Origin of the sequence: Burkholderia ambifaria AMMD (assembly GCF_000203915.1) — a bacterium.
Lineage (GTDB): Bacteria > Pseudomonadota > Gammaproteobacteria > Burkholderiales > Burkholderiaceae > Burkholderia > Burkholderia ambifaria.
Window position 1 is genome coordinate 284,477 of record NC_008391.1, and the last position, 115,343, is coordinate 399,819.

Annotated in this window: 93 protein-coding genes and 1 pseudogene (2 of these 94 running past the window's edge); 53 read left to right on the forward strand and 41 right to left on the reverse strand. The window is 67.5% G+C overall.

From position 1 onward, the window contains the following. The 6 genes from BAMB_RS17545 to icmH all read left to right on the forward strand — a co-directional run. Positions 1 to 356 carry the end of a T6SS effector BTH_I2691 family protein gene (locus tag BAMB_RS17545; protein WP_041491433.1) on the forward strand. Its footprint begins 2,200 nt before the window's first position, so 356 of the gene's 2,556 nt are visible here — the last part of the coding sequence; its start codon lies off the left edge, out of view; the stop codon is at positions 354 to 356. 1 nt (position 357) lies between these two features. Further along, positions 358 to 1,278 (forward strand): DUF6708 domain-containing protein, encoded by a 921-nt coding sequence (locus tag BAMB_RS17550; RefSeq protein WP_041491434.1) that lies wholly within the window; start codon positions 358 to 360, stop codon positions 1,276 to 1,278. Between the two features lie 70 nt (positions 1,279 to 1,348). After that, positions 1,349 to 1,627, forward strand: coding sequence for a PAAR domain-containing protein (locus tag BAMB_RS35910; RefSeq protein WP_011658507.1), 279 nt, complete (start codon positions 1,349 to 1,351; stop codon positions 1,625 to 1,627). Then, on the forward strand, positions 1,624 to 2,922 hold the full coding sequence (gene tssL, locus BAMB_RS17555; RefSeq protein WP_011658508.1) for a type VI secretion system protein TssL, long form: 1,299 nt from the start codon (positions 1,624 to 1,626) through the stop codon (positions 2,920 to 2,922). Before BAMB_RS35910 ends, tssL begins: the two co-directional genes overlap by 4 nt. Positions 2,923 to 2,947: 25 nt before the next feature. Then, a complete protein-coding gene (tssM, locus tag BAMB_RS17560; RefSeq protein ID WP_011658509.1) occupies positions 2,948 to 7,045 on the forward strand; it encodes a type VI secretion system membrane subunit TssM in 4,098 nt (1,365 codons plus the stop codon). A 20-nt stretch (positions 7,046 to 7,065) separates the two neighbouring features. After that, complete coding sequence (gene icmH, locus BAMB_RS17565) at positions 7,066 to 8,280, forward strand: type IVB secretion system protein IcmH/DotU (RefSeq protein ID WP_011658510.1); 1,215 nt, start codon at positions 7,066 to 7,068, stop codon at positions 8,278 to 8,280. Between the two features lie 21 nt (positions 8,281 to 8,301). Here the strand turns inward: icmH and BAMB_RS17570 are convergent, their stop codons facing one another. Further along, on the reverse strand, positions 8,302 to 9,183 hold the full coding sequence (locus tag BAMB_RS17570; protein ID WP_011658511.1) for a LysR family transcriptional regulator: 882 nt from the start codon (positions 9,181 to 9,183) through the stop codon (positions 8,302 to 8,304). 130 nt (positions 9,184 to 9,313) lie between these two features. On the opposite strand from BAMB_RS17570, the gene BAMB_RS17575 reads away from it, so the two are divergent. Together BAMB_RS17575 and BAMB_RS17580 are read left to right on the forward strand one after the other, a co-directional pair. Next, positions 9,314 to 10,723 (forward strand): MFS transporter, encoded by a 1,410-nt coding sequence (locus tag BAMB_RS17575; RefSeq protein ID WP_011658512.1) that lies wholly within the window; start codon positions 9,314 to 9,316, stop codon positions 10,721 to 10,723. Between the two features lie 118 nt (positions 10,724 to 10,841). After that, positions 10,842 to 11,636: an enoyl-CoA hydratase gene (locus BAMB_RS17580; protein WP_011658513.1), complete on the forward strand. Its 795-nt coding sequence runs from the start codon at positions 10,842 to 10,844 to the stop codon at positions 11,634 to 11,636. A gap of 148 nt (positions 11,637 to 11,784) precedes the next feature. Here BAMB_RS17580 and alr read toward each other — a convergent pair whose 3' ends face one another. Then, positions 11,785 to 12,906 carry an alanine racemase gene (gene alr, locus BAMB_RS17585; protein ID WP_011658514.1) on the reverse strand — a complete coding sequence of 374 codons (1,122 nt, stop codon included), beginning with the start codon at positions 12,904 to 12,906 and terminating at the stop codon, positions 11,785 to 11,787. A gap of 303 nt (positions 12,907 to 13,209) precedes the next feature. On the opposite strand from alr, the gene BAMB_RS17590 reads away from it, so the two are divergent. Beyond that, positions 13,210 to 13,581, forward strand: coding sequence for an MAPEG family protein (locus tag BAMB_RS17590; protein WP_011658515.1), 372 nt, complete (start codon positions 13,210 to 13,212; stop codon positions 13,579 to 13,581). 42 nt (positions 13,582 to 13,623) lie between these two features. Here the strand turns inward: BAMB_RS17590 and BAMB_RS17595 are convergent, their stop codons facing one another. Next, positions 13,624 to 14,571, reverse strand: a complete 948-nt coding sequence (locus tag BAMB_RS17595; protein WP_011658516.1) for a LysR family transcriptional regulator — start codon at positions 14,569 to 14,571, stop codon at positions 13,624 to 13,626. Between the two features lie 120 nt (positions 14,572 to 14,691). Between BAMB_RS17595 and BAMB_RS17600 the strand changes: the two genes are divergently transcribed. From BAMB_RS17600 to BAMB_RS17630, 7 genes and pseudogenes are all read left to right on the forward strand, one after another. Continuing rightward, positions 14,692 to 18,231 carry an ABC transporter ATP-binding protein gene (locus BAMB_RS17600; RefSeq protein WP_011658517.1) on the forward strand — a complete coding sequence of 1,180 codons (3,540 nt, stop codon included), beginning with the start codon at positions 14,692 to 14,694 and terminating at the stop codon, positions 18,229 to 18,231. Between the two features lie 556 nt (positions 18,232 to 18,787). Next, positions 18,788 to 18,916 (forward strand): annotated as a pseudogene (gene glnQ / locus BAMB_RS17605) (glutamine ABC transporter ATP-binding protein GlnQ); the annotation flags it as partial. A gap of 20 nt (positions 18,917 to 18,936) precedes the next feature. Continuing rightward, on the forward strand, positions 18,937 to 19,986 hold the full coding sequence (locus BAMB_RS17610; RefSeq protein ID WP_011658519.1) for a C45 family autoproteolytic acyltransferase/hydrolase: 1,050 nt from the start codon (positions 18,937 to 18,939) through the stop codon (positions 19,984 to 19,986). 15 nt (positions 19,987 to 20,001) lie between these two features. Then, entirely contained in the window at positions 20,002 to 21,336 is a 1,335-nt protein-coding gene (locus BAMB_RS17615; RefSeq protein ID WP_011658520.1) for an aspartate aminotransferase family protein, read from the forward strand. A gap of 25 nt (positions 21,337 to 21,361) precedes the next feature. Next, positions 21,362 to 21,916: a carboxymuconolactone decarboxylase family protein gene (locus BAMB_RS17620; RefSeq protein WP_011658521.1), complete on the forward strand. Its 555-nt coding sequence runs from the start codon at positions 21,362 to 21,364 to the stop codon at positions 21,914 to 21,916. Positions 21,917 to 22,124: 208 nt separating this feature from the next. Further along, positions 22,125 to 23,024 (forward strand): lipid A hydroxylase LpxO, encoded by a 900-nt coding sequence (lpxO, locus tag BAMB_RS17625; RefSeq protein ID WP_011658522.1) that lies wholly within the window; start codon positions 22,125 to 22,127, stop codon positions 23,022 to 23,024. Positions 23,025 to 23,206: 182 nt separating this feature from the next. Further along, positions 23,207 to 24,067, forward strand: a complete 861-nt coding sequence (locus BAMB_RS17630) for a hypothetical protein (protein WP_011658523.1) — start codon at positions 23,207 to 23,209, stop codon at positions 24,065 to 24,067. Between the two features lie 114 nt (positions 24,068 to 24,181). On the opposite strand, the gene ahpF is transcribed toward BAMB_RS17630, so the two are convergent. Continuing rightward, complete coding sequence (ahpF, locus tag BAMB_RS17635; RefSeq protein ID WP_011658524.1) at positions 24,182 to 25,780, reverse strand: alkyl hydroperoxide reductase subunit F; 1,599 nt, start codon at positions 25,778 to 25,780, stop codon at positions 24,182 to 24,184. Between the two features lie 122 nt (positions 25,781 to 25,902). Then, positions 25,903 to 26,466, reverse strand: coding sequence for an alkyl hydroperoxide reductase subunit C (gene ahpC, locus BAMB_RS17640; RefSeq protein WP_011658525.1), 564 nt, complete (start codon positions 26,464 to 26,466; stop codon positions 25,903 to 25,905). Between the two features lie 320 nt (positions 26,467 to 26,786). Here ahpC and BAMB_RS17645 point away from each other — a divergent pair, with 320 nt between their 5' ends. Genes BAMB_RS17645 through cuyB form a run of 3 tightly spaced genes read left to right on the forward strand, consistent with a single transcriptional unit; the run spans position 26,787 to position 29,812 of the window. Next, positions 26,787 to 27,794 (forward strand): ABC transporter substrate-binding protein, encoded by a 1,008-nt coding sequence (locus BAMB_RS17645; protein WP_011658526.1) that lies wholly within the window; start codon positions 26,787 to 26,789, stop codon positions 27,792 to 27,794. Position 27,795: 1 nt separating this feature from the next. After that, positions 27,796 to 29,100, forward strand: coding sequence for a dicarboxylate/amino acid:cation symporter (locus BAMB_RS17650; RefSeq protein ID WP_045554956.1), 1,305 nt, complete (start codon positions 27,796 to 27,798; stop codon positions 29,098 to 29,100). A 10-nt stretch (positions 29,101 to 29,110) separates the two neighbouring features. Then, the gene (cuyB, locus tag BAMB_RS17655) at positions 29,111 to 29,812 is read left to right on the forward strand and encodes a cysteate racemase (RefSeq protein WP_011658528.1); all 702 of its coding nucleotides are present in this window, start codon (positions 29,111 to 29,113) and stop codon (positions 29,810 to 29,812) included. An 84-nt stretch (positions 29,813 to 29,896) separates the two neighbouring features. On the opposite strand, the gene BAMB_RS17660 is transcribed toward cuyB, so the two are convergent. Further along, positions 29,897 to 30,790 carry a LysR substrate-binding domain-containing protein gene (locus tag BAMB_RS17660; RefSeq protein ID WP_011658529.1) on the reverse strand — a complete coding sequence of 298 codons (894 nt, stop codon included), beginning with the start codon at positions 30,788 to 30,790 and terminating at the stop codon, positions 29,897 to 29,899. 177 nt (positions 30,791 to 30,967) lie between these two features. Between BAMB_RS17660 and BAMB_RS17665 the strand changes: the two genes are divergently transcribed. From BAMB_RS17665 to BAMB_RS17675, 3 genes are read left to right on the forward strand one after another with little or no spacing between them, the layout of a single operon-like run. Beyond that, positions 30,968 to 32,134 (forward strand): branched-chain amino acid ABC transporter substrate-binding protein, encoded by a 1,167-nt coding sequence (locus tag BAMB_RS17665; RefSeq protein WP_011658530.1) that lies wholly within the window; start codon positions 30,968 to 30,970, stop codon positions 32,132 to 32,134. Between the two features lie 16 nt (positions 32,135 to 32,150). Next, positions 32,151 to 32,690 (forward strand): L-2-amino-thiazoline-4-carboxylic acid hydrolase, encoded by a 540-nt coding sequence (locus BAMB_RS17670; RefSeq protein ID WP_011658531.1) that lies wholly within the window; start codon positions 32,151 to 32,153, stop codon positions 32,688 to 32,690. Further along, on the forward strand, positions 32,683 to 33,939 hold the full coding sequence (locus BAMB_RS17675; RefSeq protein WP_011658532.1) for a Zn-dependent hydrolase: 1,257 nt from the start codon (positions 32,683 to 32,685) through the stop codon (positions 33,937 to 33,939). The genes BAMB_RS17670 and BAMB_RS17675 overlap by 8 nt, the downstream gene beginning before the upstream one ends. 10 nt (positions 33,940 to 33,949) lie before the next feature. On the opposite strand, the gene BAMB_RS17680 is transcribed toward BAMB_RS17675, so the two are convergent. The 10 genes from BAMB_RS17680 to BAMB_RS17725 form a co-directional block, all read right to left on the reverse strand. Beyond that, a complete protein-coding gene (locus BAMB_RS17680) occupies positions 33,950 to 34,786 on the reverse strand; it encodes a c-type cytochrome (RefSeq protein WP_011658533.1) in 837 nt (278 codons plus the stop codon). Between the two features lie 352 nt (positions 34,787 to 35,138). Continuing rightward, positions 35,139 to 36,440: a hypothetical protein gene (locus BAMB_RS17685; protein ID WP_011658534.1), complete on the reverse strand. Its 1,302-nt coding sequence runs from the start codon at positions 36,438 to 36,440 to the stop codon at positions 35,139 to 35,141. Next, entirely contained in the window at positions 36,437 to 38,260 is a 1,824-nt protein-coding gene (gene glmS / locus BAMB_RS17690) for a glutamine--fructose-6-phosphate transaminase (isomerizing) (RefSeq protein ID WP_011658535.1), read from the reverse strand. Before glmS ends, BAMB_RS17685 begins: the two co-directional genes overlap by 4 nt. 122 nt (positions 38,261 to 38,382) lie before the next feature. Continuing rightward, the gene (locus tag BAMB_RS17695) at positions 38,383 to 38,871 is read right to left on the reverse strand and encodes a hypothetical protein (protein WP_011658536.1); all 489 of its coding nucleotides are present in this window, start codon (positions 38,869 to 38,871) and stop codon (positions 38,383 to 38,385) included. Further along, the gene (pgaC, locus tag BAMB_RS17700) at positions 38,849 to 40,120 is read right to left on the reverse strand and encodes a poly-beta-1,6-N-acetyl-D-glucosamine synthase (protein ID WP_011658537.1); all 1,272 of its coding nucleotides are present in this window, start codon (positions 40,118 to 40,120) and stop codon (positions 38,849 to 38,851) included. Before pgaC ends, BAMB_RS17695 begins: the two co-directional genes overlap by 23 nt. Further along, on the reverse strand, positions 40,117 to 42,210 hold the full coding sequence (pgaB, locus tag BAMB_RS17705; protein ID WP_011658538.1) for a poly-beta-1,6-N-acetyl-D-glucosamine N-deacetylase PgaB: 2,094 nt from the start codon (positions 42,208 to 42,210) through the stop codon (positions 40,117 to 40,119). Before pgaB ends, pgaC begins: the two co-directional genes overlap by 4 nt. 15 nt (positions 42,211 to 42,225) lie before the next feature. Further along, positions 42,226 to 45,090, reverse strand: coding sequence for a poly-beta-1,6 N-acetyl-D-glucosamine export porin PgaA (pgaA, locus tag BAMB_RS17710; protein ID WP_011658539.1), 2,865 nt, complete (start codon positions 45,088 to 45,090; stop codon positions 42,226 to 42,228). A gap of 104 nt (positions 45,091 to 45,194) precedes the next feature. Next, positions 45,195 to 45,965: a hypothetical protein gene (locus BAMB_RS17715; RefSeq protein ID WP_011658540.1), complete on the reverse strand. Its 771-nt coding sequence runs from the start codon at positions 45,963 to 45,965 to the stop codon at positions 45,195 to 45,197. Between the two features lie 85 nt (positions 45,966 to 46,050). Next, positions 46,051 to 46,491 carry a hypothetical protein gene (locus BAMB_RS17720; RefSeq protein ID WP_041491636.1) on the reverse strand — a complete coding sequence of 147 codons (441 nt, stop codon included), beginning with the start codon at positions 46,489 to 46,491 and terminating at the stop codon, positions 46,051 to 46,053. Between the two features lie 681 nt (positions 46,492 to 47,172). Beyond that, positions 47,173 to 48,165 (reverse strand): LysR substrate-binding domain-containing protein, encoded by a 993-nt coding sequence (locus BAMB_RS17725; RefSeq protein WP_011658542.1) that lies wholly within the window; start codon positions 48,163 to 48,165, stop codon positions 47,173 to 47,175. 660 nt (positions 48,166 to 48,825) lie between these two features. On the opposite strand from BAMB_RS17725, the gene BAMB_RS17730 reads away from it, so the two are divergent. The 7 genes from BAMB_RS17730 to BAMB_RS17760 all read left to right on the forward strand — a co-directional run bounded on the left by BAMB_RS17730 (position 48,826) and on the right by BAMB_RS17760 (position 60,142). Further along, positions 48,826 to 50,241 (forward strand): circularly permuted type 2 ATP-grasp protein, encoded by a 1,416-nt coding sequence (locus BAMB_RS17730; RefSeq protein WP_041491637.1) that lies wholly within the window; start codon positions 48,826 to 48,828, stop codon positions 50,239 to 50,241. 64 nt (positions 50,242 to 50,305) lie between these two features. After that, positions 50,306 to 51,247 carry an alpha-E domain-containing protein gene (locus BAMB_RS17735; RefSeq protein ID WP_011658544.1) on the forward strand — a complete coding sequence of 314 codons (942 nt, stop codon included), beginning with the start codon at positions 50,306 to 50,308 and terminating at the stop codon, positions 51,245 to 51,247. A gap of 8 nt (positions 51,248 to 51,255) precedes the next feature. Next, positions 51,256 to 52,272 (forward strand): transglutaminase family protein, encoded by a 1,017-nt coding sequence (locus tag BAMB_RS17740; protein WP_011658545.1) that lies wholly within the window; start codon positions 51,256 to 51,258, stop codon positions 52,270 to 52,272. A 93-nt stretch (positions 52,273 to 52,365) separates the two neighbouring features. Then, complete coding sequence (locus BAMB_RS17745) at positions 52,366 to 55,815, forward strand: transglutaminase family protein (RefSeq protein WP_011658546.1); 3,450 nt, start codon at positions 52,366 to 52,368, stop codon at positions 55,813 to 55,815. Positions 55,816 to 56,027: 212 nt separating this feature from the next. Beyond that, entirely contained in the window at positions 56,028 to 58,634 is a 2,607-nt protein-coding gene (locus tag BAMB_RS17750) for a circularly permuted type 2 ATP-grasp protein (protein WP_011658547.1), read from the forward strand. Continuing rightward, positions 58,628 to 59,686: a transglutaminase family protein gene (locus tag BAMB_RS17755; RefSeq protein WP_011658548.1), complete on the forward strand. Its 1,059-nt coding sequence runs from the start codon at positions 58,628 to 58,630 to the stop codon at positions 59,684 to 59,686. The genes BAMB_RS17750 and BAMB_RS17755 overlap by 7 nt, the downstream gene beginning before the upstream one ends. 183 nt (positions 59,687 to 59,869) lie before the next feature. Beyond that, on the forward strand, positions 59,870 to 60,142 hold the full coding sequence (locus tag BAMB_RS17760) for a hypothetical protein (protein ID WP_011658549.1): 273 nt from the start codon (positions 59,870 to 59,872) through the stop codon (positions 60,140 to 60,142). A 67-nt stretch (positions 60,143 to 60,209) separates the two neighbouring features. Here the strand turns inward: BAMB_RS17760 and pip are convergent, their stop codons facing one another. Continuing rightward, entirely contained in the window at positions 60,210 to 61,142 is a 933-nt protein-coding gene (gene pip / locus BAMB_RS17765) for a prolyl aminopeptidase (RefSeq protein WP_006760245.1), read from the reverse strand. A gap of 323 nt (positions 61,143 to 61,465) precedes the next feature. On the opposite strand from pip, the gene BAMB_RS17770 reads away from it, so the two are divergent. After that, positions 61,466 to 62,617: an acyltransferase family protein gene (locus BAMB_RS17770; protein WP_041491436.1), complete on the forward strand. Its 1,152-nt coding sequence runs from the start codon at positions 61,466 to 61,468 to the stop codon at positions 62,615 to 62,617. Positions 62,618 to 62,645: 28 nt separating this feature from the next. Here BAMB_RS17770 and BAMB_RS17775 read toward each other — a convergent pair whose 3' ends face one another. The 3 genes from BAMB_RS17775 to BAMB_RS33995 form a co-directional block, all read right to left on the reverse strand. After that, entirely contained in the window at positions 62,646 to 63,491 is an 846-nt protein-coding gene (locus tag BAMB_RS17775) for a PA3715 family protein (protein WP_011658551.1), read from the reverse strand. Between the two features lie 7 nt (positions 63,492 to 63,498). Next, the gene (locus tag BAMB_RS17780) at positions 63,499 to 63,882 is read right to left on the reverse strand and encodes a hypothetical protein (RefSeq protein WP_041491437.1); all 384 of its coding nucleotides are present in this window, start codon (positions 63,880 to 63,882) and stop codon (positions 63,499 to 63,501) included. Between the two features lie 702 nt (positions 63,883 to 64,584). Continuing rightward, entirely contained in the window at positions 64,585 to 65,493 is a 909-nt protein-coding gene (locus tag BAMB_RS33995) for a LysR family transcriptional regulator (protein ID WP_082089641.1), read from the reverse strand. Positions 65,494 to 65,619: 126 nt separating this feature from the next. On the opposite strand from BAMB_RS33995, the gene BAMB_RS17785 reads away from it, so the two are divergent. Both BAMB_RS17785 and BAMB_RS34000 read left to right on the forward strand, forming a co-directional pair. Next, a complete protein-coding gene (locus BAMB_RS17785; protein WP_011658554.1) occupies positions 65,620 to 66,372 on the forward strand; it encodes an SDR family oxidoreductase in 753 nt (250 codons plus the stop codon). A 255-nt stretch (positions 66,373 to 66,627) separates the two neighbouring features. Beyond that, entirely contained in the window at positions 66,628 to 67,350 is a 723-nt protein-coding gene (locus BAMB_RS34000; RefSeq protein ID WP_082089642.1) for a glutathione S-transferase family protein, read from the forward strand. Between the two features lie 247 nt (positions 67,351 to 67,597). Here BAMB_RS34000 and BAMB_RS17795 read toward each other — a convergent pair whose 3' ends face one another. From BAMB_RS17795 to BAMB_RS17825, 7 genes are read right to left on the reverse strand one after another with little or no spacing between them, the layout of a single operon-like run. After that, positions 67,598 to 68,662: a 2-aminoethylphosphonate aminotransferase gene (locus BAMB_RS17795; protein ID WP_011658556.1), complete on the reverse strand. Its 1,065-nt coding sequence runs from the start codon at positions 68,660 to 68,662 to the stop codon at positions 67,598 to 67,600. After that, the gene (gene aepY, locus BAMB_RS17800; RefSeq protein ID WP_011658557.1) at positions 68,662 to 69,843 is read right to left on the reverse strand and encodes a phosphonopyruvate decarboxylase; all 1,182 of its coding nucleotides are present in this window, start codon (positions 69,841 to 69,843) and stop codon (positions 68,662 to 68,664) included. Before aepY ends, BAMB_RS17795 begins: the two co-directional genes overlap by 1 nt. Beyond that, on the reverse strand, positions 69,840 to 71,525 hold the full coding sequence (aepX, locus tag BAMB_RS17805) for a phosphoenolpyruvate mutase (protein WP_011658558.1): 1,686 nt from the start codon (positions 71,523 to 71,525) through the stop codon (positions 69,840 to 69,842). Before aepX ends, aepY begins: the two co-directional genes overlap by 4 nt. After that, the gene (locus BAMB_RS17810; RefSeq protein WP_011658559.1) at positions 71,522 to 72,289 is read right to left on the reverse strand and encodes a phosphocholine cytidylyltransferase family protein; all 768 of its coding nucleotides are present in this window, start codon (positions 72,287 to 72,289) and stop codon (positions 71,522 to 71,524) included. The genes aepX and BAMB_RS17810 overlap by 4 nt, the downstream gene beginning before the upstream one ends. A 36-nt stretch (positions 72,290 to 72,325) precedes the next feature. Further along, complete coding sequence (locus tag BAMB_RS17815) at positions 72,326 to 73,327, reverse strand: HpnL family protein (RefSeq protein WP_011658560.1); 1,002 nt, start codon at positions 73,325 to 73,327, stop codon at positions 72,326 to 72,328. Next, positions 73,324 to 74,133 (reverse strand): HalD/BesD family halogenase, encoded by an 810-nt coding sequence (locus BAMB_RS17820; RefSeq protein WP_011658561.1) that lies wholly within the window; start codon positions 74,131 to 74,133, stop codon positions 73,324 to 73,326. Before BAMB_RS17820 ends, BAMB_RS17815 begins: the two co-directional genes overlap by 4 nt. After that, positions 74,130 to 74,810, reverse strand: a complete 681-nt coding sequence (locus BAMB_RS17825) for a CDP-alcohol phosphatidyltransferase family protein (protein ID WP_011658562.1) — start codon at positions 74,808 to 74,810, stop codon at positions 74,130 to 74,132. The genes BAMB_RS17820 and BAMB_RS17825 overlap by 4 nt, the downstream gene beginning before the upstream one ends. 639 nt (positions 74,811 to 75,449) lie before the next feature. On the opposite strand from BAMB_RS17825, the gene BAMB_RS17830 reads away from it, so the two are divergent. Continuing rightward, on the forward strand, positions 75,450 to 76,964 hold the full coding sequence (locus BAMB_RS17830) for an acetyl-CoA hydrolase/transferase family protein (RefSeq protein WP_011658563.1): 1,515 nt from the start codon (positions 75,450 to 75,452) through the stop codon (positions 76,962 to 76,964). A 200-nt stretch (positions 76,965 to 77,164) separates the two neighbouring features. Then, on the forward strand, positions 77,165 to 77,590 hold the full coding sequence (locus BAMB_RS17835; RefSeq protein ID WP_011658564.1) for a helix-turn-helix domain-containing protein: 426 nt from the start codon (positions 77,165 to 77,167) through the stop codon (positions 77,588 to 77,590). A 78-nt stretch (positions 77,591 to 77,668) separates the two neighbouring features. On the opposite strand, the gene BAMB_RS17840 is transcribed toward BAMB_RS17835, so the two are convergent. Together BAMB_RS17840 and BAMB_RS17845 are read right to left on the reverse strand one after the other, a co-directional pair. Continuing rightward, the gene (locus tag BAMB_RS17840) at positions 77,669 to 78,547 is read right to left on the reverse strand and encodes a helix-hairpin-helix domain-containing protein (RefSeq protein ID WP_011658565.1); all 879 of its coding nucleotides are present in this window, start codon (positions 78,545 to 78,547) and stop codon (positions 77,669 to 77,671) included. Positions 78,548 to 78,735: 188 nt separating this feature from the next. Continuing rightward, positions 78,736 to 80,286 (reverse strand): sigma-70 family RNA polymerase sigma factor, encoded by a 1,551-nt coding sequence (locus BAMB_RS17845; protein ID WP_011658566.1) that lies wholly within the window; start codon positions 80,284 to 80,286, stop codon positions 78,736 to 78,738. A gap of 307 nt (positions 80,287 to 80,593) precedes the next feature. Between BAMB_RS17845 and BAMB_RS34005 the strand changes: the two genes are divergently transcribed. After that, positions 80,594 to 81,058 (forward strand): hypothetical protein, encoded by a 465-nt coding sequence (locus BAMB_RS34005; protein ID WP_011658567.1) that lies wholly within the window; start codon positions 80,594 to 80,596, stop codon positions 81,056 to 81,058. A 33-nt stretch (positions 81,059 to 81,091) separates the two neighbouring features. After that, positions 81,092 to 81,943 carry an SH3 domain-containing protein gene (locus BAMB_RS17850; RefSeq protein ID WP_011658568.1) on the forward strand — a complete coding sequence of 284 codons (852 nt, stop codon included), beginning with the start codon at positions 81,092 to 81,094 and terminating at the stop codon, positions 81,941 to 81,943. Positions 81,944 to 82,059: 116 nt separating this feature from the next. On the opposite strand, the gene ilvD is transcribed toward BAMB_RS17850, so the two are convergent. The 4 genes from ilvD to BAMB_RS17870 form a co-directional block, all read right to left on the reverse strand. Then, the gene (gene ilvD, locus BAMB_RS17855; protein ID WP_011658569.1) at positions 82,060 to 83,919 is read right to left on the reverse strand and encodes a dihydroxy-acid dehydratase; all 1,860 of its coding nucleotides are present in this window, start codon (positions 83,917 to 83,919) and stop codon (positions 82,060 to 82,062) included. A 414-nt stretch (positions 83,920 to 84,333) separates the two neighbouring features. After that, positions 84,334 to 85,356 carry an Ldh family oxidoreductase gene (locus BAMB_RS17860; RefSeq protein WP_011658570.1) on the reverse strand — a complete coding sequence of 341 codons (1,023 nt, stop codon included), beginning with the start codon at positions 85,354 to 85,356 and terminating at the stop codon, positions 84,334 to 84,336. Next, positions 85,349 to 86,941, reverse strand: a complete 1,593-nt coding sequence (locus BAMB_RS17865) for an aldehyde dehydrogenase (NADP(+)) (RefSeq protein ID WP_011658571.1) — start codon at positions 86,939 to 86,941, stop codon at positions 85,349 to 85,351. Before BAMB_RS17865 ends, BAMB_RS17860 begins: the two co-directional genes overlap by 8 nt. A gap of 70 nt (positions 86,942 to 87,011) precedes the next feature. After that, entirely contained in the window at positions 87,012 to 88,637 is a 1,626-nt protein-coding gene (locus tag BAMB_RS17870) for an APC family permease (protein ID WP_011658572.1), read from the reverse strand. Between the two features lie 630 nt (positions 88,638 to 89,267). Between BAMB_RS17870 and BAMB_RS17875 the strand changes: the two genes are divergently transcribed. The 7 genes from BAMB_RS17875 (at position 89,268) to BAMB_RS17905 (ending at position 94,255) form a co-directional block, all read left to right on the forward strand. Beyond that, on the forward strand, positions 89,268 to 90,200 hold the full coding sequence (locus BAMB_RS17875) for a 4-hydroxyproline epimerase (RefSeq protein ID WP_085963168.1): 933 nt from the start codon (positions 89,268 to 89,270) through the stop codon (positions 90,198 to 90,200). Next, positions 90,197 to 91,324, forward strand: a complete 1,128-nt coding sequence (locus BAMB_RS17880; protein WP_011658574.1) for an NAD(P)/FAD-dependent oxidoreductase — start codon at positions 90,197 to 90,199, stop codon at positions 91,322 to 91,324. Before BAMB_RS17875 ends, BAMB_RS17880 begins: the two co-directional genes overlap by 4 nt. Positions 91,325 to 91,424: 100 nt before the next feature. After that, on the forward strand, positions 91,425 to 91,658 hold the full coding sequence (locus BAMB_RS17885; protein WP_011658575.1) for a 2Fe-2S iron-sulfur cluster-binding protein: 234 nt from the start codon (positions 91,425 to 91,427) through the stop codon (positions 91,656 to 91,658). After that, positions 91,655 to 92,923, forward strand: coding sequence for an NAD(P)/FAD-dependent oxidoreductase (locus tag BAMB_RS17890; protein WP_011658576.1), 1,269 nt, complete (start codon positions 91,655 to 91,657; stop codon positions 92,921 to 92,923). The genes BAMB_RS17885 and BAMB_RS17890 overlap by 4 nt, the downstream gene beginning before the upstream one ends. Before the next feature lie 133 nt (positions 92,924 to 93,056). Further along, positions 93,057 to 93,407: an ArsR/SmtB family transcription factor gene (locus BAMB_RS17895; RefSeq protein WP_006751221.1), complete on the forward strand. Its 351-nt coding sequence runs from the start codon at positions 93,057 to 93,059 to the stop codon at positions 93,405 to 93,407. Further along, positions 93,397 to 93,831 (forward strand): YeeE/YedE family protein, encoded by a 435-nt coding sequence (locus BAMB_RS17900; RefSeq protein WP_041491439.1) that lies wholly within the window; start codon positions 93,397 to 93,399, stop codon positions 93,829 to 93,831. The genes BAMB_RS17895 and BAMB_RS17900 overlap by 11 nt, the downstream gene beginning before the upstream one ends. A 1-nt stretch (position 93,832) precedes the next feature. Continuing rightward, a complete protein-coding gene (locus tag BAMB_RS17905) occupies positions 93,833 to 94,255 on the forward strand; it encodes a DUF6691 family protein (protein WP_011658578.1) in 423 nt (140 codons plus the stop codon). A gap of 124 nt (positions 94,256 to 94,379) precedes the next feature. On the opposite strand, the gene BAMB_RS17910 is transcribed toward BAMB_RS17905, so the two are convergent. Beyond that, positions 94,380 to 94,730: a hypothetical protein gene (locus BAMB_RS17910; protein WP_011658579.1), complete on the reverse strand. Its 351-nt coding sequence runs from the start codon at positions 94,728 to 94,730 to the stop codon at positions 94,380 to 94,382. 194 nt (positions 94,731 to 94,924) lie between these two features. Here BAMB_RS17910 and BAMB_RS17915 point away from each other — a divergent pair, with 194 nt between their 5' ends. Next, positions 94,925 to 96,418, forward strand: a complete 1,494-nt coding sequence (locus tag BAMB_RS17915; protein WP_011658580.1) for an aminotransferase-like domain-containing protein — start codon at positions 94,925 to 94,927, stop codon at positions 96,416 to 96,418. 144 nt (positions 96,419 to 96,562) lie between these two features. Here the strand turns inward: BAMB_RS17915 and BAMB_RS17920 are convergent, their stop codons facing one another. Both BAMB_RS17920 and BAMB_RS17925 read right to left on the reverse strand, forming a co-directional pair. Continuing rightward, a complete protein-coding gene (locus BAMB_RS17920) occupies positions 96,563 to 96,838 on the reverse strand; it encodes a CppA family protein (RefSeq protein ID WP_006761733.1) in 276 nt (91 codons plus the stop codon). A 96-nt stretch (positions 96,839 to 96,934) separates the two neighbouring features. Continuing rightward, positions 96,935 to 98,281, reverse strand: coding sequence for a cytochrome-c peroxidase (locus BAMB_RS17925; protein ID WP_011658581.1), 1,347 nt, complete (start codon positions 98,279 to 98,281; stop codon positions 96,935 to 96,937). Positions 98,282 to 98,357: 76 nt separating this feature from the next. Between BAMB_RS17925 and BAMB_RS17930 the strand changes: the two genes are divergently transcribed. After that, entirely contained in the window at positions 98,358 to 98,765 is a 408-nt protein-coding gene (locus BAMB_RS17930) for a hypothetical protein (RefSeq protein ID WP_127456262.1), read from the forward strand. Here BAMB_RS17930 and BAMB_RS17935 read toward each other — a convergent pair. Further along, positions 98,755 to 100,218, reverse strand: coding sequence for a metallophosphoesterase family protein (locus BAMB_RS17935; RefSeq protein WP_011658582.1), 1,464 nt, complete (start codon positions 100,216 to 100,218; stop codon positions 98,755 to 98,757). The genes BAMB_RS17930 and BAMB_RS17935 overlap by 11 nt on opposite strands. 180 nt (positions 100,219 to 100,398) lie before the next feature. Between BAMB_RS17935 and BAMB_RS17940 the strand changes: the two genes are divergently transcribed. After that, positions 100,399 to 101,247, forward strand: coding sequence for a class I SAM-dependent methyltransferase (locus BAMB_RS17940; RefSeq protein ID WP_011658583.1), 849 nt, complete (start codon positions 100,399 to 100,401; stop codon positions 101,245 to 101,247). Between the two features lie 42 nt (positions 101,248 to 101,289). Here BAMB_RS17940 and BAMB_RS17945 read toward each other — a convergent pair whose 3' ends face one another. The 4 genes from BAMB_RS17945 to BAMB_RS17960 form a co-directional block, all read right to left on the reverse strand. After that, positions 101,290 to 101,601 (reverse strand): hypothetical protein, encoded by a 312-nt coding sequence (locus BAMB_RS17945; protein ID WP_011658584.1) that lies wholly within the window; start codon positions 101,599 to 101,601, stop codon positions 101,290 to 101,292. A 366-nt stretch (positions 101,602 to 101,967) separates the two neighbouring features. Next, on the reverse strand, positions 101,968 to 103,164 hold the full coding sequence (locus BAMB_RS17950; protein ID WP_011658585.1) for a porin: 1,197 nt from the start codon (positions 103,162 to 103,164) through the stop codon (positions 101,968 to 101,970). 118 nt (positions 103,165 to 103,282) lie between these two features. After that, positions 103,283 to 105,703: a glycoside hydrolase family 31 protein gene (locus BAMB_RS17955; protein ID WP_011658586.1), complete on the reverse strand. Its 2,421-nt coding sequence runs from the start codon at positions 105,701 to 105,703 to the stop codon at positions 103,283 to 103,285. Positions 105,704 to 105,730: 27 nt separating this feature from the next. Further along, positions 105,731 to 107,002, reverse strand: a complete 1,272-nt coding sequence (locus tag BAMB_RS17960; protein WP_041491441.1) for an MFS transporter — start codon at positions 107,000 to 107,002, stop codon at positions 105,731 to 105,733. Positions 107,003 to 107,448: 446 nt separating this feature from the next. On the opposite strand from BAMB_RS17960, the gene BAMB_RS17965 reads away from it, so the two are divergent. The 7 genes from BAMB_RS17965 to BAMB_RS17995 all read left to right on the forward strand — a co-directional run. Then, the gene (locus tag BAMB_RS17965; RefSeq protein WP_011658589.1) at positions 107,449 to 108,399 is read left to right on the forward strand and encodes a MurR/RpiR family transcriptional regulator; all 951 of its coding nucleotides are present in this window, start codon (positions 107,449 to 107,451) and stop codon (positions 108,397 to 108,399) included. Then, a complete protein-coding gene (locus BAMB_RS17970) occupies positions 108,396 to 109,403 on the forward strand; it encodes an isoaspartyl peptidase/L-asparaginase family protein (protein ID WP_011658590.1) in 1,008 nt (335 codons plus the stop codon). The genes BAMB_RS17965 and BAMB_RS17970 overlap by 4 nt, the downstream gene beginning before the upstream one ends. Before the next feature lie 27 nt (positions 109,404 to 109,430). After that, on the forward strand, positions 109,431 to 111,332 hold the full coding sequence (locus BAMB_RS17975) for a dipeptide ABC transporter ATP-binding protein (RefSeq protein WP_011658591.1): 1,902 nt from the start codon (positions 109,431 to 109,433) through the stop codon (positions 111,330 to 111,332). 130 nt (positions 111,333 to 111,462) lie between these two features. After that, positions 111,463 to 113,025 carry a glutathione ABC transporter substrate-binding protein GsiB gene (gene gsiB / locus BAMB_RS17980; protein WP_011658592.1) on the forward strand — a complete coding sequence of 521 codons (1,563 nt, stop codon included), beginning with the start codon at positions 111,463 to 111,465 and terminating at the stop codon, positions 113,023 to 113,025. Between the two features lie 67 nt (positions 113,026 to 113,092). Continuing rightward, complete coding sequence (gene gsiC, locus BAMB_RS17985) at positions 113,093 to 114,013, forward strand: glutathione ABC transporter permease GsiC (protein ID WP_011658593.1); 921 nt, start codon at positions 113,093 to 113,095, stop codon at positions 114,011 to 114,013. A 7-nt stretch (positions 114,014 to 114,020) separates the two neighbouring features. Further along, on the forward strand, positions 114,021 to 114,914 hold the full coding sequence (gene gsiD / locus BAMB_RS17990; protein ID WP_011658594.1) for a glutathione ABC transporter permease GsiD: 894 nt from the start codon (positions 114,021 to 114,023) through the stop codon (positions 114,912 to 114,914). Further along, on the forward strand, positions 114,914 to 115,343 hold the 5' end (the start) of the coding sequence (locus BAMB_RS17995; RefSeq protein WP_011658595.1) for a DmpA family aminopeptidase. The gene runs 653 nt beyond the window's last position; only the first 430 of its 1,083 coding nucleotides appear in the window; its start codon is at positions 114,914 to 114,916; its stop codon lies beyond the right edge, outside the window. Before gsiD ends, BAMB_RS17995 begins: the two co-directional genes overlap by 1 nt.

Consider the following 115,343-nt stretch of genomic DNA (forward strand, 5'->3'; position numbering starts at 1 on the left):
TGTTCGGGATTGCATCGAAGGCCGCGGGGATCTTGGCCGCTGGAATTAACGCATTTTGGGACGGGAAGAATGCCGTGGAAGCCATTCAACAGCGAAATTATCCGTTGGCTGTAGCTCTAGGCGTGTCAGCCTTGTCGGGTTTTGCTGCTGCGGCCCTACTGGTTGCGGGGTCAGTAATTGGAGCGATATTTGCGATTATCGTTTTCATTGGATCAGGGGTAGTTGCTACATTTCTGCAGGATGACAAGATTGATAAGTGGTTGAAGCGTTGTTACTGGGGTGTCTTGGAGGCCAAGGACCGCTATCAAAATGTAGATGCAGAAATGAGCGACTTGGTGGTCGCGACTGGTGGGTGAAATGGACTACACGGGACTCTATGCAAAAAAATACCGCGTCAATCGAAAACTGACTGACGAGGAAAGGGTCAATCAATTCCGCCAAAAGATGCGGATCGATGTTGTGCCGTTTTATAACATTTCAGTTATTGCGATGAATTCAAAATATATGGAATGTGTTGATCGTTGGTTTGTCTATAGGGGGTCAATGGCGGCCGTTTGTTTGTTTGGTTTGATGGTGCCGATTTATTCATTTTTCATTCCGCTGCTTGTGAAGGTCGGGATTGAGTTTCGTGCGCTTTTGATATTTTTTGGGGTGTCTATTCCATATTGGATGTTGATGGTGTGGCTGCTACTAAAGGAGGCGTTTTCGTGGACGCATTTCCCAATAAGATTTAATTATATGAATCGTCAGGTGTATGTGTTTCGCCGAAATGGAACGGTGCTGGAAGCTAAGTGGGATGATATATTTTTCACCCTCGGACGTTGTCAGCGAACGGCAGGCCGACAGAATTGGGATATCCGCGGCCATATACTCGACAAGGATGGAGAAACGGTACGAGAGACATTCGCTTTGCCCGGCGACACGATGCTAGTGGATCAGTTGAAGCACAGCTGGGAGTTCATCCGTCGATACATGGAGGAAGGTCCGGCCTCGGTCTATCGCGACGTCTACTGGTGCCATGATATCGCCGAGCGACGTGAAAAATACAGGGTTGGTCTCAGATACATGTTCTTTTCGCTAAATGGTCAACCTGTCGGTCAGATATTGCTTTCTCCCGTTTTCCTTGTGGCGTCGTTGGGCCGATGGTTCGCGATGCGCACGAGCAAGATTCCGGTATGGCCTGCTGAAATTGAGGCTGCGTGCCAGGTGGATCCTTTTGATCCGTATCTTCGTGATGCGTCGCGTAACCCCGAGAAAATTCCGATGGAGCCGATGTGAAGGCATAGCTTCATCGAAATAATGAATTTCAAAGTGCCGATATGGCTGAATAATGACCAAAGGCGATTTCATGTCCCTTCCCATCGCAGTACTAGGAGACGGCACCGATCACGGAGGCCAGATCATTACGGGTTCCGCCACACACACGATTGACGGCAAGCCTATCGCGCGACTTCACGATCTGGTTGATTGTCCACAACGTTATCCGGATGGTCGTCTGCACGGCGTAAACAGGATTATCGAAGCTCATCCGACGCTGACGGTTGGTGGAGTTCGTGTGGCTTTGCACGGACATCGAACCGAGTGTGGATGTGCACTAGTCAGCAATACCGTTGCGAGGATCGGATGATGGATCGTGCGAAATATCTGGGTGGCCAGAAGGAGGACGTATCGGTTCCCGTCGATGCTCCAACGTTTGCCGATACCGTCGACCCCGATCGAAACCAGAAGACTTACGTCATCCCGCCGGGAAAAGTGGAATCGCTGCGACTGAATGCAATTCTGGCAGCACGGAACCCGTTGCTCGAGGCATCGCGTGTGCTGCTGCGTGCGCAGGCCGACATGCCCGAGACGTTTGAGTCGAGAGATGCGGTCGTGCTGTTGCGTAGGCTTCTCGTGGAGGAGGTTCGCGTATTCGACAGGCTTTGCGAGCAAGCAAACATCCGGCGCGATCATATGATCGGCGCGAGCTACTGCCTGTGCACGGCACTCGACGAAGCGGTAGCGCAAACCGCATGGGGCAAGGAGGGCTCGTCGGCGATCGAATGGATCCAAGGAGGGCTTGCGACCACTTTTCACGGAGACCTCAAGGGCGGCGACAAGGTCTACCTGTTGATCGGCCGCTTGCTGGAGGACCCTCACGAGCATCGTGAACTCCTGGAAGTAATTTACCGGATTCTCAGCCTCGGTTTCGAAGGTCGCTACCGAGGCGTGACCGACGGCAAGCGCAAGCACGACGGGATTCGTCAGCGGCTCTACAACGTGATCACGTCGCAGCGCGAACCGGTGCCGCTGGCGCTATCGCCTCACTGGCAATCGACCGCGAAAGGCAAGCGCCTGTCGTTCACCGATTTTCCGGTATGGATCACCGTCACCGTCCTGTCGGTGATCCTGCTCGGATTGTTCGGCTGGTTCAAGTACGAACTGGTCAGCCGTAGCGCGGACGTTCAGAAACAGATTGCCGACATCGCCCGCATGACGCCGCCTCCCGCGCCGCCGCAACTGCACCTCAAGCAATTGCTCCAGGATGAAATCGCCGCCGGCACCGTCAGTGTCGACGAAGACGCTCGCCACAGCGCCGTCACGTTCCGCGGAGACGCGATGTTCAAGCCCGGCGGCGCTTCGGTTCAGGCATCGATGAATCCGCTGATTGCGAAGATCGCCACTGAGATCGCCAAGGTGCCGGGCAAGGTAACGATCATCGGCTATACAGACAAGGTGCCGATTCGCAGCCGGCATTTCGCATCGAATCAGGTGCTGTCGGAAGAGCGCGCCACCCAGGTCATGCAGATGCTGCAAGCCGCTGGGGTGCCGGCAAACCGTCTCGAAGCCGTCGGCAAAGGCGATGCCCATCCGGTCGGCGACAACCGCACCGCGCAGGGCCGTGCGCAAAACCGTCGCGTCGAAATCGACGTCGCACGATAAGCCAGATCCGTTTCCGGAATACCACATGAAGAAGTTCCAGTTCCTGTCGTTTCTGGCCTCGCGCCAGTTCCTCGCGTTCCTCGCACTGATCGTCGTTGCATTGGTGATCTGGTTCGTCGGGCCGCTTTTCGCGTTCGGCGGGCTCAAGCCGCTCGCCGGCGCTGGCATGCGCGTGCTGCTGATCGCGCTGTTGCTCGCCGGTGTGCTGCTCTGGCTCGCGGGCTTGTCGACGAGCGTCGTGTTCGTCGTGTTGCTGTGCCTGCTGATCTGGTATGCGGCGCCGCTGCTGTCGCTCGGCCACACGGCGCCGTTCGAGCCCGTGTCGGCCCGACTCACCGCGATCGCACTGGTCGTGGCCGCTTTTGTCCTCTTCTGGATCGTCCGCCTGTGGCAAAAAATGCGTGAAGACGACGCGTTCATGAAGAAGATGCTGCGCATGGATCGCCGCGAGAATGAATCGCCTGCCGCACCACGCTTGCGGAAAATCGAAGCGGTCGTGACGAGCGCGCTCGCGCGCCTCAAATCGATGCGTACCGGCGCGCGCGGTCTTGGCAAGCTGTTCCAGGGCAAGCGGTATTTGTACGAGTTGCCTTGGTACATCACGCTCGGCTCGCAAGGGGCCGGCAAGACCAGCGTACTGATGAACGGCGGATTGGTGTTTCCCGTCGCCGAGCAGATGCAGCGCGCGGCCGGGCCATCGGCCGGCGACGCTGCCGCGGTGGACTGGTGGCTGACCAACGACGCGGTGCTGATCGACACGGCCGGCTACTACACGCATCATGGCATGTCGACGGCCGAGGACGTCAAGGCGCCCGCCGCGGAAACGGGAAAGCCGGCCACCGGCGTTCCGGGCAAGGGCGGCGCCGATGCCCAGCCGGCTGCGAAAAGCGCTGAAGACGATACGAAGCGGAATGAGGCGTCGCAATCGAAAGCCGCCGCCGTGTCGACAGCCGGCGGCCCAGTCGTTCCGCCCGATCAAGGTGCGGGCGAACGCCGACAGAAGGTCGATCGCGCGGAATGGCTTGGATTTCTGGGCATGCTGCGCCGGCATCGGCCTCGCGCGCCGATCAACGGCGCGTTGCTGACGATCGATCTTGCCACGTTGGCCGGTGGCGACGAACAGGCGCGTGTGGCTGAGGCTGCCACGTTGCGCGCGCGGCTGGCCGAACTGAGGCAGGAGCTGGGTATTCGTTTCCCTGTCTATGTAATGGTCACGAAGATGGACCGTCTGACGGGTTTCGCCGAGTATTTCGGGGGGCTGACGGCCGAGGGGAGGGCGCAGACATGGGGCTTCACGCTTCCGTATGGCAAGGAAACGGTTGCGAAGGAACGGCTGCGCGCCCGCTGCCAAGCGGAACTTGCCGAACTCTCGCAACGGCTTAGCGGTTCGATCGATACGCATCTGCAGGATGAGTACGATACGCGCAAGCGCCGGTCGCTTGCGGCGCTGCCCGAGGAGTTTGCTGCGCTGCTCGGACCGCTGCTCGATCTGATCGACCGGGTGTTTCTCGATTCGCGCTACGACGATACCCAGCTCCATTCGACGTTGCGCGGCGTGTATTTCACGAGTGCACGACAACGGGACAGCGAGATCGTCGTGGAGCGCGGGACAGTCGTTCAACGTCTTCTGTCGACTCAGGACCACGCCCCCGTTTCATCGGCGCGAGCCGAGGGCAACCAAGGGTTCTTCCTGCACGATCTGCTGACCCGTGTCGTGTTCCCGGAAGCGCATCTGGTGAGCCCCAACCTGCGTTGGGAATACCGCTACCGGCTCTTGCGCCTGATCGGCCACACATTGGCGCTGCTGTTGTTCGTGTGGCTGGCGATCGGCTTGCGCGTGAGCTTCGGCCACAACGGCGACTATCTCGCCACGATTGGCCGAAAGGTACAGGCGCTTACGGCCCGCGTCACGGAGTTGTACAAGACGCCGAAACTGCAAGCCGTGCCCGATACGCTGACAGACGCGCGTTATTTGCCGACCTTCCCGGGACTCGACCTGTCCGATCCGGACAGCGCGTGGCGCTACGGTCTCTACACGCCGGTGGACATTGCAACCGAAAGCCACCGCACCTACGATGCGCTCGAAGATAACCTGCTGTTGCCGCAGATCGTGCATCGTTTGGAAGACGTCATGTCAGGTGCAATTGCCAACAAGGATCCAAAGGCGGCCTACGATGCGCTGCGCGTATACCTGATGCTGTACGACAAGGCGAAGTTCAATGCCGCCGACGTCAAGGCGTGGGTGCTCGACGACTGGGCGAAGACCGATAGCGCGGCTGCTTTCGGTGGAAGGGCGTCGATGATCGACCACGTGCAACAGCTTTTCTCCGGAGCGCGCGTGGTGCAGTCTCCGGTGATCCGCAACGACGCGCTGGTGCAGCAGGCGCGCGCTTTTCTCGAGGGTAGCAACGCCACCGACCGCCTTTACCAGCGCGCAAAGGCGGCCATGCTGAAGGAAGCGCCCGACGAGTTTACGTTGCTGCGCGCGGTAGGCCCGCAAGCCGGCACGGTATTCACGCGAGCAAGCGATGCACCGTTGTCGCGCGGCGTGTCGGGGCTTTTCACGTTCGATGGCTATCGGAATCTGTTCGACAAACGGCTGCCCGAGTTCGTGCAGATCGCGCGCGACGACGACGCATGGGTGATGGGACGCTCATACTTGGGCGAGGCTCAAAAAAAAACGGCTGAGATCGTGAGCAACGCCGCCGGCGCGGACGATGCGTTGACCGACGCGGTTCGCCGCGAATATCTGATGGAATATGCCCAGCAGTGGGACGCGTTTCTCAACGACATCCGGACCGTAAGCGGCACGAGCCTTGCGTTCAATCTGAAGGTGCTGCGCAGCTTCGCGGCACCTGATTCGCCGCTCGTGCGGCTTGCCCGCGCAGCCGTGCACGAGACGACGCTCGCGCAGCCGATGACGGTGACGGACGGTTCGCTGCTGCAGCGGGCCGCCGACCAGATCAATCAGAAGACGGACAAGGCGCTGGGTATTCGGGCGTCGGAGCGCGTTGAACGGGAACTCGTCGACAATCACTTTGCGGCGCTGCGCGAGGTCGTTACCGGGAGCGTGGATGCGCAATCCGATACGCAACCTGCTGCCACACAGGCGGACAAGACGGGGCTGGATGGCGTTACCAGCTTGCTGAACGACTATTACACGGCGCTCACCGTTGCCGACAATGCGTTATCGAACAACAGCATGCCGCCGGCGAGCGACGTAGCTGCGAAACTGAAAATGACGGCCGACACGATGCCGGCACCCTTTCGCGCCGTATTGCTGCAGCTTGCCGCCGATGGTTCGCGAGAAGTCAATCAGGGGATCGGCCAACTGCTGTCGCGCCAGATGCAGGCGGTGGTCGGCGACGCTTGCCGGCTGACGATCGAAGGAAATTACCCGTTTTCGCCCGACAGCAAGCGCGACGTCGGTATCGACGACTTCACGCGCGTGTTTGCGCAGGGCGGCGTGATCGATGACTTCTTCGTGAAGACGCTGGCACCGTTCGTCGATACGTCCGCGAAGCCGTGGCGCTATCGGACGCTGCCAGGCGCGACCGAGCCCGTCCAGGGGCCGGATCTGGAGCCGTTCGAGCATGCGAAGGCAATCCGCGACATCTTTTTCAACGATCCCGGCCACAAGCAACTGACCTGGAAGGCGGACATCCGAATTCCCGAACTCGACCCGACGATCATGAGTCTGTCGCTCGACATCGATGGACAGACTACGCTCTATCAACATGGCCCGGTGGCGCCTTTCACGGTCACGTGGCCGGGACCGCGTGGCGGCGTCCACACGGAAATCACGGCCAGCCCGCGCATCCGGCCGGACACGTCGACGATTTCAACCGATGGCCCTTGGGCGTTGATGCGCCTGCTCGAGAAAGGTCGCGTGATGGAGACGGCGACGCCGGGCCGCACGCGCGTCGCGTTCAGTTTCGACGGTCGTCAAGCGGCGCTCGACGTCGCGAGCGCCGGGAGTGTCGCGAATCCGCTGACGAGCGACGTGCTGAAGACGTTCCGGTGCCCCAGCACGATGTCGGCGTTCAACCTGCCGGATAGCGGCCCGCCGCCGGGGTTGCCGCGAGGCATGTTGCCGGCGAGCGCGGGAAGCGCTTCCCGCTGAACCGGGAGGGATCGATCAAGATGGCTCTTTCGACAACCGATCCGCGGGGCCACGCAGGCGCCGTGGCGTCGCCGCCTGTTGCCGCGCGGCTCACGGCCGCGGAGCAGGCGATTAACCCGCTGCTCGAAGCGTCGCGCGTTCTGTTGCAGGCATTGGCCGATACGCCCGACATGCTCGATGCCGACGCTATTACACGGTGGCGTCGATGGCTGGGGCAGGAAGTTCGTCTCTTCACCCGGATCTCCGGTGAACTCCAGCTCAGCCCCGAGCATGTCCGGCGCGCAAGCTATTGTCTGTGCTCCGCGCTCGACGAGGCGGCGATGCAGACGTCGTGGGGAAAGGGCGAAACAACCGGCGTCGAATGGCAGGACAACAGTCTGGCGAGTGTGTCGGGGCATGATCGTCAGGGCGGCGACCGTGTTTTCCAGCTGATCGACGAGGCCATGCGCGATCCGCGCGAGAACCTCGATCTGATTGAGTTGTACCAAAACGTACTCGATCTCGGGTTTCGTGGGCGGTACCGATTTGAAGCAGGCGGTCACAAGCGCTTGCAGGTGATTCGCGAACACGTGCACGACGCGGTTATGACGGGTGGGCTGAACGTGAATCGCGTCAGCGAGCCGCCGAAACGTACGCGACAGACGGTCGATCCGTGGGTACGTCCGGTGGCGGTGCGTCGATCGCGAGCGAGGTTCGTAGGAGGTCTCGCTGTTGCGTTATTGCTGGGGGCCGGGGGCTACGCCGCGGCGGACCGTTGGGTGCGCACGAAAGAGACCCGCCGGGCTTTGCCGCTTGATGCGCTCGCTCGAAACCTGGAACAACGGCTTCGCGACGAGGTTGCCGCGGGGAATGTCGAACTGATTCGCGCTCCCGGGAGCGATGCGTTGACGCTGCGGTTTGGCGGCCTGTTTGCGCCTGGGGATGCGGCGGTGGCGCCGTGGGGGGCTTCTGTCGTGGCTTCGGCCGGGCGGGAAATCGCAGTGCTGACCGGCAGTGCAACCGTGCATGTGGCGGGCTACGCGGACAGCACGTCGGCCCGTTCGACACGCCAAGCGTCTAACCAGGCGCTTTCCGAAGCGCGGGCCCGGCACGTGGCCCAGATTCTCGTTTCGGCTGGCGTATCGGCGCCGCGTATCAGTGTCGAGGGAAATGGCGAGGCCGATTCGCTGGCGGACAACGGAACCGCGGCGGGAAGGGCGAGAAATCGCCGCGTCGAAGTGACCATCACGGATTGACGTTCGATAGCGGGTCTTCGATTACCGCGTGGATGGCGCGGCGGTTGCGAATTCTTCGACGACGGCTTCGATCACGGCCTGCACGCGCGCGGTCTTGTAGAGATCGGCATGGGCGACGAGCCACACGTCGAAATGATTGCATCGCCGGGCCATGAGACGCACCAGTTCCGGCTCGGCTTCGGCGCGGAAGCACGGCAGCTCGGCAATGCCGAGCCCTGCAAGCGCGGCCTCGACCAGCATCATCGTCGACGATGTCTGGAACATCACGCGGCCGCGCGAAGTCGGTTCGCCGCATAGCGCGTCCCACATCGTCGGCATCACCGGCTGCTGGTACATCACCAGATCGTGTCCGTCGAACGCGCTGCCCGCGACCGGTTCGCCGCGCTCGGCCAGGTAGTGGCGCGATGCATAGATGCCCGTTTCGAGATGTCCGAGCCGCCTGACGATCAGGTCCGGCGATTCCGGCCGCAACGTGCGAATCGCGAGATCCGCTTCGCGGCGCGTGAGATTGGCGATTTCGGTCGACGTCACGCACACGACGTCGATGCCGGCATGCCTGCGCCGCAAGCGGGCGATGGCGGGAATCACGAAACGCTTGCCGAGCGAGTCGGTCGTGGCAATGCGCACGGTTCCCGCCAGCTGCTCGTCGAGCCCCATCACGCGCCGTTCGATCGTGAGCGACGCCCGTTCCATCGTTTCGGCCGGTTCGAGCAACGCTTCGCCTGCGGTCGTCAGCACGTAGAGGGCCGGGGTTCGGAGAAACAGGCGGGCCGAGAGCTCGTCTTCGAGCGCGGCGATCCGGCGCCCCACCGTCGCCTGATCGACGTTCAGTTGCGCCGCGGCGCCGCGAAGCGTGCCGGTGCGTGCCAGGGCCAGGAAGAAGCGGGCATTGTCCCAGTTCATGCGGATCGACAGTGTCATCGGGCAAGGCGGCGGGAAGTGAGGATGCATATCTGCATCAGGGAAATGCAAAATTATCACTTTTCTGCATCGCATGCCGTTTCTAGACTCCCGGCATCTGCCTGGAGATCTCATGACCGATTGCAATCCCGTTTCCGTTCCCGTATCCATGACGGCAGCGAGCCGCCCGACGGCGCGCGAGCAGCGCTTCACGCTGGCGCTTGTCGCGATCGGAATGTTCATGGCGGTACTCGATACGACGATCGTCAACGTCGCGCTGCCCGCGATGCGCACGAATCTCGGCGCGACGGTCGCGGAACTCGCGTGGATCGTCGACGCGTATACGCTCAGCTTCGCGGCGCTGATCCTCGCGGGCGGCGCGCTGTCCGACCGGTTCGGCGCGAAGCACGTGTATCTCGCGGGGCTGGCGTTGTTCGTCGGCGCATCGGCGGCGTGCGGCGTCGCGTCGTCCGTGGCCATCCTCGTGGCCGCGCGTTTCGTGCAGGGCATCGGCGCCGCACTCTTTTTGCCCGCGTCGCTCGCAGTCGTGCGCAGCACTTTCGACGTGCCTGCCGAGCGGGCGCGCGCGATTGCGGTCTGGGCGGGCATCGCGTCGGTCGCGGTGGCCGTGGGACCGGTGCTGGGCGGCATCCTGGTGGATGATTTCGGCTGGCGCAGCGCTTTCCTGATCAATGTGCCGACCGGCGCGCTCGCCTTCGCCGGGGCGGCGGTGCTCGTCCGGGCGTCGGTCGCGCGGCATGCGCGCCACTTCGATTGGGCCGGCCAGTGCATCGGTGCGACGGCACTCGGCGCACTGTGTTTTGCAGTGATCGAATTGCCGACGCGCGGCCCTGGCGCCGCGGAAGTCCGGTGTGCACTGCTGGTCGCCGGGCTCGCTGCCGTCGTGCTGATCGTCGTCGAGCGGCGCGCCCGCAATCCGATGGTTCCGCTGGTCTGGTTTCGCAATCGTATATTCGTTGCGATGAACGTGATGGGCAGTCTCGTCTATGTCGGCTACTTCGGTCTGCTGTTCGTCCTGAGCCTGTACCTGCACGGGCGCTTCGGCATGAGTGCGCGGCAGACGGGGCTGACGTTGTTGCCGTTTGCGCTGAGTTTGTCGCTTGGCAATCTGTTGTCGGGGAAATGGCAGGGCCGCGTCCACCCGGTCCGGCTGATGGCAAACGGCCTCGGGATGGCGGCGCTGGCCATTCCGGCGCTCGCGGTCGCGCTCACGCTGCGCGCGCCGTGGCCGGTGGTCTGGGCGGCCATGGCCGCCTTCGGCACCGGGACCGCGTTGTCCGTGGCGCCGATGATCGCGACCGTGCTCGAACAGGTGCCTGCGGATGCGGCGGGCGTGGCGTCGGGATTCCTCAATGCGGCGAGACAGGCAGGGAGCCTGCTCGGCGTGGCCATCGCAGGCGCCGCGACGATACTGTTGCCGAATCTGACCGACGCGCTGTGGGCGATCGCGGCGGTCGGCTGTGTCGCCTATGCGACGGCCGCCTTTACCGCGCGGACGGCGGGCACCGCGAAAGGCACGTGACTGGACGCCGCGCCGAATGTGGAGGACCATTTCATCGATACGCCGCGAACGCGCGTGCACGATCGCTGCGCTGTTCGCGCCGCACCGAATCCTGCCGAACCCTGTCGAGCGGAACATCATGGAACCCGATCAAGAGACTGCCGAGCCGATCCTGTTGCGCGACGCGCACGACGGCGTCGTCACGCTGCGGCTGAACCGGCCGCCACAGTTCAACGCGTTGTCGGAGGCGATGCTCGCGAGCCTGCACGACGCGTTCGAATCGCTGGCCGCCGATCCGCACGTGCGCTGCGTCGTGCTCGCCGCGCAAGGCAAGGCGTTCTGCGCGGGCCACGACCTGCGGCAGATGCGCGGCAAGCCCGAACTCGATTACTACCGCACGCTGTTCGCGCAATGCAGCCGCGTGATGCTCGCGATGCGCGCATTGCCGGTGCCGGTGATCGCGCGCGTGCAGGGGATCGCAACGGCGGCCGGCTGCCAGCTCGTCGCCGCGTGCGACCTTGCGATTGCGGCCGACACCGCGCGCTTTGCCGTGTCGGGCATCAACGTCGGGTTGTTCTGTTCGACGCCGGCCGTCGCGTTGAGCCGCAACGTCACCGCGAAGCGGGCGTTCGACATGCTCGTGACCGGGCGTTTCGTCGACGCGGCGACGGCCGCCGCGTGGGGGCTCGTCAACGAGTCCGTGCCCGAGGATGCGCTCGACGCGGCCGTCGCGCGCAAGGTCGCGGAGATCGTCGCGAAGAGCCCGGCGGCGGTGCGCTACGGCAAGCAGATGTTCTACCGGCAGCGCGAGTTGCCGCTCGACGAAGCCTATGCGTATGCGGGCGACGTGATGGCGCGCAACATGATGGAAGAGGACGCCGGAGAAGGGATCGATGCGTTCCTGGAGAAGCGCAAGCCGACGTGGCGGTCGTAGCGCCGCGTGGCGGCGGGGCGGTAACGAGTGCTCGTTCGCCTGCGTTCCATGCCGCCGTAAAAAACAAACGGGCCGCTTGCAACGCAGCCCTCAAATGGATCCGGATGCGCCACGACACGAGCGCGTGACGCCGCATCCGTGACCGCCATCAACGCCCGTGGCTGCCCGTGCGCAGCAGCGGCTGCACTTCCGACGCCCCCGGCGGCACGATCACGACCGGCACGCGGCGTGCGAGCGCGCACATCAACTCGTAGCCGATCGTGCCGCTGGCTTCCGCGACATCGTCGACCTTCACCTGATCGCCCCACAGCTCGACGCTCGACCCGATGCCCGCGTTCGGGCACGGCGTCAGGTCGACGGTCAGCATGTCCATCGACACGCGGCCGACGACGCGCGTCATCATGCCGTCCACCGCGATCGGCGTGCCGGTCGGCGCGTGGCGCGGATAGCCGTCCGCGTAGCCGCACGCGACCACGCCGATCCGCATCGGCCGGTCCGCGGTGAAGCGGCGACCGTAACCGACCGTCTCGTCCGGCGCGAGCGTCTGCACGCCGATGATCTTGCTGGTCAGCGTCATCGCGGGCATCAGCGGCGTGTCGGCGATGTGCCCCGCCGCGCCGGTCGGCGACGCGCCGTACAGGATCGTGCCGGGCCGCACCCAGTCGCGGTGCGCGCGCGGATGCCACAGCACGGCCGCCGAATTCGACGCCGAGCGCTCGCCCGGAATCCCGGCCGTGGCCGCGTCGAACTGCTCGAGCTGCCAGTCGACTTCGCCTTCGTCGGCGTTCGCGAAATGCATCATCAGCGTGATCTTGCCGATCGACGGCGCGGCCGCCGCGCGTTCCCACGCGGCGCGGAACGCGTACGGCCGGTAGCCGAGCCGGTTCATCCCCGAGTTCATCTTCAACTGGATGTCGAGCGGCTGTCGCGGCTTCGCGGCGATCAGCAGGTCGAGCTGTTCGTCGCAGTGCACGGCCACCGTCAGCCGGTGGCGATCGGCCAGTTCGACGTCCGCCGGCTCGAAGATCCCTTCGAGCAGCAGCACCGGCTTGTCCCAGCCGAGCTCGCGCACGCGTACGGCTTCGTCGAGATCGAGCAGCGCGATGCCGTCGGCGGCCGCGAGGCCCGGGTAGATCCGTTCGATCCCGTGACCGTATGCGTTGGCCTTGATCACGGCCCACACGCGCGATTGCGCGGCGGTGCGGCGGATGAAGTCGAGGTTGTGGCGGACGGCGTCCGGACGGACATGGGCGACGATGGGACGGGGCATGGGCAGGCTCGGGTCGAAAAGTCGTTCGGCGCGCGGCGGGGCGGCGCGGGTCGGGCAGAGTGGCGTGGCGATGCGCCAAGCCAGTGTTGAACGCTATCTTATTGGTGTTCGACCAGTTTTAATTAACGTATTTATCGGTGATTTGGTGGAATTTTTTGCGCCGGATGTGTGCTGCCACGGGCCTCAGCACCGCGCACGGCCGAGTCTCCCGTCTAGAAAACCGGTGCCTGAACAGCACCGCCCGATGCTAAGCTCTGCGCGACCCTGTCATTGATCAATGTAACCATAAAGGAGGAGACCTGGATGACCACGTCCCAGCTGTGCCTGTTCATCGTCGCGCTGTTGCCGTTCCCGCTGACGTTCCTGGCCAAGGCCCGCAAGGGTTACGACAACCACACGCCGCGCGAGTACCTGGCGAAGCTCGAAGGATGGCGCGCGCGGGCGCAGGCCGCGCACCAGAATGCGTGGGAAGCGCTCGCGCTGTTCACCGCCGCGCTGGTCGTCGCGTGGCATAACGGCGCGAATGCGCACCATGTCGACCAGATCGCGATGGGATTCGTCGCGATCCGCGTCGTCTACACGCTGATGTACCTGCTGAACTGGGCGGCGCTGCGCTCGCTCGTGTGGTTCGGTGGAATGGTGTGCGTCGTCGCGCTGTTCTTCGCGGCGCCGTGACCGGCCGGTGAGCAGGCGGGGCCGGCTTTGCGTGCCGGCTTGCTACGCGCCGCCCGCGCCCCTTGCGTGACTGTCATTGGATGCGGGCGCAACGATCTTTGCGACGAACGGCGGCGCTTCCGCTTCGCGGCGCAGGAACGCGATCAGCGGATCGAGCAGCCGGTGCCGCGTCGACGGGTGGCGGCGCAGCACGAAACGCCATGACGCATCGCGTGCAAGGCCCGGCACCAGCGGCACCAGCCGGGCGCTACGCAGTTCGGGCTCGATGAGCGGCATGCGGCCGAGCGCGATGCCCGCGCCGCCGAGCGCTGCGCCGATCACCTGGCTGAAGCTGCTGTAACGGACGATCTTCGTCTCGAAGTCATCCGGCAAGCCGAATTCCGAGGCCCAGTTGCGCCAGTCGATCTCGGGGCTGTTCTCGTGCATTTCCTGCAGCAGCCGCGAGCGGCACACGTACCCCGATGCGTACGGATACAGCTCGGGGCTGCATACCGGAAACACGGTCTCCCGCATCAGCACGTCGTCGTCGGCTCGCAGCCGATGCGCGGGCACGTGCACGATCGCCAGATCGACGCTGCTGCGCGTGAAATCCGGTTCGTCGTCGAGCACGACGGCATGCAGCGGCGTTTCGGGATGACGCGACGAGAATTCCGCGAGACGGCGCGCGAGCCACATCGACGAAAACGGCGCGTTGGCGGAAACGGTGAGGCGCTGCTCGGTGCCGCGAATTTCGGCACAGGCGTCGGTCAGGCGCGCCAGCGCGTCGCTGACGGCCGGCAGCAGGCGCGCACCGGCCGGCGTGAGACTGATGCCGCCGAGCCCCGTGCTGCGTTCGAGCAGGCGCGCGCCGAGCGATTCCTCGAGAGAACGGATCTGGTGGCTGACCGCGCTCGTCGACACGTTCAGCTCGACCGCCGCGCGTGCGAACCCGCCGAGGCGGACGGCTGCCTCGAAAGCCCGCAGTGCGCTGAGGGGAGGAAGGTGCGACATGCGGGGTATTGTAGTTGACTCAACACCCGTTGAAAAATCATCTTTTGCCGCGCGCGGGCGGCGCGGGTAGCCTCGATCCGGTCAAGAAAAAACGCAACGCAACACCGACCGGAGGACTGCATGTATTTCGACCGACGACTATGGGCCATGATGGCGGGACTGCGCTGGCGGGTGGCCGCGGCCGTTGCGCTTGGGCTGCTCGCGATGGGTGTCGGCATCCTCCGTTTCGTGTTTCTCGGCCGCGTGCTGGCGCTGGTCTTTTCCGGCGCACCGGCGCGCACCATCGGTGAAGCCGTCGTTGCAACGTCGGCCTGCGTGCTGCTGCGTGCGTGGCTCGATCATCGCCGCACGGTGCTCGCGCAGCACACGGCCGGGCGCGTGCAGGCCACGCTGCGCGCGCGCCTGTTCGACCGGATCGCCGCGCTCGGCCCCGCATGGTTCAGCGGCGAACGCACGGGCGGCGTGATGCTGGCCGTCGTCGACGGCGTCGAGCAACTGCAGACCTTCTTCGGCGTCTACCTGCCTCAGCTCGTAATTGCCGCGTGCGCGCCGGTGATGATCTTCGCGGTGCTCGCGTGGTGGGACGTGCCGACGGCCGCGATCCTGCTGGTCGCGGCGCTCGTCACGCTCGCGCTGCCGCAGCTCGTGCATCGCGCCGACCGGCGCGCGGCGCTCGCACGCTCGGCCGCCTTCAAGGCATTCGGCGAGGAGTTTCTCGACGCGGTGCAGGGCTTGCCGACGCTGAAGGCGTTCGGGCAGGGCACCGCGTTCGGCGCGAAGCTGGCCGCGAAGGCGCGCGCGCTGTCCGACAGCACGTTCTGGGTGCTCGCGCTCGGCCTGCTGACGCGGCTCTTCACCGATCTCGGCACTGGCCTCGGCGCGGCCGCGGCGATCGCGGTCGGTGCATGGCGCGTGCGGCACGGCGACATGAGCCTCGAGGCGCTGCTGATCGTGCTGATGGCCGGCAGCGAAATCTTCCGGCCGCTGCGCGACCTGCGTGCCGTACTGCACCAGGGGATGATCGGCCAGTCGGCGGCGAATGCGATCCACGCGCTGCTCGACGCGGGCAGCCGCGCGCCGGCCGCCGACGCGCCGCGCATGACGGACCTGCGCGCGGAGATCGCGTTCGACGGCGTCAGCTTCGCGTATCCGGGGCGTCGCGCGGACGCGCATGCGGCGCTGAGCTTCTCGGTTCGCGAAGGCGAGACGGTGGCGATCGTCGGGCCGAGCGGCGCGGGCAAGTCGACCATCGTGCGCCTGCTGCTGCGCCAGCACGACGTGCAGGGCGGGGCCGTCCGCATCGGGGGCCACGATGTGCGTACGCTCGACGCCGACCAGGTGCGCGAGATGATCGCGGTGGTCGCGCAGGATGCGACGCTGTTCGACGGCAGCGTCGCCGACAACCTGCGGCTCGGCCGCCCGGACGCGAGCGACGCGGACATGATCGCGGCCGCGCGCGCCGCCAACGCGCATGATTTCATCTCGGCGCTGCCCGACGGCTACGCGACGCGCATCGGCGAGCGCGGGCTCATGTTGTCGGGCGGCCAGCGCCAGCGCCTCGCGATTGCCCGGGCGCTGCTGCGCGATGCGCCGATCCTGCTGCTCGACGAGGCACTGTCGTCGGTCGATGCGGAAAACGAAGCGCTGATTCAGCAGGCGCTCGACCGGCTCACGCGCGGGCGGACGACGCTCGTGCTCGCGCACCGCCTGTCCAGCGTGATCGGCGCCGACCGCATCCTGGTGCTCGACCAGGGGCAGGTGGTCGACGAGGGCACGCACGCGGCGCTGATCGCGCGCGACGGCCCGTATCGCCGGCTGATGGGGCCGCAACTGGAAGCGGTTGCCGAATCCGTCGGCGTGGCGACGACGGCCGGTGCGACCGCGCGCGCGTCGTCGGGCCCGCAGGTGCGGCCGCTGAACGACGATGCCGGGACGATCGGCTGGCCGGAAACCTTGCAGACGCTGCTGCGGTTCGTGCGTCCGTGGCAGGGCAAGGTCGTGCTGACCGTGCTGTTCGGCATTGGTCGCGTGCTCGCGTTCATCGGCGTCGGCGTGATCGGCGCGATGGTGGTCGGCGCGGTGTCGGCCGGCCACGCGAGCCCTGTGCTCGTCGTCGCGCTGCTCGTAATCGCGCCGGTGGCGGCCGTGCTGCATTGGCTTGAATCGTGGCTCGCGCACGACATGGCGTACCGGCTGCTCGCGGAAATGCGCATCGCGCTGTTCGCGACGCTCGAACGCCTCGCACCGGCCGGGCTGCTGCATCGCCGTTCGGGCGATCTCGTCTCGCTCGCGACGCAGGATGTCGAGACCGTCGAATACTTCTACGCGCACACGCTGGCGCCCGCGTTCGTCGCGGTGCTCGTGCCGGCAGCCGTGCTGGTGCTGCTGGCGTCGGTCGCGTGGCCGCTCGCGCTCGTGCTGCTGCCGTTCCTGTTGTGGGCCGGGCTGGCGCCCGTGCTGGCGCGGCGCGACGTCGACCGGCTCGGCACCGGCGCGCGCGAAGCGCTCGGCCAGCTCGGCGCGCACGTGACCGAAACGATCCAGGGGCTGGCGGAGCTCACCGCGTTCCAGGCGATCGCGCGCCGGCGCGCGGCGTTCGTGGCCGAGGTCGATGCGTACCGCAAGCAGCGCGCGAAGCTGCTCGACGACCTGTCGAAGCAAAGCGCCGCGCTGGAAATCGCGAGCTGGCTCGGCGGCCTGACCGTCGCGGCGCTTGGCGCGCTGCTGTGTGCGCGTGGCTGGTTTCCGCGCGAGTCGTTGCCGCTGCTGGTGCTGGTTGCCGTGGCCGCGTTCATGCCGGTTGCCGAAATCGGCCAGGTTGCGCGCCAGCTAGCCGACACGATCGCGTCGACGCGCCGGTTGCGCGCGCTGGAGAAGGAGCCCATGACCGTGACGGACGGCACGCACGCGATGCCCGGCAATCCGGCGGTGCGTTTCGAGGCAGTGTCGTTCACGTATCCGGGCCGCGGCGTGCCAGCCATCGACCGCGTGAGCTTCGAGGTGCCGCCCGGCAGCACGGTTGCGCTGGTCGGCGCGTCGGGCGCCGGCAAGTCGACGGTCGCGAGCCTGCTGCTGCGCTTCTGGGATCCGCAGCAGGGCCGCGTGACGCTTGGCGGCGTCGACTTGCGCGACCTGCGGCTCGACGACCTGCGCCAGCACATCGCGCTGGTTGCGCAGGATACCTACCTGTTCAACGACACGCTCGAAGCGAACATCCGGCTCGCCGCGAACGATGCGTCCGACGCGGACGTGCGGCGTGCGATCGATCATGCGGCGCTCGGCGAATTCGTCGCACGGCTGCCGGACGGGCTCGCGACGCGTGTCGGCGAGCGCGGCGTGCAGCTGTCGGGCGGCCAGCGCCAGCGTGTCGCGATCGCGCGCGCGTTCCTGAAGGATGCGCCCGTGCTGATCCTCGACGAGGCAACGTCCCATCTGGACACGATCAGCGAGCAGCAGATTCGTGCGGCGCTGGAAGACCTGATGACGCAGCGCACGTCGATCATCATCGCGCACCGGCTGTCGACCGTGCGCAATGCCGACCTGATCCTCGTGATCGAGCAGGGCAGCGTGATCGAGGCCGGACGGCATGCGGAACTGATGGCGCGGCAGGGTGCGTATGCGCGGCTCGTGTCGCATCAGGCGAGCGGAGTGGCGGCGTGAGCGACGCCGCATCGGAGCGTCGCCGTCTGGCGTTTTCGCGAGAATTCCGCACCGTTCGTTGAGCCGCGCCGGCGGTTGCCGGCATCGCGGGCACGGCCGTCCCGGCACGGCACCGAGTCGAATCGCCGACGCTCTACATGAGCGAACCCACGCACGGGTGGCGGCGATTGCCTGCGCGGTTGCGCTGTGGTCAGCCCGTCGCCCTGGCGGCGCGGGACGGCCAACCCGCCGCCCGTACCCGGCGCCGCCATCCGCGCTTCGCGCGCCGCCAGTCAGCTCACGCACCGCCATTTCGCCCGCGCGGCGCGATCCGGCCCGGGCGCTTGGCCCGGGCCTCTCCCTTTCCTCCGACCTGTCCGTCCCGCCCGGCTCGGGCTTGCCCCGATGCATTTACCCGTTGTGCGTTTTTTTGTTGTCGTAGTATCGCGGTTGACAACACATGTTGTATTAATGTCTAATTCAGCATCGCATGTTGCGGTGTGGCTTGATGTCGTCGTTCCCGCCGGCCGGCTGGCCGGCCACATCGCTCAATCATGCGGAGAGAAACCATGAGTCCGCGAAGCGGGTCGGCACGCGCCTGCTGTTCATGGATCAGGGCGGCATCGCCGAGGACGGTCACCCGGTCGACCTGATCGATCGGCCGCCCACGCCGCGCCTGCAGGAATTCCTGAAACACGTATCCTGAACGAAACCGAACCACGCAACATGCCGCTTTCCCTTTCCCCCGTCATCGCCGGCGCGCCGTTCGACATCGGCGTGCGTCTCGGCGAGCTCGCCCGACCCGTGTTCGACGAATACATGCAGCAGAGCAACGCATGGCAGGCCGTGCGGCGCTGGCGCGGTCATCCGTTCGTCGCGGCTCTGCGGCAGGCGGCGCTGGCCGCGTATCCCGATCTCGTCGCGGAACTGGACGGGATCGCGGCGGGTGTCGGCTGGCCGGCCGACGACATCTTCCTGTGGAACTGCCGCGGCGAGCTGATCCACAACGCGCCCGACGGCTGCACGACACTCGCCGCACGCGATGCTGATGGCACGCGCTGGATCGCCCACAACGAGGACGGCGATCCGTATCTGCGCGAGCGTTGCCTGCTCGTCGACGTGCAGCCGCAGGGCAAGCCGGGCTTCATCAGCTTCTATTACCCGGGCTCGCTGCCCGGGCATACGTTCGCCGCGAACCGCGCGGGCATCGCGCAGGCGATCAACAACCTGCGGATCCTGACGCCGGCGGCCGGCGTGCCGCGGATGATCCTCGCGCGCGCGGTGCTCGACGCGACGTCGCTCGATGCGGCTGCCGACGTGCTGCGCACGCATGCGCGCGCGAGCGGCTTTCACCACACGCTCGGCGCGACCGGCGATGCGCGGCTGCTGAGTATCGAGGCGAGCGTCGCGCGGTGCTCGGTGGTCGACGTCGCGCGGCTTGCCGGCCACGCCAACCATCTCGTGCATCCCGGCTGCGAAGCTGAGGCGCAGATCGTCACGCAATCGTCCGGTGATCGCCAGCGCCGCGTCGATGCGCTGACACAGCGCATCGACACGATCGACGAAGCCGCGCTGCTGCGCGTGCTCGGCGATCGCGCACCGGAAGGGCTGCCGATCTATCGCGACGATCCGACCGATCCCGACGACGAGAACACGCTGGCGACCGCGGTGTTCGCCATTCGCGACGCAGCGATCGACGTCACCATCCATCAACACGGCACGCAGCGCTTCGCGACGCGCATCGTGCCGTCCGCGCACGCGCGCAGCGCGTCCTGATCCATGAGGCAACGCATGACGACCGTTTTCCATCGCGCTCCCCGCGCCACCTTGCCCGTCGCCGTCGCAGGCGACGGTATCGAGATCATCGATTCGACCGGCAAACGCTACATCGACGCGTGCGGCGGCGCGGCCGTTTCGTGTCTCGGACACAGCAATCAGCGCGTGATCGATGCGATCAAGCGGCAGGTGCAGCAACTGCCGTACGCGCATACGTCGTTCTTCACGACCGACGTGGCCGAGGAACTGGCCGACCGGCTCGTCGACGCAGCGCCCGCTGGCCTCGAACACGTGTATTTCGTGTCGGGTGGGTCCGAGGCGATCGAAGCCGCGTTGAAGCTCGCGCGCCAGTATTTCGTCGAGAAGGGCGAGTTGCAGCGCCGCCATTTCATCGCTCGCCGCCAGAGCTATCACGGCAACACGCTCGGCGCGCTCGCGATCGGCGGCAACGCATGGCGGCGCGAGCCGTTCCTGCCGCTGCTGATCGAAGCGCACCACGTGAGCCCGTGCTATGCGTATCGCGACCAGCACGCGGGAGAAACCGACGAAGCGTATGCGCAGCGCCTGGCCGACGAGCTCGAGCAGAAGATCGTCGAACTCGGCGCGGAAAACGTCGCGGCGTTTGTCGCGGAAACGGTGGTTGGCGCGACGGCCGGCGCGGTGCCGCCGGTGCGTACCTACCTGAAGAAGATTCGCGCGGTGTGCGACAAGTACGGTGTGCTGATGATTCTCGATGAAATCATGTCGGGGATGGGGCGCACGGGTTACCTGTTCGCATGCGATGAGGACGAAGTCGCGCCCGATCTGCTGACGATCGCGAAAGGGCTCGGCGCGGGTTACCAGCCGATCGGCGCGACGCTGGTGAGCGACCGCATCTACCGGACGATCGTCGACGGCTCGGGGTTCTTCCAGCATGGCCACACGTATCTCGGCCACGCGACGGCCTGCGCGGCCGCGCTCGAGGTGCAGCGGGTGATCGCCGAAGAGAAGCTGCTCGACAACGTGAAGGCGCGCGGCGAGCAACTGCGTGCGTCGCTGCGCACGCATTACGGTGCGCATCCGCATGTCGGCGACGTGCGCGGCCGCGGGCTGTTCGTCGGCGTCGAGCTCGTCCGCGATCGCGACAGCAAGGCGGCGTTCGATCCCGCGTTGAAGCTGCATGCGGCGGTCAAGCGCGAGGCGATGCAGCGCGGCCTGATGGTGTATCCGATGGGCGGCACGATCGACGGCGTGAACGGCGATCACATCCTGGTCGCTCCGCCGTTCGTCTGCACCGCGCAGCAGATCGATACGATCGTCGAACGGCTGTCCGGCGCGATCGATGCGGCGCTCGCATCGGCCGGCGCGTGAACCACGACCTCACCGAGTCCCGACCATGACAGACAGACTGCCTCCCTTCGATCCCGCATCGGCCACCGACGAACAGAAGGCCGTGCTGGCCGACATCCTCAGCGGCCCGCGCGGCAACCTGAACGGGCCGTTCCTCGGCTGGATCGCGAGCCCCGAGCTCGCCCAGCACGCGCAGCGGCTCGGCGCGTTCTGCCGCTATCGCACGGGCCTGTCGCTGCGCCTGTCGGAGCTCGCGATTCTCGTGACCGCCGCGCGCTGGCGCTCGCAGGCCGAGTGGCACATCCACTATCCGATCGCGCTCGATGCCGGCGTGCCGGCCGCGACGGCCGACGCGATCCGGCGCGGCGTCATGCCGGCGTTCGAATCGGACGACGATGCGCTGATCCATGCATTCGCGACCGAGCTGTACGACACGCAACGCGTGAGCGATGCAACGTTCGCGCGCGCGCAGGCGCGTTTCGGTCACGAGACCGTCGTCAACCTCGTCGCGCTGCTCGGCTATTACGCGCTGGTCGCGATGACGCTCAACACGTTCGGTATGCGCGCAGACGGACAAACTGATTTGCCGTTTCCGGAATAATCGACGCATGCGCGTGCGTCGGCAGATGCCGCGCGCGCGTGCCGATTGCGCCGAAAAGCCCGTCAGCACGGGCTTTTCGGCGTTTTGGCTTGGCACGATCGACATCTTCGCCGCGTCTTGTTGACGCACATCGCAGCGCCTGCGCGTCAGCGCAGAAAATTTTCCCCGTACCTAGAATTTCTGCAAAACGCTTACGGGGGATGTATCGATGCGGTGGGTCCTGTTGATCGTGTTCATTGCGTGTGTGATTCATACGCACCGGCGCGGCAAGGTTCGGCACAGGTTGTTCAGGCAACTATCCGATCACTCGACCTTCACCGCGCCGCTGAACTGCTTTTCATACGCGTTCTCTTCGGTGCCGACCACGCCGTTTCTCGACCCGCGGCACTTTCCGGAACTCGCGGTGCTGCAGCGCGAATGGCGGACCTTTCGCGAGGAAGCGCTCGCGTTGCGCGATGCCAGCCGGATCAAGGCGTCGGGCGAGTACAACGACATCGGCTTCAATTCGTTCTTTCGCAACGGCTGGAAGCGCTTCTACCTGAAGTGGTACGACGCGCCGCATCCGTCCGCACAGGCGTTGTGTCCGCGCACGGTCGAGATCCTGTCGCGGATTCCGTCGATCAAGGCCGCGATGTTCGCGCAGCTGCCGCCGGGCGGCAAGCTCGGGCTGCATCGCGATCCGTATGCGGGCTCGTTGCGCTACCACCTCGGGCTCGACACGCCGAATGACGACGCGTGCCGGATCGTCGTCGACGGCGAGTCGTATGCATGGCGCGACGGCGAGGCCGTGATGTTCGACGAAACCTATCTGCACTGGGCCGAGAATCGCACCGCGCACGATCGCGTGATCCTGTTCTGCGACATCGACCGGCCGATGAAATATCGCTGGGCGCAGCGCGTCAACGATGTGTTCGGCCAACTGCTGATGCGCGCGGCCGCGTCGCCGAACGAAACGGGCGACCGCACCGGCGGTCTCAATCATGCGTTCAAGTACCTGTATGCGATTCGCCGCGCCGGCAAGCGGCTCAAGGCGTGGAATCGCACCGTGTACTACGTCGTCAAGTGGGCGCTGTTCGGCGGCATCGCGGTCGCGATCTTCTGCCTCTGATGGGGCGCGAGCAGGCGGGCGTCGAACCGTATGAGGATAGGGCGGCGCGGGCTCGGTCAGGCCCCGCCGGCGCTGCGCCCGCGCTGCGCCCGCATCAATGCAACCAAATGTATTCATGCGGGATCTGCCGCGAACCCACGCGTATGATGGCTCGTTCACGTCGATAAGATCGGTGAGCAAGCATGAGAAGGACCCGAAAGACTTTGATGATCGTCGGCGGACTGCTGGTGGCTGCGGCAGGCAGCGGCTACGTGATGCTGCTGCGCGACGACCACCGCGCGATCGCGGAGGCCGGCATCGGCGATGCCGCAGCGCCTGCCGCCGCGGTGCCCGCGGCGAACGGCGACCATACCGCACAAGGCACGATCGCACCGCCGGCGGCGGTGGCGGTGCCGTCCACGCACGTCGACGACGCCGTGCCGCAACGCGCGGCTGTGCCGCCGCCGGCCGCCGCTCCCGCGCGCACCAACGCGGCGCCGCCATCCACCGCCGTCGTGCCGGTGATCGCCGGGCAGGCACCCCCCGCGAAACCGACCGCGCCGCCGCCGACCGTTCACGTCGTGACGGTCGAGCCGGAGGATTCGACCCCAGCGAAGGCCAAGCCTGCGCCCGCCACGCCGCAGGCGCCGGTACAAGCCGCGCAACCGCCACAAGCGGCACGACCGACGCAGCCGGCGCAAGCGGCGCAACCCGTGCAATCGACACCGCCGGTCCAGGCGACGCAGGCGAGCCGCTCGAGTCAGCCGGCATATCAGCCGGCGCAACGCGCGGAGCGCAAGCGCGACGGGCTCGAACGGCACGCGACCACACCGTCCGGCACGAAATCCGAAACGCCTGAAACCGCTGCGCTCGTGCATGAATCGGCGAAGCTCGATCCGTCGTTGCCGCCGCCGCAATACGTGGCGACGCCGAGCGTCGATCGCGCGCGTCCGTCGGCCGGCGGGAATGCGGTTGCCGCCGCGATGACCGAGCAGCTGGTCAGGCAGTCGAGCAGCTTCAAGGCGCCCGCATCGGCGAGTGCCGCGCCCGCCGCGGCCCAGTGAGAACGGTGCCGGTGCGCTCGCACCGCGCCGCACGACGCCGGATGAAAAAAGACCCCGCACGCCGACCAAGGCATGCGGGGCCAAGAGAGACGAATCCGGGCGGTGCGTCGCGCGTTACGCGGCGATCGCTTCTTCGGCCTGCGGCGTGTCGGCCGTGGCCGGCGTCACGTCCTGCCGGATCAGGTGGTCGAACGCGCCGAGCGAGGCCTTCGCGCCTTCGCCGACCGCGATCACGATCTGCTTGAACGGCACCGTCGTCACGTCGCCGGCCGCGAACACGCCGGGCACCGACGTCGCGCCGCGTGCATCGACGACGATCTCGCCGTGCTTCGACAGCTCGATCGTGCCCTTCAGCCATTCGGTGTTCGGCACGAGGCCGATCTGCACGAACACGCCTTCGAGATCGACGCGCTTCGCTTCACCCGAACGCAAATCCTTGTAGACGAGCCCGTTCAGCTTGCTGCCGTCGCCGGTCAGCTCGGTCGTCTGTGCCTGCGTGACGATCGTCACGTTCGGCAGGCTGCGCAGCTTGCGTTGCAGCACCTCGTCCGCGCGCAGTTGCGCGCCGTATTCGAGCAGCGTGACTTCCTTCACGATGCCGGCCAGGTCGATCGCGGCCTCGACGCCCGAATTGCCGCCGCCGACCACCGCGACGCGCTTGCCCTTGAACAGCGGGCCGTCGCAGTGCGGGCAGTACGCGACACCGCGGTTGCGGTATTCGCGCTCGCCCGGCACGTTGATTTCGCGCCAGCGCGCGCCGGTCGCCAGGATGATCGTCTTCGCCTTCAGCACCGCGCCGTTCGCGAGGCGGATCTGGTGCACGTCGCCCGGAATCAGCGCGTCGGCGCGCTGCACGTCCATGATGTCGACGTCGTATTGCTTCACGTGCTGCTCGAGCGCGGTGGCGAACTTCGGCCCTTCGGTTTCCTGCACCGACACGAAGTTCTCGATCGCCATCGTGTCGAGCACCTGCCCGCCGAAGCGCTCGGCCACCACGCCCGTCGCGATGCCCTTGCGCGCCGAGTAGATCGCGGCGGCCGCACCGGCCGGGCCGCCGCCGACGATCAGCGTGTCGAACACCGGCTTGTTCTCGAGCGACTTCGCGGCGCGTGCGCTGGCGCCCGTGTCGAGCTTCGCGAGGATTTCCTTCACGCTGCTGCGGCCCTGGCCGAACGATTCGCCGTTCAGGAACATCGTCGGCACGGCCATGATCTGGCGCGCTTCGACTTCGTTCTGGAACAGCGCGCCGTCGATCGCGACGTGGCGGATGCGCGGGTTGATCAGCGACATCACGTTCAGCGCCTGCACGACTTCCGGGCAGTTCTGGCACGACAGCGAGAAATACGTTTCGAACGCGTAGTCGCCGTCGAGCGCGCGGATCTGTTCGATCACGTCGTCGTCGAGCTTGATCGGATGGCCGCCCGTCTGCAGCAGCGCGAGCACGAGCGACGTGAATTCATGGCCCATCGGGATGCCGGCGAAGCGGATGCCCGCCGGCTTGCCGGGTTCGCCGATCGAGAACGACGGCTTGCGCTCGGCGTCGTCGCGGCGTTCGGTCACGGTCACGCGCGACGTCAGCGAACCAATCTCGTTGAGCAGCGCAAGCAGTTCCTGCGACTTCGCGCTGTCGTCGAGCGACGCGACGAGTTCGATCGGGCGCGTGATCTTTTCGAGGTACGCTTTCAGTTGATTCTTGAGATTGGCGTCGAGCATGGCGTTTCGGATTCCGTATTGATAATTCTGGTCGGGCACGTCGTGCCGGAGGAGGGTGCGGGCCGCACGCGGCGGCCCGCGGCGCGTCGCTCGCGCGCCTCGTGCGAGGCGCGCAGCGAGCGTCAGATCTTGCCGATCAGGTCGAGCGACGGGGTCAGCGTTTCCGCACCCGGCGTCCACTTGGCCGGGCACACTTCACCCGGGTGCGCCGCGATGTATTGCGCGGCCTGCACCTTGCGCAGCAGTTCGCCTGCGTCGCGGCCGATGCCGTTGTCGTGGATTTCGCACAGCTTGATCTCGCCTTCCGGGTTGATCACGAACGTGCCGCGCAGGGCCATCCCTTCTTCCTCGATCAGCACGTCGAAGTTGCGCGACAGCGTGAGCGTCGGGTCGCCGATCATCGGGTACTTGATCTTGCCGATCGTGTCCGACGTGTCGTGCCATGCCTTGTGCGTGAAGTGCGTATCGGTCGACACGCCGTAGATTTCGACACCCAGCTTCTGGAATTCCGCGTAGCGGTCGGCGAGGTCGCCCAGCTCGGTCGGGCAGACGAACGTGAAGTCGGCCGGGTAGAACACGACGACGGACCACTTGCCCTTGAAGTTCTCTTCGGTCACGGGCACGAATTCGCCGTTGTGGTATGCGGTTGCCTTGAACGGCTTGATTTGGGTGTTGATGATCGGCATCTTGCGAGTTCCTTTGGGGTGGTGTTGATGAAGTGTTCCCAGTATCCGGGTTGACCCCGAGTTTGTGAAATTGCTTGTTTCAATCCTCTGCATCGGGAATTCCTATCTGCTTCCGGCCCCCGTTGCGGCGGGCCGTCCGGACGGCCCGTGACATCCGGGCCGGGCCTTCCGGCGGATTTCGGCCGGGCGGCGCTTCTGACACATTGGTCGGGCGGGAGCGTGCGGCGCCGAACCACGGCCACGCGCTTCGCGCCAGGGCCCGGCACCCGTTCGGCACGAACGGCTGCGCGGTCGTTCGACACTCGCCGTCAATCACCGCCATGAACCTCTTTTCCGGACGCGCCGCGCGCGTGCTGCTTGCGTGGTGCCGCGACATCTTCCTCGAGCGCCGATGCGTGCTTCGGCACGTGCGCGGCGCGGCCTGCGCATTCATCGCCGTGTCGTGCAGCGCACCGGCGCTGGCCCTCGATGCGACCGCCCCGGCGACGACGGCCCCGAAGGCGGTGACGGCTGCGGCGGCCACGCCCGCCACCACGACCGCGCCCGCCACCACCGTCACCGCCACCGGCCTCGTGCCGCTCCCCGACGGCCGGCTGCTCGCGCCCGAGTTCGCGCGCATCGTCACGCGCGGCACGCTCGTCGTCGCGGTGCTCGGCGTCGACCAGCCGCCGTTCTTCTGGTCGCGCAACGGGGCATTGGCGGGCGTCGACATCGACCTCGCCGACGAGCTCGCGAAAAAGCTCGGCGTGGCCGTGCAGTTCGACCGCGACGCGCGCACCTTCGACGACGTCGTTCACCTGCTCGCGACCGGGCAGGCCGACGTCGCGATCAGCAAGCTGTCGCGCACGTTGCCGCGGGCGCAGGTGGTCAGCTTCAGCACGCCATACATCAGCCTGCGGCGCGCGCTGCTGATCAACCGCGTCAGCTTCGCGGAACTCGCGAAAGGGCGGCCGCTGCCGGAAGTCGTGCGCGACTACCGCGGCACGATCGGCGTCGTCGCGCGCTCGGCCTACGCCGAATACGTGCGCAACGACTTCCCGGCCGCGCAGGTGCGCACCTATCCGAGCTGGCCGGCGACGCTCGACGCGCTGAACGCCGGCGCGGTCACGGCCGTGTATCGCGACGAGCTCGCGATCAAGCTCGTGATGCAGGACGACCCGAGCGCGCCGATCCGGCTGCGCGTCGCGACCTTCGACGACCTGACCGACGCGCTCGCCGTCGGCGTGCCGGTGTCCGCGCCGACGCTGCTCGCGTTCGTCAACCAGTTCCTGGCCGAGCGCCACACGCGGCTCGACGTGAAATCCCTGCTCGATGCGATGGGCCACTGATATGAACATGAACGAGACCCGCGGGATCAAGCCACGCATCGAGCGGCTGCATGCGTTCGCGATTCATCCGCTGACGGTGTTCGGCAGCCTCGCGCTCGGGATCGTGGCGGGCATGCTGTGGCCGGCCGCCGCGCCGCAGTTCGACTACGTGGGCGAGGTGTACGTCGGCCTGCTCAAGATGACGGCGCTGCCGTTCATGACGGCCGCCGTGATCTTCAGCCTGCAGCGGTTGCTGCGCGAGGGCAGCGCATCGGATCTCGTGATGCGCGTGATCGCGATCTTCGGCTGCGTGTCGGTGTTCGTCGTGGTGGTCGGCGCGGTCGTGCTGGTCGCGATGCGCCCGGGCGAGCACCTGTCGAACGCGACGCTGAAGGCGTTCGGCGCGCTGGTCGGCAGCGACGGCGCGGCGAGCGACACCGTGATGACGCTGTACGGCACCGATCCCGCGGAGAAGTCGTCGGGCCTCGCCGACATGCTGATCGCGCTGGTGCCCGGCAACTTCTTCGCGGCGCTCGCGAGCGGCGACACGCTGAAGGCGCTGGTGTTCTCGTTGTTCTTCGGCTTCGCGTCGGGGCGCGTGCCGGCGAGCATCTCGGCGGCGCTGAGCCAGACGCTGGAGACCGTGTATTTCACGTGCCAGAAGATCATGCACTGGCTCGCGTATCCGACGCCGATCGTGCTGTTCTGCGGCGGCGCCGCGCAGATCGGCACGTCCGGGTTCGGGCCGCTCGAGGCGATGTTCCGCTTCGTGATGGCGTTCGTCGTCGTCACCGTCGTGCTGATCGCGGCGGCGATCGCCGTGATCTGGAAGCGCTCGGGTGCGACGCTGGCCGACACGCTGGCCGGCTTGCGCACGCCGTTCGCGATGGCGCTCGCCACGCGCAGCAGCGTGGCCTGCATGCCGAGCATGATCGAGTGCCTGGCCGACGGCTTCGGCTTCGCACGCGCGCGCGTCGAGCTGGTCGTGCCGCTCGCCGTGTCGCTGCTGCGCGTCGGGCCGATGGTCTATTACGCGAGCGCGACGCTGTTCGTCGCGCAACTCTACGAACGCGCGCTCGGCCCCGGCGAGCTGTGCGTCGTGCTGGTCGCGTCGGTGCTGGCCGGATTCGCGTCGACGGGCACGTCGGGGGTCGTGACGGTGTCGCTCGCCGGCATGGTCTGCGCGGCGCTGCATCTGCCGTTCGAGGCCGCGTTCGTGCTGTTCGCGGCGGTCGATCCGTTCTGCGAGATATTGCGCACGCTGTTGCTGGTGATCGGCAACTCGGCCGTCGTATCCGCGATCTGCGCGCGGCCGCCGCGCGCGTGAAGGAGACATCATGGCGCTTGTCGGGGTATTGGGCGGAATGGGGCCGCTGGCCACGGTCGACTTCATGCATCGCGTGATTCGCCTGACGCGCGCGCGCTGCGACCAGGAGCATCTGCCGATGATCGTCGCGAACCTGACGCGGACGCCCGATCGCTCGCGCGCGATCCTCGACGGCGGCGCCGATCCGTTGCCGGCACTGCTCGACGGCGTCGCGCTGCTGAACCGCTGCGGTGTCGACGTGATCGCGATCCCGTGCAATTCGGCGCATCACTGGTATGCGCCGCTGCGCGAGCGCAGCGCGGCGCCGGTGCTGCATATCGTCGATGCGTCGGTGGCCGCGGTGCCGGCCGGCGTGCGGCGCGTCGCAGTGCTCGCCACGGGCGGCACGCTGGTGTCGGGCTTCTACCAGGCGGCGCTGCGTGCGCGCGGCTTCGAGCCGGTGATGCCGGCCGTGGCCGCGCAGCGCGATATCGCCGCGTGCATCGCGGCCGTCAAGGCGGGGAAGATCGATGCGTCGGTGCGGCGCCTGTCGCGCGCGCTCGCGACGCTCGCGCGGCGGGACGTGGGCGTCGCGGTGATGGGTTGCACGGAAATTCCGATCGCCGCGCGTGCATTGCGCGATGCGCCGTTCGCGTTGATCGACAGCACGCAGGAGCTGGCGCGGGCGACGGTCGCTTATGCGGCCGAGCGCGGCTGGGGGCGGGCAGTGTGACGCGCGGCTCTCCGGCATGACGGACGCCGCTCGCGCAGGCCACGCGTGCGGCGCCGCTCGGCCGGCCGGCGGCGGACCGGCCGCTCAGGCGGCGATCTTCCTCAGCCAGTCGGCAAGCCGTCTCGCGCCGTCCGGCATGTCCGCATCCTCGCGCGTGCACAGGTAGTAGTCGCGCCCGTCGTCGAGCGCGTGGTCGAACAGCTGCACGAGTTCGCCGCTCGCCAGTTCGCGCTCGACCAGCGGCGCGCGCAGCAGCGCCGCGCCGAGATCCGCGCGCGCCGCGCTCAGCGTCAGTTGCCCGTCCTCGAACATCGGCCCCACCGCGTGCGACACGTGCCGCACGCCGGCGCCCTGCAGCCAGTTGACCCAGGTGCTGCGATCCTCGTCGTGCACGAGCGGCGCCCGCGCGAGATCGGCCGGCGTGCGGAACGGCCCGTGGCGCTTCAGGAACGACGGGCTGCACATCGGCACCATCGCGCCCGGCAGCAGCCGCTCGCAGCGGTAGCCGGGCCAGTCGCCGGTGCCGAAGCGGATCGACAGGTCCGACGCGTCGCTTCGATAGTTGCGGTGATGCGCGTACAGCACGGTCACGTCGACGTCGGTGTTGTCGGCGAGGAATGCATGCAGCCGCGGAATGAACCAGCCGATGCCGAGCAGCGGAATCAGGCTGATCGTGATCTGCCGCAGCGACGAGCGGTCGCGCACGAAGCGCGTCGCGCTGCGCAGCACCGAGAACGCGGCGCTGATCGAGCGGTAATAGTCGCGCCCCTCGTCGGTGAGCGCGAGCAGCCTGCCTTCGCGCACGGTCAGCGGCGTCTGGATGAACGCTTCGAGCAGTTGCAACTGATGGCTGACCGCGGACGGCGTGATGTCGAGCTCGTGCGCGGCCGCGGTGACCGAGCCGAGACGCGCGAATGCCTCGAACGCGCGGACGGCGCGCAACGGCGGATCATGCGGCAATTGTTCGATATTTTTCATGTGTCGAATTTTATCGAAAAATCAGGGTAAGCGACAATCTTAAAATACGCTGTATTTACAGGTGTTTACGCTATTGTGTCGGGAATGGCATAAGCATCCAACAATTGAGTATTTGGGGTGTCGGTGTCGAATCTTTAATATTTTTCATGTTTTGATCCGAATCACTGGTCCCCGCACATGAAAATCGCCTTTCTTCCCGCCCGTCTTGCCTTCTCCGCGGCCGCGCTGATCGCGGCCGTTCCCGCCTTCGCGCAATCCGCGCCGCAGACGATCCTGATCGGCCTCGCCGCACCGCTCACCGGCCCGTCCGCGCGCATCGGCAAGGATCTCCAGAACGGCGCGCAACTCGCGATCGACGACGCGAACGCGGAGCATCCGAGCATCGGCGGCAAGCCGGTCGTCTACAAGCTCGTCGCGGCCGATGACCAATCCGACCCGCGCACGGCCGTCGCGGTCGCGCAGCAGCTGGTCGACCAGCACGTGATCGGCGTCGTCGGTCACTGGAACACGGGCTGCAGCGTGCCGGCGTCGCGCGTCTATCGCGATGCGGGCATTGCGCAGATCGCGCCGGCCTCCACCGGCCACCAATACACGCAGCAGGGCTACGCAACCGCGTTCCGCATCATGGGTCACGACGATGCGGGCGGCAATTTCACCGGCGCCTATGCGGTGAAGACCCTGAAGGCGAAGCGCATCGCGGTGATCGACGATCGCACGTCGTTCGGCGCGGGGCTGGCCGACCAGTTCATCAAGGGCGTGCAGGCGAATGGCGGCACGATCGTCGATCGCCAGTACGTGAACGACAAGACGACCGACTTCAGCGGCGTGCTGACCGCGATCAAGGGCAAGCGCGCGGATCTCGTGTTCTTCGGCGGCCTCGACGCGCAGGCCGCGCCGATCGCGCGCCGGATGCGCCAGCTCGGCGTGAACGCGCCGCTGCTCGGCGCCGGCGGTTTCGTGAGCCAGACCTTCCTGTCGCTCGCGGGCAAGGACGGCGAAGGCGTGACGGCGCTGGAGCCGGGCCTGCCGCTCGACCGGATGCCGGGCGGCAACGCGTTCGACGCGCAATATCGCGCACGCTGGCACGCGCCGATCGAGCTGCACGCGCCGTTCGCGTACGACGCGGCCGCCACGCTGATCGCGGCCGTCCAGAAGGCCGGCTCGACGCAGCCCGCGAAGGTGGTCGCGGCCGTGCGCGCGATCGACCGGCCCGGCGTGACCGGCCGGGTCGCGTTCGATCAGCAAGGCAACCTGAAGGACCCGGCGTTCACGATCTACCAGGTGCGCGGCGGCAAGTGGACCGTCGTCGACGTGCTCGGCGGCGGGCGCCCCGCAACGAAATAACGACGGAGACGTTCCCATGACCGACCAGACCCACGCAGCCGCGCCGGCACCCGAGGACACGCGCCTCGGCATCCTCGCGCGGCGCCGCATCGAAGCGGAAATCATCAAGCCGATCTACGAGATCATGAAGCGCGAATTCGGCACCGAGCGCGCGCAGGCCGTGATCGCGGAAGCCGTGCGCGGCGCGGCCGTCGACGCGGGCCGCACGTTCGCCGCGCAGGAGCCCGACGGCACGAGCGTGCAGTCGTTCATCGCGCTGCAGGTGCTGTGGGAGAAGGACGACGCGCTCGACGTCGAGGTGCGCCGCGCGGACGACGCGCACTACGATTACGACGTTCATCGCTGCAGCTACGCGGAGATGTATCACGCGATGGGGCTCGGCGAGATCGGCCACCTGCTGAGCTGCGCGCGCGACAGCTACTTCATCGAGGGTTACGACCCGCGCATCGCGCTCACGCGCACGAGCACGATCATGCAGGGCGGCAAGCGCTGCGATTTCCGCTATGCGTTGCAGGCCGCACCGCGCGACGACGCAGCGGAGGCCGGCAATGCATGACGACTTCGCACGCGCACCGCGGGTCGACGGCACGCGGCTGTGGGCATCGCTCGAACGGATGGCGCAGATCGGCGCGACCCCGAAGGGCGGCGTCTGCCGTCTCGCGCTGACCGATCTCGACCGCGAGTCGCGCGACCTGTTCGTGGAGTGGGCGCGCGACGCCGGCTGCACGGTGCGGGTCGATCGGATGGGCAACGTGTTCGCGCGCCGCGCGGGCCGCAATCCCGACGCCGCGCCCGTGATGACGGGCTCGCACGCCGATTCGCAGCCGACCGGCGGCCGCTACGACGGCATCTACGGCGTGCTCGGCGGCCTCGAGGTCGTGCGCGCGCTGAACGATGCGGGCATCGAGACCGAGCGCCCGATCGACGTCGTGATCTGGACCAACGAGGAAGGCTCGCGCTTCGCGCCGGCGATGATCTCGGCCGGCGTGTTCTCGGGCGTCTATCCGCTCGAATACGGGCTGTCGCGCACCGACGGCGCCGGCAAGACGATTGGCGAGGAGCTCGCGCGTATCGGCTATGCGGGCACCGAGCCCGTCGGCGGTTATCCGGTGCATGCCGCGTACGAACTGCATATCGAACAGGGCGCGATTCTCGAGCGCGCGGGCAAGACGATCGGCGTCGTGACGGCCGGGCAGGGACAGCGCTGGTACGAGGTGACGCTGACGGGCGTCGACGCGCACGCGGGCACGACGCCGATGGAATTCCGGCGCGACACGCTGGTGGGCGCCGCGCGGATGATCGCATTCGTCGATGCGCTCGGCCGGCGCCATGCGCCGCACGCGCGCGCGACGGTCGGGATGATCGAGGCGCGGCCGAATTCGCGCAACACGGTGCCGGGCAACTGCTTCTTCACGGTCGAGTTTCGCCATCCCGACGATGCGGTGCTCGACGAGCTCGATGCGGCGCTGCGTGCGGAACTGGCGCGGGTGGCAGCCGACGCCGGGCTCGGTGCGCAGATCGAGCAGATCTTCACGTATCCGCCGGTGCCGTTCGCGCCGCGCTGCATCGATGCGGTGCGCGACGCGGCGCAGGCGCTCGGGCTGTCGCACATGGACATCGTGTCCGGCGCGGGCCACGACGCGTGCTATGTCGCGCGCGTCGCGCCGACCGGCATGATCTTCGTGCCGTGCGTCGACGGGCTGAGCCACAACGAGGCCGAGGCGATCACGCCGGAATGGTCGACGGCGGGGGCCGACGTGCTGCTGCGCGCGGTGCTGCAGAGCGCGCAGGAAGCGGGCGCTTGACCGGCGCGGCTTACTTGCCGGCCTTGCGCCGCGCCATGTACGCGAGGTAGGCGACGATCTGGTCGAGTTCCCGGTCGCTCAGTTGCTCGGGCGGGAACGCCGGCATCACGCGGCCCGGCCAGTCGCGCACCGATGCCGGGTTGCGGATGTAGCGGCGCAGCGCGGCCGGCTGGAAGTAGTCGACGGGATTCATCGGCGCGTTCAGGTCGGGGCCGGCGTGGCTGCTGCCCGCGCCGTCGAGGCGGTGGCACGCGAGGCATTGCGTGACGAACAGCCGCTGGCCCGCACGGGCCGGATCGTTCGCCGGCAGCGCCGAATCGACGGCGAGCGACGGCCAGCGCGCGAGCGGTGACGATTCGACCGTGATGCGCACGATCTGATACGGCCACTGCTCGCCGCGCACCGACGACGCGTCCGGCCCTAGCCACACCAGATAGAACGGCCCCGCGCTGACTTGCTTGCCCGGCAGCTTCGGCCACGGGTGCGCGGGATCCTCGATCGCGAGCCACGCGATGGCGCCGGCCGGCGCACGGCGGCGCGCGAGATCCAGCGGTAATTGCGCGGCGAAACCGTCGGCCGCGCGCGTTTCGAGCACGCCGTCGGCGGCTGGCGGCGTGTCGCCGAGCAGCGCGGCGAACGGCACCGCGCGGAACGTCATCGGCCGGCCGTACGCAATGTCGCGCGGCACGTGGATGTCCGTCGCGTCGGCGCGCGCGAGCAGCGCCTCGCGCGTCAGGACGCGCGGCGTGCCGTCGGTGTCGAGTTCGAGCGCGCCCTGCGCGGACGCGCGCGTGGCGATCAGGCACACCATCAGCAGCAACAGCGAAAACCACCGGCACTTCAGCATTCGTACTCCGTGGAAGGGGCGTTGCGGCGGCGGAAGGGGCGAGTGCCGCGGCCGATGGAAGGAATCGGGCGACAGTCTAGCCGGTAAGGGCGGCGCTGGCGACTGCGGCGCGGGAGCCGGGGAGCGCGGGAGCCGGGATCGAACCGGCGACGGCAGCGTGTCCGGCTACCCGATCGCCGGATGCATGTGCAGGGATCGCGCCGCGCTATTCGCGCAGCGGTGCATCGGGCCGACGTGCCGCAGCACGCGCATCATTACGCGACCAACGGCGTGCCGACGACGCACAAGGAAGCGGCCGACTCAAAAGGCATCGGTGAATCGCGTCGATCCGGATGATCGATGCGCGGCGTCGTCAACGCGTCGGACACTGCGCGTCGGCCTTCGGCAACGGCGTGTCCCGCGCCGTGTCGAAATCGGCTTCGCGCGCGCCGGATGGTGTCAGCGACACGAAATGCATCGCCCCGCCGCGCGCCGGGAATCCCGCGATGCCGGTCGAGCCCCACGGAATCGGTGAACGCTGTACGCCGCTCACCGACATGCCCGTTGGCGAAAGCGCCAGCGCCAGCAGCCGCCCGTCGCGGGTCGGCACGTACGCATGCGTGCCGTCGACGCCGATCCCGGACTCCCGCACCGACGCAGGCAGGCAGTCGAGCGTCGCGACGCGACGGCCGTCCGGGTCGATCAGCATCGCGACGCCGCGATTGTCCGCGGTGGTCGTGACGACGACGAAGCGGTCGACCGCCGGCACGTAGGCCGACGAATACACGTAGTACTGGATCGCGTCGTTCAGCGCGCCGAGCTTGTCGAGCTTGGCCGTGACCGGATCGAACATCGCGTATTCGAGCGTCGCGTCCGTGCTGCCTTCGATGTATTTCTGCCAGAGCAGCAGCGCGCGGCGCGACGAGCCCGCGACCATGGGCCACCACTCGCGGCGGCGCGGCGCGACCGACACATGGTTCAGCACGCGTCCTTCGGCATCGTAGGTTTTCACGTAGACGCCGTTGCCGGTGCCGAGATTGTCGACGCCGCCGCCGTCGATCCAGTCGGCGGAATAGAACACGACGAAGCGTTCGCCCACCGCGGCGACGTGCCCCGAGTGGCCGCCCGCTTCGACGTCGTTCGGGTAGGGCTTGACCGGCTTCAGGTCGCGCCGATAGATGCCGTATCGCTGGCTGACCGTCTCCGGCGTGTCCCAGCCGTCCTCGAACGTGACGAAGATGTCGCCGCGCGGGTTCTGCGCGATCGATACCGGTTCCTGCGCTTCCGGACGGCTGATGAACGTATGGACGCGCAGCAGGCCCGGCTTGCCCGGCAGCCATTCGCCGACATACACGTCATGCGGCCAGTTGCCGTTGCGCAGCGCGCCGCGCGGCGCGATGCCCGAGCTGCTGAAGAACACCCAGCGCCGGCCGTCGCCGGCATCGGCCACGCCGATCCCGTGCATGAAGCGCCGCGCGTCACCGCGTTCCTGCGGCGCCGCGGGCGGCTGCACGGTGACTGTATGCACGACCGGCGCGCCGGCGCACGTGTACGTCGGCGCCGCAACGGCAACGCACGCGCCGCACAGAACGGCCGCGACGCGCCACGCGGCCGCACGCCGGGCCGCGCGTGCGCGCAGGGCGAACGCGTGCGCCACGTCCTGCCGCTCCGTCATTCGACGGTGACCGATTTCGCGAGGTTGCGCGGCTTGTCGACGTCGGCGCCGCGCGCGCAGCCGACGTGATACGCGAGCAGCTGCAACGGAATCACGTTGACGATCGGCGACAGCGCATCGCCCGATTCGCGCACGCGGATCAGGTGCGTATCACGATCGGCCTCGATCTCGAGTTGATGACCCGCGAGCACGTACAGCCGTCCGCCGCGGGCGCGCACTTCGGCCATGTTGGACTTCAGCTTCTGGAACAGGCGGTCGTCCGGCGCGATCGTGACGACCGGCATCGCGCTCGTGACGAGCGCGAGCGGGCCATGCTTCAGCTCGCCGGCCGGATAGCCTTCCGCATGGATGTACGACACTTCCTTGAGCTTCAGCGCACCTTCCAGCGCGATCGGATAGTGAATGCCGCGCCCGAGGAACAGCGCGTTCTCGGTGCGCGCGAACTTCGCGGCCCAGCCCATGATCTGCGTTTCCAGCGCGAGTGCGTGGGCGATGCGCTCGGGCAGTTCGTGCAGCTTCTTCAGGTGCATCGCGACCTGCTCGGCGTCGAGCCGGCCGCGCTGCTGCGCGAGCGTCAGCGTCAGCAGGAACAGCGCGACGAGCTGCGTCGTGAACGCCTTGGTCGACGCGACGCCGAGCTCGATGCCGGCACGCGTCAGGAAGCAGAGCGGCGCGCTGCGCGCGATCGAGCTGGTCGCCACGTTGCAGATCGCCATCGACATGTCCTGACCCATCTCGCGCGCGCGTTCGAGCGCGCCGATCGTGTCGGCGGTCTCGCCGGACTGCGAGATGCCGACGACCAGCGTGCGCGGATCGGGCACGGTATCGCGATAGCGGTATTCGCTCGCGATCTCGACCTGGGCCGGGATGCCCGCGATGCTCTCGAGCCAGTATTTCGCGGTCAGGCCCGCGTAGTAGCTGGTGCCGCAGCCGAGCAGCAGCACGCTGCGGGCCTTCGACAACAACGCGCGCGCGCTTGCTTCGCCGCCGAACAGCGCGGGCGAGATTGCGTCGATGCCGTCGATCGTGCTGGCGATCGCCTTCGGCTGCTCGAAGATCTCCTTCTGCATGAAGTGCTGGTAGGGCCCAAGCGCGGCGTCGTCGTCGCGCGCCTTGACCTCGCACAGCGGACGCCTGGCTTCGGCCCCGACCGAATCGACGACGTCGATGCGCTCCGGCGTGATCAGCGCGACGTCGCCGTCTTCCAGGTAGACGAAGCGATCGGTCAGATCGCCGAGCGCCGCGCAGTCGGACGCCAGATAGTTCTGGTCCGCGCCGATGCCGATCACGAGCGGCGAGCCGGCGCGCGCGGCGACGAGCCGCTGCGGTTCGCGCGCGCTCAGCACGGCGATCGCATACGCGCCGTGCAGCCGCTTGACCGCGCGGATCACGGCATCGAACAGGTTGTCGCGATAGACGCTGTGGATCAGATGCGCGATCACCTCCGTGTCGGTTTCGCCGCGAAACGTATAGCCGCGCTGCCGCAGTTCGGCGCGCAGCGCGTCATGGTTTTCGATGATCCCGTTGTGCACGACCGCGATCGTGTCGCCCGACATGATCGGATGCGCATTGACTTCCGACGGCGCACCGTGGGTCGCCCAGCGCGTGTGCGCGATGCAGGTCTGCGCTTCGAGACCGAGCGTCAGCACGCGCTGCTGCAGGTCCGCCACGCGCCGCAGCGTGCGTTCGCTGCACAAATGGCCGTCGCGCAGCACGGCGATGCCGCACGAATCGTAGCCGCGATACTCGAGCCGGCTCAGCGCATTGACCAGTTGCGGCACCTGATTCTTCAGGCCGCTTGCTCCGACGATTCCGCACATGATTCACCTCGTCTAACAGGGAAGTTGCCGGCTGGCGCGCGCGACGCGCGGCAGCACGCTATCAGGAGCGGTGTCGCGCCGCGCGGCATGCGTCGCGCGCGGCGCGGCACGTCTGCCCGGACCTATTCGCGCGGTTGGGCCCCTGCATGCGCGACCCATTCGATGCCCGAGATCGAGCCGTTCGCGTCGTGCGACGCGACGAGAATGCGCGTCGTGCGTCGTGCGCCGCGCCGGCGGGCGCCCGCGAACGCGGTCGGCGCGACCGAGCGCACCTTCACGCTGGCCGAGCGCCGCAACATCTTCGACACGCGCCACCGGTACGCGAGCGGATGCACGACGCGCCCCGCGATCAGCCACATGACGATCGTGCCCGCGATCAGCGCGATGCTCGTCACGTAGAACACGATCTGTTCGATCGGCATCTCGGCCTCGTTGAACGGCAACAGGTAGCGGTAGGTATAGATGCAGATCGATGCCCAGACCCCACCGACCAGCGCGGGCCGCATCAGGCGGAACCACGCGACGAGCACGGGTCCGACGATGCCGCCGCGCTCGGCGATCAGCTCGCGCGGGGCGCGCAGGGAAAGGTCAATAATCGGCGCGTTCTTCATGTTGAATGCCTCGGTCGGGACTGACCCAAACGGCGCGCTTGCCGCGGCCCCGCAATACGACGGCGGGCAGGGCGACGACGGTGGTGATCATGCTGATCAACCAGAACGCGACGGGGTACCAGATGGTGTCAAGGAAGTACATCAGGAGTTTTTCGTCGTAACGACGATCGATCATGCTGCCGATAATCAGCTGCAGGATGCAGGTCGCCACCAGCAGCATCCCGTGCCAGTGCGGCACCACGGACACATGCCAGCTCGGCGGAAGCGGGTAGACCACGTCGATCAGCGCGAGCAGCAGGATGAACGACATCGAGTACGCCCACGCGATGCCGATCAGGTACTCGATGAACAGCGGCCACATCATCATCTGCGTCGGCCGCGCGAGCGTGCCCGCGTACTTCATCAGCACCTGGATGCCTCCCTTCGCCCAGCGCAGCCGCTGCCGGTAGAGCCCCCGGACCGTCTCGGGCATCAGGATCCAGCTGAGCGCGTGCGGCTCGTACACGACGCGCCAGTCGCGGCATTGCAGCTTCCAGCTGATGTCGATGTCCTCGGTCAGCATGTCCGAGCTCCAGTAGCCGACATCGGCGAGCGCGGTCTTGCGGAACATCGTGATCACGCCCGACACCGTGAAGATGCGGCCGTACACCTGCTGCGTGCGCTTGATCAGCCCGACGATCGACGAGAATTCGCCGACCTGCATGCGCCCGAGCAGCGACGTGCGCGTGCGGATGCGCGGGTTGCCGGTCACCGCGCCGACACCCGGATCGGTCAGGAAATGCTCGAGCATCCAGCCGATCGCGTCGTGCGCGAGCAGCGCGTCGCCGTCGATGCAGAGCAGGTATTCGGCGTTCGATACCGCGGCCGCGGTCGTGAGCCCGACCGCCTTGCCCTCGTTGCGCGCGTGATGGATCACGAGCAGCCGCGGGATCTCGACGGCCAGCTCGTTGAGGATCTCGCCCGTGCGGTCCTGGCTGCCGTCGTTGACCGCGATGATGTCGTAGTTCGGGTAGTCCATCGCGTTCAGATGCCGGATCACGCTGCGCGCGTTCGCCGCTTCGTTGAAGCACGGCACGACGATCGAGATCTTCGGGATGCCGCTCGACGCGATCGTGCGCATCGACAGCTCGCGGCCCTCCTCGAGCAGGAAGTAGTGAACGACGCCGCCGATCATCCACAGATACGACATGAAGAACGGATAGTAGAAGACGAAGTCCTGCAAGCGCTGGATGATGCTGTGGGAGTTCATGGCGTCTTGGTTCCGGGCGTGTGCTGCATCTGCATCAGCGCGTTGATCGAGTTCTGGTCGAGGCGGGACTTCAACGACATCACGTCGCGCATCGCTTCGAGCTGCGGCTGGCCGTTCAGGAAGTTGTCCGGGTAGTAGCCGAAATTCACCGCGCCCTTGCTGCGCAGCCGCCGCATCTGCGCGAGCAGCGTGTTGGCCGGTACCTCTTTGCGCGCGCGCCAGTCGTACGACTGCAGTTCGAACACGGTGCGCTCCAGGCCGCGCGGCTTCGCATGGACGGCCTGCACGAGCTGGTCGAGCCAGCTTTCGGGATCCTTCGCCTGTTCCATGTACGGCATCGCCATCAGCGCGACGTAGTCGTAGGTCGCGAGGAAATCGTCGTAGTTCTGCGCGTACCACGCTTCCGATTCGGGCTTGAGCACCGGCATCGCGAAGATGTTGCGTGCGGTCAGCACATCGCCCGCATTCTGGTGGGCCAGCACGATCTGCGAGAGCTGGCGGGTCAGGTCGACGAGATAGCGCGACTTCTGGCGCGTCCAGCGCTTCATCAGGTCGGGGTTCTCGCGGATCTTGCCGATATCGGCCGGCAACCCCCACTGCGAATAGGTGCGCAGCGCATGCTTGCCCGCATCCTCGTAGTCGTCGAGCACGGCGTCGTCGCCGAACAGGATGCCGCTGAACGATGCGTGCTTGGTGAGATCCTCGTAGATCTGCTGGATCATCAGCCGCGCTTCCGGATCGAACGGGCTCAGCCGGAACACGCGCGTGCCGTTCTCGCGCGCCGGCGCGCCGCCGTAGGCGCTCACGGCCTCGAGCCCGCGCTGCTTGTCCGCCGGCGGCCGGAACGCGAGCACCGGCATCCATGCGTACACCTGCACGTTGGCGCGCGTGTTGAGCTGCCACGCGGCGCGCGAGAACAGGTCGGAGCGCATCGGCAGGTGCCGGTTCGGGAAATACACGGCTTCGGCCACACCGGTGCCTTTCGGATCCGCATACGCCTGCAGGTACACCGATTTCGGCTGCATCCGGTAGATGCGTTCGATCAGCTTGCCGAGATTCGCTTCCTGCCGCGCGGGATCCGGATCGTAGACCTGGTCGAGATCGACCTGCACGGTGCGCTCGGGCACGTCGACGTCACCGCGGTTGGATGCCGGCTCGCGCATCGAGCGTTCGAACCCGCCGATGTCGACGTCGTACATCATCAGGATCCGTCTCAAGCGGTCCAGCGGCACGTCCGGCGTGTTCGGGCCGGCGTCGAGGCTGAACTGGATGTCCATGCCGAGCGACGTCGATATCTTGCGCACGGGCTGGTTTTCCGCGCCGTATGGCCACACCATCGAGCGTGCGACGATGCCGGTGTGTTCGCGGATCTGCCGCACGCAGGTCTGCAGGTCGTTGTGCACGCGCGCTTCGAATTCGGCGTCGGTTTCATAGCGCTTCTGGTCCTGCAGGTAGAGGTGCGAGGTGGTCGCCGGCAACTCGTTGCCTTGCGGGTTCGCGATCGCGCCGTGATGGAGGTTGTGGGTGTGGCAGCCGAGCTCGACGAGATGCGACTGGCCGAGCTTCTTCACCTCGTCCCACGACAGGAAGTAGTCGCGCGGCACCTGCACCTTGTCGCTGATGCGGATCGGCGCATTCGGCGGTGTATCGATCCACGCGGTGACGATGCCCATCACGGCCGGATACTTGAAGCGCTCGAGCAGCGGCAGCACCTTCGTGTAGTGGCTGCGAAAGCCGTCGTCGAACGTGAGCAGCACCGAGCGCGGCGGCAGCGGCTTGCCGCCGTGCCGCGACTCCTCGATCTGCTTGACCGTGATGGTGTGGTAGTTGTTGGTCTGCAGCCACGAGAAGATGGCGGTCAGCGTGCCGGTATCGACGGCGAACGGGTCGACCATCGCCGACGGGGAGGTGAACGACGCCATCAGATTGTCACGCACGTCATGCAGGCAGATCACGCGAAACGTCTTGCCGTCGGCCGGATCGGACGGCGGCAGCAGGTCGATCATCTTGGCATTGCTCACGCCCGGGAACAGCGAACAGGCGGCAAATGCGCCCATGCATCCGCACATGAAGGTCCGTCTGGATTGCATCGTACGATCTCCTTGCTAGAACGGCAGGTTGAGCGACAGGAAGCCGGTTTCGGAGCGCTCGCGCTCGCCGTCGTACGCGTGGCTGCTGACCTCGATGCCGTAACTCAGCGTGATGTCGTGCTTGAATGTCCACGCGTGCTCGAGCCGCGCGCTCCACAGCGCGCTGGTGCCGAATCCGCGCTCGTTGTAAGCGCCGCCCGACACCGAGATGCGCTGCTGCAGCCCCATGTCGCCCTTCTTCCACAACGTCAGCTGGTGCATCACGGTCGCCGCGGCCGCGTAGTCGCGGCCCGGGCTGAAGTACGGTGCGTCCCGGCGCGTGTTGCTGTCGGTGCCGAGATCCAGCGATACGTTGACGAGCTGGTTGGCGGACGTGTACACGCGCTGCGTGGCGGTCGCCGTGATTTCCTGATGCAGGTTCGAATCGCTGTAGCGGCTCACGCCGTAGTTCAGCTTGACTTCGCGACGGTCGTTCTGGCGATACACCACCGACACGTTCGCGGAGCGGCCCCAGATGTGCGCCGCATACGCCTTCCACGGCAGCGAGTTGTCGTTGCTGTCGAGCCCGCCGGAGACGGTCCAGTAGTCGTTCAGCGCGTAGGCGATCGTCCCGCGGCCGCCGGTTCGGCCGTCGCCGCCGAACGAGCGCGTGACTTCGCCGAGCACCGTGAGCGGCCCGTGCCGGTAGTCGCCGCCGATGCCCGTGCGGGTGCGGCTGATGCTGCCGCTGTCGGTTTGCGCGTGGCCGAAGAACGTGTGCGAGAACACCCGCCAGTTGTCGCCGAACGGTTGCGAATAGATGTAGCTGTCGGACGTGAAGCTGTTGTCGGCCAGCGCGCTGTTGCCGTGCTCGAAGCTCAGGTCGGTCGTGAAGATGGGGCTGCGGTAGGCCTTGTAGTCGCGCTTGAAGCTGCGCACGGCGCCGCTGTCCGGGAACGTGTTGTCGAGGGTCTGGTCGACGGTCTTCGCAGTTGCGTAGTCGTCCGCCGTGAGCGACGCGCGGCCCAGGCCCGCGAGCATCTCGACGCTGTCCGGGTGGTCGGCCAGCGACGCGCGATACATCGAGATCGCCTGGCGTGGATGCGCCTGGCCCGACACCGCATCGGCATGCGCGGCGCGCACCTCGCCGTTGAACGGCACCTCCTTCTCGAGTTGCTCGAGCGCGGCGATCCCTTCGTCGGGTCGACCCGTGAAGATCAGGTATTGCGCGCGCAGCCGGTAGTAGCGCAGATAGTCGCTTTCGCCCGGGCCGTAATTGCGCACCTCCGTGGCCGGCGGCAGCGACTTGTTCATGTCGTCGAGCACCTGCTTCGCGTCCGCCGCGCGGGCGCGGTCGACGTACGACCAGAACAGCCCTTCGCGCAGTTCGATCGCGCGCGTGCGCGCACCGTACTGGAAGCCGCGGGTCGCGCGGTCCGTCGGCGACGCGGTCGCCTGATTCAGCGCACGCTGGTACACGACATTCGCCTTGCCCGGTTCGCTCAGGTACAGATACGCGTCGCCGACGGCCGCCAGCGCGTCGATCGAGATCTCCGCGTCGGGCGGGATCGTCTCGAACGTCTTGACGGCCTTCGTCATGTCGCCGCGTGCCGCGAGGGCGATCGTGCGGTCGCCCGCGAGCGCCGTCCTGACGGGCGTGTATTCGGGGGTGGCCGGCATCCGCTGGTCGAGGTCGTCGGCCGCGCGCAGCGCGTTGTCGAGGCCGTCGAAGCGGTCCGAACTCGTCATCGCGCGCGACTTGTCGCGCCCGCCGCGCACCTGCTGGCGAATCGACAGTTCTTCCAGTTGCGCGATGTCGACGGCGGAGAACGCATCGGGCCGCATTTTCGCTTCGTCGATCGCCTTGACCGCGCCACCGCTCGCCGCGAGGCCGAACACGTCCTTGCGCACGGTCTCGACGTCGGCGGTACGGAGATCCGGCGCCTCGGCGTTCGGCGTTTCGACGTCAGGGCCTTGCGAGCGTTGCATGGATTCGCCGGGTAGCTGGGCGCCGGGCGTCTGTGAACTGGGCCCTTGGGACGACGGCGGTTGCGCGCCCGGCATCTGCGTCACGGGCGCGGGCGAGTTCGGCATCGGCGTACCGGATGCCTGAGCGGTTTGCGTCGGTGAATTCGGTGGCGTGGTGGTGGCTGGTGCGGGCTGCGGCGCGGTGGATGCGGAGGGTTCGGATGTCGTCGCGGCGGTAGGCGCCGGTGTATCGGGCGGTTGGGTGCTGGTGGCCTGTGCAGGCGGCATTTGTGTGTCCTGCGTCTGTGCGATCGGTGCAGGTGTATTTGGCGGGGCGATGTCGGACGCCTGGGCCAGTTGCGCCGGCGCGTCTTGCGTCTGTGCGACCGGTGCAGGCGTATTCGGCGGTGCGGTGTCGGATGCCTGCGTCAGTTGCACCGGCGCGTCCTGCGTCTGCGCGATCGATACAGGCGTACTTGGCAGCGCGCTGTCGGACGCCCCCGCCAGTTGCTTCGGCCCGTCGGGCGTCGGCGCGACAGGTGTCGGCGGATCGGGCGGCTGCGCGCCCGGCGCCGGCTCGCCCGATTGCGGCGCTTCCGGCTCCACCACCACCGAGATCGGCATAGGCGATGCCTGAGCGATCTGCAGCGACGCATCGGACGCCAGCGCGATCGGTGTCGGCGCATGAGGAGGCAGCGTGCCCGAACCCTGGGCGGCCTGCATCGGCGCCCCCGTCGGCTGCAAGTCGGGCGGCAGCGCATCCCGCGCGCCGTGGGCCTTGGCGATTTCGCGCGCGCTGCCCGGTTCCGCATCGCCTTCGGCGGCGAAGCAGGGGCCGGACGCGACGAGCAGCAACAGCAATGGCGCATGCAGGAGGATCCGCCGGTTGGACGGAGCGACGGTGGTGCATTGTTGTTTACGATTGTTAGCCACGGTATGTCCTCACTTCTTATTGATCACATCGGTTGCATGCCCGATGACGCTCGTCGCCCGCCATCACGCTGCCGGGTGGCGAGGCCCGGCGGCATCCGGCCGGCTCACAGGCGGTTACGGATCGCTTGTCCAAGCAGCGCGCGCGATTCGCTGTTCTTCGGGTCGATCGCGAGTGCCCGGCTCGCGTTTTGCTCCACGCAGTTCCATTGATCCCTCTGTGCGCACGAGCGCGCCTTGGCCAGCGCGCGGGCGCCTTCCACCTCCGCGCGCGTGACGCTCGCGGCCTGCATGTGCGCCGAGTCCGCTGTATACGAATGCGGCTGCACGCTCGGCTCGGAGTCGGTCGGTTTTTTCGTGCGCGCCAGCGCCTGCGAACGTGACGTCCGGTGCGCTTCGGATGAGCGAGTGGTGCGCGCGCCGGCGGATGCGGCAGACGCGTTCGCCGCGAGCGTCGTGGATGACCCATGCGCACGGCGCGTATGTTTCGGGTGGGACCGGGCCGTCATTGGCGGCGCCACGGTGGGTTCGGCCGCCGCCGACATCACGGGCGCGGCCTCCGCCGCCGACGATTTACCCGGCGCGGCCTGTGCGACGGTCGATGCGGCGCCGGCGGATGCGGACGGGCCGGACGCGTTGTCCGTTACGGCCACGATGGCGTCGCGAGACTTCTGGACGGCGGTGCCGACCACGCCGGCGATGTCGCGCGTCACGGTCGTGTGGGCTGCGTTGCCCATCCCGACGTCGCGCTCGACATACGCGAACGCACCGAAGATCGCGGCAAACGCGACGATGCTGAGGGCCGCATTCTTGCCCGGGCCCCAGGAGGGTTTCGGCTGACGGACCGGCGCGTCGTCCGGTCGCTCTGCGCGAGTCATTCCATGCTCCTCGTTTCGGTGGATAGTGGTGGATCGCGGTAAATGGCGCGATCGCGCGCTGTCGGCACGCGGATTCGGCCGGGGCTCACCATTTCAACTGCGTGGTGAGCGCGCCCGTTTCGACGATCGCGAACTGCGTCGCCCCCTGATAGGTCCCTTCGACCCGGTAACTGGCCTCGGGCACGCTGAACAGACAGCGCGGCCCCGTGGCCTTGAATTCCAGCAGCACGCGGCCGTGTCGCCGCAGTCGGACCTGCACGTTGGATAGCGGCTGACCGGTGCTGCCCGCCACGAACGACACACCGAGGTTGTACGGACGGCCGTCGGGGGGAAGCGGCGCCGTACCGTCGATGCGTGCATCACCGCAGATGTACGAAATCACGTATCGCTCCGGGCCCGCGCCGGACGCTGGCGTCTCGGTTTGGGTTTGGGTCTGGCCCTGGGCCACGGCATCGATGCAGAGCGCGAATACGACGACGAGGCCGACCAAAGGCCGAGCATGCTGTTTGAACGACGAGGAAGACATTGCCACCTCCATCCGGAATCAATGACAACGCATTTATTCCGAGTCGAAATTATATGCGTGCTTTTACGACATGCTATTGATACACGATGGGTTTTCAACAAACAATTGTGTGTAGCCCGCACGACACACCGTTTAAAATGTCTTATTTAAATAGGATTGGCATTTATTCGACGAATCTTTAAAATCATAATAAAGTCGATGTTGCCGGACATGAAATTTGCTCGGCGGTAGCGATGACCCATACGGAAACTTACGACGTAAGAGGTACCGGAATTTGTACCGAAAAATAACGACTGATAAAAGAACGTTTTGCCTCTGTATTCGAGGTATTTCCGTGATATTGGTGCACAGAGCGTGAAAATAAAAAAAGAGGGTGCGACGGTTTTGGTGGGAATCGTCGTTCCACGCAAATCGAAACTTTTATTGTGATCTGTAACAGGTTATTTCCGCTGTTGAAATCGGAAAGTTATTCAGGATCAAGTATTTCTGATAGAAAGAAATACAGCTCGGACTCGCAAACGTTTGGCTGTTTTACTCGCTTGATCAAGCGTGCGATATTCGCATCGACACCCCGTGCAGGAGCGGAAAATGCGGGCGGCCGCCGTTGGAATGACGGCGCGACGCGCGGTTAACTGCGCGTCGTGCGCCGGCAAGTCAGGCGATGAAGGACGAGGAAGGACGTTATCGGCTGCCGCCGACGCTGCGGCGAGCGATGCGCACGGCGGGTGCTCCCGGCTCGGCCGCGACCAGGCCGTCGGCCGCGGTGCGCGGCCGGTTCATGATGTAGGTCCACAGCTGTTCAGCCGCGAGCCCGCGCTTGCGCGCGGAACGGTACAGGCGGATTTCGAGCTCGGTGATCCAGTCCGCCGAGCCCGCCCGCACGAGCGAGCCTTCCGCGAGTTCCTTCGCCACGCAGCTTTCGGGCAGCCAGCCGATCCCGTGCCCGGCCACGACCATCCCCTTGAGCGCTTCGGACATGTGCGTCTCGAAGCAGCGGTGCAGCGCATACGATTCTGACGCGTTCAGCAGCAGCATCTCGACGACGTTCCCGAGGAACGCCCCCGACGAATACGCGAGCAGCGGCAGCGGCGCGTCCGGCGCGCCCGGCAGTTCGAAGACCGGCCGGCCGTGCGCGTCGGGCGTCGACACCGGCAGGATCCGCTCGACGCCGAGCGTGACGAACGGGAAGTGGTTCGGATCGAGCACGATCGGCAGTTGCGGATGGTGATAGCCGAGCAGCAGGTCGCACTCACCTTCGACCAGTTGCTGCACGCCTTCGGGCACGTTCACCGCATTCACGCGCGCGGTCACGTGGCCGACTTCGCCGTTCAACTGCTTGAGCCATTCGGGGAACAGCGTGAACACGAGCGTATGCGCGACCGCGAAGCGCACGACCTGGTCGCTCGCCGCGAACTGGTCGTACCCGTTCACGAGGTTGCGTGCCGCATACATGCTGCGCAGGATGTCCGCGGCCAGCCCGCGGAACATCTGCCCGGCCGGCGTCAGCGTGATGGGGTTGATGCTGCGGTCGACCAGCTTCGCGTCCATCCACGTTTCGAGCGCGGCGATTCGTCTGCTGAACGCCGACTGCGTGAGGTGCCGATGACGCGCGGCCCGGGAAAAGCTCTTGGTATCCGCAAGGCTCAGGAAATCTTCCAGCCACTTCGCTTCCATTTCGATCTTCGCTTGTTATGGTCGGGCGCCCACGGGGACGGCGGCGCCGTTTCGCTGCACGAACCTTCTAGCCTACCGCGCCTCGCGCGCCGGCAGCCGATGTTTTTTTTCGATCGGTGTCAGTCGAAATATGCATGAGCATTGTCGGCGGCATTACGGCTGCATAAGTTTGAGGCGCCGGACCCGGCTAACCAGTTAGTTCACCGCGTCGAACGCTGGTGCGGCCGCAGACGGTACTTCCCCAGGGCCGGCCTGCGCAGGTTGCGTGGCCGGCCCGCTTTCCCGGCGAGCGGTTGCGCCGCGCCATCCTGCTCGGCGAACAGGGGCGGGAATCGAGGCGCCCAAGGCATGGCGAGCGCTGCGGGGCACCATTCACCACGACGGGCACAACCGGCACCGGCGCCCATTTGGTGCAGTGCAGATTGCGCATTCGTGACACGCGGGGGAACTATGTTCGACTGGCGCGCGCGATCGCGGCGCGTCGATGCGGCGGAGAGAGCCGTCGCTGCACCGTCGTGGTGCGTCATGGCGCACGAGCGTGCGCGCGGCGGCGCCAAAAGGGGGGAATCGAGCGGATAGCGCAAGGCACGTTCCTTGCAAAGAAGTGAGTACGCCGGTCCGGCATGCGCAATGCCGGGGAGAACGATGGAGAACAATTCGATGAAACCGTTCGATGAAATGCTGCAATCCGGCGACATGGTGAGACCGCCTTACGCGCGCCTCAAGCAGTGGCTCGACACGCAGAACCCAGCAAGCCTCGCCCAGAAGGCCCACGACGCCGAAGGCGTATTCCGCAGGACGGGCATCACGTTCGCCGTGTACGGCGACGCGCAGGCCGCCGAGCGGCTGATTCCGTTCGACATCGTGCCGCGCATCATCTCGGGCGCGGAATGGAGCCGCCTGTCGCTCGGCATCGAGCAGCGCGTGATGGCGCTCAACGCATTCCTCGACGATATCTACCACCGCCAGGAAATCGTCCGCGCGGGCATCGTGCCGAAGCATCTGATCGCGCACAACGAGGCGTTCATCCCGGAGATGATCGATTTCCGGCCGCCCGGGAACGTTTACACGCACATCATCGGCGTCGACATCGTGCGCACCAGCGAGAACGAATTCTATGTGCTGGAGGACAACGCGCGCACGCCGTCGGGCGTGTCGTACATGCTGGAAAACCGTGAAACGATGATGCAGCTCTTCCCGGAGCTGTTCCAGCAGGTCAAGGTGCGCCCGGTCGAGACCTATCCGCAGATGCTGCGGCAATCGCTCGCGGCCGTATGCCCGCCGGGTGGCAACGCCGACAACCCGACCATCGCCGTGCTCACGCCCGGCATCCACAATTCCGCGTACTACGAACATTCGTTCCTCGCCGACCAGATGGGCGTGCACCTCGTCGAGGGCAGCGACCTGCAGGTGGTCGACGGCCGCGTCGCGATGCGCACGACCGAAGGCTTCCGGCAGATCGACGTGCTGTATCGCCGCGTCGACGACGCGTTCCTCGATCCGCTCACGTTCCGCCCCGACTCGGTGCTCGGCGTGGCCGGGATCATGGATGTCTACCGCGCCGGCAACATCACGATCGCGAACGCGCCGGGCACCGGCATCGCCGACGACAAGGCGATCTACTCGTACATGCCGGAGATCGTCGAGTTCTACACCGGCCGCAAGGCGTTGCTGGAGAACGTGCCGACCTGGCGCTGCGGCGAGGCCGACAGCCTGAAATACGTGCTCGACCATCTCGACGAACTGGTCGTGAAGGAAGTGCACGGCTCGGGCGGGTACGGGATGCTGGTGGGGCCGTGCGCGTCGAAGGCCGAACTCGAGGCGTTCGCCGCGAAGCTGCGCGCGCGACCCGCGAACTACATCGCGCAACCCACGCTGGCGTTGTCCACGACGCCGATCCTGACCGAAGCCGGCCTCGCGCCGCGCCACGTCGACCTGCGGCCGTTCGTGCTGGTGTCGGACCGGATCCGCATCACGCCGGGCGGGCTCACGCGCGTCGCGCTGCAGGAAGGATCGCTTGTCGTCAACTCGAGCCAGGGCGGCGGCACCAAGGACACCTGGGTGCTGGCCGACTGAGCCGGGCACGACCGCGCGCGCCGCAGCGGGCGCGCGAACCGAACGAAGACGGAGTGGACACGAGATGCTTCTGGGACGAACTGCGAGCGGGCTCTACTGGATGTACCGCTATATCGAGCGCGCGGAGAACATCGCGCGCATCGTGGATGCCGGGCTGCGGATGGCGCTCACGCGCACGGCCGACGCGCCGGCCGAATGGTCGTCGGTGCTGGTCAGCTCGGGCGCGGACGACGGCTATCGTCAGAAGTACGACGCATATGCCGCCGATACCGTGACCGACTACCTGCTGCGCGATCGCGACAACCCGTCGAGCGTGCTGTCGTGCATCGAGGCCGCGCGCTCGAACGCGCGCATGGTGCGCACGGCACTCACGCGCGAGGCGTGGGAAAGCGTGAACGGCGCGTGGCTGGCGCTGCGCCGCGCGCTCGCGGAGCCGGTGCCGGAGAGCGGGCTGCCGGCGGTGCTCGACGAAGTGAAGCGCGAAACCGCGCTGATCCTCGGCAGCTTCTACAGCACGATGCTGCGCAACGAGATCTTCGATTTCGCGCAGATCGGCGCGTTCGTCGAGCGCGCGGACAACACCGCGCGGATCATCGACGTGAAATATCACCTGCTGCTGCCGTCGGTGTCGCACGTCGGCACGATCCTCGACAACTACCAGTGGGAGACGATCCTGCGCTGCGTGGCCGCGCACCGGTCGTATCGCTGGGTGTACGACGTGCAGTACAAGCCGATGAACATCGCCGACTATCTGATCCTGAACGGCCGCATGCCGCGTTCGCTGCGCTATTGCTACGGGCGCGTCGTGTCGAGCCTGAACCTGCTCGCGAAGGATTACGGCGTGACACACCCGTGTCACGACACGGCCGCGAAGATCCTGCAGATGCTGTCCGACACCTCGGTCGAGCGGATCTTCAAGAGCGGCCTGCACGAGTTCCTGACCGACTTCATCGGCCGCAACAACAGCCTCGGCGCCGATATCGCCCAGGCCTACAACTTCGACTGAGACTTGCCATGCGACTCGCCATCCGACACATCTCGCGTTATAAGTTCGACGATCAAGCCACCCACGCGCTGCAACGGCTGCGGCTGCGCCCGCAATCGGGGCCCGGGCAGACGGTGCGCGCGTGGCAGGTCACGATCGACGGCGTCGAGCCGACGCTGTCCTATGCGGACGGCTTCGGCAACCGGATCGATCTCGTGCGCCACGACCCCGGCGCGAAGAACGAGATCGTCGTGGTCGCGGCCGGCGTCGTCGAGACGCAGGACCGCGCGGGCATTCTCGGCAACTCCGAGGGCTATGCGCCGCCGTGGATTTTCGAGCGCGAGACCGCGCTCACGAAGGCCGGCGACACCGTGCGCGAGCTCGCGCACGCGCTGCCGATCGAGCCGCACAGCCTCGATGCGCTGCACTGGCTGATGACGGAAGTGCACGATCGCATCGCGTACGCGCCGACCCTGGCCGACGCGCCGGTCGACGCCGAAACCGCGCTGCAAAACGGCGAGGGCACGAGCCGCGACCATGCGCATGCGTTCATCGCGGCCGCGCGCGTGCTGAAGATTCCCGCGCGCTATATCTCGGGCTACGTGCTCGCCGACAGCGCGATGCAGCGCATCGCCGACGCGAAGCAGAGCGTCGCCGACGAAGACGAGGAGGAAGCGCTTGCGCTGCAGAGCGGCGAGGGCATGGAGCAGGCGCTCGGCGCGTCGCATGCCGCACAGTCGCAGTCGCAGTCGCAATCCCAGTCGCAATCGCAATCGCAGTCGCAGGGACTGCAGCAGCCGGCGCTCGGCGCGCAGCCGCGGGCCGCCGCGCTGATGCAGCAGCCGGCAGGGCACGCGTGGGCCGAGGCCTATGTCGAAGGGCTCGGCTGGGTCGGCTTCGATCCGTTCATGAACCGCTGCCCGGACGAGCGCTACGTGCGCATCGCGGTCGGCCTCGACCATCGCGACGCGCAGCCGGTGACAGGAGTCGGCGCGCGCGCCGTCGGCGTCGAGATAAGCGTCGTTCAGTCGCCGGAACTGGTCTGACGCGCCCCTTCGCCGAATTCGCCGTGCCGTGCCGCCGCAGCGACGGCGACGCGGCGTGCGCGGCCGGCCCAACCCGAACCGAGCGGCTCCCCCATGCCCATCCACGTCGCGCTGCATCACACCACCCGCTACCGTTACGACCGGCCCGTCAACCTCGGGCCGCAGATCGTGCGGCTGCGGCCCGTGCCGCACTGCCGGACGCCGATCATCGCGTATTCGATGACGGTCGAGCCCGCCGAGCACTTCATCAACTGGCAGCAGGACCCGTTTTCGAACTATCTCGCGCGGCTCGTGTTTCCGGAACGCACCGAGCACTTCGAGATCACCATCGATCTCGTCGCCGAAATGTCGGTGTACAACCCGTTCGACTTCTTTCTCGAAGCGAGCGCGGAGCAATACCCGTTCAGCTATGACGATGCACTGAAGACCGAACTCGCGCCGTACCTCGCGTGCGATCCGGCGACGAGCGAGGCACCGCGGTTCCGCGCGTATCTCGACAGCGTCGACCGCACGCCGGCCGGCACCACGAACTTCCTCGTCGCGCTGAACCAGCAGCTGCAGCGCGACATCGGCTATCTCGTGCGCCTGGAGCCGGGCGTGCAGACGCCCGAGCAGACGCTCGAGCTCGCGTCCGGGTCGTGCCGCGACAGCGCATGGCTGCTCGTGCAGCTGTGCCGGCATCTCGGCATCGCCGCGCGCTTCGCGTCCGGCTACCTGATCCAGCTCACGCCCGACGTGAAGGCGCTCGACGGCCCGAGCGGCACGTCGGTCGACTTCACCGATCTGCACGCCTGGTGCGAGGTCTATCTGCCGGGCGCCGGCTGGATCGGCTTCGATCCGACGTCGGGCCTGCTCGCCGGCGAAGGGCATATTCCGCTCGCCTGCACGCCGCAGCCGACCAGCGCCGCACCGGTCGAAGGGCTGATCGACGAATGCGAGGTGTCGTTCGAGCACGAGATGGCGGTGACGCGCGTGTACGAATCGCCGCGCGTGACGAAGCCGTACACCGAGTCGCAATGGGAGGCCGTGCGCACGCTCGGCACGCAGGTCGACGGCGCGCTGACGGCCGGCGACGTGCGGCTGACGCAAGGCGGCGAGCCGACCTTCGTGTCGGTCGACGATCGCGATGGCGCCGAGTGGAACACCGATGCGCTCGGCCCGACTAAGCGCGGCTACGCAACCGAACTCGTGCAGCGGCTGCGCGCCGAATACGGCGAAGGCGGCTTCCTGCATTTCGGGCAGGGCAAGTGGTATCCGGGCGAGCAACTGCCGCGCTGGGCGCTGTCGATCTTCTGGCGGGCCGACCGTCAGCCCGTGTGGCAGGATCCGTCGCTGTTCGCCGACGAGCGCGAGCCGTCCGCGCTGACGACCGACGACGCGAAGCGCTTCATCGACGCGCTGGCCGCGCGCCTCGGCCTGACCGACGAATTCGTGCAGCCCGGCTACGAGGATGTCTGGTACTACCTGTGGCGCGAGCGCCGGCTGCCCGTCAACGTCGATCCGTTCGATTCGCGGCTCGACGACGAGCTTGAACGCGCGCGGCTGCGCAAGGTGTTCGACCAGAAGCTCGACAGCGTGGTCGGCTACGTGCTGCCGCTCAAGTGTGCGGATGATGAGCCGGGCCGCGATCGGGCGGGCCGCGAACGGTCGGGTCTCGATGGTCCGCGCTGGCAGACGGGCCCGTGGTTCTTCCGCGACGAGCGGATGTATCTCGTGCCCGGCGATTCGCCGATGGGCTATCGGCTGCCGCTCGATTCGCTGCCGTGGGTCACCGGCGCCGATTATCCGTACCTGGTCGAACGCGATCCGTTCGCGCCGCGCGCCGCGCTGCCGGAGGCCGCCGCGTTCCGTGCGCGTCACGTGAGCACGGCCGACGCGCCGCGCTATCTCGCCGGCGCGCATCGCGAAGCGCCCACGCAAACGGTCATGCAGTGGCGCGGCGACGGCACCGACGCAGCCGGACGGCACGCGCCCGGCCAGCAGGACCCGCAGCGCCGCCCCGAGCGCTTCGAATCGGCCGGGTGGATCACGCGTAGCGCGCTGTGCGCCGAAGTGCGCAAAGGCATCCTGTACGTGTTCATGCCGCCGCTCGCCGCGCTCGAGGATTATCTCGACCTGCTCGCGGCGATCGAGCTGACCGCGCACGCAATCGGCGTGAAGCTCGTGCTCGAAGGCTATCCGCCGCCGCGCGATGCGCGGCTCAAGCTGCTGCAGGTCACGCCCGATCCCGGCGTGATCGAGGTGAACATCCATCCGGCCCGGAGCTTCGACGAACTCGTCGAGCAGACCGAATTCCTGTACGACGCCGCGTGGCAGTCGCGCCTGTCCAGCGAGAAGTTCATGGTCGACGGCCGGCACGTCGGCACGGGCGGCGGCAACCACTTCGTGCTCGGCGGCGCGACGCCGGCCGACAGCCCGTTCCTGCGCCGCCCGGACCTGCTCGCGAGCCTGATCGCTTACTGGCACAACCATCCGTCGCTGTCGTACCTGTTCTCGGGGTTGTTCATCGGCCCGACGAGCCAGGCGCCGCGCGTCGACGAGGCGCGCAACGACCAGCTCTACGAGCTCGACATCGCGTTCGCGGAAATCCAGCGCAACAAGCTGCTGTACGGGCAGGACATGCCGCCGTGGCTCGTCGACCGCGTGCTGCGCAACCTGCTGATCGACGTGACCGGCAACACGCACCGCAGCGAGTTCTGCATCGACAAGCTGTATTCGCCCGATTCGTCGACCGGCCGGCTCGGCCTGCTCGAACTGCGCGCGTTCGAGATGCCGCCGCATGCGCGGATGAGCATCGTGCAGCAACTGCTGCTGCGCGCGCTGGTCGCGCGTTTCTGGGCCGCGCCGTACACGACGCCGCTCACGCGCTGGGGCACCGCGCTGCACGATCGCTTCATGTTGCCCGCGTTCCTGAAAATGGATTTCGACGACGTGCTGGCCGAGCTGCGCGACGCCGGCTTCGGGTTCGATCCGGCGTGGTTCGCGCCGCACTTCGAGTTCCGCTTCCCGCTGTTCGGCCAGATCGCGGTGAACGGGATGGAACTGTCGCTGCGCGGCGCGCTGGAGCCGTGGCACGTGATGGGCGAGGAGGGCGCGCCCGGCGGCACGGTGCGCTACGTCGATTCGTCGGTCGAACGGCTCGAAGTGCGCGTGACGGGGCTGAACGACAACCGGCACGTCGTGACCGTCAACGGCCGCCCGCTGCCGCTGCAGCCGACCGGCACCGTCGGCGAATATGTCGCGGGCGTGCGCTACAAGGCGTGGGCGCCGCCGTCGGCGCTGCATCCGACCATCGGCGTGCACGCGCCGCTCACGTTCGACATCGTCGACACGTGGCTGCAGCGCTCGCTCGGCGGCTGCCGGTATCACGTCACGCATCCGGGCGGGCGCAACTATGCGACGTTCCCGGTCAATGCGTACGAGGCCGAAAGCCGCCGGCTCACGCGTTTCGTCGAGATGGGACACACGCCGGGACGGATGACGGCATCGGCCGCCGCGCCGAGCCGCGAATTCCCGTTCACGCTCGACCTGCGGCGGCCCTGAGCGCCGGATGAACGGACGGACGACGATGCGCGGTTCGCGACCTCCCGGCGCGCCGGCCGGAGTGCTAGGATGCGGGCAGGCCGCGGCTGCCCGCCGCGTCCGCCGTGCCCGGCCGCCGCTGCGGCGGCGCGCGGGCACGGCCGCACCCTGACGACGGAACGATACCGACCGTGCCGCTCATTCACCCCGACAATCTCGCCGACGCCGACGCGATGCCCACGCTTTTCGATACCGGCGCGCAGCCGGACGCCGCGGAACTGGCCGCCGCGCTTGCGGCGCCGGCCGCGGCCGGCCGCTACGACGAACTGCGCGGCAGCGCCGCCGGCCTCACCGCGCCGCTGCTTGCCCCCGCATGGCGCAGCTTCTTCACGTCGATCGGCAGCGACGGCGTGGCCGACCTCGACCGCCGCGCCGACGCGCTGCAGCGACGCATGCGCGAGAACGGCCTGTTCTACCAGCTCCACGAGCAACGCGCGGGCGACGGCGCGGCCGGCCCGTGGTCGCTCGACCTGCTGCCGCTGATCGTCACGCCCGAGGACTGGGTCGCGATCGAGCGCGGCGTGCTGCAGCGCGTGCGGCTGCTGAACGCGACCATGGCCGACCTGTACGGTCCGCAGACGATCCTGGAGCGCGGGCTGCTGCCGCCCGCGCTCGTCACCGGCCACCCGGGCTACCTGCGCGCGATGCGCGGCGCGCGGGTGCCGGGCGACACATGGCTGCACATCGTTGCGTTCGATCTCGCGCGCGGCCCCGACGGGCAATGGCGGATCGTCGCGCAGCACACGCAGGGCCCGTCCGGGCTCGGTTATCTGCTCGAAAACCGCCTGATCGTGTCACGGCTCTTTCCGCGCGGCTTTCGCGGGCTGCGCGTGCAGCGGCTCGCGTCCGCGTACCGGTCGCTGCTGCAGAGCATGCAGACGCTCAGCCCGGCCAGCAAGAATTCGCGGATCGTGCTGCTGACGCCGGGGCCGCACAGCGCGACCTACTTCGAACATGCGTATCTCGCGCGCTATCTCGGTCTCACGCTCGTCGAGGGCGGCGACCTGACCGCGCGCGACAACCACGTGTTCCTGAAGACGCTGCGCGGGCTCGAGCCCGTGCACGGGATCCTGCGGCGCGTCGACGACGCGTGGCTCGATCCGCTCGAACTGCGGCCCGATTCGATGCTCGGCGTGCCGGGGCTGCTGCAGGCCGTGCGCGCGGGCAACGTGCTGCTCGCGAATGCGCCGGGTTCGGGCTTCCTCGAATCGCCGGGCATGCTCGGCTTCATGCCGCGCCTCGCGGAAGCGCTGCTCGGCGAAACGCTGACGCTGCCCGCCGTGCATTCGTGGTGGTGCGGCGAGGCGGCCGCGTGCAACGACGCGCTGCCGCAGCTCGCGCGCGGCATCGTCAAACCGTCGTATCCGCCCGACGCACAGGACGGCGGCGGGTTCGATCCGGTGATCGGCGCGCGGCTCACGCCGGCGCAGCTGGCCGAGTGGCGTGCGCGGATTCTCGCGCGGCCCGAGCATTACACGGTGCAGGCCGACCTGCCGCTGTCGCAGGCGCCGACCTGGCCGGGGCGCGACGCGCCTGAAGGTAACGGCGGCGCGCGCATCGTGCCGAAACCGCTGCTGCTGCGCGTGTTCGCGCTCGCCGACGGCGCGCAGCGCTGGCGGCTCCTGCCGGGCGGCCTGTCGCGGGTCGGCACGCGCGATACGCTGTTCAACGCGCCGATGCCGCGCGGCGGCAGCACCGTCGATACGTGGGTGATGACCGAAGGCATCGTCGATTCGACGACGCTGCTGCAGACTCGTCTCGGCCCCGACGATCTCGTCGAGCACCCGCGCGCGATCGCGAGCCGCGCGGCCGAGAACCTGTTCTGGCTCGGCCGCTACACCGAGCGCGCGACCAGCCTGATGCGTCTCGCGCGCGCCGCGCTGGAGCGGCTGCGCGGCGAGGACGACGTCGACAGCCCCGCGCATCTGGAGCTGATCGACACGCTGTGCCGCGACACCGGGCTGATCGCGTCCGACGCGCCGAACGCCGTCGATGCGCCGCGTGCGTTCCAGCACGCGCTCGCGACGTCGCTCACGCGCGGCGCGGACCGCACGTCCGGCATCGCGTCCTGCCTGTTCGGGATGCGCGGCGCCGCCGCCGCGATCCGCGAGCGGCTGTCGAGCGATCAGTGGCGGCTGATCGACGACGCGACGCAATTGTTCGCCGACAGCGCCGATCATCCGGAAGCCGAAGAACAGATCGGCAACGAGGCGCTGCAACTGCTGGAGCGGCTGGGGCTGCTGCTCGGCGCGATCACCGGCGCGCAGACCGACAACATGACGCGCGACGACGGCTGGCGGCTGCTGTCGATCGGCCGGCAGATCGAGCGGCTGGACTTCCTGTGCAGCGTGCTGAAGTTCGCGTTCGACGAGGGCGCCGTGCACCGGCAGGACGGCTTCGAGCTCGTGCTCGAACTGTTCGACAGCACGATCACGTTTCGCTCGCGGTTCCAGCGCGGCTTCGACGTCGCGCCGCTCCTGTCGCTCGTCGTGCTCGACACCGACAATCCGCGCTCGCTCGGCTGGGTCGTGCAGGCGCTGCGCGGCCGGCTGACGAAGGTCGAGCGCAGCGAAGGCTATGCGCTGTCCGAACTCGCCGAGACGATTCCGGACGTGCCCGCGTGGTCGCTGCACGAATTGTGCGAAACCGGCGACGACGGCCGGCACGACAAGCTGCTCGACGCGCTCGACACGACCGTGAAGGCGGTGTGGGAATTGTCGAACCGGATCGGCGAGCGCTATTTCAGTCATGTGCGCGACGCGGGCAGGACGCTATGGTGACGACGAAACACGCGGCGAAGATGTCGCCCGCGCCGGGTTCCGGCAGCGCGAAGGACGCGCCGGCGACGACGCCTGCAACACCCGCCACGCCGACCACCGTCGCGCCCGGTCGCGTGCTGCGGGTGACGCACGACACCGAATACCGCTACGCGGCGCGCGTCGAATCCGCGCAGCACCAGGCGCGGCTGCAGCCGCTCGCGACGCCGCGCCAACAGGTGCAGTCGTTCGCGCTCGACATCGAGCCCGCCCCGGAGTCGGTCTGCACCGAGATCGACGCGTTCGGCAACGCGCGCGCGTCGTTCGCGCTGAACCAGCCTCACGATGCGCTGCTCGTGCGTAGCCGCAGCACGGTGCGCGTGAGCGCGCCCGTCTGGTCGCTGGGTGCGCGGGGCGCACCGCCGCCCGCGATCGCGAACCCCGACGCCGAGCATGCGATGGCGTGGGAAGCCGTGCGCGAGCGCTTGCAGTTTCGCGCGGGGCAGCCGTATGACGCGGCGAGCGAGTTCGTGTTCGCGTCGCCGCATGTCGCGTGCGATCCGGAACTGGCCGCGTACGCGGCCGCGAGCTTCACGCCGGGGCGGCCGCTCGTGCAGGCCGCGTGGGACCTGATGCGGCGAGTTCACGCGGATTTCGCGTACACGCCGAACAGCACCGACATCACGACGACCGCGCTCGATGCGTTGCGATTGCGCAAGGGCGTGTGCCAGGATTTCGCGCATGTGATGATCGGCGCGCTGCGCTCGCTCGGGCTCGCCGCGCGCTACGTGAGCGGGTATCTGCTGACCCAGCCGCCGCCCGGGCAGCCGCGGCTGATCGGCGCGGATGCGTCGCATGCATGGATCGACGTGTACGACCCGGCATGGCCCGAAGATGGCGGCTGGCTGCAACTCGACCCCACCAACGACCGTGCGCCGGGTGACGACTACGTGATGCTGTCGATCGGCCGCGACTATGCGGACGTGACGCCGTTGCGCGGTGTGATTCGCGGCGGCGGCGCGGATCAGGAGCTGAAGGTCGGCGTGACGGTCGAGCCGCTCGACGAAGCTTCGTGAGACGCGGCGATTGGCCTGATACACCGCTCGCCGGCCGTTTAAGTCGTCGTTAATACTGCCCGCCTAGCATGGTGGTGCCGGCGAACGGATCGGACCGGTCCGGCGCCGGCGGCACGCGCGGGTGCGTCGACGTCACGGCGCCGCGCCGTCGCGCGCAGCCATTCCCTTGCAACGGCGGCAGACATGATCAAGAACTTCGACTACCCGCTCGGCAACGAGACGATCGCGCTCTGCGCGAGCTTCGGTGCGGGCCCTGCGTTCCGCCGCGTGCTCGTGAGCCGCGCGGATTCGATGGAGACGCTGGTGGTGCTTGACGCGCGCGGGCTGTCCGGCCTGCTGAAGGTGGCGACCGAGGAGCCGGAAGGGTTGCTCGACGATGCGATCCGCAAGGTCGGGGACGAACAGCTCGTCGAGCGGGCGATCAGCGGCAAGGCGATCGTCGAAGCCGCGTTGTGAGCGGGGCGGCGCGGCGCGTGCAGGCCGGTCCTGATGCAGCGCGCCGCGCCGCTTTGCGTGGAGTCGCTTACGCGGCGAACCGGTCCGTTGCGGCGAGCAACGCCTTAAGGATGCCCGGTTCGTTGTACGCGTGCCCGGCGTCCGGCACGATTTCGAACGTCGCGTCCGGCCATGCTTTCGCGAGATCCCACGCGGTGCGTGCGGGTGTCGCGATGTCGTAGCGGCCCTGGACGATCACGCCCGGAATGCCCGCGAGGCGATGCGCGTCGCGCAGCAACTGGCCTTCATCGACGAACCCGCGATTCACGAAGTAGTGGTTTTCGATCCGCGCGAACGCGAGCGCGTAGCGGCCGTCCGCGAAGTGCTCGGCCAGCGCCGGATCAGGCAGCAGCGTGATCGTGCGGCCTTCCCAGAGGCTCCACGCACGCGCGGCTTCGAGCTTTGCGGCTTCGTCGTCGCCCGTCAGCCGGCGATGGTACGCGGCCATCAGGTCACCGCGCTCGGCTTCCGGAATCGGCGCGAGGAATTCTTCCCAAAGGTCCGGGAACAGCCACGATGCGCCTTCCTGGTAGTACCACAGCAACTCCGCGCGACGCATCGTGAAGATGCCGCGCACGACGAGCGCGCTTACGCGTTGCGGGTGTGTCTGCGCGTAGGCGAGGGCGAGCGCGCTGCCCCACGAACCGCCGAACACGAGCCATTGTTCCGCACCCGTCATTTCGCGCAATCGCTCGATGTCGGCCACCAGATCCCACGTCGTGTTGTTGTCGAGGCTCGCATGCGGCGTCGAGCGCCCGCAGCCGCGCTGGTCGAACAGCAGGATGTCGTAACGCTCGGGATCGAACAGGCGGCGATGGTCGGGGCTGCAGCCCGCGCCCGGGCCGCCGTGCAGGAACACCGCCGGCTTGCCGGACGGGTTGCCGCAGCGCTCCCAGTAGATGTGGTGGCCGTCGCCGGTGTCGAGGTGGCCGTGGGCGTAGGGTTCGATCGGTGGGTACACAGGCAGGGCTCCGGGTGAGGGTCGACAGGACGGCGGACGAGGCGCGCGGGATGCGGGCGGAACACGGCAACGCCGGTATCGCGCGGATTGCGGCGCCGCAAGGTTCGTTGTGTCTGCATCTGGCCGCCGCTGCCGCCGGACAATGCCGGTCATTATGCCCATTCATTCGGGCCGCTGCGCGGCGGCCCGCGCCCCGGAATTTTTGAAATAATTTCATTCCGATATTTTTCAGACAAAATCGCGGCGGCATGTCAGCGCTGGCTCGGAATCGGGAATTGCGCGCCGGCCTGCCTTCCCTCCACCGTGCCAACGGAAGCCATCCGATGAACCATCGCGTCAAGCAGCTGACAGGGTTGCGCGCCGTCGCGGTCACGATGGTCGTCGTCGGCCACGCGGAGCACGTGCTGCCGGGCGGCTACACCGGCTGGCTCGCGCCGCTTCGGCTGATCGCCGATGGCCGGCTTGGCGTGCTGATCTTCTTCGTCCTGAGCGGGTTCCTGATCACCAACGTGCTGCGCGCGGAGTTCGCGCGCACCGGCGGGATTGCGCTGACGTCGTTCTACGTGCGCCGCGCGCTGCGGATCTGGCCGGCCTGCTATGTGTATCTCGTGATCGTCGGCATCCTCGCCGTCGCCGGCTGGCTCGACGTCGATCGCCGCCAGTGGCTGTATGCGGCGTTGCATCTGTGGAACTACTCGGCGTGGTTCGGCCTGGCCGGCGACAACGCGCTGCATCCGGACGGCGCGTGGTATCTCGGTCACTTCTGGTCGCTCGCGCTCGAGGAACAGTTCTACTGGTTCTGGCCGCTGCTGTTCGTGTACGGCACCCGCCACCGTGGCACGCGCTGGCTGGCTGTGCTGATCCTCGCCGTGCCGCTCGTGCGCACGCTGACATATTTCGTCGCGCCGGCGCTGCGCGGGCAGCTCGCGATGATGCTGCACACGGGCGTCGATCCGATCCTGATCGGCTGCTATGCGGCGCTCAACCGCGAACGGCTCGAAGCGTGGATCGGCTCGTGGCGCGGCGAGACGCGCATCGTGACGGCGATCGTCTTCATCGTGCTGTTCGGGATGCCGCTTGCCGAACGTCGGCTCGGCGGCTTCTGGAATGCAACCTACGGCGTGACGATCGAGGCCGCGCTGATCGCGATCGTGATCGTCGTGCTGAATTTCCGCAGCGAGTTCTGGTGCGCGCGTTGGCTGCGGGCTGGGCCGGTTGTGTTCGTCGGCACGATTTCGTTCAGCCTGTATCTGTGGCAGCAACCGTTCGCGAACCCGGGTCTGCCGGTCGCGCATGCGTTCCCGCTCGGCATCGTGTGGGCATTGCTCGCGGCGACGGCCAGCTACTTCCTCATTGAAAAACCGTTCCTGCGGCTGAAGGATCGCTACACCGCGCGCGAGGCGCGACGCGTGCGCGACGACGCGCTGCGGATGCCGGCGCCGACCGATGCGATCGGGCCGAAGGTGGTGGAGTAGGCGGGCAAGGTGGCAGTCTGCCGCCGTCTTACTTGAAGCGCTTGCGCGCGGCGGGCGAATACCAGAAGTCCCGGAACATATCGATACCGTACGATTGGCCGTCGTATTTGACGACCGTGCGTGCGGTGCGTTTGCCCGTCTCCGAATAGTCGCCGTCCTTGCGTTGCGTCTTCGTGACGTGTGCCGTGATCGATAGGTCGGCGAAGCCGTGGCTCGACGTCTTTTCGACCGCGATCGTCATCCTCGCGTCCTCTGCGCGCGCGTCGCCGGCACCCGCGCCGCAAGCCTCGCCCTCGACACTGACCCAGCCGTACAGGTTCGTGCCGAACACCGGGCGGATACGATCGCCTTCGCGAACCCACAGCGTCAGTTCTTCGCTCGCATTCGCATCGGGACAGCTCGGCCCGCGCGCGCTGCTCAGGAACACGACACCGAATGCGCGCACGTCGGGCGACAGCCGATACGGCGCGGTGTCGATGCGATAGCTGTCCGGGCCGACTTCCGTCGTGGCATCTTCCTCGACGATCGAGCGCGCGGCCGCGACGATCTTGCCGCCCTCGACAAGCGCGACGACCTGCAGTTTGTTGTTGCCGCCCGGGTTCTCACTCTTCGGCAACGAATCGAACGCGACGGCTGCGATCGTTGTCTGCGGCGCGTTTGGCATCGCCTTGCACGCCGATGCGATGGCGAGCCGGTCCGCGTCGCGCGTGGCGATGCGTGCACTCGCGATGCCGGCCCAGCGGGCGACGGCCGTGATGGCTGCGTCGTCGCACGGCTGGTTGTCGGTGGCCTGAGCAGCGGGAGCGAGGACGAGTGCCAACAGCGGGATGAAGTGGGGGAGTCTCCTGGCGACAAGGGAAAAGGTATTTCGCATCTTTCGATCAGAGATCTCCGCGCACTTCACCGGTTCCCAGCGCGCTCCGCTGCCGATTGACTTCCGCCCAAAGCTCATCGCTGTCGTCATCGCGCAGCACGATCATGCAGTCCAGTTGGTCGTCAGTCACGCCGAAGTATTCCAGGATTTCCCGGCGAACCGAATCGACGAACTGCGCGTATTCCGGGGTCGCCTGGGCCTGAGCGTGCAACGCGTCGTATGCTGCATCGTCCGCGTCGCCGCCGTGCTCGTCGATATAGCGCGAGATCCACTGGTCTCGTTCGTGGTCGTAATCGGCCTCGGCGCGCATCGCTTGCACTGCCGTGTAGAAATCCAATTGGGCAAACGCGGCGATCGCCGCCGTTGTCGCCTCGTCGAATGTAGTCGTCATTCCATTTCTCATGTCTGTCATGGCACAACATTGCACGGGCCGTGCCCGGCTTGGTGCCGCGAATCCGGACGGCATAATACGCCGTTTCGTACTGATGTTTGGCTCGAGCAAAGGCACCATGCTCGGGAAGTTTACGCGTTCGAGTGCGCCAGTCATCGGGGCCGCGCGGGCAACGGGGCGCTCATTTTGCCGCACTGTAAGCACGGCGATCGCGATGAAAACAACCGGGTGCGGCAAATCGCGGAGCAAGTGTCGAGCGTATCATCGCGAGCGCCACTCCGGCACTTAAGCGCCAATGCGGGGCGTCGGTCGTGAAGGGCTCGTAATGGCCGAACCGAACTCCGACGGATACCTCGCTGGTGGTCCGTTACTGGCTCAGAACGACCCTAAGCAGCCTTATGGGCGCGCGGGTCGTTGACGGCAGCCTTGACCGGTCATCCGGACGTTCAAAGACATGGAGGAGGCGCTTCAAAAGCAATTGTCGTTGGCGGCAGCACCGCGACTTGCCCGCATGCGCGCTTGCCCCGCTTGATCAGTGACGTTCAGCTTCGTGCGCGCGTAAGTGGCAATGCGGTAGGGACTCCAGCGAAAGCGCCCCCCGATTGCTGACAGCCGAGCGTCAGGCGCAGCAGCACCGGCTCCGCCGACGGTGTTCATTTCTTCAGTTTTACAGGAGGTTCCTGGGCGGCTAGCAATCAATCCCTACAGCTTGAGCGAAGGAATATTTTTGTTGAAAGCTGAAATCTTCGAAAATACGTCGGCAATGAATTCAATAAACACGATCGCCCGTGTTGGAAGAAGCCTGTTTGCAACGTAGACGATCTGAACAGGGACGGCCGGATCAGCAAGTCCCGACAGTATTAACTGCAAGCGACCGCTTTCTAACCCTTCCTCAAACAGCCACGCCGGCCCATGCCCAACCCCTAAACCTGCGTTGACCGCCGCGCGAACGGCGTCGGGTGAGTTAACCCTCAGCCTGCCAGAAACGGGAATATCTGTGTCACGAAAGCGCCATGTTGCACCGGACGATAGCAAGGTATAGATCACGCAGTCGTGGTCGCGCAGGTCATCAGGTGTATGCGGCACTCCGCGCTTAGCGAGGTACTCCTTACTGGCCACGACCACGCGCTCGAACATTCCTATGCGCCGAGCGCGTAGCGCACTGTCCTCCAGATGTCCGATGCGAATTGCGAGTTCGATTCCCTCATCAACAAGGTTGACGTAGCGATCGCTGATCTGGATATCCAGCGTCAGTCTGGGATAGCGCTCCAAAAATGCAGGCACGTGTGGTAACACGAATGCATGTGCAAGCGAGGTGGGACAGGCCACGCGCAAGAGTCCCGATGGATCAACATTGTTCCTGAACGACGATTCAGATTCCTCTACAGCATCAAGAATTCGCCGAATGTCTGCGTAGTAGCGTTCGCCCTCCGGCGTCAACGCGAGCTTGCGTGTGGATCGGTGCAGCAGCCGAGTTTGGAGATGATCTTCCAGCGCCGCCACGTAGCGACTAACGTTGGGTTGTCCCAAGCCCAAATCTCGCCCAGCAGCAGAAAAACTTCCCATCTCTACGGCCCGTGCGAAGCATGTCATCAAGAGAAATCGGTCCAAGCTGCCTCCTTATTCATGCAATGAAAGCATGAAATATATGCAAATCGGACATCTTATCGCCAACAGAGCATGGATGCACACTTCTCCTTGTCGACCACTGTTGGTTGCCACTTACTGGAGAACTCAATGTCGCGCTTGCAAGGGAAACGTACTCTCATCACTGGAGGCACCAGTGGCATCGGTCTGGAAACCGCAAAGCAGTTTCTGAATGAAGGCGCCCGCGTCGTCGTTACTGGCGTCAATCCTGATTCGATCGCGAAAGCTAAAGCCGAACTTGGATCCGAGGTCTTGGTTTTACGCGCCGACTCGGCCAGCGTCGCCGCGCAAAGGGAACTGGCACAAGCCGTCAAGGACCACTACGGCCAACTTGACATCGCCTTCCTCAATGCCGGCGTATCCGTCTGGTTGCCGTTCGAGGAGTGGACCGAAGAGATGTTCGATCGGTCGTTCGATGTCAACGTCAAGGGGCCATACTTCCTGTTCCAGGCATTGCTTCCAGTGTTCGCTAGCCCTGCGTCCGTAGTGCTCAACACGTCCGTCAGTGCGCACGTCGGTGCGGAGCGCTCTTCCGTTTATGCCGCCACCAAGGCAGCGTTTCTGAACATGTCCAAGACGCTTTCGACCGAACTGCTTGGACGCGGGATTCGCGTCAACGCAGTCAGTCCCGGCCCGATCGACACTCCGCTGTACGACAAGCTCGGCATCCCCGACGCGTACCGCGAGCAAGCCAACAAGGACATTGCCGCCACCATCCCGCTCGGCCGCTTCGGTACACCGGAGGAGGTGGCCAAGGCTGTGCTGTATCTAGCCTCCGACGAGTCCAGTTGGACGGTCGGATCGGAAATCGTCGTGGATGGCGGCCGCATGCTCAACCGCTGATCGCGCAACGCTGGAGTCCGGTGAAAGCGTCTTGAAGTCGGCAGGAGTCCAGGGCGTCGCGTTCGCCACAGGTAGTCGGATCATTTGCTTCAAGGACACAACCGACTCATCAAGCCGTTGAAATCTTCTCCGGACAACCGGCGCTGAATGTGCCTTCGGCCCCAAGCTTTGAGACCTCCGGCGAAACCACGGAAACAGGGGGCACGGAAAACATCTCTGCGCCCCCTTCCTCTGGACAGGCCATTCGAGCCTCACATGACAATGCCCACGCTTACCCTGATTAGCCACCCGCTGTGCCCGTTCGTTCAACGGGCGGCCATCGTGCTGCTAGAGAAGCAAGTTCCTTTTCAGCGTATCAACGTTGATCTTAGTGACAAGCCCGCTTGGTTCTTGGAAATATCGCCGACGGGCAAGGTACCCGTGCTTCAAGTTCAAGAAGCTGGTGGTTCCAATGAAGTACTGTTTGAAAGTGTGGCGATTTGTGAATACCTGCAGGAAACCCATTCTGGTCCGAGCCTGTATCCAGATGATCCACTGGAACGAGCCAAACACCGCGCATGGATCGAGTTTGGCTCGGCGACGCTGGCAGAGGCGTGGGGATATTTGAACGCCAAGGACCATTTCACTGCCAACGTGAAAGCCACTTCGCTCAAGGACAAACTGGCCCAACTCGAAAAAGTTCTGGGCCTTGGTCCATACTTCGACGGAGAGACCTTTGGCATGGTGGATGCGGTCTTTGCCCCCGTCTTTCGCTACTTCGATGTTTTGCAAACAGATAGTGGCCCGTCGCCTTTCCCCGATTTTCCTAAGGTAGATGCCTGGCGTGAAAGGCTCAGGGTAAGAGCCAGCATTATAGCTGCTGTTTCCGCCGATTATCCGGCGCTTTTTCGAGCGCACTTGCGGCGTCAGAAGGCCTTGCTGATGGAAGAAATTTACGGTGCGTCCCAACCGTATCCGGCCACATCCCACAAGCTCTAGCGCATACGGCCGCCACACCTCGGTCGTGAGCTTGGCATAAAATTTTGTTGTACCAGGCGATCGTACTGATGGCGGCGGGCAGCATTGAAGAGCAGGTCCGGCCACTCCAGCGCCCAGTTTTTCCGGGCGCCGAACGTCGCCTTCTGGCCAAATGCCGCCAGTCCTCCCGCGTTCCCCGCGATCCACGCGAACAACAAAAAAGGCCCTTGCGGGCCTTTCATGGACGAACGAACGAGCCTGGCAACGCCTACCGCGTCAACTCCGTAAACCCCTCCATCAACCGCTCGACGTCAGCCGCCTGAATCGCCCCCATCGTCGAGATCCGGAACAGTTCCTTCGACAACCCGCCTTGCCCCGCATAGATCACGAAGCCGCGTGCCTTCAACCCGTCATGCAGCGTCTCGTACGTGACACCTTGCGGCAGCCGATACGCACGCAGCACGACCGACGAAGCGCCTTCCGGCAGCACGAGCGACATCCCGCGCGCCGCCAGCCCGGCCTGCGCCTGATCAGCGAGCGCCTTGTAGTGCGCATGCCGCGCACGCCAGCCACCGGCTTCGTCGAACTCGCGCAGTGCCTCGACGAGCGCATAGTAAGCATGCACGGAAGGCGTAAACGGCGTATTCCGCTGATCCTGCAGCTTCGCGAGACGACCGAGATCGAGGTAGTACGTACGGCTCGCGGCCTTCGCGAGCGCGCTACGGCGCACGATCACGAACGCGGCCCCCGGCACACCGTGCAGGCACTTGTTCGCAGTAGCGGCAACAGCATCGATCACACCGCCGGCAAAGTCGATCGCCTCAGCCCCAAAGCTGCTCACACCATCGACGAGCATCTTCACACCGCGCGCACGGCATACGTCGGCGATCTTACCGAGATCATTCAGCCGGCCCGTCGTCGTTTCATGATGAATCACCGCGACGTGCGAATACCCACCCGCATCGAGCTTGGCACCAATCTGCGCGGGATCAGGCGCCTGCATCCACTCATGCTTCAGCACATCATGCGCGATCCCGTACTGCGTCGCGATCTGCGCGATGCGCTCGCCGTACACGCCATTCTCGATCACGAGCAGCTTGCCGTCCTGCGGCACGAGCGCCGCGATCATGCTTTCGACGGCGGCGGTGCCCGAGCCCGTCATCAGCACGGCGGCCCATTCCGCCGGATCGAGCTCGTACGCGGCGACGAGGCGCGCACGCGCTTCATCCTGCAGATCGAAAAACTCGCTTTCGCGATGGCACAGGTCGGGTTGCAGCAGGCTGCGGCGCACGCGTTCGGTGAGCGTGACCGGGCCGGGGTTCAGCAGCAGCATCAATGAGCTCCTTCGGCGTGGGCTTCGGCCTGTGCGGCGCCGATATGCCGCATCAGGCGGGTCTTGACCTCGACCGGCGTGACGGTCGGGCGGGGCAGGCCGTCGGGCACGCCCGTGCGGATCGCAACGCGCACGAACTGCGTACCGTTGCTCTGCGCAGCGAGCGTTGCATCGAGCACGTCGAGCGTGTCGCCTTCGACGGCGGACGCGTAGCCGCACGCGGCCGCGACACCCGCGAACGACACATGCTGCGACACGGTCGCCTGGCCGCCCGTCGATTCGTGCGCGCCGTTGTCGAGCAGCACGTGCGTAAGGTTGGACGGCCCGTAGGTGCCGAGCGTCGCGAACACGCCCATGCGCATCAGCGCAGCGCCGTCGCCGTCGATGGCCACCACGCGCAGGTCGGGACGCGCGAGCGCGAGCCCCAGCGCGAGCGGCGTCACGCAACCCATCGAGCCGACCATGTACAACTGGTTCGGACGATCGTCGATCGCATAGAGTTCGCGGCCGCAGAAGCCGGTCGACGCGAGCACGACGGTCGAATCGACCGGCGTGTGCGCGATTACGCGTTGCAGCGCGTCGTGGCGGGTCGGCCACGCGGCGGGTGATTCAGCACGTGCCGCGGACTGGGCGGCGACATGCGCGCGCGGCGTCGCCGCCGGGTTCGCCTTCAGTTCATACGGCGCGACGCTGCCTTTCTGCATCACGAGCGCATACGGGCGGCCGGTTGCGTCCATGTGCGCGATCGCGCGGTCGAGCGCCGGGCCGACCTGTTCGGGGTCGGTCGGGAACGTCTCCCACGGGATCTCCATCGTGTCGAGCATGGCGGGCGTAATCGGCCCCATCAGCGCGTGCTGCGGCTCGTCGGACACGCCCGGCTGGCCGCGCCACGTGACGATCAGCAACTGCGGCAGCCGGAACGTCCAGGTCAGCGACGTGAGCGGGCTCACCGCATTGCCGAGCCCGGAGTTCTGCATCATCGCGATCCCGCGCTTGCCGCCAAGCGTGGCGCCAGCGATCAGCGCGACCGCGTCGCCTTCGTTCGCGGCCGACAGGTAGTGCAGCGTCGGGTCCTGCAGCACGTAATTGATGAACGGCGTCAGGTACGAGCAGGGCACGCCCGCGTACCAGTCGAAACCGCGCTCGCGCGCGGCCTCGACGAACTGGGCCGCTTCGATCATTGCGCGCCCCCGTTGCCGGTGCTCGGCTCGGACAGCGGCGTCTGGCCGTGCGCGAAGTCGCCCGCGCGGCGGAAGTCTTCGAGATCGTTGACGCCGCGCCAGTGGCCGTGCACGTACTGCACCTCGATCTTCTCGCCGGCGGCGATCAGTTCGTTGAGCAGCGACGGGATATCGAGCGTGTCGAAATCAGGACGTGCCTGCAGCGTCGCGAGCATCGCCTTCAGGCGGTCGACGCCTGCGCCGCGCACGTTCAACAGACCGATCCAGCGGCCGTGCGGCGTGCCTGCGGCGACGTCGCTCGATACGCGTTGCAGGTAGGTTTTCTGGCCGAACAGGCCGCGGTCGTCGGCGGCCGAGCAAAGCGCGAAATCGCGCACGCTCTGGTTGGTCTCCGTGAGCGACGAGTCGACGACGACGCTGAACTCGGCCTCGCTCTCCGCGAGGTCGCGCACGATGTAGCTGCGGAACAGCAGGTCACCGTACGAGATCACGGTGTCGCCGGTCAGACGTTCGGCCGCGCACGCGAGCGATGCGAGCTCGCCCGTCTGCGCGTGACGCTCGTTGACGACGAGCTTGATGCCCGACGTGTCGATCGCGTCGGCGCGATAGCCGCCGACCACGGTGATGTCGTTCACGCCGTGCGTCTTGAAGCCGTCGACGAGCCAGCGCAGCAGCGGCTTGCCGGCGACCGGCAGCATGACCTTGGGCTTATCTTCGGTCACGGCCTCGAGTCCCTTGCCGCGGCTCGCGGCGAGCACGATCGCGGCGTTCGACGCGCGCGACGACGACGACAGGTAGATACGCTCGGCTGCCGAGTATTCGTCGGCGTCCTGCAGGCGGAAGATCTCGTTGACGGACGCGACGCGGTCCTCGACGTTGATCAGCGTCTCGTTTTCATGAATCTCGCGTGCGACGGCCTGCATCGCCGATGCCGATGCGCGGATCAGGTGGTTCGCCCAGATCACGGTGCTGATGCCGGCCTGGCGGAACACGTCGGTCGGCGTGCTGTAGTACTTGGTCGGCACGATCACGAGCGGCGCCTTGCCGCTCCATTCGCGTGCGAACTGGAGAATTTCGTCCGGGCGCGACAGCTTGCTGTGGATCAGGATCGCGTCCGCACCGGCTTCCGCATACGCGTTCGCGCGGCGCAGCGCCTCGTCCATCCCCCAGCCCGCGATCAGCGCCTCGACGCGCGCGACGATCGAGAAGTCGGAGTCGCTCTGCGAATCCTTGCCGGCCTTGATCTTGCCGCAGAACTCGTCGATTTCCGCGAGCGGCTGGCGTTCGCCGCCGATGAAGCTGTTCGTCTTCGGGAATTGTTTATCCTCGATGCACACGCCGGCGATGCCGCGCTGCTCGAGCTTCTTCACGAGGCGGCGCACGTTGTTGAAGTTGCCGTAGCCGGTGTCGCCGTCGAGCAGGATCGGCAGGTCGCTTGCGTCAGCCATGAACTCGAGCACGTCGACGACCTGCGTCCAGCTCGCTTCGTTGTTGTCGCGCACGCCGAACTGCGCGGAGATCGCGAGGCCCGATGCCCAGATCCCCTTGAAGCCTGCTTCGCGGACGATCCGTGCGGACAGGCCGTTGTGCGCTTCCATCAGGAATTCGAGTTCGTTGCTGACGAGCATGCGGCGCAGGCGTGCGCTGCGCGATTCGGAGAAGTTGGGTTCGCGAGCGTTCATCGTGCGGCTCCTGCCGTGGTGCGTTGAATCAGGGGAAGAATGTCTTGTGTCGCGCGTGCGACGTCGTTCGGGAAGTCGATCTCGATCCACGGCGAACCCGTGACGTCGGCGACGTCGAACGAATGGCCGCCTTCGAGCAGCAGGTCACGCACGGCTTCCTCGTGCGGCATGTTCGCGCGGCCGCTGTCGACGTAGCCGGCGACGATTTTCGCGAGGCGGCGCGCGGTGCCTTCGGTGAAGCGGAAGAAGCCGACCGATTCGCCGATCGTGTCGTAGTCGAGGTCGACCGCGAGCTGCTTGCGCAACTCGACGGGCACGCCGTTCTTCAGGCACAGCTTGACGGGCTCGTCGCCGGCTTCGAAGTCGCGATCGATCAGCAGGCGGTCGACCGCCTTGTCCGAGTCGGCCACCAGCGCGTGCAGGATGTTCTCGTCGTAGAGCACGTCGGCGTCCATCAGCAGCACGTCGCCGCCGCGCGTCATCGCATCGGCGACGGTGTGCACGGTCAGCACGCTGCCGAGGTCGTAGCGCTCGTTGATCACGATCTCGGCGGTGCGGCCGAGGCGCTTCAATTCCTGCTCGACCTTCTCGGACTGGAAGCCGAGCCCGAGCACGATTTCATCGACGCCCGCGGCGTCGAGTACGCGCAGATGGCGCTCGAGCAGCGACACGTCGTCGAAGCGTAGCAGGCACTTCGGGTATTGCGCCTCGGGCGGTTGTTGCAGGCGCAAGCCGAGGCCTGCCGCAAGAATGATGGCTCGCATGGGTTCTCCAACCAAAAAGCCGGCGGATCTGAACGATCAGTCGGCGAGAGGCTGCGGCGCATGGCGCCGCTGCCAGTTTCTTTCACTGAAATGCAGATAGAGCAGGCCGGGCAGGCCGAGCGCGAGTTCGCGCGCGCGCTTCGCGAGCGACAGCGCGAGCGCCGCGTCGGGCGGCAGGCCGACCAGCGGGGCGAGCAGCAGGTAACCGCCTTCCTGTGCCCCGAGCGAGCCCGGGATCGCGAACGCCGCACCGCGAATCGCCTGGCCGACGCTCTCGAGCAGCAGCGCGTCGAGCCAGCTGACCGGGTGCCCGAGGAAGTGCAGCGCGAGCCACACTTCCGCGGTGCCGGCGATCCAGCCGGCGAGGCTCAACGCGAAGGTCTTCGCGACCTTCGCACGATCGCGGTACAGCCCGGCGACCGCGTTGTCGATCGCATCCGCGCGGGTCGCCAGCGACGACCAGTCGCGCGGGCCGAGCAGCTTCGACGCGAGACGCATCCCGCGGCCGAACAGCCCGCGCCGCTGCGCCGCGTAGAACGCGACGGCGAGGGCGCCGAGCACGCCGGTGGCGATCAGCGCCGGCGTGCGCAGGTGCGCGACTGAATCGTGGGTCGCATACAGGCTGAACGCGGCGATGCCGATCAGCGCGAACGCCATCTGCGCGAGCGCCTGCATCGTCGTGCCGACGGTCATCGCGGCGGCCGCATCGGCCATCCGCGTGCCGCGCTGCGCGAGGTAGCGCACCATCAGCACCGGGCCGCCGATCTGCCCGGCGGGCAGCAGGCTGTTCACGGATTCGCCGACCCAGCGCGCACGCAGCGCATTGCCGAGCTCGGCGGCCGGTTGGCCGCGGCGGAACATCACGGACACCGCGAACGCGTCGATCACGAGCGGCACGACGTGGAACGCCGCGACGAGCGCGAGGCCCCAGCCGGCCGCGAGGAGCGTCGACGCGACCGCGCCGACGCCCTGCCACGCGAGCAGGGCGATGAAGAGTGCCGTTCCGAGGGACAGCAGGATCAGGCCGGCGCGTGTCATGACCCGCTCGACCGTCGCGTGGCCAGCTGCTTGAACACCTGGCGGAAACCGAAATACGCGATCGCGTCCTTCATGTTCGAGATGAAGCGCTTCCACGGCCGCATGCCGGGGTTGGTCACGTATTCGAAAGTCAGCGACACGCGCGTCTCGTTCTGGCCGAGCGGCGTGATCCGGTGGCGCAGCTTGTCGCCGTCGAACAGCACGATGCCGCCGTCGGCGATCTGCACGGAACCCGGTTCGTCGGGCACGTCCGGATTGCGCGTATGCAGTTCGTAGTCGAGCCGGCACGACGATTCGTCGATCACGCCGATCAGCAGCGTATAGCGGCGGCCGTCGTAGTACGACGTGTCGTAGTGCCAGCCGATGTGGTCGCCCGGCTTCGTGTAGTAATACAGCGCGTATGCGTGCGGATCGTTCTCCGGCGACACCATCAGCTTGTCGCCCGTGATCTTCTCGAGGAAGCCGATCAGCGCCTTCGAGCGGTACAGTTCCGCGATGTACGGTGCCTTTTCGTCGATCGTGTGCCGGCTCACGCTGCCGCCCTGCTTGTGGCCGGGCAGGTAATTGCGGTTCAGGCCGGGCTGCAGCGCGCGGGCCGCGGCCGCGAGTTTCGCGTGCGCGTCGGGCGGCAGGAATGCGTCCAGATACAGGAACGACCCCTGGCGCGTGTAGTCGCTGCGCAGGCGGTCGAGGTCGAGTTGGCCGACACAGCCGGCCACGGTGCGATCGGGATCGGCCGCCGCCGCGCGCGCAGGCGCGGGGCGTGCCGGGCTCAGCACGGAGTCGTCGCGCGTGCTAGAAGTCATTTGGAAGCCTGGATTTCGGTTGAATTCTGCGGGGTGTTGCCGCGGCGCACGATGCGCCACCAGTCGATCACGACCCACGCGGCGAACAGCGGGGCGCCGATCGACGCCGCGAGCAGGAACGGCTGGACGCTGTCGGTGAGCGTCACGAGCGGCAGCAGGTAGAGCACGTCTTCCGTCTCGAAGCCGCCGGCGAACGCCTGCTTGGTGCCGGCCTTGCCGGCGACCGACTCGATCCGCATGCGCAGGAAGAAGATCAGCGCGACGGCACCGCCGGCCAGCGCACCGAGCAGCACCGGCGACGCGGCCATCTGGCCGCCCTGGGCGACGATGCCGACGCCCATGCTGACGAACAGCGCGACCGTCACGAGCGCGTCGGCCGCGAGGTCGTAAAAGTGACCGATCTTGCTGGACTTGCCGCTGATGCGCGCGAGTTCGCCGTCGGTGTGGTCGACGAAGTTCGACAGCACGATCAGGAATGCGCCTGCGTTGCTCCAGCCGAAGCCGCCTTGCGCCAGGCACCAGGCGCCGGCGAGGCCGATCAGCAGACGAAGGGTAGTGAGGTGATTCGGGGTGACCGGCGTGTCGATCAGCGGCCGGACGAGCGCGCGCGCGAGCCGCGCATCCCAAGTGCGTGGCAGCGGCGGTTCCGGGTGTTTGGCGGTTTTTCTTTGGTCCATCGGCGAAATATATACGGAATTGTAACTTGTTGCTTTTTCTTCGATCAATGTCCTGACATCCGGGAGTGTTAACGCGATTCCGCGCATCGGCCGGTTACGCGCCGGATGCGCGAAACGGCGTTCGCGCACCCGGGCCATATGTAATCCAGTGTGGTTCGCATGGCGCGACTGTCAAGGGCCCCCGGGCCTCGCCTAGAGCGCTCCGCGGCGCGGGCGCGCGTCCCCGGGTTGATGTGCATCAGGCCCGAAAAAGCGGCGCCGGGCGACAATTGGCCGCGTTGATCTTTGATCGGCCGCGGCATATTGATTCCCTGCGTTCTGGCAGTCAATCCGGAAAGGTCACGGTCGACTGATGTTCGGTCGGTCGTAATCCGGAGGCGGCATGTTGGCGATTCGCTTTCGCGCACCTTTCGGGTGCATTCGGCAGATTGTTCCGCCTGTCACAGAACGGCCATTCGATACCCGGCGCATTCAGTAAGTATCTTTTGCATTCAGCGGACATTTCGCGGCGATGGCCTCTGCGATACTCCGACCGTGCCTGTGGTGCCGGCCGCCCCTCGCGGCCCCAAGGGCTTCGCGTCGCTCAGGAGACACCCCCCGCGACGTCAACGACAGACCAAAAGCGTCAGATATATAGCCATGTCTTCATCACGCATCCTCGCTCCCGCCCTGCGTTCGCTCGTCCGCACCGCCGACGAAGCCGCCGCGCTGATCCGTCCCGGCATGACCGTCGCGATGAGCGGCTTCACCGGCTCGGGTTATCCGAAGGCCGTGCCGGCCGCGCTCGCCGCCCACATCGAGGCCGCCCACGCGCGCGGCGAGGACTTCCGGATCAACGTGCTGACGGGCGCGTCGACCGCGCCGGAACTCGACGGCGCGCTCGCCCGCACCAACGGCATCTCGATGCGCCTGCCGTACCAGTCCGACCCGACGCTGCGCGACAAGATCAATAGCGGCGAAGTCGACTACCAGGACGTCCACCTGAGCCACGTCGCGCAATACGCGTGGTTCGGGCTGTACGGCGACCTCGACGTCGCGATCGTCGAAGTCGCGGGCATCCGCGAGGACGGGCTGCTGATTCCGTCCGCATCGATCGGCAACAACAAGACGTGGCTCGAGCAGGCGAAGCACGTGATCCTCGAAGTCAACTCGCGCCAGCCGCTCGGCCTCGACGGGATGCACGACGTCTATTACGGCACCGCGCTGCCGCCGCACCGCAAGCCGATTCCGCTGACCAAAAGCGACGACCGGATCGGCGAGCCGTACCTGCGCTGCCCGGCCGACAAGATCGTCGCGATCGTCGAGACCGACGCGCCGGACCGCAGCAACGCGTTCTCCGCGCCGGACGCCACGTCCAAGCAGATCGCGCTGCAACTGATCGATTTCCTGCGCCACGAAGTGAAGCGCGGCCGTCTGCCGGAAAACCTGCTGCCGCTGCAGTCGGGGGTCGGCAACATCACGAACGCGGTGCTCGCGGAACTGAGCTCGGCCGGCTTCTCGAACCTGACCGCGTACACCGAGGTGATCCAGGACGGCATGCTCGACCTGCTCGACGACGGCACGCTGAGCTTCGCGTCGGCCACCGCGCTGTCGCTGAGCCCGGCCGCCGTACAGCGCTTCGCCGACGAGATCGCGACGTTCCGCGAAAAAATCCTGCTGCGCCCTCAGGAGATCAGCAACCATCCGGAACTCGTGCGCCGCCTCGGCTGCATCGCGATGAACGGGATGATCGAGGCCGACATCTACGGCAACGTGAACTCGACGCACGTGATGGGCACGAAGATCCAGAACGGCATCGGCGGCTCGGGCGACTTCGCGCGCAACGGCTACCTGTCGTGCTTCATGTCGGCCAGCACCGCGAAGGGCGGCGCGATCTCGCGGATCGTGCCGATGGCGAGCCACGTCGACCATACCGAGCACGACGTCGCGGTGGTCGTCACCGAGCAGGGGCTCGCCGATCTGCGCGGCCTGTCGCCGAAGCAGCGGGCGCGCAAGATCATCGCGACCTGCGCGCATCCCGATTACCGTCCGATGCTCGAGGACTACTTCGAGCGCGCGTCGCGCGAGAGCTTCGGCAAGCACACGCCGCACCTGCTCGCCGAGGCGCTGTCGTGGCACGAACGCTATGTGCGCACCGGGACGATGAAGGCCTGAGGTGGCCGGGCGCGGGCGGCGGCGCGCATGTCGTCTCGTCAGCCCATCGCCGCGTGCGCGACGTCGATGCTCGCCGTTTTCCGCGGCGGGCGGGGGCGCGACCGGAGAGGAGTCGGTTTCGGCGGGTTCATGGCGGTCCAGCCTTGTGTCGAAGGAGTCGAGCGGCTATCTTGCAACTTCAAGTTCACTTGAGGTCAAGCATGAGCCGCCTGGATATCGCCGATGTCGCGCGTCGCTCGGGATTGCCCGCGTCGACGCTGCGCTACTACGAGGAAAAGGGATTGATCGTGCCGAACGGCCGTCACGGGCTGCGGCGCCAGTACGACGAGTCGGTGCTGGAGCGCCTTGCGCTCATCGCGCTTGGCCGGGAGGCCGGTTTCGCGCTCGACGACATCCTCGCGATGTTCGGCGCGGATGGCCGACCGGCGATCGATCGCGCGAAGCTCGACGACAAGGCCGACGAGCTCGACCGTACGATCCGCCGTCTCGGTGCGGTGCGCGATGCGCTGCGGCATGCGGCCGTGTGCCCGGCGCCGAGTCATCTCGAGTGTCCGTCGTTCCGCAAGCTGCTGCGCGTCGCCGCGCACCGTCATCCGGCGCGTCGCACGAAGGCGGAAGGCGCGTAGGCGGTTCGGCTTGCCGGAGTGAGGCGCGCGAGCGTGCGACGGGGCAGGCAAGCTGCGGCGGCTAACGCCTCGCGCGCGTCATCCCGCGTAATAGACGCGGCATTCCATCTCGCGTCCGCGCACGATGCGCTTGCCGACGAGCGAACCGAACGTTTCGGTGACGACCGTCCGCTGGTGCTCGCATTGCAACGCATCGTAGAAGTAGAGCGCGACCCAGTCCGCGGTGCGGCCGGCTTCATGCGGGCGGGCGGGATACGGGCACAGTGCGGTGAAATGCCAGCCGCCTTTCGTCATGTGCATCACGGGCGGCGACACGCTGACGTCCGCGTTCACGCGGCGCGTCACGAGCATCGGCAGGATGCCGGCGGCGGCCTTGTTGCGGTACAGGCGGTCGATGTAAAGCAGCAGTTCGACAGGCGGCTCGGTGCCGAGGTCGGCGTCCTGCGCGTGGCCTTGCCAGCGCCGGCGCCGGCTCAGCACGTCGTCGAGCGCCGCGCGGATGCCGGCCGCGCGACGCGGGCCGACGCCCGAAATCGCGTCGAGCTGGCCGCTGAGGGCCGCGCGTTCGAGCTCCTCGAGCGTATCGATGTGCAACTGGTCGTGAATCCGCAGCGCGAGCGCATGCCCGATGCCCGGCACGGCTTCGAACGCGGACACGCGTTCGGCATCGCCGCGCAGCCGATCGAGCAGGCGCCAGCGCCCGGTCACCAGCCATTCGGCGATCGCCTGCGCGACGCCCGTGCCGACCTCCGGCAGCGCGCCGAGCGCATCGACACCGCCCGCGTTGAAGCGCGTACGGATGCCGTCGTCGAGCGACTCGATCGTATCGGCCGACGCGCGGTAGGCGGCAACCCGGTAAGGATTCGCGCCCTGATCGGCAAGCAGCTGCGCGGCTTCGCGCAGGCAAGCCGCGATTTGCCGGTTTTCCTCGTGCGTCTGGCTGATGGTCGTCTGCATGGTGCGGGACCTGGGGAAGCGCAAACGGAAAGAACGGCGCGCGCAACGCGCGGGCCGCCGTTCATTTCAGCACATTGTCACGGGAAGCGACGAACAAAAATTGATGCGTGTCAATAGCAAACGTTGCACAGGCGGGAACCGCGCCGCGCGCGCGTTCGTGCCGGGATAGGGCACGAACGCGTGACCGGTTACGCGTCGAGGAACGACTCCGCGCCCTCGGCTTCCGCAGCCGTGCGCAGCGTGGCGAGCGCGCGCTTCTCGATCTGCCGCACGCGTTCGCGCGACATGCCCGCGTCCTGCGCGATCGCGTCGTAGGTGTCGGGCTCGGCGCCACCGAGGCCGAACCGCCGACGCAGCACGTCGGCTTCGGCCGGCGTGACCGAGCGCAGCAGCGACGTCACGCATTCGCGCATGCGCGTGTCCGCGAGGCGCTCGAACGGGCTCGCCGACGCCTGGTCCTCGATCAGGTCGACGAGGCCCGTCTCCGCGTCGGGCAGCGGCGTGTCGAGCGACAGCGGCTCGGCAGGCAGCGCGAGCACCGCACGCAGCTTGCCCTCGGGGAGCCCGGATTCGGCGGCCAGTTCGGCCGGCGTCGCGCGGCGGCCCGTGCGTTGGCGAAAGCGCAGCGCATGCCGCTGCACGCGCTGGTACTGGTCGCCGACGTGCACGGGCACGCGGATCGTGCGCGAACGGTCGGCTACCGCGCGTGCGACCGCCTGCCGGATCCACCAGGTCGCATAGGTCGAGAACTTGAAGCCGCGCCGGTATTCGAACTTCTCGATCGCCCGCATCAGGCCGAGGCAGCCGTCCTGCACGAGGTCGGGCAGGTCAACGCCGCGGTTCATGTACTTGCGCGCGATCGACAGCACGAGCCGCAGGTTCGCCTCCAGCATCGCGCGGGTACCGTCGCGTACCTTTTGCTGACCGTCGCTCAGCGCGGCGCCGAGCGCACGGCGCGCGACTGCGTCGAAGCATGCGGCGTCGCTGTCGGCGGCGGCATTGGCCGGCGCGGTGGCAAGCGCGCGCACGATGCGGCTCGCATCGTCGACGGCCGGCGCAACCCACGCGAGCGAACCGAGCAGTGCGGCGAGGCGGTTGCGCGCGTCGCGGTATTCGGCTGAGCGGCAGCCTTGCGCGTGCAATGCGGCGCGCAGGGCCGTGATGGCGGCCTGCAGCGTGTCGTAGCGCGCGGGTGCCGGCGTGTCGCCTTCGCCGTCGCGGCTGTCATCGGCTTCGTCTCCGGCCGCGACGCTTCCACCCGTTGCACCATGGCGCGCGAGCAGCGCATCGACCGCCGCCGGATAGCCGGCGAGCGCGTGCAGGATCTGATGGCGGCCCGTTTCGATCTCGCGGGCGAGCACGATTTCGTCCTCGCGCTTGAGCAGCGGCACCGCATGAATGCGTCGCATATAGAGCGCGAGCGGATCGGTCGACGCGCTCGTGCCGCGGGCGAGATCGCCGAGCAGCGCGCGGCCCTCGTCGAGCGCATCGCGATCGACGTCGACCGGTGCCGCGCCCGCGAACGGCGCCGGCGAGGCCGGCTCGTCGAGGACGGCGATGCCGATGTCCGCGAGCGCGGCGCGCACGACGTCCAGCGCGTCGGGGCTGTCGCTTTCCGGCGGCAGCGCGTCGACGAGGTCGGCGTGCGTCAGATAACCCTGTTCGCCGGCGAGCGCCAGCAGCTGGATGATCGGATCGAGGGGCGTGTCCGCCCGAAGCGTGGGGCGTGGCGTAGTCATGTCGATGGCGGTGTGAGCCGCGTTCCTGTTGGGCGGGCCGAAGTCCGCTGGTTTCAGGCCGCCGGGGGCCGCGAACACCCGTCCGCGCCGGCCAGCCTGACTGAATATCCAAGTGAGGGCATTTGCGCCAACTTCAACGCCGGCGCGCCAGACGCGCGAGCACGCAGCGTACCCGCGCGGTGCGACCCCTTCAATTGTGATGGCGAAACAAAAAGTAACCGATCAAACCCGCAGAAATATGCAGGGGACGTAAGCTAGAGTCAGGCGCGCGCCACGCGGCGACGCACGAATTCCTGCGGAGCTTCACATGAACCCGATCCACGCCGCGAGGCCAGCCGTCATCGTGCTGGCGATCCTCGCGCTGAGTGGCTGCTATTACACGAGCCCTTACGGATATGCACCGTATTACGCACCCGCGCCCGCCGTGGTATCGCAGCGCGAGATGCCGGTGACGTCGGCAAATACGGGCCCGGCTGCATCGTCCACACCCGCTGTGCCGGCCGTGCCGCCGCCAGCGGACGATTATGCCTACGCGTACCCGCCGGCTCCCGTCTATGCGGCGCCGGCCTATGTGCCTTATCCGGCCTACTACCCCGCGTACTACCCGGGCTGGTACGGGCCGCCCGTCACGATCGGCTTCGGCTTCCGCGGGTATTGGGGCGGCGGCTACCGCGGCTGGCACCGTCCGTGGGGCGGCGGCCACTGGGGTGGCGGACATTGGGGCGGGGGACACTGGGGCGGGGGACACTGGGGCGGCGGCCATCGACACTGACCGACGCGCGGCGGCACCGCGCGGGAGAGCAACATGAGCAACACCATCATTAGAAGTCTGTGCGTCGTCCTGTTCGGCATCGCGGCCGTGCCGGGGATCGCCGACGCGCAAAGCAGCGCCTACACGAACTCGGGCGCCGAACTCTTTGCGGGGCCGGCGCCCGATTATCCGGTCGTCGCGCAACTTCCGCCCGGCACCGCGGTGGACGTGTTCGGCTGCCTGAGCGACTACTCGTGGTGCGACGTCGCGCTGCCGGGCGTGCGCGGCTGGATCGACGCGCAGCAGCTCGACTACCCGTACCAGGGCAATTACGTGCCGCTGCTCGAATACGGCGCGATCATCGGCGTGCCGGTGACCGGGTTCGCGATCGGCACGTACTGGGACCGCTATTACCGCCACCGGCCGTGGTTTCACGATCGCGATCGCTGGGAGCATCGTGCCGAGCCTCGCGTTGGCCCCGGCGGGATGCCGCCCGCCTACTACGGCCGTCCGCAGCCGGGCTGGCCGGCCCAGCGCGAGCCGCGCGGCGCGCCGCCGGTGCAGCATGATGCGCGGCCGTCGGCCACGCGCGGCGGCTGGAATGGCCCGAACCGCGCGCCGGCGCCGCAGGTCGCACCCGCGCCCGCACGCGCGCCCGCGCCGATGCCTGCACCCGCACCGATGCCCGCACCCGCGCCGATACCCGGCGCGGCCGGTGTCCGTCAGCCGGCGCCGCCGCCCGCCCAACCCGCGCAGCCCGCACCGAGCGGTGGCGCGGTCCAGATGATGCCGCCGGCACATCAGGGCGGCGGCGGTTACGGCGGTCGGCCGCAAGGCGGCGGGGACGGGGGCGGAAACCACGGCGGTGGTGGAGGCCGGGGCCGCAGCGACGAGTTCCGTCGTTGATCGACTGAAGGCTCAGATGTCGCAGCCGCCAGCCGGCGCCGGATGAAAAAAAGCCGCTCCGGAGAGCGGCTTCTGAGTCAGGCGGGCGGGCCGTTCGTGCGGCCCGCTGCCTGGCATCAGTCGTCCAGCAGCGACAGGTCGCGCACGGCACCCTTGTCGGCCGACATCACCAGCTTCGCATAGGCCTTCAGCGCCGCGGACACCTTGCGCGGACGCGGTTGCGCCGGCTTCCAGCCCTTCGCGTTCTGCTCTTCGCGGCGACGTGCGAGTTCCTCGTCCGACACCAGCACGTCGATCGTGCGGTTCGGGATGTCGATGCGGATCTTGTCGCCGTCGCGCACGAGGCCGATCGCGCCGCCCGCTGCCGCTTCCGGCGAGCAGTGACCGATCGACAGGCCCGACGTGCCGCCCGAGAAGCGGCCGTCCGTCAGCAGCGCGCATGCCTTGCCGAGGCCCTTCGACTTGATGTAGCTCGTCGGGTACAGCATTTCCTGCATGCCGGGGCCCCCCTTCGGGCCTTCGTAGCGCACGATCACCACGTCGCCGGCCTTGACCTTGTCGTTCAGGATGTTCTCGACCGCTTCGTCCTGCGATTCGGTGACGTGGGCCGAGCCCTCGAACACGAGGATGCTTTCGTCGACGCCGGCCGTCTTCACCACGCAGCCGTCGAGCGCGATGTTGCCGGTCAGCACGGCCAGGCCGCCTTCCTTCGAGAACGCATGCTCGTACGAGCGGATGCAGCCTTCGGCGCGGTCGAGGTCGAGGCTCGGCCAGCGCGTGTCCTGGCTGAACGCGACTTGCGTCGGGATCCCGGCCGGGCCGGCCTGGTAGAAGGTGCGCACTGCCGGGTCGTCGGTGCGGACGATATCCCACTGGTCGAGCGCATCCTTCAGCGTCGGCGCGTGCACGGTCGGCACGTCGGTGTGCAGCTTGCCGGCGCGGTCGAGCTCGCCGAGGATCGCCATGATGCCGCCCGCGCGGTGCACGTCCTCGATGTGGTACTTGTTCGTGTTCGGCGCGACCTTGCACAGCTGCGGCACGCTGCGCGACAGGCGATCGATGTCCTTCATCGTGAAGTCGATGCCGGCTTCCTGCGCGATCGCCAGCAGGTGCAGGATCGTGTTGGTCGAACCGCCCATCGCGATGTCGAGCGTCATCGCGTTCTCGAACGCCTTGAAGCCGACCGAGCGCGGCAGCGCGCGCATGTCGTCCTGCTCGTAGTGCTGGCGGGTCAGCTCGACGATGCGGCGGCCGGCGCGCTTGAACAGCTGCTCGCGATCGGCGTGCGTCGCGACGACCGTGCCGTTGCCGGGCAGCGACAGGCCGAGCGCTTCGGTCAGGCAGTTCATCGAGTTCGCGGTGAACATGCCCGAGCACGAGCCGCAGGTCGGGCAGGCCGAGCGTTCGACTTCGGCGACGTCGGCATCCGAATACGCCGGGTCGGCCGCGATCACCATCGCGTCGACGAGGTCGAGCTTCTTCAGTTCGACGGTCTTGGTGACCGGGTTCGCGAGACGCGTCTTGCCGGCTTCCATCGGGCCGCCCGACACGAAGATCACCGGAATGTTGAGGCGCATCGCGGCCATCAGCATCCCCGGCGTGATCTTGTCGCAGTTCGAGATGCACACCATCGCGTCCGCGCAGTGCGCGTTCACCATGTATTCGACGGAGTCGGCGATGATGTCGCGGCTCGGCAGCGAATAGAGCATGCCGTCGTGGCCCATCGCGATGCCGTCGTCGACCGCGATCGTGTTGAATTCCTTCGCGACGCCGCCGGCGGCCTCGATCTCGCGCGCGACCAACTGGCCGAGATCCTTCAGGTGCACGTGCCCGGGCACGAACTGCGTGAACGAGTTGACGACCGCGATGATCGGCTTCGAGAAATCGTCGTCTTTCATGCCGGTGGCGCGCCACAGCGAGCGCGCGCCTGCCATGTTGCGGCCGGCGGTGGAGGTTTTGGAACGGTATGTGGGCATTGTGATGGCTGAAGAAATATCGCGGAAAAGGGTGGAGGCACGGGATTGAAGGCCTCTCGCGCGCCCGTGCGAACAACCTCTTGAGCTGCGCCCTGGGCAAACTGGGCGATTATCCCACAGGCGCCGGGCGGGCGGCGCGGGCGGCGCGGGCGGGAGTGGGCGAGGGGCGCGGGCGGGTGCGCCGGGCAGGGGGCGCACCAGGGGCGCGGGGCCTTGCCGGCGGAACCGGGCGACGGAATCGGCAGCGGAATCGTGCGGTGGACTCGTGCGGTGGACTCGGGCGGTGGAATCGGCAGCGGAATCGGCAGCGAACCAGGCGGCGGATCCGTGCAGCGGAACCGGGCGGACGAATCGGCGGCGGCTTCATCCCCCGTTCTACCGGCGATGAAGCCGCCGCCGCGCAACGCGATCACGTCAATCGAGCAGCGTGAGGATTTCGTCGTACAGCGCCTTCGGAATCCGCACGCCGTGCGCGATGCTGCGCGCGCGGGCATCGAAGCGCCGCTGCGACGGCAGCCGCGCGCCTTGCCCCGTGATCGACGCGAACATCCGCTCGCCGCGCGCGAGGCCCGCGTCGAGTTCGTCGCCGAGGAACACCTTCGGGTCGAACGCGATCACGAGCTCTCCATGGCACGGCGTCGCGCCGACGCCTTCGTCGAAGGCCATCGACTCGCGGCTCGTCATGTCGCCGATCAGCGCGCCGCCGAGCAGCTCGACCATGGCTGCCAGCGCCGAGCCCTTGTGGCCGCCGAAGGTGCGCATCGCGCCCTGCAGCGCGGCCTTCGGATCGGTGGTCGGCTGGCCGTCGGCATCGATCGCCCAGTGCGGCGGGATCGCCTTGCCCTGTTTTGCGTGCAGCTCGATGTCGCCGCGCGCGATCGCGCTGGTCGCGAAGTCGAACACGAACGGCACGCCGTCCGGGCGCGGCCACGCGAACGCGATCGGGTTCGTGCCGAACACCGGTTCGCGGCCGCCCTCCGGCGCGACCCAGCTGTGGCTCGGGTTCATCGCGATGCCGACCAGCCCCTCGGCGGCGATCGCCTCGACCTCGGGCCACAGCGCCGAGAAGTGGTAGCAATGGTTGATCGCCATCGCCGCGATCCCGTGCTGCTTCGCCATCTCGACGAGCACCGGCAGGCCGGTTTCGAAGCTGAGCAGCGAGAAGCCGCGATGCGCGTCGACCGCGACGATCGACGACGACAGCCGGCGCAGCGTCGGCACGGCCTGCGGATCGACCTTGCCCTTCTTCAGCGAGCGCACGCAGACGAGCAGCCGGTACACGCCGTGCGAGTGGCATTCGTCGCGCTGGCCCTGCGTGATCACGTTCGCGATCGCCTGCGCGTGCGCGGCGGACATCCCGTTGTGCGTCAGCACCCGCAGCGCGAGTGCGTGGACCTCATCGAGCGACAGGACGACTTCGGCGAGCGACTCAGACATCGCGCGCGTCCCGCGGCGCGGGCACGCCGTCGATGCGTTGCGGCACGTTCAGCGGGTTGCCGTTGCGGATGGCGTCGGGCAGCAGCGCGTCCGGCACGTCCTGGTACGACACGGGGCGCAGGAACCGCTCGATCGCGCGTGCACCGACCGACGTGGTGCGCGTGTCGGACGTGGCCGGGAACGGGCCGCCGTGCACCATCGCGTGACCGACCTCGACACCCGTGCCGAAGCCGTTGACGAGAATGCGGCCGGCCTTGCGCTCCAGCGTCGGGCGTAGCGCGGCAAACAGCGCGGCGTCGTCGTCGGCGAGATGCGCGGCGATCGTCAACTGGCCTTCGAGCGACTTCAGCACGCGATGCAGCGTGTCGGCATCCGGGCAGCGCACGATCAGCGATGCGGGGCCGAACACTTCGTCACGCAGTTCGGGGTGCGCGATGAACGCGTCAGCCGACGTCGCGAACAGCGCCGCGCGTGCCTGGTAGCGGCCGCCTTCCACACCTTCCGCCAGCAGCTCGACCGCGTCGTGCGCGCGCAGGGCGGCCACGCCTTGCGCATAGCTTGCGTGGATGTGCGGCGTGAGCATCGTCTGCGCGGTGGTCGCTTGCACGGCGGAGGCCGCCGCGGCTTCGAACGCGCGCAGCGCGGGGCCGTCGACCGCGAGCACGAGGCCCGGGTTCGTGCAGAACTGGCCGGCGCCGAGCGCGAGCGACGCGGCGAATTGCGGCGCGATCGTGTCGTGGCGCGCGTCGAGCGCGGCCGGGAACAGCAGCACCGGATTGATCGAGCTCATTTCCGCATAGACCGGAATCGGCTCGTGGCGCGCGGCCGCGATGTTCATCAGCGCGACGCCGCCGCGGCGTGAGCCGGTGAAACCGACGGCCTTGATGCGCGGATCGGCGACGAGCGCCTGGCCGATCTCGCGCGACGCGTCGAACAGCAGCGAGAACACGCCGGCCGGCAGCCCGCATTCGCGCACGGCTTGCTGGATCGCGCGGCCGACGAGCTCGGACGTGCCCGGATGCGCGGAGTGCGCCTTGACGATCACCGGGCAGCCGGCCGCGAGTGCCGACGCGGTATCGCCGCCCGCGACCGAGAACGCGAGCGGGAAGTTCGACGCGCCGAACACGGCGACCGGCCCGATCGCGACGTTGCGCAGGCGCAGGTCGACCCGCGGCAGCGGCTTGCGCTCCGGCCGGGCCGGGTCGATGCGTGCGTCGACGTAACCGCCGTCGCGCACGAGCGACGCGAACAGCGCGAGCTGGCCGACCGTGCGGCCGCGTTCGCCTTCGATGCGTGCGCGCGGCAGGCCCGTTTCGGTGACGCAGCGCTCGATCAGGTCGTCGCCGAGCGCCATGATGTTGCGGCCGATCGCGTCGAGAAACGCGGCGCGTTGCTCGGGAGGCGTTTCGCGGTATGTGTCGAATGCGTCGTCGGCGAGCGTGCAGGCCGTCTCCAGGTCGTGCAGGCTCGCGCCGCCGAACGCGGGGTCGAGCGGTTCGCCGGTGGCGGCGGCGATCGCGTGGAGGGTGCCGTTCTGTCCGGCGATGGCCGACTGGCCGATCAGGAGCTGACCTGTGAGTTGCATGGTTTTTCCTCGGAAAATGCGGGGCCGGGCGTGATGCGCCCGGCCGGAGTGGAAAGGGGAAAGCGGGGCGTCAGTCTTCGTCGTCTTCGAGCTGCAGCTTGTCGGAACGGATGCCGGTGTTGGCGCCCCAGTAGAAGATGACGAGCGCGACGGCCGCGACGACGACCGTGTCGTACGGATGCGCGAGCTGGCCCGTGCCGCCGAAGCCGCCGAAGTACGACAGCACGATCATGGCCGCGTAGAACGCGATCAGCCACGCGGACGAACGCACCTGCTCGGCGATGCTCAGATGCGCGGTGGGCACCCAGCGGCGGCATGCGAGATAGATCACGAACATCACGATCTGCAGGCCGAGCAGCCAGGACACCGTGCCCCAGCCCGACCAGTAGACGATCAGCGCGGCGATCACGAACGACGCGGGGCCGGTGATGCCGAACGCCACCGCGCGGAACGGCCGCGGCAGGTCGGGCGCGGTGCGCCGCAGCGCGGCGACCGACACGGGCGCGACCGCATAGCTCAGCACGAGCGCGGCCGACACGATGTTGATCAGCGCTTCCCACGACGGGAACGGCATCGTCCAGAAGATCGAGAGGCCGAACGTGAGCCACAGGCCCGCGCGCGGGATGCCCGACGCTTCGTCGACGCGCGTGAACACCTTGAAGAACGTGCCCGTCTTCGCCCAGCCGTAGACGACGCGCGGCGTCGCGTTCATGTAGATGTTGCCGCAGCCGCTCGGCGAGATCATCGCGTCGGCGACGACCATCACCGCGAGCCAGCCCACGCCGAGCGCGAGCGCGATGTCGCGGTACGGCAGCGAGAACGCCTTGCTCACGTCGTGCCAGCCGGCGGCGAGCATGTCGGTCGGGATGCTGCCGATGAACGCGAGCTGCAGCAGCACGTAGATCAGCGTCGACAGCAGGATCGACAGGATCAGCGCGATCGGAATCGTGCGCTGCGGATTGCGCACTTCGCTCGCGACCGACACGATCGGCGTGAGGCCCAGGTACGCGAAGATGATCCCGCCGGCCGACACGGCCATCTCGATGCCCGGCATGCCGAACGGCGCGAAGCCGTGCAGGGTCAGGTTGGCGGGCTTGAAGAACGTGAACAGCACCGCGATCACCGACAGCGGCACGATGAACTTGAAGATGCTGATGACGTTGTTCGCCTTCGCGAACGTCTTCACGCTCGAATAGTTCAGGTAAAAGAAGAAGCACAGCAGCCCGGCCTGCACGAGCCAGCCGAGCGTCGTCGGGTCGCTCGAGCCGGCCTTGGTGAGGCCGGGGAACCACGCGGCCGCATACTGGCGCGCGGCGACCACTTCGATCGCGATCAGGCTCGAGAACGCGATCAGCGTGATGAAGCCCATCAGGTAGCCGAGCAGCGGGCCGTGCGAGAACACCGGGTAGCGGACCACGCCGCCCGCGCGCGGCAGCGCGGCGCCGAGCTCGCAGTAGACGATGCCCAGCAGCAGCACCGAGAAGCCGCCGAGCAGCCACGAGAAGATGCCGGCCGGGCCGGCGATCGTCGACACGTGACTCGCGGCGAACAGCCACCCCGAACCGAAGATCGCGCCGAGACCGATGAACGTCAGGTCGGTCAGCGACAGCTGTTTCTTGAACTTGCCGTGACCGCCGTCGGCGGGCACGGAACGGGAAAGCGGGACGGAAGGGTGTGTGTTGCCTTGGCCTGGCATGGGTTTGTCTCCTGGGAAATATCGGGGCAGGTGGAGTTGCGCCGCGCTCCGACGGAGCAGCGGCGCACACCTGCCGGCCGGCATGCGACCGGTTCGAACGACCGGGCGGCCCGACGGCCGTTCATCCGCGGCGCCGGCTGGCGACGCGGCGAACGGACCTGTGCGGGCCATGCCGGACGGGAAGTGGCGATGCGACGGGGGAAGCCGTTGCACCGCCGGGGGAAGTCGCTTAGCGGTTCGCCCGGTTCTGTTCGGCGCGGTGCGCGGCGTCGAATGCAATGGAAGCGGCCGGTGCGAACCGGCTGCTGAGGGCGGGGGAAACTTCGGTCCGCGGGATGGCGTTTCGGCTCACTGCAATCTCCTGCTTCGTATTGCTTCCTGTTGCTACGTATCGCTTCATCTCGGCCGGCGACAGGCGCGTCGACGTGCAACCAGTATCGCCGTGCGAACACCCATCACGCTTGAGTCGTATCGCGGAGCAGAATGACGAAATCGGCACAGTGGCCGCAAGGGCTGCAAAAGGCGTTTCGCACTGTGCCGATTTCGTCGCCGTCCTCATCGAAAAGCCACAAGCGGACGGACGCGCGACGGAGGAAGCTATGCTCCTTTCCCCACTTCGGACGGCTCATGATGAAGCGCATTCAGATCATCGATTCGCACACGGGCGGCGAACCCACGCGGCTCGTCGTGTCCGGCTTCCCCTCGCTCGGCAACGGCACGATGGCCGAGCGCCGCGACGTGCTCGCGCGCGAGCACAATCGCTACCGCACCGCGTGCATTCTCGAGCCGCGCGGTAGCGATGTGATGGTCGGCGCGCTGCTGTGCGAACCCGTGTCGCCGGAGGCTGCGGCCGGCGTGATCTTCTTCAACAACAGCGGCTACCTCGGGATGTGCGGGCACGGCACGATCGGCGTCGTGCGCACGCTGCATCACATGGGCCGCATCGAGCCGGGCGTGCACCGGATCGAAACGCCGGTCGGCACCGTCGAGGCGACGCTGCACGACGACCTGTCGGTCAGCGTGCGCAACGTGCTCGCGTATCGCCATGCGAAGGCCGTTGCCGTCGACGTGCCGGGCTACGGCCCCGTGAAGGGCGACATCGCGTGGGGCGGCAACTGGTTCTTCCTGATCAGCGATCACGGCCAGCGCGTGGCCGGCGACAACGTCGCCGCGCTGACCGCCTATTCGTCCGCCGTGCGCGAAGGGCTCGAGCGCGCGGGCATCACCGGCGCGAACGGCGGCGAGATCGACCATATCGAACTGTTCGCCGACGATGCCGAGCACGACAGCCGCAGCTTCGTGCTGTGCCCGGGCCATGCGTACGACCGTTCGCCGTGCGGCACCGGCACGAGCGCGAAGCTCGCCTGCCTCGCGGCCGACGGCAAGCTCGAACCGGGCGTCGTGTGGCGGCAGGCGAGCGTGATCGGCAGCGTGTTCCAGGCGAGCTATGCGCAGGCCGACGGCGGCATCGTGCCGACGATTCGCGGCAGTGCGCATCTCAGCGCGGAAGCGACGTTGCTGATCGAGGAAGACGATCCGTTCGGCTGGGGCATCGTGTCGTGAGCGAGGCAAGGACCGACGTCGTCGTGATCGGCGCTGGCATCGTCGGCGCCGCATGTGCGCATGAACTCGCGCAGCGTGGGCTGCGCGTGCTCGTCGTCGACGACGCCAGCGGCGGCGCGACCGGCGCCGGCATGGGGCACCTGGTCGCGATGGACGACAACGCGGCCGAACTCGCACTGAGCCATTACTCGATCGAGCTATGGCGCGCGTTGAGCGGCGACATGCCGGAAGGCTGCGCGTACCGCAACTGCGGCACGCTGTGGCTCGCGGCCGATTCCAACGAGATGGACCTCGCGCGCACCAAGCAGGCGACGCTCGCCGCGCATGGCGTCGCAGGCGAGCTGATCGACGCGGCGACGCTCGCGCGGCTGGAGCCGATGCTGCGCGCGGGGCTCGGCGGCGCGCTGAAGATCCCGGGCGATGCGATTCTCTATGCGCCGGTCGCCGCGAGCTGGCTGTTGCAGCGCGCGCCGGGCATCACGTTGCGGCGCGACCGCGCGGTGGCGGTCGACGGCCCGAGCGTGACGCTTGCGAGCGGCGACACGCTGCGCGCGGAACGCGTCGTCGTCGCGAACGGCGTCGCCGCGCGCACGCTGTTGCCTGAATTGCCGCTGCGCCCGAAGAAGGGCCATCTGCTGATCACCGACCGCTACCCGGGCCAGGTGTCGCACCAGCTCGTCGAGCTCGGCTATGCGGCAAGCGCGCACGCGAGCGACGGCACGTCCGTCGCGTTCAACGTGCAACCGCGGCCGACCGGCCAGCTGCTGATCGGCTCGTCGCGCCAGTTCGACACGGAAGACGCGCGCATCGAGCCGCCGGTGCTCGCGCGCATGCTGCGCCGTGCGGCCGGCTACCTGCCGGATCTGGCCGACCTGAACGGGATTCGCGCATGGACGGGCTTTCGTTCCGCGAGCCCCGACGGCTTGCCGCTGCTGGGCGAACATCCGGCGCGGCCGGGCGTGTGGCTCGCGGTCGGCCACGAAGGGCTCGGCGTGACGACCGCGCCGGGCAGCGCGCGACTTGTCGCCGCGTTGATGACCGGCGAGCGGCCGCCGATCGATATCGAACCGTATTTGCCGGGACGTTTCCTGACGACGTCACCCGTAGCCGGAGCGCTGACATGAAACGACCCCCACGCTCACTTCATTCGCTTGGGGGGACGCAATCCCTCCGTCTCTCCGAGGCCGATTCCCGTACGTGCAGGGTGGCCCGGCGGAGGCTGACATGATCATTCATCTGGACGGCCGCGCGCTGACGGTGGCCGACGGTGCGACCGTCGCGGCCGCCGTCGCGGCGAGCGGCGACGACACGACGCGCGTGTCGTGCACGGGTGCGGCGCGCGCGCCGTTTTGCGGTATGGGCATCTGCCAGGAGTGCAGGATGACGATCGACGGCCGCCGTCGTCTGGCCTGCCAGACGCTGTGCCGCGACGGGATGCGGGTGGAGCGCACGCGATGAAACAGGAACGACTGAGCGTCGACGTCGCGATCGTCGGCGCGGGGCCGGCCGGGTTGTCGGCCGCGCGGGCCGCCGCACGAAGCGGCGCAACGGTCGCGATCGTCGACGACAACCCGCGCGCGGGCGGACAGATCTGGCGCCAGGCCGCCGCCGCGACGCCGGTGGCGGCCGCGGCGGAACGCCTCGCCGTGCTGCGGCAGCGGAACGTCACGCACCTCGCGGCCACGCGCATCGTCGCCGAAACGCAGCCGGGTACGCTGCTGCTCGAGGACGACGAGCGCGGCTTCCTGCTCGAATTCCGCACGCTGATCCTGTGCTGCGGCGCGCGCGAGTTGCTGCTGCCGTTCCCGGGCTGGACGCTGCCGGGTGTCACCGGCGCGGGCGGCCTGCAAGCATTGATCAAGTACGGCCTCGACGTGCGCGGGCAGCGCACGGTGATCGCCGGCAGCGGCCCGCTGCTCCTCGCGAGCGCGGCGACGGCCCGACAGGCAGGCGCGCAGGTGTCGCACGTACTCGAACAGGCGGCATGGGGCGACGTGGCCGGTTTCGGCGCAGGGCTGTGGCGCTGGCCGTCGAAACTCGCGCAGGCCGCGAAGCTCGTCACGGCCGCCTACCGGCCCAACGCCTACGTCGTCGAAGCGTTCGGCGACAAGCGGCTGGAACGCGTGCGGATCCGGCAGGGCGAGCGCGAGTTCGACGTCGACTGCGACCGGCTCGCGTGCGGCTTCGGCCTCGTGCCGAACACCGTGCTGCCGAGCCATCTCGGTTGCCGGATCGAGAACGGCGCGGTCGTGGTCGACGCGCATCAGCGCACGAGCCGCGACGGGTATTTCGCCGCGGGCGAGTGCACGGGTGTCGGCGGCAGCGAACTGGCGATGGTCGAAGGCGAGATCGCGGGCTGCGCGGCCACCGGGCAAGTGGCGCCGCTGGCCGCGCTGGTGGCGCGACGTGCGCACTGGCAGGCGTTCGCGGACGCGGTGCGCGAGCGCTTCGCGATCCGCGAGCCGATCCGCCGGCTCGCGCGGCCCGATACGCTGCTGTGCCGTTGCGAAGACGTGCGCTTCGACGCGGTCGCGCCGGCGCCGGGCTGGACGGCCGCGAAGCTGCAGACGCGCTGCGGGATGGGCGCATGCCAGGGCCGCGTGTGCGGCGCGGCCGCGCAGGCGCTGTTCGGCTGGACGCCGCCGGTGCCGCGCACGCCGCTCGTGCCCGCGCGGGTCGGTACGCTGATGCTGGACGACACGGCGGCCTGCGACGGGGCTTGACGCGCGTTGGCGGGACGGCCCGGTTCGAGCCGGGCCGTCGGCGCCTTCTGAGGGACGGCAGCGGGCGATGGTGCGAATCGTCAATATATAAGTTGATATAATATCGATTCGTTAATCGTGTGCCGCCGCTCCCATGAACACCGATCCTTCCGCCGGGCTGCCCGAGCCCGACCAGATGCGCGCAGCCGCCGAATCGGCGTGCGCGCTGCTCAAGGTGCTGTCCAATCCAGACCGGTTGCTGCTGCTGTGCGAACTGTCGCAAGGCGAACGCTGCGTGAGCGATCTCGAGGCGCGGCTGGATATTCGCCAGCCGACGCTGTCGCAGCAGCTCGGCGTGTTGCGGGACAACGCGCTCGTCCGCACGCGCCGCGAAGGCAAGAACATCCACTATTCGCTCGACAGCCCGGCCGCGATCGCGGTGATGGGCGTGTTGTACGAACAGTTCTGCGGCCCGGCCGCGAAAGGGAAGCGCCATGCAGCTTGATGCGCTTCATTTCACGCCCTGGCTGTCGCTTGCCGGCGGCGTGCTGATCGGGCTGGCGGCTGCGTGGCTCATCGCGTTCAACGGGCGGATCGCCGGGATCAGCGGCATCGTCGGCGGCCTGTTCACGGCCGGCGCCGCGGAGCGCGACTGGCGTGCCGCATTCGTCGCCGGGCTGATCGCCGCGCCGCTGATGATGCGCATCGCCGGTGCCGCCGTGACGCCGCAGGTCGATGCAGGCTGGGGCGAATTGCTGGCGGCCGGCCTGCTGGTCGGGATCGGCACGCGCTATGCGGGCGGATGCACGAGCGGCCACGGGGTGTGCGGGCTGTCGCGCGGTGCGACGCGATCGATTGTCGCGACGGCGGTGTTCATGGCCGCCGGCTTCGCGACCGTATTCGTGCGCCGGCACGTGCTCGGAGGCTGACATGCAGGCAGGATTCGCGTTTGTGGCGGGGCTGTTGTTCAGCGTCGGCCTCATCGTGTCGGGGATGGCCAACCCGCGGAAGGTGCTCGGTTTTCTCGACCTGGCAGGCCGTTGGGATCCGTCGCTCGCGTTCGTGATGGTTGGCGCGATCGGTGTCGCCGTGGTCGCGTTCGCATGGGCGAAGCGCCGCACGCGGTCGTGGCTCGGGCTGCCGATCCAGTGGCCGGCCACCCGGACGATCACCGTGCGGCTCGTCGCCGGGAGTGCCGTGTTCGGCATCGGCTGGGGGCTTGCGGGGTTCTGCCCGGGGCCGGCGCTTGTGTCGATCGGTCTGGGGTCGGTCAAGGGCATCGCGTTCGTCGTCGCGATGCTGGTCGGGATGGCATTGTTCGAATGGATCGAGCGTGCGCGGAAGGTGCGGTAACCGAAGATCTCTGCCCGGTTGAATCGGTCCTGCGCGGCGACGGCGCTGGACGCGATCACGCTCGCCGCCGGATGAGGCGATACGAAGATGCATGACGATACCGGCGACGGCGCGAGCTACAGCGTCAGGGCTGTTCGCGCACATGCCGCTCGCCGAATGGCCACGCGGCCACCCGGTGCAGCCACGCGCGCCACGCGGCGAACACCCCGGCCCGGGCCGCGGGTTCCGCAACGGTCGCGTCGACCGGCTTTGCGCCGCTGGCCGTCAACGTCGCGTGACCGGCCGCCTCGATCGTCAGGCATTCGCCCTGGTCGAGCACGCGACGGACGTAGTGCGGCGCATCAGGCAGCCAGTCGAGCCCGCCGTGGCGCAACGTGACCGCGAGCGCGCCGTCGAGCACGATGACCTGGCTGCCCTTGTCGAACCACGCAAAGTGGCTTTGCCCGGCGTCGAGCCGGATGTCTTGTGTTCGCATGGCGAGTCCCTTTCCCGGTTGCGCAGCCCCGCGACGACGGGGCGACAGCGTGCAATCAGGTTAGGGAAACGCGCGCGGGCCGGACAGATTCAGGGGACGGGAATCTGTTGCGGTGCAGGCGGCGATTTTGGCCTGCTGTATCGGTGGGTTTTCCCCGAATCTGTATCTGGCGTGTGGCAGGGCGCGCGGGCACGATGACCCGCATGACATCCCTCACCGACGCGCCCCGCACGCCTTTGCCGATGGCCGGCGAGCCGCTGTACGAACGACTCGCCGAGCATTACCGCCGCATCATCGCGGCCGGCACGCTGTCGCCCGGCGACCGGATGCCGTCGGTGCGCGGATTCATGGCGCAGCACGGCGTGAGCCTGTCGACCGCGATCCAGGCGTTCCGGCGGCTCGAGGATACGGGCTTGTGCGAAGCACGGCCGCGCTCGGGCTACTTCGTGCGGCGGCGCGCGGTGGCCGCGCTCGATTCGCTGCCGGAATGCGACGGGCCGCCGCTGAGCGTCGAGCCGCCATTCGCGGGGCTGCACGAACGCGTGTCGCGCGTGATCGATCGCGCGAACGCATCTCCCGATGCGTTGAATCTTGGCGGCGCGTCCGCGCTGGCGACGCTGTATCCGGCAGAGCGCCTGCAGGCGCTGGCGATCCGGCTGCTGCGGCGCAAGCCGACGCTGTTGACCGACGCAGGGCCGGTTGGCGGGTCGCCCGAATTCCGCCAGACGATGGCCAAGCGTGCGCTGTCGTACGGCGTGACCGTGTCGCCGGACGACGTGATGTCGACGAGCGGTGGCGTCGATGCGGTGAATCTCGCACTGCGCGCGGTGGCGCGCCCCGGCGACACGATCGCGATCGAATCGCCGGCCTTTTTCGGCTTGATCCAGCTGCTCGAAAGCCTCGGCCTGCGTGCGCTCGAGATTCCGGCCAGCCCGACGACCGGGCTGTCGATCGAAGCGCTCGACGTGGCGCTGACCGCATACCCGGACATTCGGGCCGTGGTCGTCGTGCCGAACCTGCAGAACCCGCTCGGCAGCGTGATGCCTGACGAGCGCAAGGCCGCGCTGGTCGCGCTGTGCTCGCGCCGCGGCGTGGCCGTGATCGAGGACGAGCCGTATCGCGAACTCGTCGAAGCGTCGCACACGGTGAAGCCCGTGAAGGCATGGGACCGCGACGGCACGGTGATCTACTGCCCGTCGTTCAACAAGGTGCTGGCGCCGGGGATGCGGCTCGGCTGGATGAGTGCGGGCCGCTGGCACGCGCGCGTGAAGATGCTCAAGTTCGCGCACAGCCGGCACAACGCCGCGTTGCTGCAGGCCGTCGCTGCCGAATTCGTCGGCTCGGGCGCGTTCGATCGCCACCTCCGCCGATTTCGCGAACAGCTTCGTGTGCAGCGCGACGTGACGATCGATGCGATCGCGCGTCATTTTCCGGCCGGCACGCGGATGAACCGGCCGCCGGGCGGCATGCTGCTGTGGATCGCGCTGCCGGACGGCGTGCGTTCCGAAGCATTGTTCGATGCGGCGCTGGCACGTGGAGTAAGGATCGCGCCCGGCTCGATCTTCTCGAATTCCGACCGCTTCGATGCCTATATCCGGCTTGGGTGCACGCGGGTATTCGACTCGGCTCACGAAGCGGCCATCGAAACGCTCGGCCAGCTGATACGCGACGCGGCGGCCGCCGCGTAAGCGGGCCGGCTTTCGGCCGAGCCGGGAGGCCGGCTACCGGGCTCGGCTGGCGTGACGGCGGCACGGGCCGGCCGATCCGGCACGCCTCGTTCACCGCGGCCGGCCGCCGCGCCATCACGCGCCGACGATACGATTTCGGCGATTTCATCGGCCGACCGTATGCGCAGCGAGGTGCTGACGAATCAGCGACAGGTAGCGATCGCCGACGGAGAAGTCGCGCGCGGCACGCGGCCGCTCCGCCTGGCGCAGCGTGGCCGGCGCGCTCATGCCGAGGTATCGGCATAACGCGGACGGAAACGGCTTGCGCGTCGCCCCAAGCTGGCGCGCCGCGCGCTCGACGCGGGCATCGCCGACCTGCGCACGCAGCCATGCCAGCACTTGGCGATCGGTGTCGTTGACGATACGGACCAGATGTTCCATCGCGCACCTCACTGTTCATAAATCCAGTACTGTAAATATAACCAGTATATGAGGCGGCCGCAAGCGGCACGCATGCGCTTGGCCGTTCGGCCAGGGTCAGCGCGCCGGCGCGGCGAGGCGGGCTGCCGGGGATCCGGTGGTCGCGGCGACAGGCGCTGCGGGTGAGGCGGCCGGGGCGGGCGGAACGAGATTCGCGTAGCGCGCGTCGGTCAGCGTGCCGAGGAACGCGACGATGTCGTCGATTTCGGCGTCGGTCAGCGCGGGCGGCGTGCCCGGACGGCGGTTCATCGGCGTCGAATTGACGTTGATGTTGCCGCGATACGCGGCCGGCACGTCGTCGAACGTTGTGGCGCCGTGATACCAGTGGCGCGGATCGGTCGAGCGCGTGTTGTAGAACGCGACCGCATCGCGCAGCGTGGTGAACACGCCGTTGTGCATGAACGTCTGCTTGATCGCGACGTTGCGCAGCCCCGGCGTGCGCAGGTAGCCGCACCATTGCGTCGGTTCGGGCCAGCGCAGCCGCGCGGCCGTTTCGCACAGGCCGTTGTCGAAATGGCGCGGATCGCGGTTCGCGGGCAGCGCGCGATTGCGCGGCACCGCGATCGCGTCGTAGCCGAAATCGGTGAAGAGCGAGCGCTCCGGCCGGCTCGACGTCTCCGACAGCGTGTGGCAGCTCATGCAGTTGCCCTTGTCGGGATTGCGGAACAGCGCCAGACCGCGCATCTCGGCCGGCGCGAGCTGCTTGCGGGTGCGCAGGAATGCGTCGAAGCGAGACGTGAACGGCGCCATGTCGTCGCTCTGCAGATAGGCCTCGACGGCCGACCCCAGTGCGCGCACCAGTTGCTCGGGATCGCGCCGCACCGACGCGCCGAAGCGCGCGGCCAGATCGCCCGCCAGTTCGGTGCCGTCAACCTTGCGCAGCAGCGCGGCCGGCGACCGGTTGTTCATCTCGTTCCGATCGAACAGCGGCCCGCGGATCTGTTCGGCGAGCGTGTCGGCGCGGCCGTCGCTGAAGAGCCCGCCGAATGGCGACGGCGCGGGCGCATCGTCGTCCTGGTAGAAGTGTCGGCGCGGCACGTAGCGCACGTAGAGCAGCGACGGCGCGTTGCGCTGGCTGAAACGTCCGTGGCGGCTGCCTTCCGGCACGCCGGGCCCCGCGAGCGAAGCGGCCGACAGCGTCGGCGCGAATGCACGCCCCGGATCGTGGCAGCCCGCGCACGACATGCCGCGTGGCTCGGACAGCCGCGGATCGAAGAAGATCCGGCGGCCGAGCGCGACGAGCGTCGGGTCGGGCGCGAAGCGGGCGGTCGCCGCGTCGACCTTGCCGGTCACCTGCGGCGTGCCGTTGCCGATCGTGTCGACGACGCGCGACGGCGGGGCGCCGGGGAGCAGGACCGTTTCGGACGGCGCGGCGTGGGCCGCGAGCGCCGCGCCGGCGAGCACGGCGGCGGCAAGTAGACGTACCGTGCGGCTGCTGCCGGCGACCGACGCCGAAGCGGAACCCGAACGCTCGGCGCAGGTGGCCGACGACACCGAAGCGGAAGCCGAACGCCCGGCGCAGGTGGGGGAAGACACCGAAGCGGAAGCCGAACGCCCTGCGCAGGCGTCCGACGAAACGGAAGCGCAAACCGAACGCTCGGCGCAGGCGACCGATGAAACCGCCGCGCAAACCGAACGCCCGGGGCCGCCGTCCGACGAAACCGAAGCGGAAGCCGAACGCCCGGCACAGGCGGCCAATGAAACCGAAGCGCAGACCGAACGCCCGGCACAGGCGGCCGACGAAACCGAAGCACAAACCGAACCCCCGGCGCCCGCGGCCGACAAAACCCGCCGCTTCCCCGACCCGCCCATCCGTCGCCGGCGGCCGCCCGAATCCGTCGACCCCGTCAAACCATCCTGCAATCGAACTTCGTCGGTCACGGCGTGATGAACCCCGTCTTGTCGCAGGCGAGCGTCGTGCCCGACTGGTCGCACGACGCGAGCAGCTTGCCCGCCGCCGAATACGCACGGAACACCCAGCCCGTCGCCGGCGCCGCACGTCGCTCCATGATCAGGAAGCCGAAGCTGTTGTTGTGCGACAGCCGCTCGATCACGGCGCCCGGCGCGGGCGTCAGGCCGGCCGGGAACGGGTCGGGCAGCGCGACGTCGAGGTTGTCGCCGCCGTTGCCGGACACGATCGTCGCCGGATGTCCGGACGAGAAGTTGATCGCCTGGAAGTCGTGCACGTGCCCGTGCAGCGCGACGTGGACGCCGGGCGGGTAGTACGCCTGCGCGTTCAGGCTCGACATCACCGACTGCAGCGCGAGATTGCCCGGCGCAGGCGTGCTGCCCGCGATCGGCGCGAACGCGAGGATCGGATGGTGGTTCGTGAAGATCGTCGTCGTGATGCCGGCCTTCGACGCGAGCGACGCGACCGTCTGGAACTGCTTCTGGTAGATCCGGAATTGCGCGTCGGTCGTCTTCAGCGGATTGCGGCCGACCTTCGCGGTATCGAACACGATCACCTGCGTGCCGCCGCCGAGCGACACCGCATAGGGATCCGAGTAGTTCGCGTCGTTGTCGTTGGCCGGATCGTTGCACGAACGGCCCGCCGAATACGGGCGCGGATCGAGGAAGCGGTACCAGCCCTGGCCGGCCCGCGCGCATTCCTCGTGGTTGCCGCGCACGACCACCCATGGCGCCTTCGCGAACAGCGGCGCGGCGGGGCGGAAGAGGTCGGCCTGCCACGTATCCCAGCCATAGCCCCACGGGCTGTCCTTGCAGCCGGCGATGTCGGGCGGGCACGCGTTCTCGCGATAGTGATAGTCGCCAACATGCAGCACGAGATCCGGCGACAGCTTCGCGACGCTCGCCGCGATCGTGTCGAACGGCCAGACCGTCGCGTCGTTGCACGCCTGCCATGCGTTGTCGGCCTTCTTCATCCGGCAGCCGGTGTCGGCGATGATCGCGATGCGCTGCGGCTGCGCTTTCGGCAGCGGCAGCGCGCGGCCCGCGACGCTCGCCGTCTGCGCATCGGCCGGCAGCGTCGTTTCGCAGACCGACACCGGGAAGCTCGACGGTTTCGAGTCGGCCGGGTCGCTGGCGGTCGGCCGCTGCGCGACCGTCGCGGCGCCGGCGCGCAGCGCCATGCGCGACAGCTTGCCGTCGACGGACAATTGCGGACACAGCGGATCGCTCGCGGAAGCCGGGCTGTAGTTCGTGATCACGCGCGCAATCGCCTGGTTCGTATCGCCGATCTCGACCCATGCGGCCTGGACGTTGATCGCGGCGCTGGCCGGGTCGGCGGGCGTATCGATGTGGTTCGAGCACGCGGACAGCGCCGCGAGGGCAACAAGCGGAGCGCAACGCACGAACAGTGCGCGAGAGAGGAGTCGTCGCATGGGAGGCACCGTAGGAAAGCCGTCAACGATACGCAGCGTGAATGTAAGAAATATGAAACACGCGGTGCGACAAGCGGCCGCCGCGCGAGGCGGGCCGCGGTCGCGGGCTTGACCTCAAGCCGGCTTGAAGCAGCATAGTGTGCATCACGGTCAACGAGGCAGGAAAAAGGAGAATCGACGATGGAAGAGAACCGGGCAAACGAAGCGCAGTCTGCACTGTGGAACGGTCCGTCGGGGCTTGCGTGGGTCGACGCGCAGCGCTCGCTCGACCGGATGTTCGAGCCGTTCGAGACACTGCTTGCGGATGCGGCGGTGGCGGCGTCCGCACGCCGCGTGCTCGATGTCGGCTGCGGCACCGGCGCGGTGACGCTCGCGATTGCACGGCGGCTGGGCGCGCATGCGCACTGTACGGGTGTCGACATCTCGGCGCGGATGATCGCCGCCGCACAGGCACGCGCCGAGCGCGAGGGCCTCGCCGCCAGCTTCGTGCCTGCGGATGCGCAGACGCATGCGTTCGAGCCGGATCAGTTCGACCTGGTCGTGTCGCGCTTCGGCGTGATGTTCTTCGACGATCCGGTGCGCGCGTTCGCGAACCTGCGGCATGCGGCGCGCGTGAATGCGCAACTGCGATTCGTCGCATGGCGCAGCGCCGCTGACAATCCGTTCATGACGACGGCCGAGCGCGTCGCGGGGCCATTGCTCCCGAACCTGCCGGCGCGGCAGCCGGGCGCGCCGGGACAATTCGCGTTCGGCGACCGGCAGCGAATCGCGTCGGTATTGTCGGACAGCGGCTGGGCCGATATCGCGATCGAGCCGATCGACGTCGCGTGCGCGTTGCCGGCGGCCGCGCTGGACGACTACGTCACCCGACTGGGGCCGGTCGGGCTCGCGCTTCGGGAAGTGGATGACGCGACGCGTCGACGGGTGATCGATACGGTTCGCGCCGCGTTCGAGCAATACGTGCAGGGCGCGGATGTACGCTTCGACGCGGCGTGCTGGCTCGTCGCGGCGCGGGCGCCGTCCGCATGACGCTTCGGCTTCGGTAGAAGCCGGCCCGTGCAAGGCCCGGTATCAGCCGCGCCTTGCACGCAACATCAACCAAGCGCAGCCGGCTGCAACGAGCGCGAGCCCCAGCAACACCGCCTCGACGCCGAGCGCGAAACCCGGCGGCATCTCGCCGCTGTTCGGTATCGGTGACAGGTTCGCGGTCATCGCGATGGCGCCGCCGGCCAGCAGGGCGATGCAGGCGATCCAGTAGAGCTTGCCGCGCGGCGCAGCGGTGCGAATCCGCCACAACGCGAGACCGACGCCGCCGAAGTAAAGCAGCGCGAGCGTCGCGAGTGCGATGACGTCGCCAGTGCGATCGTGCACGAGGCCGCTCATTGCGCGGCTCCGTCGATCGTCGCGCACGGGCGTGACGGGGCGAGCGCGGCGCGGCCGACCTTTGGCTCGAGCGGGGAAGGTGTCGGGAGGCGGGATTCCGGCATGGCTGGCATTCAGTTGTGGGCGCAACGAAGCGCGACGCCGTCCGGCCGCGCGTGTCGCGCGCCGGACCCTGTTACGGCGTGCGTCGACTGTACCGCGGTGTCAGGGCTGCACGAAGGGTCGTGCAGGGATCAACCTGACGGATTGTAAGTGATCGGGACGAAAGCGAAAACCGCCAGGGCCGCGCGGCATGCCGGCACCCGGACGACGCACCGGCATGCGCATGGTCCGGGCCGCAAGCCGACGATGCGCCGCCGCGAGCATTCAGAACGTCACGGCGATCCCGGCCATGCCGACGAACTGGCCGTGCGTCGTCGACGGCGTGAGCTGTTGCGAATCGCCGACGATCGGTGCCGCGTCGACGATATGGCCGGCGCCTTGCGCGCCGAGCGTCTGTCCGCTCGCATGCGTATACGCCTGCAGCGCATAGAGCGTCGTGCGCTTCGACAGGCTGTACGACTCCTTCAGCGAATACTGCTGGTAGCGTGCCGCGCCAGACACGCCGTTCGCCTTCGACGCGAGCGTGTACGCGAACGCGCCGGCCACGGAGAATGTCGGCGTGAAGCGGTACGCGGCGAGCGCGCCGTAGGTATTGAACACGGCCGTATCCGTGAACGCGGAGCCGTTGCCGGGCAGGTACTTCACGTTCGAGTAGTTCAGGCCCATCGTCAGGTTGCCCAGCGTGTAGTTGCCGGCCGCCGCGACCTGCTCGACGGCCTTCGCGCTCAGGTAGCCCTGGTTCAGCACGGACACCGCGAAGCTGCCCGACGCCGCGGTCGCCGGATTCAGGAAGCCGGCCGACGAACCCGAGCTGTTGATGCGCAGGTAGCCGGCCGCGATCCCGACCGGCCCGTTCGCATAGCGCAGCGCGGCGCTGAATGTGTTGCCCTTGCCGGTCGCACCAGCGATGCCGCCGAACGCGTACATTGCGCTCGCGGTCAGCCCGGAGAGGGTCGGCGACGTATAGGTAACCGAATTGTTCACGCGGATCGTCGTGTCGAGGCCGTCGATATCGCCCGGATGCGCGCCGGTCGCGCCGGTCAACCAGCTGCTCGACGCGTACGGTCCGACCAGCAGGAAGTACGGCGTGTACTGGCGGCCGGCCGTCACCGTGCCGTAATGGTCGTTGCGCAGCCCGACATAGGCCTGGCGGTTGAAGATCGTGCCGGCGGCCGCTTGCGCGCCGGTGTTCAGGTTGAAGCCGGCTTGCAGATCGAAGATCGCGTGCGTGCCGCCGCCGAGATCCTCGTCGCCGCGCAGCCCGAACTTCGACGCATACAGGTTGCCGTCGCGCAGGTACACGTTCGAGTGGCCTTGCTGGTTGTTCACGTACGCAATCGAATCGTCGACCACGCCGTACAGCGTCACGCTGCTCTGCGCGTGCGCTGCGCCAGCGCCGAACGATGCGGCCGATAAAATCAGGATTGCAAAACGATAGTGCGGGTAGTGCGGTGCATTCATCGTCGATCTCCATGTCTCGTCAACGGGGCGGGAGGCTGGGTGGCCTCCTCTTTGGTGGGTGGCGGGCCGCGGGTACGGCCCGCCCGATCAGGTTTCGAGTTCGCGCAGCCTTGCGCGATCAGTCGACGAGCGCCACGACGATGCGACGCCACGCGCCGTCGCGCGCATCGTGCTCGACGCGCGCGCCGCGCACCGCAAGCGCGCCTTGCAGCGACACCGGCAGCAGGATCTCGACGCGCTCGGCGGGGCGGTGCATGCGGCCTTCCCAGCGGACCGACACGCCGAGTTCGCCCGATGCCTCGCGTCCTGTCTCGATACGCCACAGTCCGTATTCGCCGTCGCGCCACGCTTCCGTTTCGCCGTCGTCCTCCACGCATTCGCCGTACGCAACACCGTCCTCGATGCGCGGCGCGACGATGAAGCCGCGCGTGTCGGCGCGTGCGCCGAACCGCTGCGCGGCGACGTTCAGCGGCAGCACACGGCCTTCGCGCAACAGCATCACCGGCGTGTCGAGCGGCGCGGGCAGCGTCACGCTCGCGCCGCCGTCGAAGGACCGCGCGCTCGCACAGCACGTCCAGCGCGCACCGGACGGCAGGTAGACCGTGCGCTCCGTGCGGCCCGGGTCGACGACCGGCGCCACCAGCAGCGCGTCGCCGAGCATCATGTCGTCGCATTCGTCGTAGCAGCGCGGGTCGCCGGGGAAATCGCCGAAGGTCGGCCGCAGCACGGGCTCGTAGCGCGTGGTCGACAGCCACAGCAGGTGATAGAGATAGGGCAGCAGCCGGTAGCGCTGCTTGATCAGCGACGCGATCTGCGCGGTGATCTCGGGATACATCCATGGTTCGTTGACGGTGCCGTCGTCATTCCACGAATGGATGCTGAAGCGCGGCATGAAGATGCCGAACTGCACCCAGCGCAACAGCAGCTCGGGCGACGGCGCGGGGCCGGAGAAGCCGCCGATGTCGTGACCGATGTTCGACACGCCGGACAACGCGAGCCCGAGACCCATCTTCAGGTTGTAGCGCAGCGTTTCCCACGACGTGTAGTTGTCGCCGGACCAGGTCTGCACATAGCGCTGCATGCCTGCGCCGCCCGAGCGCGACACGAGGAACGGCCGCCGCGCCGGCGCATGCGCGCGCTGCGCGTCGCGCGACGCGCGCATCATCAGCATCGTCTGCAGCACCTTCGCCTCGCGCGCGGGAAACGGCTGGCCGAAGCCGTGCGCGATCGCGTCGGGCGACCAGATCTCGTATTCGTTGTTGTCGTTCCACGTCGACTCGATCCCGTAGTCGAGCAGCGCCGACGTGACCTGCTCGCGCCACCAGCGGTAGGCGTCCGGCTGCGTGAAGTCGATATACGCACCGACTTCGTCCCAGAACTGCACCCACGCCGGTTCGCCGGACGCCGAGCGGATCAGCAGCCCGCGCCGCGCCGCGTCGTCGAATGCGGGGTGGTCGCGCAGCAGGCACGGCTTGATGTTCGCGCACAGCCGGATGCCGTGGTCGCGGTAGTGCTTCACGAAACCCTTCGCGTCGGGAAACTTCTCGCGGTTCCAGTTGAACACGTAGCGCTTCGCGCCGATCGACGTATAGCCCGACGACAGGTGGAACGAGTCGCACAGGATGTCGTGCGCGTCGCACTGTTCGACGAACTGGTTCATCTGCCGCTGCGCGTCCGGTGCATCGGTGTAGCTCATCGTGGAGCCCGAATAGCCGAGCCCCCATTTCGGGGTGCGCGCGGGGCGCCCGGTGAGCCACGTGAAGCGGCGCGCGGCCGTGAGCGGCGTGTCGGGCGACGCGATGAAGTAGTAGTCGAGATCGCCGTGCTCGGCGACGAAGTAGCGGTACAGCCCGTGGTAGTTGTCGAGCTCGCGGCCCATGTCGAACGCGCAATCCGACAGCGTGTCGTAGAACAGCCCGAAGCCCTGGCATGCATCGGGCGACCACGTGATGGTGAACGGGATGTGCTTGTACAGCGGATCCGTGTGCTTCGCGCTGTAGCCCATCGCGTCGATGTTGCGCATCTCGAAGCGTGCACCGGTGCGGTCGAGCTCGCCCGCGCGTTCGCCGAGACCGAACACCTTGTCGCCGCGCTCGCGTGCGACGTAGTGGTAGGCGCGGTCGTCCCACCAGCCGAAGTTGTATGCCTGCGTCGCGCGGTCGGCGAGCACGACGCGCCACGCGCCGTCCGCGCCGCGCATCGACCACGTGCAATGGCCGCCTTGCAGGCGCACTGCGAGACGGACCTGCGCGGTTTCGATACGCGCGTCGAGGTCGTCTTCGGCGAACGCGTAGGCCGGCAGCGCGAAGCCGCTCAGGTCGAGACGATCGCGCCCGTCGAGCGGCACGTCGTCGAGGCCCGGCGCGATCGTCCACGTGCGCGGATTGCGCGGTGTCGCGTCGGGCAGGATGCGCACGCGCACGATGTCGTCCTCGAGCACGAAGATCTCGAGCGTCGCGCCCGCGTCGGACGCGAGCAGCACGCGGTTCGCCTGCCGGTCGGCGACGCGGAACACGGGCGGATGAAGAAGCGAAGTCATGAAAGCGATTCCTGGTGAGAACGGATGTCAGGCATGCTGCGCGAGCAGGCGTTCCTGCTTCGACTGCCCGCGGATCAGCACCGCGAGCAGCGTGACGCCGATGATGTCGAACAGGCCGAGGCACGCGAACAGCGGCGCGTAGCCGATCTTGTCGGCGAGCGCGCCGACGAGCAGCGAGAAGCCGAGCCCGCCGATCCACGCGGCCATTCCCGCGAAGCCGCTCGCGGTGCCGACTTCCTCGGAGTCGAACACATCGGCCGACAGCGTGTTGACGAGCGCGGAGATCATCTGGTGCGCAAAGCCGCCGACGCAGAACAGCGCAATGGCCGTGTACGGCGACGACACGAGCCCGATCGTCGCCGGCCCGAGCATCAGCACCGCGCCGAGCGCGACGCCCGCGACCCGCGACCACACGAGCGGCAGACTGAACCGTTTCGCGAGGTAGGGCGACAGGTAGCCGCCGGCGATGCCGCCGAGGTCCGCCGCGAGGAACGGCATCCACGCGAAGATGGCGATCTCCGTGAGCGCCATGTGGCGTTCGGTCGCGAGATACAGCGGAATCCAGAAGCTGAAGGTCTGCCATGCCGGTTCCGCGAAGAAGCGCGGCAGCGCGATCGCCCAGAAGCGGCGCGCGGTGACGACGTCGCGAATCCGGCGCTTCGACACGGCCGGCATCCTGGCCTGGCCGTCACTGATCAGCGTGCGCTCCTGCGACGAGATGCGCGGATGCTCGGCCGGCGACCGGTACTGCGTGTACCAGAGCACGGCCCACGCGAAGCCAAGCGCGCCGGTGACCATGAACGCGGATTGCCAGCCGAACCGCATCGACAGGAACACGACGAGCGGCGGCGCGATCGCGGCGCCGAGCGACGTGCCAGCGTTGAAGTAGCCGACCGCGACGGATTTCTCGCGATCGGGAAACCATTCGGCGACGGCCTTCATACCCGACGGAATCGCCGCGGCCTCGAACAGCCCGAGCAGGCCGCGCAGAATGCCGAGCGACAGCCAGCCCGACGCGAAGCCGTGCGCGACGCCGACCACCGACCACAGCATCGCGAACAGCGCGAACCCGAGCCGCAGCCCGATCAGGTCGACGATGAATCCGCACACCGGCTGCATGATCGTGTAGCCGATCTGGAACGCGCCGACGATGTATGAGTACTGCTGCGTCGAGATCGCGAACACGTGCTTCAGTTCCGGTGCGAGCACCGCGAGGGAATTTCGTGCGAGATAGTTGAGGATCGTGCCCAGACATACCAGCACGATGATCCACCAGCGCAACGCCTTGACTGTCTTCACTGCTGTCTCCTGATTCATGCAAATCCGCCCGGCTGGGGCGCCTTGCTCAGTCTTATTCATACGATGTCCGATCTTTTCAGCTGCCGATTTGCCTGAGTCCTGGGCGAAATGGCCGTGTTCGCTCGAACATCCGGCTGTAATCGAAAGCTACGTTATCTGACGACTGATCATTTTCGAACATCCTATGTTCGAATTCGAATCTGGTCAACGTGAAACTGCATTCGAACGAACGTACTCGGGGTTTTCCCGAACGGCAGGCGAATACGGCGTCCGTCACGAAGCGCGCCGCCGCGTGCGGAATGCCCGCGCGACGTAACCGAGCGCCGGTCGTACGACTCACCGCCAGAAAGGCACGACAGGGCCGTGACAACCCTGATGAAAATTTATTTTTTTCCGGACGGCGGATTGTGTAAATTGATTTTCATCTACCTTGCAAAACCCTTCGCATGACGCCTCTCGCTCCGCACGAAGCCAGTCAGGATGAATCCGCGATCGCGGAGCGCATCGCGTCGGCCATGCCGCGGATGACGCCGATCCATCGCCGGATGGGCGAGTTCGTGCTCGCGAATCCGTTTCGCGCGGCGACGATGCGGATCGACGAGCTCGCGCAGGCGGTCAATGCATCGATCGCGACCGCGAACCGCTTCGCGAAGGCGCTCGGCTTCGACGGCTATCCGGCGATGCGCGCGGCGCTCGTGCGCGGCTTCGAGGCGACCCTCGGCCCCGTCGAGCGGCTGCGTTCCGCGCAGGAGCAGGAACAGGAGCAGGGCGTTCGCGGCGCCGCATGGATCGATGCGGTGTTCGACCAGGCCATCGAGAACATCGAGAACACGCGTGCGCGGCTGGATGCGACCGACGTCGAGGCGGCCGTCGAGGCGATCGTCGGCGCGCGGCGCGTGCTGATCCTCGGCGCCGGGTCGAGCGCGTTTCTCACCGGCTTGATGGAACACGGCTTGTCGGTGTGTCACGACAACGTGCAGTCGCTCGCGCTGCTCGGCGGCCCTACGCATGCGGCGCGGCGCTTGTATACGGCGGACTCGCGCGATCTCGTGATCGCGCTCGCGTTTCCGCGCTATGTGAAGGACACGATCGAGCTGGCACGCCGCGCGGCCGCGCGTGGCGCACGCGTGCTCGGCATTTCCGACGGGCCGGGCTCGCCGCTTGCGCCGGTCGCGTCGCTGAACCTGTACGTGAAAGCCCAGCGGCGTTTCGCGGCCACGTCGGAAGCGGCCGTGCTGACGATGATCGAGGCGCTGATCGATGCGGTCGCGCTGCGCACGCACCGCTCCGCGAAGTCCGCCGCCGAAATGACCGAATTCCTGTTGCCGTGGCTGATGCAGCCGCCAGCGGCGCTGCCGGCCGCCAACCCTTCTTCCTCCGGTCCGAAAAAATCATGACTTCACCCGCGATCATCGCGATTCATGGCGGCGCAGGCACGATCCTGCGCGAGGCAATGGATACCGACACCGAACGCCGGTACCGCGCCGAGCTCACCGCGATCCTGCAGGCCGCGCAACACGTGCTCGCCGACGGCGGCAGCGCGCTCGACGCCGTCACCGTCGCCGTGCGGATGCTCGAGGACTGTCCGCTCTTCAACGCCGGGCGCGGCGCCGTCTATACGGCCGAAGGCAAGCACGAACTCGACGCGGCGGTGATGGACGGCGCGACGCTCGCGGCCGGCGCGGTCTGCAGCGCGACGCGCGTGCGCAATCCGGTGCTCGCCGCCCGGCGCGTGATGGAGGCGAGCGAGCACGTGCTGTTCGCCGGCGCGGGCGCCGACGCGTTCGCGGTCGAGCAGGGCCTCGAACTCGCCGAGCCCGGCTACTTCGACACCGAAGCGCGCCATGCGCAGTGGGTCAAGGCGCGCGCGGCGGCGGCCGGCACGATGCTCGATCACGACGCCGCGAGCTTCGCGTTCGGCGCAGGACAACCGGGCGGGTCGGCCGCGCCGGCCGAGCCGCTCGATCCCGATCGCAAGCTCGGCACGGTCGGCGCGGTCGCGTGCGACCTCAACGGGCATGTCGCGGCGGCGACGTCGACCGGCGGCATCACGAACAAGCAGCCCGGACGCGTCGGCGATTCGCCGATCATCGGCGCCGGCTGCTACGCGGACGACGCGACCTGCGCGGTATCCGCGACGGGCACCGGCGAGATGTTCATCCGGCTCGCGACCGCGCACGACGTGGCCGCGCAAATGGAGTATCGCGGCGCATCGCTCGCCGACGCCGCGCACGACGCCGTGATGAACAAGCTGCCGCGCCTCGCCGGGCGCGGCGGGATCATCGCGGTCGATGCGCACGGCAACGTCGCGATGCCGTTCAATACGGAAGGGATGTATCGCGGCTATGCGCGCGTCGGCGAGACGCCCGTGGTCGGCATCTATCGCGACGATGCGGCCTGATTCCGGATCGCCCCAGGAGACCTACGCATGACTTCGAGCCGAACCCCGTCCGCGCTGGTGCTGCCGGATCAGCGCGTCGTCGCCGTCGACGACCTGTCGGTCATGTTCCGTCGCGGCGCCGCGACGTTCGATGCGGTGCGCAACGTGTCGTTTCACGTCGATCGCGGCGAGACGCTCGCGATCGTCGGCGAATCGGGCTCCGGCAAGTCGGTCACGTCACTCGCGCTGATGCGGCTCGTCGAGCACGGCGGCGGCGAGATCACGAGCGGTCGGATCGCGTTGCGGCGTCGCGGCGGTGCGCTCGTCGACCTCGCTCAGGCGAGCGCGGCGACGATGCGCGGGATCCGCGGCGCGGACATCGCGATGATCTTCCAGGAACCGATGACGTCGCTGAACCCGGTGTTTACGGTCGGCGACCAGATCAGCGAGGCGATCGCGCTGCACCAGTCGAAAAGCGCGACCGAAGCGCGCGCCGAAGCGTTGCGGCTGCTCGATCTCGTGCGCATCCCGGAGGCGCGCCGCGTGTTCGCGCGGTATCCGCACCAGTTGTCCGGCGGGATGCGGCAGCGCGTGATGATCGCGATGGCGCTATCGTGCCGGCCCGCGCTCCTGATCGCCGACGAGCCGACGACCGCGCTCGACGTGACGATCCAGGCGCAGATCCTGCAGCTGATCCGCGGGCTGCAGAACGAAATGAACATGGGCGTGATCTTCATCACGCACGACATGGGCGTGGTCGCCGAAGTGGCCGACCGCGTGCTCGTGATGTATCGGGGCGAGAAGGTCGAGGAGGGCGAGTCCGAGCGCATTTTCGCGACGCCCGCGCATCGCTACACGCGTGCGCTGCTCGCGGCCGTGCCGCGGCTCGGCTCGATGCAGGGCACCGATATCCCCGAGAAATTTCCGCTGCTGAAGGTGGACGCGACGGGCGCGGCCGCGCCGGCGCCTGCCGCGCACGACTCCGCCGACGCGCAGCCGCCGGTCGATGCGGCCGCGCCGCCGATTCTGCGCGTGCGCGATCTCGTCACGCGGTTTCCGGTGAAGAGCGGCGTGTTCAGCCGCGTGTCGCAGTACGTGCATGCGGTCGAGCGCGTGAGCTTCGAGCTGCGCGCGGGCGAGACGCTCGCGCTCGTCGGCGAATCGGGCTGCGGCAAGTCGACCACCGGGCGCTCGCTGCTGCGCCTCGTCGAATCGCAGAGCGGCTCGATCGAATTCGACGGCCGCGACATCAGCGCGATGAAGGGCGCGGACCTGCAGGCGCTGCGCCGCAACATCCAGTTCATCTTCCAGGATCCGTTCGCGTCGCTGAACCCGCGCCTGACCGTCGGCTTCTCGATCATGGAGCCGCTGCTCGTGCACGGCGTCGCGAGCGGCCGCGAAGCGCAGGCGCGCGTCGACTGGCTGCTGGACAAGGTCGGCCTGCCGCCGGAGGCCGCGCGCCGCTATCCGCACGAATTCTCGGGCGGCCAGCGCCAGCGGATCGCCATCGCACGCGCGCTCGCGCTGAACCCGAAGGTCGTGATCGCCGATGAATCGGTGTCCGCGCTCGACGTGTCGGTGCAGGCGCAGATCGTCAACCTGATGCTCGACCTGCAGCGCGAGCTCGGCGTCGCGTATCTGTTCATCTCGCACGACATGGCGGTGGTCGAGCGCATCAGCCATCGCGTCGCGGTGATGTATCTCGGCCAGATCGTCGAGATCGGCCCGCGCCGCGCGGTGTTCGAGGCGCCGCAGCATCCTTATACGAGGAAGCTGATGAGCGCGGTGCCGGTGGCCGACCCCGCGCGCCGGCATGCGCCGCGCCAGCTTGCGGCGGACGAGATTCCGAGCCCGATCCGCGCGATCGGCGACGAGCCGACGGTCGCGCCGCTCGTCGCGGTCGGCCCCGATCATTTCGTCGCGACGCATCGCGTCGGCGGCGCGTATTGAATTGAACGGCGAGTCGCATATGGACCGCAGCTGCGCACGCGCCAGGCAACGGCGTCTTTTCCCCGAGCGGACGCAGTCACGCCGCGATTTCCACCACGCGTTACCGAATCATCCACAGGAGCCAGACAAAATGAACAAGCCGCATTCGTTCCCGGTGTTCCGTCCACGCGCACTCTTCGCCGCGGGGGCAGGCGCGCTCGCGCTGTCGGTCGCGGCGCCCGCGTTCGCGCAACAGAACGTCGTGGTCGCCGTGTACTCGACGTTCACGACGATGGACCCGTACGACGCGAACGACACGGTGTCGCAAGCCGTCGTCAAGTCGTTCTACGAAGGGCTGTTCGGCTTCGACAAGGACATGAAGCTCGTCAACGTGCTCGCGACGGGCTACCAGGCGTCGCCCGATGCGAAGGTCTATACGGTCAAGCTGCGCGACGGCGTGAAGTTCCAGGACGGCACCGACTTCAACGCCGCCGCGGTGAAGGCGAACTTCGACCGCGTGACCGATCCGGCGAACAAGCTGAAGCGTTACGGGCTGTTCCGCGTGATCGAGAAGACCGAGGTGGTCGATCCGATGACGGTGAAGTTCACGCTGCACGAGCCGTTCTCCGCGTTCATCAACACGCTCGCACACCCGTCGGCGGTGATGATTTCGCCGGCCGCGCTGAAGAAGTGGGGGCGCGACGTGTCGCTGCATCCGGTCGGAACCGGCCCGTTCGAGTTCGTCGAATGGAAGCAGACCGACGACATGAAGGTGAAGAAATTTGCCGGCTACTGGAAGAAGGGCTATCCGAAGGTCGATTCGATCGACTGGAAGCCGGTGGTCGACAACAACACGCGCGCCGCGCTGCTCAAGACCGGCGAGGCGGATTTCGCGTTCACGATTCCGTTCGAGCAGGCCGCCGACCTGAAGAGCAACCCGAAGGTCGAGCTGATCGAGCGGCCGTCGATCATCCAGCGCTACATCTCGCTGAACACGCAGAAGAAGCCGTTCGACAATCCGAAGGTGCGTGAGGCGCTGAATTACGCGGTCAACAAGGAAGCGCTCGCGAAGGTCGTGTTCGCCGGCTATGCGACGCCGCAGACGGGCGTCGCACCGATCGGCGTCGAATACGCGACCAAGCTCGGGCCGTGGCCGTACGATCCGGCGAAGGCGCGCGCGCTGCTGAAGGAGGCCGGCTATCCGAACGGCTTCGAATCGACGCTCTGGTCCGCGTACAACCATTCGACGGCGCAGAAGCTGATCCAGTTCGTCCAGCAGCAGCTCGCGCAGGTCGGTGTGAAGGTGCAGGTGCAGGCGCTGGAAGCCGGCGAGCGGGTCGCGAAGGTCGAGAGCGCGCAGGATCCGGCCGCGGCGCCGGTGCGGATGTACTACAGCGGCTGGTCGGCATCGACGGGCGAAGCGAACTGGGCGCTGTCGCCGCTGCTCGCGTCCACGTCGGCGCCGCCGAAGCTCTACAACACCGCGTACTACAAGAACAGTGCGGTCGACGACGCGCTCGCGAAGGCGCTCGAGACGACCGACCGGGCGAAGAAGGCCACCCTGTACGCCGACGCGCAGAAGCAGGTGTGGGCCGACGCGCCGTGGATTTTCCTGGTGCAGGAGAAGATCGTTTATGCGCGTAACAAGCGCCTGCACGGCATGTACGTGATGCCGGACGGTTCGTTCAACTTCGACGAAATCTCGGTGAAATGACGGCGGTTCACCCGCTGCGCGGCGCCGGCGGCACACGCTGCCGGCGCGCTGATTCGATCGGTGCCCCATGCTGAATTTTCTCGTCAAACGCCTGTTCGGCCTGCTGCCCACGCTCGCGATGGTCGCGGTGTTGGTGTTCCTGTTCGTGCACCTGCTGCCGGGCGACCCGGCGCGGCTCGCGGCGGGCCCCGAAGCCGACGACGCGACGGTCGCGCTGGTGCGCGCCGATCTCGGCCTCGACCGGCCGCTGCCCGCGCAGTTCGCGAACTTCTTCGTGAAGATCGCGCACGGCGATTTCGGCACGTCGACGCGCAGCAAGCGGCCGGTGTCGACCGAGATCGGCGAGCGCTTCATGCCGACGCTGCTGCTGACGCTCGTCAGCATGGTGTGGGCGACGGCGTTCGGGATGGCGATCGGCATTGCGTCGGCGGTGTGGCGCAACCGCTGGCCCGACCGCGTTGGGATGACGATCGCGGTGTCGGGCATCTCGTTTCCGGCGTTCGCGCTCGGCATGCTGCTGATGGAAATCTTCTCGGTGAAGCTCGGCTGGCTGCCCGTCGTGCCGGACGGCACGTGGAAGAGCTACGTGCTGCCGTCGCTGACGCTCGGCGCCGCGGTCGCGGCCGTGATGGCGCGCTTCACGCGCGCGTCGTTCGTCGAGGTGCTCAACGAGGACTTCGTGCGTACCGCGCGCGCGAAGGGCGTGCACGAGCCGATGGTCGTGCTCAAGCACTGCCTGCGCAACGCGATGATCCCGGTCGTCACGATGATGGGGCTGCAGTTCGGCTTCCTGCTCGGCGGCTCGATCGTCGTCGAGGCCGTGTTCAACTGGCCGGGGCTCGGGCGCCTGCTGGTCGACGCGGTGACGATGCGCGACTACCCGGTGATCCAGGCGATCGTGCTGCTGTTCTCGCTGGAATTCATCCTGATCAACCTGACCGTCGACGTGCTGTACGCGGTCATCAACCCGACCATCCGGTTCAAGTGAGGCGCGCATGAACGCGACTGTCCAGCCCGCGGCGCCGGCCGCATCGAACGCGGTCCGCACGCCGTGGCACGAATTCTGGCGCAAGTTCCGCAAGCAGACCGTCGCGCTCGTCGCGGGCGGTTTCGTGCTCGCGCTCGTCGTGCTGGCGTTCGTCGGCCCGCACATCGCGCCGTTCGATCCGGAAAACTATTTCGACTACGACGCGCTGAACGCGGGGCCGTCGGCCGTGCACTGGTTCGGCGTTGATTCGCTCGGCCGCGACATCTTCAGCCGGATCATCACCGGCACGCGCATCTCGCTCGCGGCCGGCTTCTTCTCGGTCGCGCTCGGCGCGCTCATCGGCACGTTCTTCGGGCTGCTCGCCGGCTACTACGAAGGCTGGTGGGACCGCATCACGATGCGCGTGGCCGACGTGCTGTTCGCGTTCCCGGGGATCCTGCTCGCGATCGGCGTGGTCGCGATCCTTGGCAACGGGATGATCAACGTGATCTGCGCGGTCGCGATCTTCAGCATTCCGGCGTTCGCGCGGCTCGTGCGCGGCAACACGCTGATGCTCAAGCACATGACCTACGTGGAAGCCGCGCGCAGCATCGGCGCGTCCGACTGGACGATCATCATGCGGCACATCCTGCCGGGCACCGTGTCGTCCGTCGTCGTCTACTTCACGATGCGGATCGGCACGTCGATCATCACGGCCGCCAGCCTGTCGTTCCTCGGGCTCGGCGCGCAGCCGCCGACGCCGGAGTGGGGCGCGATGCTCAACGAGGCGCGCGCGGACATGGTGAGCGCACCGCACGTCGCGATCTTCCCGAGCCTGGCGATCTTCCTGACCGTGCTTGCGTTCAACCTGCTCGGCGACGGGCTGCGCGACGCACTCGATCCTAAGCTGGAGCGCCGTTGATGCGTGCGGTGCCGATGTGGGCCGCGACGCTGCCGGCCGGGCCGCGCGGCACGATCGCCGACGTGCCGGGCGTGACGGTCGGCCATGCGACGCTCGATGCCGGCGACGTGCAGACGGGCGTCACCGTCGTGAAGCCGCATCCGGGCGACCTGTACCGCAGCAAGGTGCCGGCCGGCGCGGCGGTGATCAACGGCTTCGGCAAGAGCGTCGGGCTCATGCAGGTCGATGAGCTCGGCACGCTCGATACGCCGATCGCGCTGACCAACACGTTCGGCGTCGGCGCGATCGCGCAGGCACAGATCCGCGCGGCGATCGCGAACAATCCGCAGATCGGCCGCGACTGGTCGACCGTCAATCCGCTCGTGTTCGAGTGCAACGACGGCTATCTGAACGATATCCAGGCGTTCGCGGTGACGGCCGCGCATTACG

What these genes read in the sequence shown, in the direction of transcription:
- BAMB_RS17550 (WP_041491434.1), top strand. Translation starts at nt 358, where the DNA reads ATGGACTACACGGGACTCTATGCAAAAAAATACCGCGTCAATCGAAAA.
- BAMB_RS35910 (WP_011658507.1), top strand. Translation starts at nt 1,349, where the DNA reads ATGTCCCTTCCCATCGCAGTACTAGGAGACGGCACCGATCACGGAGGC.
- tssL (WP_011658508.1), top strand. Translation starts at nt 1,624, where the DNA reads ATGATGGATCGTGCGAAATATCTGGGTGGCCAGAAGGAGGACGTATCG.
- tssM (WP_011658509.1), top strand. Translation starts at nt 2,948, where the DNA reads ATGAAGAAGTTCCAGTTCCTGTCGTTTCTGGCCTCGCGCCAGTTCCTC.
- icmH (WP_011658510.1), top strand. Translation starts at nt 7,066, where the DNA reads ATGGCTCTTTCGACAACCGATCCGCGGGGCCACGCAGGCGCCGTGGCG.
- BAMB_RS17570 (WP_011658511.1), bottom strand. Translation starts at nt 9,183, where the DNA reads ATGAACTGGGACAATGCCCGCTTCTTCCTGGCCCTGGCACGCACCGGC.
- BAMB_RS17575 (WP_011658512.1), top strand. Translation starts at nt 9,314, where the DNA reads ATGACCGATTGCAATCCCGTTTCCGTTCCCGTATCCATGACGGCAGCG.
- BAMB_RS17580 (WP_011658513.1), top strand. Translation starts at nt 10,842, where the DNA reads ATGGAACCCGATCAAGAGACTGCCGAGCCGATCCTGTTGCGCGACGCG.
- alr (WP_011658514.1), bottom strand. Translation starts at nt 12,906, where the DNA reads ATGCCCCGTCCCATCGTCGCCCATGTCCGTCCGGACGCCGTCCGCCAC.
- BAMB_RS17590 (WP_011658515.1), top strand. Translation starts at nt 13,210, where the DNA reads ATGACCACGTCCCAGCTGTGCCTGTTCATCGTCGCGCTGTTGCCGTTC.
- BAMB_RS17595 (WP_011658516.1), bottom strand. Translation starts at nt 14,571, where the DNA reads ATGTCGCACCTTCCTCCCCTCAGCGCACTGCGGGCTTTCGAGGCAGCC.
- BAMB_RS17600 (WP_011658517.1), top strand. Translation starts at nt 14,692, where the DNA reads ATGTATTTCGACCGACGACTATGGGCCATGATGGCGGGACTGCGCTGG.
- BAMB_RS17610 (WP_011658519.1), top strand. Translation starts at nt 18,937, where the DNA reads ATGCCGCTTTCCCTTTCCCCCGTCATCGCCGGCGCGCCGTTCGACATC.
- BAMB_RS17615 (WP_011658520.1), top strand. Translation starts at nt 20,002, where the DNA reads ATGACGACCGTTTTCCATCGCGCTCCCCGCGCCACCTTGCCCGTCGCC.
- BAMB_RS17620 (WP_011658521.1), top strand. Translation starts at nt 21,362, where the DNA reads ATGACAGACAGACTGCCTCCCTTCGATCCCGCATCGGCCACCGACGAA.
- lpxO (WP_011658522.1), top strand. Translation starts at nt 22,125, where the DNA reads ATGCGGTGGGTCCTGTTGATCGTGTTCATTGCGTGTGTGATTCATACG.
- BAMB_RS17630 (WP_011658523.1), top strand. Translation starts at nt 23,207, where the DNA reads ATGAGAAGGACCCGAAAGACTTTGATGATCGTCGGCGGACTGCTGGTG.
- ahpF (WP_011658524.1), bottom strand. Translation starts at nt 25,780, where the DNA reads ATGCTCGACGCCAATCTCAAGAATCAACTGAAAGCGTACCTCGAAAAG.
- ahpC (WP_011658525.1), bottom strand. Translation starts at nt 26,466, where the DNA reads ATGCCGATCATCAACACCCAAATCAAGCCGTTCAAGGCAACCGCATAC.
- BAMB_RS17645 (WP_011658526.1), top strand. Translation starts at nt 26,787, where the DNA reads ATGAACCTCTTTTCCGGACGCGCCGCGCGCGTGCTGCTTGCGTGGTGC.
- BAMB_RS17650 (WP_045554956.1), top strand. Translation starts at nt 27,796, where the DNA reads ATGAACATGAACGAGACCCGCGGGATCAAGCCACGCATCGAGCGGCTG.
- cuyB (WP_011658528.1), top strand. Translation starts at nt 29,111, where the DNA reads ATGGCGCTTGTCGGGGTATTGGGCGGAATGGGGCCGCTGGCCACGGTC.
- BAMB_RS17660 (WP_011658529.1), bottom strand. Translation starts at nt 30,790, where the DNA reads ATGAAAAATATCGAACAATTGCCGCATGATCCGCCGTTGCGCGCCGTC.
- BAMB_RS17665 (WP_011658530.1), top strand. Translation starts at nt 30,968, where the DNA reads ATGAAAATCGCCTTTCTTCCCGCCCGTCTTGCCTTCTCCGCGGCCGCG.
- BAMB_RS17670 (WP_011658531.1), top strand. Translation starts at nt 32,151, where the DNA reads ATGACCGACCAGACCCACGCAGCCGCGCCGGCACCCGAGGACACGCGC.
- BAMB_RS17675 (WP_011658532.1), top strand. Translation starts at nt 32,683, where the DNA reads ATGCATGACGACTTCGCACGCGCACCGCGGGTCGACGGCACGCGGCTG.
- BAMB_RS17680 (WP_011658533.1), bottom strand. Translation starts at nt 34,786, where the DNA reads ATGCTGAAGTGCCGGTGGTTTTCGCTGTTGCTGCTGATGGTGTGCCTG.
- BAMB_RS17685 (WP_011658534.1), bottom strand. Translation starts at nt 36,440, where the DNA reads ATGACGGAGCGGCAGGACGTGGCGCACGCGTTCGCCCTGCGCGCACGC.
- glmS (WP_011658535.1), bottom strand. Translation starts at nt 38,260, where the DNA reads ATGTGCGGAATCGTCGGAGCAAGCGGCCTGAAGAATCAGGTGCCGCAA.
- BAMB_RS17695 (WP_011658536.1), bottom strand. Translation starts at nt 38,871, where the DNA reads ATGAAGAACGCGCCGATTATTGACCTTTCCCTGCGCGCCCCGCGCGAG.
- pgaC (WP_011658537.1), bottom strand. Translation starts at nt 40,120, where the DNA reads ATGAACTCCCACAGCATCATCCAGCGCTTGCAGGACTTCGTCTTCTAC.
- pgaB (WP_011658538.1), bottom strand. Translation starts at nt 42,210, where the DNA reads ATGCAATCCAGACGGACCTTCATGTGCGGATGCATGGGCGCATTTGCC.
- BAMB_RS17715 (WP_011658540.1), bottom strand. Translation starts at nt 45,965, where the DNA reads ATGACTCGCGCAGAGCGACCGGACGACGCGCCGGTCCGTCAGCCGAAA.
- BAMB_RS17720 (WP_041491636.1), bottom strand. Translation starts at nt 46,491, where the DNA reads ATGTCTTCCTCGTCGTTCAAACAGCATGCTCGGCCTTTGGTCGGCCTC.
- BAMB_RS17725 (WP_011658542.1), bottom strand. Translation starts at nt 48,165, where the DNA reads ATGGAAGCGAAGTGGCTGGAAGATTTCCTGAGCCTTGCGGATACCAAG.
- BAMB_RS17730 (WP_041491637.1), top strand. Translation starts at nt 48,826, where the DNA reads ATGAAACCGTTCGATGAAATGCTGCAATCCGGCGACATGGTGAGACCG.
- BAMB_RS17735 (WP_011658544.1), top strand. Translation starts at nt 50,306, where the DNA reads ATGCTTCTGGGACGAACTGCGAGCGGGCTCTACTGGATGTACCGCTAT.
- BAMB_RS17740 (WP_011658545.1), top strand. Translation starts at nt 51,256, where the DNA reads ATGCGACTCGCCATCCGACACATCTCGCGTTATAAGTTCGACGATCAA.
- BAMB_RS17745 (WP_011658546.1), top strand. Translation starts at nt 52,366, where the DNA reads ATGCCCATCCACGTCGCGCTGCATCACACCACCCGCTACCGTTACGAC.
- BAMB_RS17750 (WP_011658547.1), top strand. Translation starts at nt 56,028, where the DNA reads ATGCCCACGCTTTTCGATACCGGCGCGCAGCCGGACGCCGCGGAACTG.
- BAMB_RS17755 (WP_011658548.1), top strand. Translation starts at nt 58,628, where the DNA reads ATGGTGACGACGAAACACGCGGCGAAGATGTCGCCCGCGCCGGGTTCC.
- BAMB_RS17760 (WP_011658549.1), top strand. Translation starts at nt 59,870, where the DNA reads ATGATCAAGAACTTCGACTACCCGCTCGGCAACGAGACGATCGCGCTC.
- BAMB_RS17770 (WP_041491436.1), top strand. Translation starts at nt 61,466, where the DNA reads ATGAACCATCGCGTCAAGCAGCTGACAGGGTTGCGCGCCGTCGCGGTC.
- BAMB_RS17775 (WP_011658551.1), bottom strand. Translation starts at nt 63,491, where the DNA reads ATGCGAAATACCTTTTCCCTTGTCGCCAGGAGACTCCCCCACTTCATC.
- BAMB_RS17780 (WP_041491437.1), bottom strand. Translation starts at nt 63,882, where the DNA reads ATGACGACTACATTCGACGAGGCGACAACGGCGGCGATCGCCGCGTTT.
- BAMB_RS17785 (WP_011658554.1), top strand. Translation starts at nt 65,620, where the DNA reads ATGTCGCGCTTGCAAGGGAAACGTACTCTCATCACTGGAGGCACCAGT.
- BAMB_RS34000 (WP_082089642.1), top strand. Translation starts at nt 66,628, where the DNA reads ATGACAATGCCCACGCTTACCCTGATTAGCCACCCGCTGTGCCCGTTC.
- BAMB_RS17795 (WP_011658556.1), bottom strand. Translation starts at nt 68,662, where the DNA reads ATGCTGCTGCTGAACCCCGGCCCGGTCACGCTCACCGAACGCGTGCGC.
- aepY (WP_011658557.1), bottom strand. Translation starts at nt 69,843, where the DNA reads ATGATCGAAGCGGCCCAGTTCGTCGAGGCCGCGCGCGAGCGCGGTTTC.
- aepX (WP_011658558.1), bottom strand. Translation starts at nt 71,525, where the DNA reads ATGAACGCTCGCGAACCCAACTTCTCCGAATCGCGCAGCGCACGCCTG.
- BAMB_RS17810 (WP_011658559.1), bottom strand. Translation starts at nt 72,289, where the DNA reads ATGCGAGCCATCATTCTTGCGGCAGGCCTCGGCTTGCGCCTGCAACAA.
- BAMB_RS17815 (WP_011658560.1), bottom strand. Translation starts at nt 73,327, where the DNA reads ATGACACGCGCCGGCCTGATCCTGCTGTCCCTCGGAACGGCACTCTTC.
- BAMB_RS17820 (WP_011658561.1), bottom strand. Translation starts at nt 74,133, where the DNA reads ATGACTTCTAGCACGCGCGACGACTCCGTGCTGAGCCCGGCACGCCCC.
- BAMB_RS17825 (WP_011658562.1), bottom strand. Translation starts at nt 74,810, where the DNA reads ATGGACCAAAGAAAAACCGCCAAACACCCGGAACCGCCGCTGCCACGC.
- BAMB_RS17830 (WP_011658563.1), top strand. Translation starts at nt 75,450, where the DNA reads ATGTCTTCATCACGCATCCTCGCTCCCGCCCTGCGTTCGCTCGTCCGC.
- BAMB_RS17835 (WP_011658564.1), top strand. Translation starts at nt 77,165, where the DNA reads ATGAGCCGCCTGGATATCGCCGATGTCGCGCGTCGCTCGGGATTGCCC.
- BAMB_RS17840 (WP_011658565.1), bottom strand. Translation starts at nt 78,547, where the DNA reads ATGCAGACGACCATCAGCCAGACGCACGAGGAAAACCGGCAAATCGCG.
- BAMB_RS17845 (WP_011658566.1), bottom strand. Translation starts at nt 80,286, where the DNA reads ATGACTACGCCACGCCCCACGCTTCGGGCGGACACGCCCCTCGATCCG.
- BAMB_RS34005 (WP_011658567.1), top strand. Translation starts at nt 80,594, where the DNA reads ATGAACCCGATCCACGCCGCGAGGCCAGCCGTCATCGTGCTGGCGATC.
- BAMB_RS17850 (WP_011658568.1), top strand. Translation starts at nt 81,092, where the DNA reads ATGAGCAACACCATCATTAGAAGTCTGTGCGTCGTCCTGTTCGGCATC.
- ilvD (WP_011658569.1), bottom strand. Translation starts at nt 83,919, where the DNA reads ATGCCCACATACCGTTCCAAAACCTCCACCGCCGGCCGCAACATGGCA.
- BAMB_RS17860 (WP_011658570.1), bottom strand. Translation starts at nt 85,356, where the DNA reads ATGTCTGAGTCGCTCGCCGAAGTCGTCCTGTCGCTCGATGAGGTCCAC.
- BAMB_RS17865 (WP_011658571.1), bottom strand. Translation starts at nt 86,941, where the DNA reads ATGCAACTCACAGGTCAGCTCCTGATCGGCCAGTCGGCCATCGCCGGA.
- BAMB_RS17870 (WP_011658572.1), bottom strand. Translation starts at nt 88,637, where the DNA reads ATGCCAGGCCAAGGCAACACACACCCTTCCGTCCCGCTTTCCCGTTCC.
- BAMB_RS17875 (WP_085963168.1), top strand. Translation starts at nt 89,268, where the DNA reads ATGAAGCGCATTCAGATCATCGATTCGCACACGGGCGGCGAACCCACG.
- BAMB_RS17885 (WP_011658575.1), top strand. Translation starts at nt 91,425, where the DNA reads ATGATCATTCATCTGGACGGCCGCGCGCTGACGGTGGCCGACGGTGCG.
- BAMB_RS17890 (WP_011658576.1), top strand. Translation starts at nt 91,655, where the DNA reads ATGAAACAGGAACGACTGAGCGTCGACGTCGCGATCGTCGGCGCGGGG.
- BAMB_RS17895 (WP_006751221.1), top strand. Translation starts at nt 93,057, where the DNA reads ATGAACACCGATCCTTCCGCCGGGCTGCCCGAGCCCGACCAGATGCGC.
- BAMB_RS17900 (WP_041491439.1), top strand. Translation starts at nt 93,397, where the DNA reads ATGCAGCTTGATGCGCTTCATTTCACGCCCTGGCTGTCGCTTGCCGGC.
- BAMB_RS17905 (WP_011658578.1), top strand. Translation starts at nt 93,833, where the DNA reads ATGCAGGCAGGATTCGCGTTTGTGGCGGGGCTGTTGTTCAGCGTCGGC.
- BAMB_RS17910 (WP_011658579.1), bottom strand. Translation starts at nt 94,730, where the DNA reads ATGCGAACACAAGACATCCGGCTCGACGCCGGGCAAAGCCACTTTGCG.
- BAMB_RS17915 (WP_011658580.1), top strand. Translation starts at nt 94,925, where the DNA reads ATGACCCGCATGACATCCCTCACCGACGCGCCCCGCACGCCTTTGCCG.
- BAMB_RS17920 (WP_006761733.1), bottom strand. Translation starts at nt 96,838, where the DNA reads ATGGAACATCTGGTCCGTATCGTCAACGACACCGATCGCCAAGTGCTG.
- BAMB_RS17935 (WP_011658582.1), bottom strand. Translation starts at nt 100,218, where the DNA reads ATGCGACGACTCCTCTCTCGCGCACTGTTCGTGCGTTGCGCTCCGCTT.
- BAMB_RS17940 (WP_011658583.1), top strand. Translation starts at nt 100,399, where the DNA reads ATGGAAGAGAACCGGGCAAACGAAGCGCAGTCTGCACTGTGGAACGGT.
- BAMB_RS17945 (WP_011658584.1), bottom strand. Translation starts at nt 101,601, where the DNA reads ATGAGCGGCCTCGTGCACGATCGCACTGGCGACGTCATCGCACTCGCG.
- BAMB_RS17950 (WP_011658585.1), bottom strand. Translation starts at nt 103,164, where the DNA reads ATGAATGCACCGCACTACCCGCACTATCGTTTTGCAATCCTGATTTTA.
- BAMB_RS17955 (WP_011658586.1), bottom strand. Translation starts at nt 105,703, where the DNA reads ATGACTTCGCTTCTTCATCCGCCCGTGTTCCGCGTCGCCGACCGGCAG.
- BAMB_RS17965 (WP_011658589.1), top strand. Translation starts at nt 107,449, where the DNA reads ATGACGCCTCTCGCTCCGCACGAAGCCAGTCAGGATGAATCCGCGATC.
- BAMB_RS17970 (WP_011658590.1), top strand. Translation starts at nt 108,396, where the DNA reads ATGACTTCACCCGCGATCATCGCGATTCATGGCGGCGCAGGCACGATC.
- BAMB_RS17975 (WP_011658591.1), top strand. Translation starts at nt 109,431, where the DNA reads ATGACTTCGAGCCGAACCCCGTCCGCGCTGGTGCTGCCGGATCAGCGC.
- gsiB (WP_011658592.1), top strand. Translation starts at nt 111,463, where the DNA reads ATGAACAAGCCGCATTCGTTCCCGGTGTTCCGTCCACGCGCACTCTTC.
- gsiC (WP_011658593.1), top strand. Translation starts at nt 113,093, where the DNA reads ATGCTGAATTTTCTCGTCAAACGCCTGTTCGGCCTGCTGCCCACGCTC.
- gsiD (WP_011658594.1), top strand. Translation starts at nt 114,021, where the DNA reads ATGAACGCGACTGTCCAGCCCGCGGCGCCGGCCGCATCGAACGCGGTC.